The following is a 115,343-nucleotide window of genomic DNA, read 5'->3' on the forward strand; positions in this document are numbered from 1 at the left end:
AAAAGATGTATTAAACAGATACGCAACTTATTAAATATAACAAAATTATTTCAACAACATTCTTTTAGACTACAGCCAATGTTTTTTGATAATAAAGCGAATAAATCAATTCTACTATTTCAATTTTGGTACCCGTCCAAGTGAGTTTTGATGTTTTGGAGGGATGCGTAGTACTACAAATGTTATTGATTTGATCAATTTTTTCTTCCAGGTAAATTTCTAAAATATCATTTGCGATGATACTGGCCACTTTCAAATCATGGGAAGTACAGAGTCTTTTGTCACAATTAATCAAAACTATATCGGAGTTGATTATCTGTTTATCTGAGTTTCGTACAAAATACAAATGATCATTGTAACTGCTGCCAGAACGGAAGTATTTGTAAAACTCCTTGTCTTTTTTTGAAAATTGAAAACAAATATTAAGTTCTTTTTCGTAATGCCTTATTTTAAGTTTCTTGCTGTTGGAAGGCGAATTTGATTCGATATCCAAGATCTTTTTATAGAAAATATACTTTGATGTAATCTTAAATTTTAATTCCTTAAAAAAGTGAATTTCCTCTTCAATCGAATTGAAGATATACTTTTTCAACCATTTGAAAAGCTCTTTAAGTTTTACTTGGATATACTGAAGCACTTGTTTCGCCTGACTGATAGGATCGATAGTTGTATTTTTAATTTTTTCAATTTCCGATTCAAATTCACAAAAGAATGCATCGCAATATATCTGCATATATGAGTTTTAGTTTACAAAATATCAAACTAAAGTATAACATTCTTTTAGCGTTAAATCTTACATAGTAGTTAAATTTTTCAAAATAGCATCCTAAATATTTCCTAATTCCTTGATTTAATTGGTCTTGTCAAGCTTCATTTGATTTGTGTTTTTGAATTTATCTTTAAGAATCATCATGTCATTGCTTATTTTTTTGTCTAAAATCTTAGCATAATGTTGGGTGGTTTTTAAATTGGTATGTCCCAGCATTTTGCTTACCGTTTCAATTGGAACGCCATTGGAAAGTGTTACAGTCGTAGCAAAAGTATGTCGGGCGATGTGAAATGTTAGTTCTTTATTGATGTCACATACATCGGCAATTTCTTTTAGGTAAGCGTTCATTTTTTGATTACTCAGAATAGGTAAGAGGCGGTTTTCATTTACACAGGTTGGATGATTTTTGTATTTATCGACGATTTCCATTGCCATTGGCAATAATGGGATTTTGGAAGGGGTATCCGTTTTTTGTCGGTTCTTAAAAATCCATTTATCTCCATCTATACCTAGGCTTACATGGTTTCTGGTTAGTTGCTGTACATCAACATAAGCCAATCCGGTAAAGCAGCTGAAAATAAATATATCGCGGACCAATTCCAATCGTTCTGAAACAAATTCTTTGTTAATCATACTTTCTATTTCGTCTTCGTTTAAGAACTCACGGATTACTTCTTTGACTTTGGCTTTGTAGTTTGCAAATGGGTCTTTGGCTAGCCAGCCATTGGCGAGGCATTGATTTATTATTTTGTGGAAGTTTTTGACGTATTTGACCGCCGTATTATTGTTGCACTTGCGAACACTACGCAAATAGAATTCATACTCCATGATAAAAGCATGGTCAATCTTCTCGATATTTATATCTGATAGGCTGTATTTCCAGTGTAGAAAGTCTTTGGTGTGCTTCAGTGAGGTTTTGTATCGTTCCAATGTACCAGGTGCGTATTCGAGACCCAAAAGCTCTTCCACTTTCCGGTTGTGCTCCTCGAAAATTGGAATTAGCATTCGTTCCCGTTCTTTAATTCCGGTTAACTCATTTTTGAAGGTTTCAAAGTTTACCGGGATATCTTTTTTGATTAAAATTTTCTCAATATTTAAAATCTTTGATTTTAAATGGTCAAGATGTCCATTTATTAAACGAGCTTCTTCCGAAGTTCCTTTCATTTTTGACATTTCAGAATGCCATTTTTCGGGATCCACAAACTTACCTGTGCTGTTGTCTAATCGTTTGCGATTGATAGTAATTCTTTGAAAAATTGGAACTAGCCCTTGGGCATTGACTTTTGCTCTTTTTAGATAAAAGAGAATTGAAATTGGTGCATCCATGATTTGGTAACCTTTAAGTTAATAGAAATTTAGAAATTCCATCAACACAAAACAAGATGTTCATATAGTGAACTTCTTATTTCATAAGGGTTTCCAAAGGTAGGGGCACATAACTTTTAAATTTTTAAAGTGCCCCGCAAAGTACCCCTTATAGTATGAGAAACCATGAATAATTTGGATAGGTCGTAAAATGAAAACCCTCTAAATCATACGATTTAAAGGGTTTTAGTTGGCTTTTTGAATTAACCAGCGGAGAAAGAGGGATTCGAACCCCCGGACCTGTTACAGTCAACAGTTTTCAAGACTGCCGCATTCGACCGCTCTGCCATTTCTCCAGTATGTCGCTTTCATTATCTGATTGCGAGTGCAAATATAAGAACCTTTTTTGGTTATGCAAATCTATTTTTATAAAAAAAGCATGTATTTTAGTGACTAATTTTTAATTGTTTCATTTTCTATACTTTATGCGAAACTTATTTTTACAAAAAATTGAAATATAGGTTTAATACTTTACGTATTCGGTTATTTCCAGTCCATATCCAATCATTCCGACACGTTTAGTTCCCTCAGTATTGGATACCAATCTAATTTTTGAGATATCTATATCATGTAATATTTGAGCGCCAATTCCAAAATCTTTACTGTCAATAACAATTTTGGGCGCTTTCATCACTCCTTCACTTTGCAATAATTTAAGTTCTGTTATACGGCTTAGTAAATTCACCGATTGCATATCCTGATTGATAAAAATAACAGCACCTTTTCCTTGCTCGTTAATTACTTTAAACATATCATCCAGTTGTTGGTCTGCATTATTAGTCAATGTGCCTAATAAATCATTATTTACCTGTGAGGAATTGATTCTTGTTAAAATGGATTCGCCCAAATTCCAAGTGCCTTTTGTTAAAGCAATATGAATTTGTTTGTTGGTTGTTTGCTGGTAAGCACGTAATCTGAAAGTACCAAAACGGGTTTCTAAATCAAAATCTTCTTTTTTAATAATCAAACTATCGTGCTGCATTCTGTAAGCAACTAAATCTTCGATAGAAACTAATTTTAAATTGAATTTTTTAGCCACTTTTACCAATTGTGGTAAGCGTGCCATCGAGCCATCTTCGTTCATGATTTCTACAATCACTCCAGCCGATTTAAAGCCTGCCAAACGTGCGAAATCAATTGCAGCTTCAGTATGTCCAGTTCTTCTTAATACACCTCCTTGTTTAGCAATAAGAGGAAATATATGTCCTGGTCGTGCTAAATCGTGTGGTTTCGTTTTGGAATCAACCAACGACAAAATAGTTTTTGCTCTATCTCCCGCTGATATCCCTGTTGTTACTCCGTTTCCTCTTAAATCTACCGAAACGGTAAAAGCAGTTTCCATAGGATCTGTATTGTTACTAACCATTACATGCAGTCCTAATTCTTTGCAACGACTTTCTGTTAATGGTGCACAAATCAATCCACGACCGTGTGTAGCCATGAAATTAATCATTTCGGGTGTTACTTTTTCGGCTGCAGCCAAGAAATCACCTTCGTTTTCTCGATCTTCATCATCAACAACAATAATAATTTTCCCTTGTCGAATGTCTTCGATCGCTTCTTCTATTGTGTTGAGGTGTATTTTACTTGTAACCATGATTGGTGTTTAATTTTGTGATGGAAATATTTTTTGGAATATTTTTTGAAATGGAGCTAAAATGACATCCATATTTATTAATCCGATATCGTTTGTGGCTCTGTATGACAAAAGAATAGCTAATGGTGATAGAATAAAGGAGGACATCCAAGCTCCTAAAAATGGAGATAAACCATCTTCCTGTGCGATTCTTTTACCGAAAGTATTTATAAAGTGAAAAGTTATGAAAATTAAAACCGCAAAAATTATAGGAAGTCCCAATCCGCCTTTTCTGATAATGGCTCCCAAAGGGGCTCCAATAAAAAACATCAAAAAGCAAGCATATGCAATTACAAATTTGTCATAAAATGCCAATAAATGATTGTTGATGTTTTTTCGTTTATTTTTAAAATCCGTATTACTGGCATCAATCGAATATTTTGTACTGGCAAGGTTACTAACGGCAAGATCTAAAATCTTTGATTTCTCCTCATTGTTATATAATGACAATATATTGTTTGGAAGGGTTTTACTTTTTTTGAGGGATTGTATTTTATTATCCTTTGGAATTAGAATTCGCTGATTCATGTTTTCCGAAAACGAAAGGATATCCGTTTTTAAATTTTTATGTAATGAATCCAACGTATAATTTAATTCATTTACGGTAAGCATCGTGTTAGTATTCGCAATCTGCTCATTATTTACATCCACTTTATTCAATTTTGATAAATCGATATTGATAATGTATTTTTTGAATGAACTTTTTGCAAATGGCATTTTGCTTCTTTCTTCATATTTTTTGGGAACGATGTCTTCATAGTAGTAACCATTATTCAATACTAATTGTAGAATACTGGATTCCTCGCTACTTATTAATTCTCCATTTTTAGCCTTGATAACCGTTTTGCTGCCGTCACCTAGATTTGATTTTTTGTGGATAGTAATACCAGTAAGGAAATTTCCGTTTTCTCCAGATTTTTTATTGACTTTAATATTATAAAAGCCAACATCGCTAAACTGACCTTCGGCAATTGCCAAAGCAGGTTTGGCTTGAGCAATATTTTTTCTGAAATTGATAAACTTATATTCTGCAAAAGGAATCACATTATTAGCAAAAAGAAAGGCGATACCTCCCAGTATAACAATGAAAATAGTTAGGCTTTTCATTGCTCTTTTTAGCGAAACCCCAGCTGATTTCATGGCAGCCAATTCATAATTTTCAGACAAATCACCAAAAGTCATTATGGAAGCCAATAGTACTGACAAAGGTAAAACCAAAGGAATAATTCGAGGCATTGAAAAGCCTAAAAATTTGATAATCATTACTAAATCCAAATCTTTACCTGCTAATTCGGATATAAATAACCAAACGGTTTGAAGTATAAAAATGAAAAAGAGTATTACAAATACAGTTGTAAATGTAGTCAGAAATGTTTTTAATAAGTATTTGTCAAGAATTTTCACCGATATAGATTAATCTAATTTGTTGATGTAGTAATTTGGATATTTACTTTCCGCAAATGTAAATTGATTTTTTGACAAAGGTTGGTTGGTTTTAAAAGAATTAACGGTTAAAGTCGTTTTTGTGCCTTTTTTACCCATTTCAATCAAATTATAGATATGTTTGGTTTGCACATCGATTCCCAATAATACCTCTTTTCTTTGATCTTTGGCATTTGTTGGAATGAGTTTAATGTACTGAATTTTTCTGCCTTTTACATCCTGCAAAATATCCATATTATATTTATAACCAGTATTAAAAAAGGTTAGCATTTTTGAAGGTGTAATGGCATTATCTTCTTTTTCATTTACTTTAGAAATAGTAATCTCTTCATCTTCTGGAACAATAGTATATGTTTTTTTTCCGTCAAAAATTTTCGTAACTCCCATGAAATTCAATACATACTGATTTCCTTTCATGGTTACATTCCCTTTACTGTCCTGATTGATATTTTCTCTGGAATTATTTAAAGAATATTTAAAATCAATTACAATATTATCATAACTTCTAACTTTTGCAGTAACCTGATCTAAAAGGTCTTTCGCTTTTTTATCTTGGGCTTGTATTGAAAAACTAAAAAGAAGTAAAAATGAGATATATATAATTTTTTTGTACATTGCTTTCTGTTGTTGTTTCATTAGATATGTTCTTTTGTTATTATTGTTGTTGTCTTGGACTGAACACTGACCACTTCTTAAGACTGTTCATTGTTGAAAAATTGATCAAGAGAACTCATGTCTAGGATGTTTACACTACGTGCTTTACTTCCTTCAAACGGACCTACAATTCCTGCGGCTTCCAATTGATCAATTAATCGACCTGCTCTGTTGTAGCCTAATTTTAGCTTTCTTTGTAACAATGAAGCGGAGCCTTGTTGTGCATTTACAATAATTTCGGCGGCTTCTCTAAACAAAGTATCTCTGTCGGAAATATCCATATCAAGATTAATGCCACTTTCCTCTCCAACAAATTCCGGAAGTAAATAAGCAGTTGCATATGCTTTTTGCGAACCAATGAATTCCGTAATTTTTTCTACTTCGGGTGTGTCTATAAAGGCACATTGTACACGAACAACATCATTTCCGTTGGTGTAAAGCATATCTCCTCGTCCTATCAATTGATCCGCACCCTGAGTATCAAGAATGGTTCGGGAATCAATTTTTGAGGTAACTCTAAAAGCAATTCTAGCTGGAAAATTGGCTTTTATTAAACCTGTAATTACATTCACCGAAGGTCTTTGGGTAGCAATAATTAAATGGATACCAATGGCCCGCGCTAATTGAGCTAAACGTGCTATAGGAACTTCGACCTCTTTTCCGGCGGTCATAATTAAATCGGCAAACTCATCAACAACGAGAACGATATAAGGTAAAAATCGGTGTCCATTTTCAGGATTCAATTTTCGAGCTTTAAATTTATCGTTGTATTCTTTGATGTTACGCACCATCGCATCTTTTAATAAAGAATAGCGGTTGTCCATTTCTACACAAAGTGAATTCAGGGTATTGACCACTTTTGCATTATCAGTAATAATAGCATCATCCATATCTGGAAGCTTCGCTAAATAATGTCTTTCAATTTTATTAAACAACGTTAGCTCTACTTTTTTAGGATCGACCAGTACAAATTTAACTTCTGCGGGATGTTTTTTGTACAAAAGTGAAGTCAGAACCGCATTCAATCCAACAGATTTTCCTTGTCCGGTAGCTCCTGCCATCAGTAAGTGAGGCATTTTGGCTAAATCAACCACAAAAGTTTCATTAGAAATAGTTTTTCCTAAGGCGATTGGCAATTCCATTTCGGCTTCCTGAAATTTGGCTGAGCCAATAACACTTTTCATGGAAACCATCGTAGGATTCTTATTGGGAACCTCGATTCCTATGGTTCCTTTTCCTGGAATAGGAGCAATGATACGAATTCCTAATGCCGAAAGTGACAACGCAATATCATCTTCTAAACTTTTAATTTTCGAGATACGAATACCCGCTTCCGGTACAATTTCATATAAAGTAACCGATGGTCCAACGGTAGCTTTTATCTGTGCAATTTCTATTTTATAATTGCGAAGCGTATCAACAATCCTGTTTTTATTTTCTTCTAATTCTTCCTGGTTGATGGTAATTCCACCAGTCGAATATTCCTTTAATAAATCTATCGTAGGAAATTTATAATTGGATAAATCCAAAGTTGGATCGAATAATCCAAAATCAGCAACAAGTCTAGAAGCTAAATTTTCTTCTATAATATCTTCTTCTGGAGCTGTTTCTATTACAAAAGTATCTGCAGGATTTGAAATAATTTCCGGAGTAGCCATTGGCGTTACTTCCATGGCAAGAGGTTTTGCTATGGGATCCAAATTAATTTCGGATGAATTATTGATAGTTGGTTTTAACGCTTCTTTATTAATTTCGAATTGATTTCCATTTATTTTCAAATGAATGTCATCAATTTCTTCTTCCGCAACAGCAAATTCCTCTAAATTATAACCGCTACTTTTTGCTCCATTTAGAGGAATAGTGGCTAAATCAGCTTTAATTTCTTTTTTGGTATTATCAAAAAAGGACTGAATATTTTCTGGCGAAATTTTGATTTTGAAAATCACATAGATGATTAATCCAAAAAGCAAGATCAATAATGTTCCTGTTTTTCCAATGTAATCTTGAGAAAATAGATTCAATTCATATCCAATTGTCCCTCCTAATTCGGGTACTGATGTGGCAAAAAAACCAAATAAAACGGATAAAACAATAATTACGAATAAATCCCAAAACCAAATATTCTTCAGCTTTTTTAAGGGAATAGAGAGAACCATGTACATTCCTGTTAGGAAAAATAAGCGCACGAATATAAATGCGGCAATCCCAAAACCTTTATAAACAATTAAGTCAGCTAAAAATGCTCCAAATTTTCCTAACCAATTGTGAACAGTTTCGGTTCTGTAAGTCAATTCTCGAACAGCACTTTGATCTTGTTGTCCGTAGATGTAAAAGGAAATAAATGCAAATAATAAAGCAATTGAAAATAACACCAAAAGAGAACCAAAAACAATTGTGTGTTGTTTGGTTATTCTCCATGGATTATTTCCCTCCGTTTTAGAATCGTTTTTTTTATCTAAAGGCGCTGTTTTTGTTGTTTTTGCCATTCTTGATTGTAATAATACCTAAAGTAATATTGGTATATATATGATTAAACCGATTGCTATTGCTGTCAAAGCAGCAAAAAAGACAGCTCCTGCAGCAATATCTTTGATGAACCCAATTCTTTCATGATAGTTAGGATGAATAAAATCGGCTACTTTTTCAACTGCTGTATTTAAACCTTCAATACTCATGACCAAACCAATGGCCAAAGTCTGAAAAAGCCATTCTGTTTTAGAAATGCCAAAATAAAACCCAGCGATGGTAATCAATATTCCAATTGAAAATTGTACCATAACGCTGTGTTCTGTTGTAATCAATTTTAGGGCACCCTTAAAAGCATAAGAGACGCTTTTTAATCTTCCGGTGAAGAAGGTATTATCTTTTTGAAATTCCATCCGGAGGTTATTAAAGTACTGCTAATGCAGCTTCGTAATTCGGCTCATCCGCAATTTCTCCAACTTGCTCCGTATGAGTAATTGTTCCATTTTCATCAACCACAATGATGGCTCTGGAATGCAATCCGGCTAAGGGGCCATTTACAATTTCTAAACCATTGGTTTTACCAAAATCTCCAGCTTGGAAATCAGATAAATTAATAACATTTTCAAGTCCTTCAGCACCACAAAAACGGTTTTGCGCGAAAGGTAAATCTCTGGAGATACATAATACATTGGTGTTTTCCAATTTACTTGCGCTTTCGTTAAATTTTCTAACCGACGTAGCACATGTTCCGGTATCGATACTTGGAAAAATATTCAAAACTAATTTTTTCCCTGCAAAGTCAGCTAATGAAGCAACAGAAAGATCGTTTTTAACTAATTTAAAATCGCTTATTTTTGAGCCTACTGTTGGTAATTCTCCTGAGGTATTTATTGGATTTCCTTTTAAAGTAATTGAAGCCATAATTTTTGTTTTTTAATGAGGTTCAAAAGTATGAAAATTATTTAAGATTTAGTGATGAAACTTTGGGATAAAGTTCAAGATTTTGGAGCATTAAGTAAACTCGTATAACCCAATGTCTTTTTTATAAAATGCATAAAAAAACGCAGTCGTTTCAGACTGCGTTTTAGAAATATTGCATTAAAAATTCTTTTTTATTTGTCGATAGAACCCAGAACACGCTTCATGAAACCGTTTAAAGCTTCTTTTTTATCAGTTCCGGTTTTTACCAGTTTGTTAACTTCTAAAGCGCCATACATATTAGAAATTAATTCACCAATTACATCTAATTCTTCATCTTTCAATGTAGTAATTTCAGTCATTGCTTCCAAAACTTCAATTGTTTCTATGATATAATCTTCATCATTTTCTTCTATAAACTGCGTTAAATGCTTAATTACCGGTAATTTCATATTTTTTTGTTTAAAGTTTAAAAAAGTTTAAGGTTTATAGGTTGCTATTGAACATTATGCTTTGAGCTTAACATTAAACTTTATAGCATTGTTGCTCAACTTTAAACTTTAAACAATTTCGTTTACTAATTCAATCAGTACTTCTTGTTTATTGGTTTGCGTTTCGTTTACTAATTTCCCATTTACAAAAGTGGCAAAAGTTGGTAAATTACTCACATTAGCTAATTTTCTTGATTCAGGAAAATTTTCAGCATCAACAAGAGCAAAAGTAATTGTTTCGTTTTCTGAAGCTAATTTTTTGAATTTTGGTTTCATAATACGACAATTTCCACACCATGAAGCCGAAAATTGAACTACAACTTTCTCGTCTTTTGCAATTAAATCCTGTAACGTATCTTCGTTTAATTCGATTAACATAATTTTAAAATTTCAAAAATCAATAGCAATATCAATAGTCAATATTTAGTATTGAAATTGATTATTGCCATTGAAATTGTTATTGAACTAGTTTAAACTCAAGTATTCTGCAGTACTTTTTCTGTCAGCGCTCATTGCTTCTTTTCCAGCTTCCCAGTTTGCAGGACAAACTTCACCTTTTTCTTGAATATGTGTGTAAGCATCAACCATACGTAAGTATTCGTTTACGTTACGACCTAATGGCATATCGTTTACACTTTCGTGGAAAATTTTTCCTTCTTCGTCAATAAGGTAAGTAGCTCTGTAAGTTACATTAGATCCTTCAATAATAATAGAATCAGTATCTTCACTGTAGCTAGTTGATTCAACATCAAGAATTCCTAAGATGTTTGATAAGTTTCTGTTAGTATCAGCAAGAATTGGGTACGTAACTCCTTCAATTCCACCATTATTTTTTGGAGTGTTTAACCAAGCAAAATGTACTTCATTTGTATCACAAGAAGCTCCTATAACAATTGTATTTCTTTTTTCGAATTCCGGTAGCGCCGCTTGAAAAGCATGTAATTCAGTTGGACATACGAATGTAAAATCTTTCGGGTACCAAAACAAAAGTACTTTTTTGTTGTTTTTTGTAGCTTCTTCGAAAATATTGATTTTTAAATTATCACCCATTTCTGAGATAGCGTCTATTGCAATGCTTGGGAATTTTTTTCCTACTAATGACATATTATTTATTTTTAGTTAATTTTTTTTGATGGTGCAAAAATAGCCTAAACAGAGGATTTGAAACAATAAGATTTGATTATAAATATTTATTTACGAATAAAAATTTCTTATAATGGATGCTTTTGAAATTAAAGAAGCTAATTAGACACCACTAACAATCACAGGAAGAGTACCTTTACAGTTGGTGTTTTCTAAAAGTTGTTCGGCTGCGGTTTCTTGAAATTCTGTAAAATCTTGATACATTTGAATGATTCCCAAAGCGTGCTTTAAATTTGGGATAACTTGAAGTGAATATGGGTTCCCAAAAACATATAAAACACATTTTTTGGTGGTAAATAAGTTACCCAAAAACTGAAGTACTGAATCCTCAATATCAAAATTATGTAAAGGTTTTGCCTTTGGAACAAACAAAGAAATGATAAGGGTATCAAAACGGGTTAATGCCTTTTCTAATTCATTTAATGTCAAATCACTTCCCGTTTCATAACAAAATTCAGCAGAAGGCAAGGCAGCTGTCAAGCTTTTAAAAAATGCATTATCAGTGTTTTTATAGAGGCTAAGTTTGGCGAGATCCTCTCTGTTTTTAGCATCAAAAACAGTGACAGTATTGTTGTTGTCTTTAATTTTTGTAATGCATTTTTGAGCAATTTTACGATTTAAAGCAGAAGTGGTTTCAAAATCAAAATCACTTTCCGAAAGGTTTGGTAAATGGAGTTTTCCGTCTACAATACCCGCTTTTTGTTTGCATTTCCACAATCTGTTAAAACTGGCTTCAATTCGCTGTGGAGTTGCATTTTTTACTATTTCCTGAATTCCTTCCGGTACATTTTCGGCAAAACACAAAACATCATTTCCGGCATTGAAAGCTTCCCATTCCAGTTGTCCTTTTTTCTCGTATAATTTGGAGACGCTGTGCATATTCAAAGCATCCGAAATTACCAAACCATCATAACCTAATTGCTTTCGCAAAAGTGTTTCAATTACCGATTTTGATAATGTAGCTGATGTATCTTTTCCGGAATTCAAAGCAGGAACAGCCAAATGACCAATCATAATCGAATCGACATTGTTTTCAATACCTTTTAGGAAAGGATATAGTTCATTGGATAATAATTCGGCTAATGTTTCTTCTAAAACGGGTAATCCTAAATGCGAATCGACATTCGTATTTCCATGTCCTGGGAAATGTTTGAGACAACCTAAAATGCCAACCTCATTCATTCCTTTCAAATATTCAAGGGCAAAATCAGCTACTTTTTCTTTATTCTCACCAAAGGAACGATAGCCAATTACCGGATTATTCGGGTTATTATTGATGTCTGCTAAGGGCGCTAAATTATAATGGATTCCAACTGATTTTAAGTCCAAACCTATTTGTTTTCCAACTTCGTAAACCAAATGTTTTTCACTTTCAGGTAAAGCGCCAAGGGTAATGGCATAAGGATATTGGGGTGTTTTTTCGACGCGCATCGCCAATCCCCATTCGGCATCAATACTCATTAATAAAGGAGTGGTGGCACAGTTTTGATAGCGAACAATGAGTGCTGCCAAACGCTGAAAACTATCATCATTTAAAACTACTTTTTTCTTGGTTTCATAATTGGTTGCGGCACTGGCTCGGCTATGAAAAAAAGTCAATCCGCCTATATTGTAATCTCTAATTAATCGTTCCGTTTCTTGAATGTTTTCTTCAGTGTCGTTTATGAAAACGGCAGGAAAGAAAAATTGCCCTATTTTTTGTTCTAATGTCATTTAACAATAGTTTTTAACCATATAAGAAATGTAAGTTCATATAAAAAAAGTAAAGATAAACTCTTCAATGAACTTATATGCCTTATGTGGTTGATGAAAATATATGTTTTTTATTCTTGCTCTGATTTTTTTCCAAAATCGGAAGGGAAAATTAAAAATCTGGAAAGTATTAATCCCGGTATTGTGGCTAAAAATACCCAAATAAAGAAATTGCCATAACCCAAATATTCCTGAATAAAACCGCTCAACATTCCCGGAAGCATCATTCCCAAAGCCATAAACCCTGTTGCAATAGAGTAGTGGGACGTTTTAGATTCACCATCAGCCACATAAATTAAATACATCATGAAAGCAGCAAAACCAAAACCATATCCAAATTGTTCCGCGATTACCGTTAGATAAATATAAAAAACGGAACCAGGATGAAAATAAGAAAGTAAAATGAATCCTATTATTGGTAAGTGCATTGCTAAAATCATGGGCAGCATCCATTTGCCTAATCCATCTTTGGAAATGACGATACCACCTAAAATTCCGCCAACAGTAAGTGATATTACACCAAAGGTTCCATAAATAACCCCAACATCCTGAGTAGTTAAACCCATTCCGCCTACAGACGTAGGGTCGATTAAAAAAGGAGTTAACATTTTTAATAATTGGGATTCACCCAACCTAAATAATAAGATAAAAGCGAGAATCAAACCAATTTGTTTCTTTTGAAAAAAAGTAGCAAAAACAATTCCGAAACTCTTATGCGGAACCGATTCAGTTTCGTTTTCTACGATTTTTGTTTCCGTTTTTGGAGTGGAAAAATAATTGTAAATCGTAATCACAGCCATAATCAATGCAACAACAACCATCGTATAGGACCATGCTTTTTGTTTATCGCCATATTCTTGTTCGAGATATCCTGCAATTACCACGATTAGTCCATTTCCGGTAAGCATTGAAAGACGATAAAATGTACTTCTGATTCCAAGGAAAAACGATTGCTGTTCCTTTTCTAAAGCCAACATATAAAATCCATCACTCGCTACATCATTCGAGGCTGATGCAAATGCGGCAACCCAAAAAACAGCTAAACTAATTATAAAAAAATTACTCAAAGGAATCGTTAATCCCACAATTAAAAAAGCAATGGAAATTAGTAATTGCATGCTTAAAAACCACTTTCTTTTAGTCGAATAAATGTCAATAAACGGGCTCCATAATGGCTTAATAACCCATGGTAAATAGAGTAAACTGGTATAAATTCCGATATCTTCATTATTGATACCAAGGTTTTTATACATTATGACTGATACCGAAATAATAATGGCGTAAGGTAAGCCGGAAGCAAAGTTTAAAAAAGGAATCCAATACCAAGGTCTATTGTCTGTTTTCATTTATAGCGGATTATATTCAATTTAAATTTTATAGTGTGAAATTTACTAAAGTCGGTTGGCTTTCATTACCATAAAAATCGATGAATGTAATGGCGCAGGTTGTATTTTTGTCTAATTTATAGGTTGGAATTACAACTTCAACAGTATCAATATTGTCTTTAAATGCTATTTTGTCAATAATTTGGCTTGGATCATTGACGTCAATTTTCGAATTGAATTTGGCTCCATAAACCATAACATAACGCACTTTACTGTATAAAGGATATTTAACATTAAAGCTTGAAGAAATAGGATTTACCAAAATACTGTTCGCTGTGGGTACGATGACCATTTTTTTGATAGAATTTGGAACCACAGTAGGAAGTGCAGGGTATTTGTATTGGTTTTCTATCAATAATTGCGCAACGTTTTGATTTCTGTTCAAAAATGATTTGGCACTAAAAAAGGCATTACCTTGAACGTTTTTGTAGGTTCTGGTAATATCTATTTGATTCGGGATTTCATTGGGATTATTCCATTTTTTATCGGAATCCGTATTGATTTTATAGGTTCCGTTTCCGATATAAACAGCCGTGTTTTTTGAGTTTTCAGACCACCAACGCAGTAGTTTTGAATAGGAAGCTTTTGGATGATCCATGCTCCAGTATAATTGTGGAACGATGTAGTCAATCCATTTATTTTCCATCCATGCTAAAGGATCTGCAAACAAATCGTCATAATTAGTCTGACCAGACTCCGTTTCAGAACCTTTTGGGTCTACTGATTTGTTTCTCCAAACCCCAAAAGGGCTGATGCCAAATTGTACCCAAGGTTTTATGTTTTTTATCGAAAGGGAAACACATTTCACGAAAGTATTCACATTGGAACGTCTCCAATCTTCTAAACTCAATCCATTTCCGTATTTTTTGAAAGAATCGGCATCATTAAATTGTTCTCCTTTTATTTTGTATGGGTAAAAATAATCATCAAAATGAATAGCATCGATGTCATATTTTTCTACAACTTCTTCAACTATGGACAATAAATGGTTTTGAACTTCTGGCAGTGCCGGATTGTAATAATATTTACCTCCGTATTTAATCATCCATTCCGGATGTTGGTAAAAATCATGTTTAGGACTTAAAATAGCCGTGTTCAAGTCCATTGTGGCGCGATACGGATTTAACCAAGCGTGAAATTCAAAACCTCTGGCGTGCGTTTCGTTTATCATCCATGCCAATGTGTCAAAATAGGGTTTCGGTGCTTGACCTTCTTTTCCGGTCAAAAAGCGAGACCATGGCGCTAATTCCGTTGGATAAAAGGCGTCACCAACACTTCGAATCTGGACAATTACGGCATTGTAATTTAATTTTTTATAAGTATCTAAAATTTCAATAAAATCGGCTTTTTGTTTTGCAGTGTTATCCGTACTGCTTTTTGGCCAGTCAATATTAACAACGGTGGCTATCCAAACGGCTCTAAATTCATTTTTAGGATTTGCAGCAAATTGTTGCGCGTTACTATTCCAAAGAGAAAGTAAAAAGAACGAAATAAGGAATATGGCGTGCTTGAAATTTTTCATTATTATTTAATTTATAAAGTATTCAAAAATAGTTTTTTTAGTGAAATTTACCAGATAAAATGGTTATAAAATTTGTCTTATTTTACTAGCGCAATTTCTTTGCCAAAATGTTTTTAAATTGAACTTTCCATCAAACAATAAAACTTTTTGAATTTTTCGTATTTGATTTTTTAATTTATAATCGGCTATATATTTATATTTGTCAAATAATGCTGCAGTATCAGTGTTTTATAAAATATAATGTATTAAGCCATGTTAACCTCACTTGAATTACAACAATTATCCCAATCATTAGAAGGAACACTTTTATATGATGAACTTCATAAAACGATTTACGCAACTGACGCTTCAGCTTATAGAATTATGCCACTTGCTGTGGCGATTCCAAAATCAGAAGAAGATATTGTCAAAATTATTCGCTTTGCAGCCAAAAATAAGATTTCAATCACGCCTAGAACTGCCGGGACTTCATTAGCAGGGCAAACGGTTGGTAACGGAATTATTGTGGATGTTTCGAAACATTTCACTAAGATTATTGCTTTTGACCCAATAAAAAAGACGGTTACGGTACAACCAGGAGTGATTCGGGATGAACTGAATTTATTCTTAAAACCTCACGGTTTGTTTTTTGGACCCAATACTTCTACGTCAAATCGATGTATGATAGGAGGAATGGTAGGGAATAATTCATCGGGGACCACATCGATACGCTATGGCGTAACCCGAGACAAAATAGTGGAATTAAAAGCGGTTTTGAGTGATGGCAGTGCAACGGTATTCAAAGATATGACTTCGGAAGAATTCATTGAAAAAACAAAAGGGAATACACTTGAGAATACCATTTATAAGACCATTTACGAGGAACTTTCGAATACAGAAAACCAAAGAGAAATTATAAAGGAGTTTCCAAAGCCTGAAATTCACAGGCGAAATACGGGTTATGCGATAGATTTATTATTGAAATCGGAACTGTTTTCAGGAACTGAAAAAACGATAAACTTAGGGAAATTACTTTGCGGAAGCGAGGGAACTTTAGCATTTACGACTGAAATTACTTTGAAAGTGGATGATTTACCGCCAACAAATAATGTCATGGTGGTAGCCCATTTTCATACCATTCAGGAAAGTTTAGAAGCCGTTGTTACTGCGATGAAACATCATCTCTATACGTGTGAATTGATGGATGACACCATTCTGAATTGTACCAAAACCAATAGAGAGCAAGCCAAAAACAGATTTTTTATACAAGGAGAACCAAAGGCAGTTATCATGCTCGAAGTGGCTTCGCATCACAGTATGGAAGATGCCGAAAGACAAGCAAATGCTTTGATAGCTGATCTTGAGCAGCATAATTTTGGGTATGCCTTACCCAAAATTTACGGATCTGATATTGATAAAATAAATGAGTTGCGAAAAGCGGGTCTCGGACTTTTAGGAAGTATTGTAGGAGATAATAAAGCGGCAGATTCTATAGAGGATACCGCTGTTGAGTTGAGTGATTTGCCCAATTATATTGCCGAGTTCTCCGCTATGATGCAGCGTCATGGTCAGAGCGCCATTTATTATGCACATGCCGGAGCTGGAGAAATTCACTTGCGACCTGTTTTAAATTTAAAAACTAAAGAAGGATTACACCAATTTAGAAACATCGCAACCGAAGTGGCTATTTTAGTAAAAAAATATAGAGGTTCATTGAGCGGGGAACATGGAGACGGAATCGTGCGTGGAGAGTTTTTGCCTTTTATGATTGGGGACAAGAATTATGAATTATTAAAACGAATAAAAAATGCCTTTGATCCGAATACAATTTTAAATGTTGGAAAAATTGTAAACGCCTTCAAAATGGACGAAAACCTTAGGGTGGAAGCGGGCAGGGTGGAACCGGATATAAAAACGATTCAGGATTTTTCGGATAGTATGGGGATTTTGCGTGCGGCTGAGAAATGCAATGGTTCCGGCGATTGCAGAAAATTACCTTCGGCAGGCGGTACTTTATGTCCAAGTTATCGCGCCACACGAAACGAAAAAGACACCACTCGTGCAAGAGCCAATGCGTTGAGAGAATATTTGACGCATTCAGAAAAAGACAATAAGTTCAATCACGAAGAATTATATAAAGTTTTCGAATTGTGTGTGAGCTGTAAAGCTTGTGCCAGTGAATGTCCCAGTAATGTAGATGTTGCGGCACTGAAATCGGAGTTTTTGTATCAATATCAAAAAGCAAAGGGATTTACGCTACGGAATAAAATATTTGCTTTCAATTCGAAAATCAATAACCTAGGAAGCATTTTTCCTTCGCTTACTAATTTCATGGTTAATTTACCTTTGGTGAAAAAGAGCATGGGAATTGCTCCAAAAAGGGAAGTTCCTTTATTGGCTCCAACTACTTTTAGAAAATGGTATGAAAAAAACAAATCAAAAGCACAAAATAATTCTTTTGCAAACGGGAAAGTATATTTATTTTGTGATGAATTTACTAATTTTTATGATGTTTCAGTTGGGGTTGATGCGTATGAATTATTGACAAGAATAGGATATGAAGTCATTGTAGTTGATCATGAGGAAAGCGGAAGAGCCTTTATTTCGAAAGGTTTTCTGGAAGAAGCAAAAGCAATAGCCAATATAAACGTAGCTGTTTTTTCAACTATTATTACTGCCGATTGTCCGTTGATAGGAATAGAGCCATCGGCGATATTGACTTTTAGAGATGAATACATCCGATTAGCAGATGATAAAGAAAATGCCGAAAAACTAGCTCAAAATGTATTTACAATTGAAGAGTTTTTCAAAAAAGAGATTGCGATTGGAAAAATTCATTCGGATCAATTTTCTGATGTTGAGAAAACAATAAAAATTCACGGACATTGTCATCAAAAGTCATTGAGCACCATTGAAGCGACTTTTGCGATGTTGAATTTGCCAAAAAATAGTTTGGTTACCATTTACAATTCGGGTTGTTGTGGTATGGCAGGTTCTTTTGGTTATGAAAAAGAACATTATGACATCAGCATGCAAATGGGTGAGGATACCTTGTTTCCAAAAATTAGAGCAACCGATGCAACAGTAGCAATTGCTGCCGCAGGGACCAGTTGCCGTCATCAGATTTTTGATGGAACAAATAGAAAAGCCCTGCATCCGGTTACTATTCTGAAGAGTTGTCTAAAATAACAATTCGATTCAGTAAAATAAAATTAAAAAGGAGTGTTTAGGAAAATACATATTTTTTATTTTAACTTATTTTAAAGTGTATTTAGCTTTTTTTGGTTGTTAAAATTTTTAATTTGACTTTTTTTTGAAAAAAAATAAAAAAAATGGCTGAAGAGATATTATTAATTCAATTTGTTTTATACTTTTGAATTTTTAAGATTACTTTAATTATTAGCAAAATAAGAGCATAAAATTTACAATATATTAATTTTTAATGATAAAATTTAGAATATGGCAATTTCAAGTTTATTTAGAAAGAAGACGGTACAAGACATTTTAAAACAAGTTGAAAAAAATAATGCAGATGGACATAATGCATTAGGTAAGCATTTAACGGCTCGTGATTTGACAGCTTTTGGTATTGCAGCGATTGTAGGAGCTGGTATTTTTAGTACCATTGGTAAAGCCAGTTTTGATGGAGGACCCGCAGTTATATTTCTTTTCCTGTTTACAGCGATAGCTTGTAGTTTTGCTGCGTTTGCTTATGCTGAATTTGCCTCGATGGTTCCTGTTTCCGGAAGTGCCTATACGTATTCCTACGTTGCATTTGGTGAAATAATAGCTTGGATTATTGGTTGGGCATTGATAATGGAGTATTCAGTAGGTAATATAACGGTCGCGATATCATGGAGTGATTATTTTACTGGTTTACTTGAAAGTGGTGGTATCCATTTACCTCAATGGGTTCAAATGGATTATTTGACGGCTTCCAATGGTTATAATGATGCTACGGCATTAATGCAAGGCGGAAAATCTTTTGATAATTTGAGTTTGGCTTTACAAGCAGCTCATAATGCATGGACTACGTCGCCTGTAATTGGTTCTTTCCATTTTGTTGCTGACCTTCCTGCATTATTGATCATTATTTTAATTACAGCATTAATTTATCGTGGGATGAAAGAATCTCGAAATGCAAGTAACATAATGGTTGTTGTGAAATTATGTATCGTTCTTTTGGTTATTGCAGTTGGTGTTTTTTATGTAGATACGGCCAATTGGGATCCTTTTGCTCCAAATGGAATTACGGGTGTTTTGAAAGGCGTTTCGGCAGTATTTTTTGCCTACATTGGTTTTGATGCGATTTCTACAACTGCTGAAGAGTGTAAAGATCCACAACGGGATTTGCCAAAAGGAATGATGTGGGCTATTATAATTTGTACCATTTTATATATTGCAATTGCATTAGTGCTTACGGGAATGGTGAGTTATAATGTATTGAATGTTGGAGATCCATTGGCTTTTGTATTTGAAAAATTAGACTTAAAATGGATGTCTGGTATAATTGCGGTAAGTGCAGTGATAGCCATGGCAAGTGTTTTATTGGTATTTCAAATGGGGCAGCCTCGTATCTGGATGAGTATGAGTCGTGATGGATTGTTACCGAAACGTTTTTCTAAAGTGCATCCAAAATACAAAACACCTTCTTACGCTACCATTGTTACTGGTTTTGTGGTAGCAATTCCTGCTTTATTTTTGAATTTGACCATGGTTACGGATTTATGTAGTATAGGAACTTTATTCGCTTTTGTCCTAGTTTGTGCTGGAGTTCTGGTATTACAAAATAAAAAAGATATTCCTCGTGGAAAATTCAAAACACCTTATGTGAATTCAAAATTTATCATGCCAGTTTTAATGATTATTGGGCTTGTATTTGCTTTTGTCTATAACAAAAAGGCAACTATGGATTTTATCACCAATGAAATTCAAATAAACAATTCAGCGGATATTATTACTTCACTGGATAAAGAAGAAACCCAAAAAGTATATGACTATTTGGTAGGTATTGACACTAAGAACAGTACGACAGAAACACCGGATTTAGAACATTTATTGAGCCAATACCAACAAGATGATGCAAAATACGCTTCAGTAATTGCTGGATTACCAATAGCAGATACTATTAAATACGAGAGTGGTTTTGATTTATTTAAACATAAAATTCCGATGTGGATTTTCCTAATTGTTTTGGTTGGATTGACGGTTTGGTCTTTCAAAGAAAATTTATCTTTAATTCCATTGTTAGGTTTAATTTGTTGTTTGTATTTGATGGCTGAATTAAGTGTTTGGAACTGGATTTACTTTGGAATTTGGCTTTTGATTGGATTGGTGATTTATTTTAGCTTTAGCAGAAATAACAGTAAGTTGAACTTTAAAGAAGTTTAATTTTTAAAAATTTATAAAGGAAAACGTCTTGTTTAATCAAGACGTTTTTTTGGTTTAAACCAAAAAATCCGTTCGAAAATGATTTTCAAACGGATTTAACAAACTACAAAACTAAAAAAAAATTATTCCATTAAAACGGATTCTGATGTTAGAACATTCAATTCTATCATACATTTTTTCATCATCTGATACGTTCTTTCAATATCATTATCTAAGCCTATAGAGAATCGGATTAAACCATCAGTCAACCCCATTTCTATCTGTTCTTCCATAGGAATTTCACTTGAAGTAGATGTTCCAGGCGCGCTAAATAAGGTTTTATAAAATCCTAAACTCACTGCTAAATATCCTAGATTTCGTGCTTGCATCAATTCCATTAATGCATTGGCTTTCGCCAAAGTTCCAACATCCAATGTCATCATTCCGCCAAAACCATATTCTGGGTTAATCATTGTAGCGTACAACTCATGACTCGGGTGGCTTTTCAAACCAGGATAAACCGTTTTCAGTCCGTCTTTTTCAAAACGTTCCGCCAGATACATCGCATTATGACTGTGTTGTTTCATTCGGATATGTAGCGTACGCAAGTTTTTCATCACACTGGCCGAACGCAAACTATCCATTGTTGGCCCAAGTAACATACTGGCGCCACTATTCACATTTTTTAAACTGTCAATAAATTCTTGCGAAGCACATGTTACACCACCCACTGTATCGCTACTTCCGTTGATGTATTTTGTCAAACTGTGAATCACAATATCAGCACCTAATTTTGCAGGAGAGACGGATAATGGAGAAAAAGTATTATCGACAACTAATTTCAAATTGTGTCTTTTTGCAATTTTTGCCAAACCAGCAATATCTGCCACTTCGAGTAAAGGATTGCTCACGGTCTCGCAGTACAAAACTTTAGTTTCGGGAGTAATTGCAGCTTCTACAACGTCTAGTTTTGTGATGTCGACAAAAGTGGTTTTGATGCCTAATCTCGGAGTGAAATTCTTTAAGAAAGCATAGGTACCACCATAAATAGTTCTGCTTGAAACAATATGATCGCCTGAACCACACAATTGTAATAGAGTAGGCGTAATTGCTCCCATTCCTGATGCTGAAACGTTTGCTGTTTCCGTTCCTTCCATCGCTGCCAATGCTTTGTCTAAATACAAATTGCTCGGAGAGGAGTGACGCGAGTACAAATAACAGCCTTCCATATTGCCTTCAAAAGTATCGAACATCGTTTTTGCCGATAAGAAAGTATAGGTTGATGAATCAGAAATGGAGGGGTTTACACCGCCAAATTCGCCAAAGTACTGTAAATCCTGAATGTTGTCTGCGGGATTGAAATTTTTCATAATTATTTTTTATTGTTATTTGAAGCTATTCCTGCTATTCGCTATATCTTTCCAGTCCTGAACTTGTTTCAGGATCCTGAAACAAGTTCAGGACTGGAAAGGATGCCGCTTCTATCAGGGCTAGGGGATTTCGTTCTGTATAAAATCTATTCAAAATAACATTGTTCTAGATTAATAATCAATCCTATTGTTTAATATTGGATTTTAAAACTATTAAAATTAAATTATATAATTTAATTTTCTAAATTAGCTTCTCAAATAAGAATTTTATAGATTATTTATCAATTCCAATTTTTCAATAAAATGACATTAGATTCAATAGATAAAAAGCTGCTTTTTTTATTACAATCCGATAGTAAAAAAACAACCAAGGAACTGTCCTTAAAACTCAATCTTTCTGTTACTGCAGTATACGAGCGTATAAAAAAACTGGAAAGAGAAGGCATAATCGATAAATACGTAGTGTTAATCAATCGTTCGAAAGTCGAGAAAGGATTTGTTGTTTTTTGTCACCTCAAATTGATACAGCACACCAAGGAGTTTATTGCTAAATTCGAAAGTGAAGTGGTAAAGCTAAAAGAAGTGATAGAATGCCATCATGTGAGCGGCGATTATGATTATATCCTGAAAATAGTGGTAAAAGATATGGAAGCGTATCGGGAATTTTTAGTTACAAAACTCACCACATTACAACATATAGGAAGTACACACAGTACCTTTATGATTAGTGAAGTGAAAAATACGACTGTTGTTGATATTTAGTAATCGTTCGTTTTATAGTCATAAAAATAATTAAATTTGGATAAATCAGTTGTCCCATGAAAACTAAAGAAATTAGACAGAAACTTATTGCAAATTTTGGAAAACTTATTCAGGACGATTCAAAATTAGCCGTTTTAGAAGGAGTATTTGACGCCATTTTAAATGATGAAAAAGCTTCTTTGGTTTCGGATATTCATTATCAAAAAGTGGAAGAAGTCAGAGCCGAATATCATTCTGGGAATAGTTTTGTGACTTCTTGGGAAGATTTGGAAAAGCAATTAAATGCTAAATATGGCTTTTAAAATTGTTATTTCAAAATTAGCAGAAATTGAAATAATCGAAGCTATTGAATTTTATGAAAACAGAAGAAGAGGATTAGGAAAACATTTTTTAATTTATCTGAAAGGATATTTAAAAATATTAAAAACAAATCCTGAATTATTTGCGCTAAAAAAAGAATCTTAATTTTAGAGAATTATCTCTTAAGAAATTTCCTTTTGTAATTATTTATGAAGTATTTAATGATGAAATTATTATTTACCCTGTTTTCCATACTTTTAGAAATCCTTCTAAAAAACCATAAATAATTTTTCTATGAAAGTTTGTTTGTGTCATTTTCATAACAAAAAACCTTATAAATTAAACTTTAAACAAAACTTAATTCCTTAATTTTGTGCGACATTTTATAAAAACACAATAAAAAAATATACTATGAGTTCATTTGACGTAGTCATTATAGGTTCTGGACCAGGCGGATATGTATCAGCAATTCGTTGTGCACAACTGGGTTTTAAAACAGCAATTATCGAAAAATATTCCACTCTTGGAGGAACTTGCCTGAATGTAGGTTGTATTCCCTCAAAAGCATTGCTGGCTTCTTCTCATCATTACAGTGAAATTGCTCATTTTGCAGATCACGGAATTGAAGTTTCCGGTGAAGTAAAAGTGAACCTTGAAAAAATGATTGCGCGCAAACAAGCGGTTGTGGATCAGACTTCGGGTGGTGTGAAATTTTTAATGGACAAAAATAAAATTACAGTTCTGGAAGGTTTAGGTTCTTTTATGGATGCAACTCACGTTGCTGTTACAAAAGCGGATGGAACTTCTGAAACTATCGAAGCTAAAAATATCATTATCGCTACAGGTTCAAAACCATCTTCTTTGCCATTTATCAAAATCGATAAAGAAAGAATCATCACTTCTACCGAAGCGTTGAAACTTAAAGAAGTTCCAAAACATTTGGTCATTATTGGTGGTGGAGTAATTGGTATTGAATTAGGTCAAGTGTATTTACGATTGGGAGCGCAAGTTTCTGTAGTGGAATTCATGGATAGAATTATTCCTGGAATGGATGCTTCATTGTCTAAAGAATTGACTAAAGTATTGAAAAAACAAGGCATGAAATTCTACGTTTCTCATAAAGTGAAATCAGTAGAAAGAAATGGAGATGCTGTTGTAGTTCAAGCTGAAAATGCAAAAGGAGAAACAATTACTCTTGAAGGAGATTATTCATTAGTTTCTGTGGGACGTCGTCCTTATACAGATGGATTGAATGCTGATAAAGCGGGTGTGAAAATTTCTGATAGAGGAATGGTTGAAGTAAACGATCATTTGCAAACTTCAGTTCCTAATATCTATGCAATTGGTGATGTTGTTCGTGGAGCAATGTTAGCACACAAAGCAGAAGAAGAAGGAGCAATGGTTGCTGAAATTTTAGCAGGTCAAAAACCACATATTGATTATAACTTAATTCCGGGTGTTGTTTACACTTGGCCAGAAGTGGCTGCTGTAGGACAAACCGAGGAGCAATTGAAAGCATCTGGTGTGGAATTCAAATCAGGAAGTTTTCCTTTCAAAGCTTTAGGTCGTGCTCGTGCAGGTGGAGATTTAGACGGATTTGTAAAAATTCTTGCTGACGCAAAAACGGATGAAGTTCTTGGAGTTCATATGATTGGAGCACGTTGTGCGGATTTAATTGCTGAAGCCGTTACCGCAATGGAATTCAAAGCATCTGCCGAAGATATTTCCAGAATGAGCCATGCGCATCCAACATTTGCAGAAGCAATAAAAGAAGCTGCATTAGCCGCTACTGACAATAGAGCTTTGCATGTTTAATTAGAAAATTTGAAAATGAGATAATTAAATCTCGTTTAAAAATAAAGAAACCCGTTCAATTGAGCGGGTTTCTTTATTTCAAAGAGGTAAGTTTATTTAGCCTTTAGCCACAAATAAACCTTTATAGTTTTCCCAATGACTGTAAATTAAAAATATGTTTCCTAAAAATACGAACAAAGCAATTGGCATGTTTTGGGGTGTCAAGAAAAAATTGATCAACAATATATTTATTGTAACAGGAAGAATAGCAATATTGGCTAAGGTTACAAAGCGCCCGGAAACAAATGATAATCCGCAAAGTAATTCAATAGTTTTTGCTAAAGGCATTAAATAAGTTGAGGCAACCAAACCAACCTGAAAAGCCTTAAAATTTCCGGTGGAGACAGGTTCTGGCGTTAGGTTTAAAAAGAAACTAATAGAGGTAAAAAGAAACAAAAGGCCTATTAGAGTTCGGATAATAATAATTGCAATTTTCATAATATATGGTTTTAATTGGTTAAAAATTGAGGGTTATCGCTTTGGAATAGCACTTTCATCCATATATAGGATTTCCCATTGATGCCCATCTAAGTCGGCAAAACTATGGACATACATCCATCCATGATCCTGTTGGTTCATGTAAATTGAACCACCTGCATCAACTGCATTCTTTACTAATTCATCTACTTTTTCTCGGCTTTCAACAGCTATGGCAATCAATACTTCGGTGTTTTTATGGGCATTGCAGATTTCTTTTTTTGTAAAGTCTTTAAAACGTTCTTCAGTAAGTAACATTGCAAAAATATTTTCGGCTATAATCATGCAAGTAGCAGACTCATCAGTAAATTTTGGATTGAAAGAAAATCCTAATTTTGTAAAAAAAGCTATTGATTTTTTCAGGTCTTTAACAGCTAAATTGATGAAAATTTTTGAAACCATGACGGGAACGATTTAAATGACCAAAAAGTTATTACTACTTGTAAAGTTACAATAAAAATAGTTAATTTTTCTTATGTTTTGTTGTTAATTTAAAGAATATTAGCACAATAGTAGCAAAATTTAAGCACAAGAACCTATTGAAAACGGGATTCAATCCTAGCAAAAGAGTTTACAGTATGATTAAAAAATTCTTTCAAAACCTGAAAATGATGAAATATCGACTCAATCGGAAGCTGAAACATTAGCTGTAGCAATTTCTAGGAAAGCATCAAATTACATAATGAAATTGACTTTCGGGCACTTTTATTTTATCCTTGATGTTGTGATTTTTGTATCTGCGTTGCCCCAACTTTTTTCAATAAGTCTTGTAATCTCTTTGGCTTTCGTTTTATTGTTCATCTTTTCATAGGCAAGTCGGAGTCCGTGATGCGCCCATCCATTTTTAGGCAATCGTTTTAAATCGTCTTCATACGTTTTTACGGCATCCTGATATTTTTCGGCTTCAATTTGTACTGCTCCGAGATGGTGTCTCACGGAAAAGAACCAATCTGGTGGTTCATTGTAATTTAAGGAATCTTCAATAGCAACCGCTTCTTTCAGCAGTGCAATGCTCTGAACGTAATTTTTTTCACTTGCGGCTATTTCCGCTTTCAAAACCCGTTTGGCAATTTGTGTCAAAGTGGAAACAGAATTTAATTCCCAAATTGTTATCTGTTCCAATTTTTTATCTTTTGCTATTTCTTCAAGTTGAAGCAATTCTTGTTTAGCCTTTTTTAAATCATTTTTTCCTAAATAAGCCATGCCTTTTGCATAATGTGTAACAGCAACGGGGTATTTTAAGGTGTCCGTGACTAATTTCATTTTAAGTATGTCATCCCATTTCCCAAACTTAACCGCTACATAATAGGGAATCACATAGTAATGCTGTAGTGTTCCCCAGCCGGGTTCTGTCATGGTCTTCGGATGGACATGTTTTGATACTTTATTGGCACCTATCATTGCCCATTTGCTATTGCCTTCCAAAGTTGCTGTTCCAGCCATAAAGTGATAATTATGCGGATAATATCCTAAAGGATAAGCACCTTGGGCATGACACATGGCAACATAGTTGCTGTCCACTTTTACGGCATTAATATTGGCTAGGGTACCTTTATGATACTCGCCTGTTCTGATGTAAATATGGGATGACATGTGGACCAAATGTCCGGATCCCGGAACCAATCCGTCATCAAAAGCTTTGGCCGCATTGTTGCCACGTTCGGGAGTATTTGATGCTTCTACGACATGGATATAAAAATGGTTTGCACCGATATTTTTGGGGTCTTTTTTTAGTGTTTTCTCTAATAAAGAAACAATTTCTGGTGTCCATTTCTTTGGTGTCCCGTCTTTTTCATATAAATCCCAAGGATGTAAATCCATGATGGATTCGGCATATAGTGTGTTGATATTGACATCATCCGGGAATTTTTTACTCACTTTTTTCATCTCGGCAGAGTAAGCAATATCCAGGTTGCTCCTGTCTTCAACGTGTTTCTTGGTATATCTTTTTGCTAATGCGTTTATCAATGCTTTCTCTTTTTTCGAAGCTTTGTCTGAAAGTTGTATTGCTTTTTGAATAGCCTTATAGGCTCTTTCGTAATTATCCGGTTCCATACCGGCATTATAATTCGGGCCAAGTACGTAAGCAAATCCCCAATAACACATGGCACATTCGGGATCCAGTTTTGTGGCATAATAGAATGAACGAGCCGCTTCTGCATGGTTGAAACCATAGGAAAGGGCCATTCCTTGATTGAAATACTTTTGAGCTTCGGTACTTTTAGTAGTTATCGGGTAATCAATAACATTGAGTCCTTTAAAAATAGGGGCTTTATTATTTGTTAAATACCAACTTGCGTCTGTAGTTTGTGGTGCACATCCGTAAGAGGTTTTTTTAGTTTTTCCGATTACCGCATCCTCATTTTTTTGAGGTTCTTTTTTGCAAGAAAAAATAAAAGTAATCACGATTAAGATTAAAATTTTTTTCATGTTCCTTTGGTTTGATTTGCAGATGTTTATTGGTAAAATTACAAAATTTAAAGAAATCAATTATGGTTTCTGTAAGCTTAATTATTCGGAAAGGATCATGATTTTCTGGGTTAATAACGCCACTAATACCATTCAATTAAAGTTTAATGATAGATTTGTCGTATTTTTGATTTTCTAATTATATTCTGCTTGAGAACATCTATTATACAAACCATTCAAAATCCAAAACTGTTCAAACAGCAACTTTTACTTTGGTCGCAACAATTTCGTGAAGTCATTTTTATGGATAGTAATGACTATCCGCAGGGATATTCCAGTTATGATTGTCTGCTTGCAGTAGATGCTTTTACTTCCATAAAAACGGACTATCATAATGCTTTCGAGGATTTAAAGCAATATCAGCAAATTACCAAAGACTGGCTTTTTGGTTATTTATCATATGATTTAAAAAATGATATAGAGGATTTACAATCGAATAATTTTGATGGACTGAATTTTCCGGATTTGTTTTTCTTCCAACCTAAAAAACTATTTCTATTGAAGGGGAATGAGCTCGAAATTCAGTATCTCAATATGTGTGATGACGAAGTTGAGGAAGATTTTGAGGAGATAAGCGTCCAGTATTCCGTATTTAGTATTCAGAACTCACAAATAACAATTCAGCAGCGAATTTCAAGAGAAAACTATCTTGAGAAAGTAACAAAAATATTAGAACACATTCATCACGGTGATATTTACGAAGCTAATTTTTGCATGGAGTTTTTTGCTGAAAATGCAACTATAGATCCGATTGAAAAGTTTGTAAAGCTGAACGAAATTTCTCTGCCTCCATTTGCCGTTTTTTTCAAGAATAATAAGCATTTTTTACTTTCAGCTTCTCCGGAACGCTATTTGAAAAAGAAGGGAGAATTAATTATTTCGCAGCCAATTAAAGGAACTGCAAAACGATTTTCGGATCTTATAGAAGATGAAAAATCAAGAACGCAATTGGCTTTAGACCCGAAAGAGCGTTCGGAAAATATTATGATTACGGATTTAGTTCGCAATGATTTGTCGCATACAGCACAAAAAGGATCTGTAGCAGTAACAGAATTATGTGCCATTTATTCTTTTTTGCAAGTGCACCAAATGATTTCTACGGTTACTTCAAAATTAGATCATCAATATACTGCGGTTGATGCAATAAAAACCACTTTCCCGATGGGAAGTATGACTGGAGCGCCAAAAATTTCGGTAATGAAAATCATCGAAAATCTGGAAGAAACAAAGCGAGGTTTGTACAGTGGGGCAGTAGGTTATTTTACACCAAGTGGTGATTTCGATTTCAATGTGGTAATACGAAGCATCTTGTACAATCAGGAAAAAAAATACGTTTCTTTTTCAGTGGGAAGTGCCATAACATCACAGTCAATTCCTGAAAAGGAGTATGAGGAATGTTTGCTCAAGGCAAAAGCCATGCGGGAAGTATTACAATAAATAATATGACTGTCCGCTTAGCGGACTATAATATCATTTTACTTTTGATTTTACTGGAATAAAAAACACCACGTCTCTTCGAGGCTTAATTTTTTTACAAAAAAAGCAATATAAAATGACGTATTATTCTTGCATGTTAATTTTGTTAAATTATTGATTTTCAATACATTAAATAAAAACGTCAATGGTAGTGATTTTGAATAGTAATGCGACAGCTTTACTATTCAAAATTGTATCGAGAAGCTTACAATGTTAGGGTTCTCGATACATTTTATTAAAAAAAGCTATCGCATTTTTTAATAAAATACTCGAACTGACGCGCACAGTTAAATTGATTTATCACAGTAAATTTAAAGTCTAAATGGTATAATTATTTTTTTAGCCACGAATTTCCACAAATTTCACGAATTAGTGTTCTTTTTTCTTTTAAGGATAAAAATTCGTGAAATTTGTGGAAATTTGTGGCTAAATTTTTCTTTAGTATTATTTACGGATAGTCATAAATAAAGCATGTAATTTTAAAATAGAAGCCATGTAATTTCAAAATTTAAGTTATGTAATTTCAAAATTAAATAGTTGTATTTTTAAAATTTAATTCGTGTATTTTCAAAATTATAAGTATATTTGTTCTTGATAAACAGATTGTTATGGTAGTAAAAAGAGAAATAGTTAATGCGATACGTTTTTATAGAACTAAATACCCAGTTATTGCATTAACCGGACCAAGACAATCTGGAAAAACTACATTATTGAGAGAGCTTTTTCCAGAGTATCAATACATCAGTTTGGAAAGTCCTGATTTGAGAGCCTTTTTAGAAGATGACCCTAAAGGTTTTTTTGAAAAATATTCCCAGTATTGTATTTTTGACGAAGCACAACGCGCACCGCAACTATTTTCCTATCTTCAGACGATTGTTGATGATAGTAAAATAATGGGACAATTTATACTTTCGGGTTCGCAGAATTTTCATTTAATGAAAAATATCACACAGAGTTTAGCGGGTCGAGTAGCGATTTTTAAATTATTGCCTTTTGATTTTACAGAATTAAAATCGGAGAATTTATTATCTCAAGATTATGTAGCAGCAATGCTGAAAGGGTTTTATCCCGCAATTTTTGACAGAAATATTCCAAGCAAAAATTTTTATGGCAATTACATTCAAACGTATGTGGAACGCGATATTACGGAACTTGTAAATATTCGGGAAATGCGAACGTTTAGGATTTTTTTGAGTTTGTGTGCGTCACGAGCAGGACAATTGCTGAACTTGAATTCGTTAGCAAAAGAGTGTGGAATTACACAACCAACTGCCAAATCGTGGTTGTCGGCTTTAGAGAATAGTTATATTTTGTTTTTGCTGCAACCCCTTCATGATAATTTTGATAAACGGGTTATAAAAAGCCCAAAGTTGTATTTTTATGATACAGGATTGCTTTGTCATTTGTTAAAAATAAAAGATGCAAATCAAATAATTGGTAAATCGTACAAAGGAAATTTATTCGAAAACATGATTGTTGCCGAATATGTAAAACAAAATTACCATCAGAATTTGATGGATGAATTTTGGTTTTGGCGCGATTCCGCAGGTCACGAAGTAGATTTAATTCGGCAGGATGATGAACTGCTGAATGTAATAGAAATTAAATCGACAACCACTATTTCTCAAGATTTATTCAAAGGAATGATTTATTTTTCGGCTTTGGCCAAAGAGAATGTCAAAAGTAAAACTTTGGTTTATGCTGGTTTAGACAATCAAAAGCGAACCATTGCCAATGTGGTTTCTTGGTATGATTTAAAATAACTAAATTTGAAAAATGATTGAAAAATTAAAAAATCATATTGCCCTGAATTTTCCATTATTGGAAACCAAAAAACTCCTTTTGGCTGCCAGTGGAGGATTGGATAGCATGGTAATGGCACATTTGTTTCATAAATTGAATTATGAAATTGCTCTTGCACATTGCAATTTTCAACTTCGCGGAATGGAAAGTTTTGGAGATCAAAACTTTGTTCAGGAGTATGCTGCTACCAATAGTATTCCGCTTTTTGTAACCCAATTTGACACCAAAGCATTTGCGGAAGATTATAAGCTTTCCACTCAAGTAGCCGCTCGCAAGTTACGGTACAATTGGTTTTATGAATTATTGGAAACCGAAAAATTCGACTATATTCTCACCGCCCATCATGCCGATGACAATTTGGAAACCTTTATCATCAATCTCACACGAGTAACCGGATTAGAAGGTTTAACAGGCATTCCGGAACAAAATGAAAAAGTAATTCGGCCACTTTTACTATTTTCCCGACAAGAAATTGAAAATTATGCCAAAGAAAATACGATTCAGTGGCGTGAAGACAGCAGTAATACATCGGATAAATACCTTCGAAATAAAATTCGCCATCATGTAGTTCCGATGTTAAAGGAATTAAATCCAAATTTCCTTTCTTCTTTTCATAAAACGCAAACCTATTTGCAAGAAGCGCAAGCTATGGTTGAAGATGCGTCGATTATCGTCTATCAGCAAGTGGCAAAGCGAGATGAGGACAATATTTACTTTGATTTGAATCAATTGAAGAAATTACCCAACTATAAATCGTATTTGTACCAATGGTTGAAAGAATTTGGATTTTCGGCATGGGATGATATTTATGATTTGGTTGAAAGTCAATCGGGCAAACAGGTTTTTTCTCCCGAGTTTAGGTTGTTGAAAGACAGGGATTCCTTAATCGTAAGTCCCATGAATTTCGTAAATGAAAAGGAGGAATATTTAATTGATGAAAATCAGAAAGAAGTTAAGATTCCCTTAAATCTTTCGTTTTGTAAAGTAGCCGACATTAGTATCGTTTCAAATAAAACTATCTTTGTTGACGCCAATAAATTACAATTTCCTTTGGTTTTAAGGCATTGGAATGATGGGGATGTTTTTCAGCCTTTTGGGATGGAAGGTAAATCTAAGAAAGTAAGCAAACTATTTAAGGATGAAAAATTATCATTGATCGATAAAGAAAATACTTGGCTTTTATGTTCCAATAATGAAATTGTCTGGATTGTTGGGATTCGTCAGGATAATCGTTTTAGAATAGAAAACGAAACACAAAATATACTTAAAATACAATTAGAATGATGAGAAAATTACTATTTATACTTTTTGCTTTTTTGGCTTTCGCCAAAGTAAATGCCCAAATTCTTGATCCTGCAAAGTGGACAACCAAAATTGAAAAAAAATCTGAGAATAATTATATACTTACTTTCAATGCTGTCATAGAAAATGATTGGCATTTGTATTCTCAATTTACACCTGATGGCGGACCGCTGCCTTTGGAAATTATTTTTAAAAATCAAAAAGGAAATTTTACCTTAGTTGGCAAAGCCAAAGAAAGTAAAACCAGAACTGCTTTCAACGATGTTTTTGAGGTTAATGAAACGTTTTTTGAGAAAAAAGCACAAATTCAACAAGAAATTACGGTAACAAACCCGAAGATTACTAAAATTGAAGCCGAATTGAATTACCAGGTTTGCAAAGAAGTTTGCATCAACCAGGAGAAAAAATTCACTTTTGTTATTCCATTAAATTCAAAAACGACGATTGCAGTTACAGCAACAGATACTACAAAAACGGACACAATAGTATCAACAAAGGACGTAAAAGAAGCTGTTATTCCTGTAAAATCAGAAGTTACAGTAACAAAACCAGCTTCTCAAAGAGGATTATGGTCCATTTTCTTTATTGCTTTTTTATCAGGATTTGCCGCTTTGCTTACGCCTTGTGTTTTCCCAATGATTCCTATGACGGTAAGTTTCTTTACCAAACAAAGTAAATCAAAAGCTAAAGGCATTAGAAACGCTATCATTTATGGAATTTCCATCATATTTATTTATGTGGTATTGGGATTTTTAGTGACATGGATTTTTGGTGCCGATGCTCTGAATGCTTTGTCTACCAATGTCTGGTTTAATATTATATTTTTTATTTTGTTGATTGTTTTTGCTGCTTCATTTCTTGGAGCATTCGAGATTATGCTGCCTAATTCTTGGGCAAATAAAGTAGACAGCCAAGCGGATAAAGGAGGAATAATAGGAATATTATTTATGGCATTGGCGCTGGCCATTGTTTCGTTTTCCTGTACCGGTCCAATTGTAGGGACACTTCTGGTTGAGGCGGCTTCTAAAGGTGGAATCGCTCCAATAATTGGAATGCTGGGATTTTCATTGGCTTTGGCCTTACCATTTATGTTGTTTGCGATGTTTCCGGGTTGGTTGCATTCGTTGCCAAGATCTGGGGGATGGCTTAATACCGTAAAAGTAGTTTTGGGTTTTCTGGAATTGGCCTTGGCTTTCAAGTTTTTATCGAATGCTGATTTGGTTTTGCAATTGCATTTATTGGAAAGAGAAGTGTTTTTGGCGATTTGGATTGCTATTTTTGGTGCATTGGCTTTATATCTTTTTGGGAAAATAACGATGCCACATGATAGTCCTATAACACATATTTCAGTAGGAAGGTTGTTGATGGGGTTACTGGTTTTGACGTTTACCGTTTATTTAATTCCGGGACTTTGGGGAGCACCATTAAAATTGATTAATGCTTTCCCGCCTCCAATGGAATACAGTGAAAGTCCTTTTGGCGTTGGAGGTTCAGGACTTAAAACTTCGGCTGCCATTTTACCGGATGGTGCCAAAAGCGGACCGCACGGATTAGTGGTTTTCGATGATTATGAAAAAGGTCTGGGGTATGCCAAAACGGTACATAAACCCATTATGCTGGATTTCACCGGCTATGCTTGTGTGAATTGCAGAAAGATGGAAAATAATGTTTGGTCTGATGAGCGTGTTTTTTCCATTTTGAATAATGAGGTTGTTCTGATTTCATTGTACGTGGATGATAAGCGTGAATTGCCTAAAAACGAACACTATATTTCTAAAACTACCGGAGCCGAAATCGAAACTACTGGTGATAAATGGACTGATTTTATGATTTCGAAATACAAAACCAATACACAGCCGTTGTATGTTTTAACAAATTTGGAAGGGGAAAGTTTAAATGTTGACAAACCAACCATAAGTTATGTTGGAGTGGAAGAATATGAAAGTTGGTTAAAAACCGGAATCTCCAAATTCAAAAAATAATTACCCTTTTTGTTTCACAAATAGTTGACCTGTCCATTTAAATTGGGCAGGTTTTTTTTAGTCCTGTCATAGCCTAAAAGAGGTAGAGAGAAGTAGTCAACTCTTTAAAAATGACCTGTAAAGGCAGTGTTTACTTGGGTTTTCTGTACTTCAATAAAATATAAGCCGCTTTGGAATTCTTTTATACAGCTGGATCTCCTCTAAAGATTTTTAAAACAAATCACCCTTCTTCCGATATTTACTGACAATTTATTTGTTGACAGCCTTCTTCTTTCTAAAGAAAAAAAATGAGTCTGTTTTTTTATTTATTAAATCAAATTTTCATCAATTCAAATTGGAAATGGTATTCAAAAGCCAATATATTTTCTAATTATATTTTTTTATTTCCTCTGAAAATTACAAAATATGTAGTTCACAGTTTTTTTTATTCCTTTAATCGGAAATGTATTAAAAATTGGATTAATGTATTCTTAATTACATAATTTAGTATTTAAGTTTATGAATTTTAGGAGATTATGCAGTAATTTTTTGTTAAAAAAAAGCATTTTTCTAAAGAGTTCAATTGAAATAAATCAAAAAATAGAAACCTCATTCTATTGATTTTACATTTTTATAGTTAGGCATATAGTATTCGTTATTTTATTATTTTAATTCAATAAATATGAAAACATTTCTACGTACCCCCAGATTTTTAACTATTGTTTTTTTAATTGCCAATTTGTTTTTTGTGAGTGCTGCGTTTGGGCAGGCAAGTGTAACAAGTGATAAGCCAGATTATCCGCCGTTATCAAATGCAGTTTTTACCGGTGTTGGTTTTTCACCGAATGAAAATGTTTTATTGAAAGTAGAAAATCTTACAAAACCAATTAATACAACAAGTGGTGATTCTTCCTATAGTCCATGGACAGTTACTGCCGATGCCGATGGTACATTTATAACCAATTGGACTGTTTGTAATTGTAGTGGTGATTTATTAAGAGTATCTGCTTATGGACAATCCTCTGGTGAAAATGTTTGGCATGAATTTACAGATACATCTATTACTTCAACTGCAACTGGTGGTAATTGGAATCTTACAACCACTTGGGTTGGTGGAGTAGTTCCGGGTGCAGGGGATATTGTTACAATTGCTGTAGATGCAACTGTTACAGTTATAGATAACAGATCGGCTACATCAATTACAATTGCTGGTGGATCTAAGAATACTAAACTCCAGATCAATCCCGGAATTATTTTATCTGTTTCTGGGGATGTAACTATTAATAGCCCCGGTTCCAATTCAAGAACAAATGAAATTATAGTTGGATCAGGAATACTGAATATAGGTGGGAATCTAACTGTTAATGGAGCTGCTGAAGGATCATCAATTAATAACAGACAAGGTCAATTAACAGTAAGTACTGGAACCGTTGATGTGAATGGTAATATTACAACGAATGCTGCAGGCGCAAATTCTTTAATTAGTTTTTCAGGAGCTGGTACATTAAAAATTTCCGGAAATTGGGTACATGGTGGGTCATTTACAAAGTCTACAAGTACTGTTATATTTGATGGTCTGACTCAGTCGATTAGTGGTGGAGCTGTAATTGATTTTAATAATCTGACTATTACAGCTGGTGCAACAGTAACTGGTAATTCAATCTTTGCTACAACAGCGACAGGAACTTTTACAATTCAAAATGGAGGTAAGTTTATTCAAACCGCAGGAACTGCAATTCTTGGTGGTACACGAAGTTTTGGCGCAACAAGTACATATGAAACTCAAACATCTCTATCTTCTCCATGGCCAAATATTTCATATGGCAATGTAATTATTAATACTAGTGCAGGTAATATGAGTGCCGGTGGAAATCTTCAAACTGTACTTGGGAGCTTAACTATTCAAAACACAACCGGTGGTTCTTTTGGACTTTCTACAACAAGTAATACTACAACTACTATTTCCGGTAATCTTATAATCAATAACGGGTTATTTAATTTTTCTACTAATACTGGAACGCCAACAGTAAATGTAAGTGGGAATGTTCTGATTAATGGTGGAACTCTTCAACCAATGACAAGCACGGGTATTCCAATTTTTAATCTTACTGGAAACTGGACAAATAATGGAGGAATATTTACAGCCGGAACAGGAACAGTTACTTTCAATGGTGGCAGTCAGACTATTGGCGGTAGCAGCCCAACTACGTTTGGGGCATTAACAATTGCTGGTAGTGCAGATAAAACATTGGGTAATGATATTACAATCAATGGCGCACTTGTATTTAGTGCAAATAAAATCAATACTGGCGCCAACACACTTATACTAGGCAATTCTGCAACAGTCAGTGGGGCTGGTACGGGGAAATATGTAAATGGTAATTTAAGAAAAGGAATTGCCGCTTCCACCTCAAGTAAAAATTTTGAAATTGGTGATGCATCAAATTACACGCCTGTTAATATAGGTTTTTCGGGCACAGGCACAAATGGTACCGGAAATATTACTGCCTTTACACAAGCTGCAGATGACCCCAATATTGCTACTTCAGCGATTGATGATACAAAAAATGTAAACCGCTATTGGAGTCTTGTTAATAGTGGAGTTACTTTCGGGACCTATAATGCTACTTTCAATTTTGTTGCAGGAGATATGGATGGACTTGCAGCTTTTTCAAACTTCATTGTTGGCAAATACAGCAGCGGCTGGACTTATCCAATAGTGGGTACAAAAACTGCTGCCAGTACACAAGCTATAGGTCTTTCAGCCTTTAGTACATTTGTTGTTGGTGAAGGTGGTGCCGGTGCCCCAACCTTACATACAAATCCAATTAGTCAAACAATTTGTGCTGGCAGTTCTGTTAATTTTATTGCTAAAGTAAACAGTATTCCACCTACTCCGGGTTCAGGTGTGGAATGGCAAGTTGATAACGGTAGTGGATTTGTAGCTCTTACAATTGCCAGTCCTTATAGTGTAGTAACCTCTTCTTCTGCTGGTGTTACCACTTCAACGCTTTCAATCAGCCCTGCAGCTGCAGGCTTAAATACTTATAAATACAGGGCAAAATTCACCAATACTAAAGGTAGTTTTACTACTGGTTTTGCAACACTCACCATTGATCTTATTGCGCCAACTTGGACAACAGGGACCACTGCACTGAATGTAACCAAACAATGTAGTGATGCAGCAGGGATAACAGCTGCTCAGGCGTTGTTCCCGGTTGCATCCGACAACTTTGATACTGATGTAACGAATATTGTAAAAACATCAGGATCTTTTGTAGCGGGTACTTTGTGTCCTCAGGCCGGGACTTATACCAATATCTGGACTGTAACAGATGATTGTGGCAACGCATCATTGGTGTTTACCCAGACGATCACTGTAAAAGACAATACCGCACCGGTTGTTACAACGGCAACGAATTCTTTGGATGCACTTACACTGGAATGCAGCGACACAGCAGGCATAGCAGCGGCATTGGCATTGGCTCCGGCGGCAACCGATAATTGCACAGCAGTTCCAACAATAAACTTGGTAAGCGATGATACAACAGCAGGTTCATGTGCGAACAACTACACACGAGTGCGTGTATGGAACTTCACAGACGGTTGCGGCAATACCAGCGCAAACTTCACCCAGACGATCACTGTAAAAGACAATACCGCACCGGTTATTTCCACTTGTGCTCCTGCGGTTACGGTTAGTCCTAACAATGCAGGATGTTCATATAAACAAACGGGTACAGGATGGGATGTAACAGCAACCGATAATTGCGGCAGTACAACCATTAAATACACACTGAGTGGTGCGACCATTTCAGCAGTGAATGCTTATGCCACTCTTAATAATGTGGTGTTCAATCTGGGTGTAACCACTGTAACAGCTATTGCATATGATGCATGTAACAATGCATCTGCACCATGTAGTTTCACGGTAACAGTAACAACAAGTATATTGTCTGCAACTATCGCCACCAATAATACAATCATATACTTTGGCTATTCAGGCGATCAGACTGCAACGATTACCGCTTACCCAAGTGGAGGGACTGCTCCTTACAAAGTTTCCATTACTATGGTAAATCCACAGACTGTAGTGCCAGCTCGTATTAAAGAACGAGTAGATGGTAAGCTCATATGTGATTATATCAATACTGCGGGAGATGAAGTTTGGGTTCCTGGAACTAATACGTATGGTACAACAGGCAACAGTGGTAATAACCAGCCAACTTCTACTTCAAATGCGAATATACCGACGGGTGGTAGCTATTCAGTAAATGTAACATTACTTACAGATGCCAGGTTTGTTGCTACGGTAACAGATAAATATGGATGCTCTTATACGATACCATATGATCAGGCAGCCAGAGTTGATGCCGAAGATGCCCGTTGCTTTGCTGCTGGAAATAGTGGTAACGCCAAAGTTACGATCTGTCACAGAACGGGTAGCACTAAGAACCCATGTGTAGCTATTTGTGTAGATGAGTCTGCAGTGCAGGAACACCTTAATCATGGGGACTTCTTGGGCAAATGTACACCAGATTTTATAGCACCAAAATCTAATGCAAAATTGTTGCAACTTGATAAAATAATTATTGAACCTGCTTCCTTCGACGTAAAAGCCTACCCTAATCCAACCCAACATCAGTTTACTTTAGTTGTGGAAGGGGGCAGCAATGAAAAAGTAGAAGTAATAGTATATGACATGCTTGCCAGAATGGTAAAACGTTTTGAAAAAAGTGATGGACAACCGATTATGTTCGGTGAAGAATTACCAACAGGTGAATATCTTACAGTAATCAAACAGGGTGTTAATATAAAAACGGTCAATTTGATCAAACAGTAAAGTTATTTCATAAGCAGAGTTTAAATCAACTCCATTTCGATGTTAATTGAAATGGAGTTTTTTTATGCAGCAGTTAGAATGTTTTGAGAACTCAGTTTTCAAGAAAAATAATACCAATTATACCGTTTAATCTTTGAAAAACTGTTATCCTTTTTCACAAAGGGTATTGACAAAGAAATCTCGCAAAGTAGCAAAGACAATCTATAATTGCGTCTTGGCGACTTTGCGAGAATAATTATAATTTTTGAAATCCTTTTACAGTAAATTCAAAACACAAACGGTATAATAAATAACCTAGAGGGAGACTTGATAAAATCGATTACAGGGTATGATTTTTATACAAGAGCCTTTTCCAATGTTTTTAAAGTTTAAATGGTATAAGTCAAGGATTCGTCAGTTCGTCCCGACGCTTCGGGAGAGTAATAATTTGCGATAGAAAATTTTTACGAAGTATCGAGAACCCTTACGTTTTGAAGGCTTCTCGATACAATTTTAAACATTAAAGCTATCGCATTAATGTTCAAAATTACTATCATTGACTTTTTTATTTAATGTATTGAAAATCAATAATTTAACAAAATTAACATGCAAGAATAATACGTCATTTTATATTGCTTTTTTTGTAAAAAAATTAAGCCTCGAAGTGACGGTTGAAACAGCTTAACTTAATGACATTGCACGAGCTATAGCGAACTGTTATACCATTTACGTTTAGAATTTACTGGAGTATGTTTCTAAAAATTTGTCATTGCTTCGTCGGACACGAGCGATCAATGTCATTAAGTTAAGGATTCGTCAGTTCGTCCCGACGCTTCGGGAGAGTAATAATTTGCGATAGAAAATTTTTACGAAGTATCGAGAACCCTTACGTTTTGAAGGCTTTTCGATACAATTTTAAACATTAAAGCTATCGCATTAATGTTCAAAATTACTACCATTGACGTTTTTGTTTAATGTATTGAAAATCAATAATTTAACAAAATTAACATGCAAGAATAATACGTCATTTTATATTGCTTTTTTTGTAAAAAAATTAAGCCTCGAAGTGACGGTTGAAACAGCTTAACTTAATGACATTGCACGAGCGATAGCGAACTGGCGAAGCAATGGCAAACAGACGGCTTATTTATTCCAGTAAAAACAAACTTAAAATGGTATTAATCAGTTGTACAAAGGAAAATTTAAAAACAAAAATAAGTTGTCTGAAAAGGTGTTTTTTGAGTAATAAAAAAACCACTCTGAAAACGAATTTCCAGAGTGGTTTAATTTAAAATTACTTATAAAAAAATGATTTACAGATATTCTCCGTGTTGAGAAATATCTAAACCTAATTCTTCTTTATCTTCACTTACTCTTAGTGGGGTAATTTTACTTACAACAAAGAAAAGGAAATACGATACCGAGAATGCAAATATCGAAACAAGAACTAATGCTTTTAATTGAATTAAAAACAAAGTAGCATCACCGAAAATTAAACCTTGGTTATCACCAACAATAGCATTTACAGATTTTGAAGCAAATACACCTGTTAAAAGCATACCTACCATACCACCAACACCGTGACAAGCAAATACATCTAATGCATCATCAATTTTACCTTTAGGGAATTTACTCACCACAAGATTACTTACAATACTGGCAATAAGACCAATTGCCATTGCATGAGGGATACTTACGAATCCTGCAGCAGGTGTAACAGCTACCAAACCTACAACGGCACCGATACAAGCTCCCATTGCGGAAAGTTTGTGTCCAAGGATTTTATCAAGAAATACCCAACCCATTGCAGCAGCACCGGCAGCAACTGTTGTAGTTCCTAAAGCTTGTGCAGCCAAACTACCAGCTCCTACAGCAGATCCTGCATTGAAACCGAACCAACCGAACCATAATAAACCAGTTCCTAATAAAACATAAGTAATACGGGCAGGATTCACTTTTTGAACTTTTCTTTTTCCTAAGAACATCGCTCCGGCAAGAGCAGCCCATCCTGCACTCATGTGGACTACTGTTCCACCGGCAAAATCCAATACTCCCCATCCAAATAATAATCCATCAGGATGCCATGTCATGTGGCACAAAGGAGCGTAAACGAATAATATGAATAAAACCATAAATAACAAGTAAGCCCAGAAACGAACACGTTCTGCAAAAGCTCCTGTTATTAAGGCTGGTGTAATAATTGCAAATTTAGCTTGAAATAAAGCAAACAAGATAAATGGAATAGTTGGGGCTAATTCCCAAGCAGTGTTAGCACTTACCCCTTGAAAAAATAAGTTTGACGTAGGATTTCCTATAAATCCACCGATTGATGGTCCAAAACATAATCCAAATCCAACAACAACCCATAAAACAGTTACTATAACCATAGCCATAAAGCTTTGTAATACGGTACTAATAACATTCTTTTTGCCTACCATTCCACCATAAAAGAATCCAAGTCCCGGAGTCATTAATAATACAAGAGCTGTGGCAACTATCATCCAAGCCGTATCTCCGGTATCTAATTTTAATTCAACAACGTGTGCACCTAGTGTTGTAGATTCAGCAAAAAGATGAATTGAAAAAATGGATAATACTAGAATTGTGATCAATATCACACTTAAAATAATCTTTCGCATAGTTTTTAGTTTTAAATTTCGATAAAAATATAAAATGATTTTAAACCCCCTATTAAAAAAGAGTATAATATTTTATTTTTATTGATTTTTCAATTTAGCCCCCTATATTTTGTGGGTATGTGATAATTCAACATTAAATTTAATGATTTATTAATGTTGTTTTTCTAAAAAACGACAGTTTCTATAAACTATTAAATTTATCATAATATATTAGCAGTCTTTTAATATTATATGGATTATTCGATAATTACACACAATAATAAACAATTTTATCGAGAATTTGTCAAAATTACAAACAAAAAAAACACCTCATACTTTTATTGTATCAGGTGTCTCTTTTAATTTTAAAAAATTATTATTTTAATATGACCGTCCGCTTAGCGGACTATAATTATTTTTTTAGCCACGAATTTCCACAAATTTCACGAATTAGTGTTTAATTTTTCTTTTAAGGATAAAAATTCGTGACAAATTCGTGAAATTTGTGGCTAAATTTCTCTTTAGTATTATTTACGGATAGTCATATTATTTTAAAATGTGTTGACTTAAAATTTTGTAAACTTCATTGATATTGTTTCCTCCTTTCCCAAATTGTTTTGAGATGGGTTTATCCTCACTGTTTAACCAAATTTTTAATTCGGCATCCATATCCAGTATTCCCGCACTTTCTTTGGAGAATTTTTTGATGCTGGAATAAGGGATTGACATGTAATCTACTTTGGTTCCAACTAATTGTTTTTCGACCAAAATCAACCTTTTATTGGTAAAAATAAACAGGTCTTTAATTACTTTATATGCTTTCTCGATTATTTCACCATCAATTAAAATAGGGTCGAATTCTTTTGAAACATTTTCAATTGTTACTTCTGATGCGTTGCCTAAAATGGCATTAAATAGTCCCATAATTTTTTTCTAGTTTATAAATTTCAAAAATAAATTAATTTCCGTGTTATTAATGCCAATATTTTACTAATTTACGTACAAAATTAACATACATGCTAGTTAAAGTTTTTGGAAGTGCCGTTTTTGGAGTTGAAGCCACAACGATTACCGTTGAAGTAAATATTGATAAAGGAATTGGATATCACTTAGTAGGATTACCAGATAATGCCATTAAAGAGAGTAGTTATAGAATTGCCGCTGCGCTCAAAAATAATGGGTACGCTATGCCAGGTAAAAAAATAACGATTAATATGGCTCCGGCTGATTTGCGTAAAGAAGGTTCAGCTTATGATTTGACTTTAACGATAGGGATTCTCGTTGCTTCAGGACAAATTAAAGCAGATGACATTGACAAATACATTATCATGGGTGAACTTTCTCTTGATGGAGGTTTGCAACCCATTCGTGGGGCTTTACCAATAGCAATAAAAGCCAAGGAAGAAGGCTTTAAAGGTTTTTTTCTTCCAAAACAAAATGTAAAAGAAGCCGCAATTGTAGCAGGTTTAGATGTTTATGGAGTAGAAAATCTACAAGAAGTCATTGATTTTTTGGAAGGAAAAGGAACATTAGAACCTACAACAATAGACACCAGAGCCGAATTTTATAAAACACTGGATTTTCCAGAGTTTGATTTCTCGGATGTGAAGGGACAAGAAAGTATCAAGCGTTGTATGGAAATTGCCGCTGCCGGAGGACATAATATTATTTTGATTGGTCCGCCAGGTGCAGGAAAAACAATGTTAGCGAAACGGTTACCCAGTATTTTACCACCCATGACTCTGCGCGAAGCATTAGAAACGACCAAAATTCATAGTGTTGCAGGGAAATTGAAAGAAGTGGGATTGATGAATCAAAGACCGTTCCGCAGCCCACATCATACTATTTCGAACGTGGCATTGGTTGGAGGAGGAAGTTATCCGCAACCAGGCGAAATTTCCATGGCACATAATGGGGTTTTGTTTCTGGATGAACTGCCTGAATTCAAGCGAGATGTTCTGGAAGTAATGCGTCAGCCGTTAGAAGACAGGGAAGTAACTATCTCAAGAGCTAAGTTTACGGTTACTTATCCGTCGTCGTTTATGCTTGTGGCGAGTATGAATCCGAGTCCAAGTGGTTTTTTTAACGATCCTGATTCGCCTCAAACTTCTTCACCACACGAAATGCAGCGTTATTTGAGTAAAATATCAGGTCCTTTATTAGACCGAATTGACATTCATATAGAAGTGACTCCTGTTCCTTTCGAAAAATTATCCGATGACAGGAAAGCTGAAAGCAGTGTTGATATTCGAAAAAGAGTGACTGCGGCGCGAGAAATTCAAACGGAACGTTTTGAGCAAATGGAAAATATACATTACAATGCACAAATGAATACCAAACACATTAGAGAACATTGTGCGTTGGATGATGTTTCAAAACAATTATTAAAAACTGCAATGGAACGGTTGAATCTATCAGCACGGGCTTATGATAGAATTTTGAAAGTAGCCAGAACAATAGCTGATCTGGATGCAGCTCCAATCGTTGTTTCCAGCCACATTGCCGAAGCGATTCAGTACAGAAGTTTGGATCGAGATGGCTGGTTGGGGTGATTCGGATTTCAAAAAAAAACACAACTAAAAATATTTTAATTGTGTTTTATAAAAAAGTATATTCCAGATTTAGAGCGATTTATTCAAACTCATTTTCAGAATCGATTCCAATAATTGCAACATAAATGGCATAATACATGGAATACATAAACGGAATTGTAAAAAATATTCCGATGCAACATCCTATGAATCCTACCATTGACGCTATTATGGATACAATAACTAGTCCTAAAAGGACTAAGGGTTGTTTTGATACGATTATCATACTAGATTTTATGGCATCAAAAGCTTTTAAATCACCAAAAATAATAAGAGGAATTGTTAGGAAAGTAAAAAAAGAAACTGTCATGCTAATCAATGATCCAACTATTTTAATTCCGGTATAATCGACCAATGCTGATAAACCGGTACTAAATAATGAAATTAGTAGTGTAGCGATAACCAGTTCCTTAAAATAAGGGGCTTTGTAATATTCTAAAATAGTTGAAACATGAAATTCCTCATCTTTTTCACCACAATGTGCCATTTTAATTAATCCGGCAGGGAAAGGACTTAAAAGACAAGATAGCACTATCGCACCTATTATGTAGACTAACATAAATGTGCTTGAAAAATTTTCGTTTTTTAAATTTTCTAATGATTTTTCGTTTAATACGGAAACTCCAAAAGTAAAAATTACTATTCCAGCTATTAGAATGCCTATTAGTATTGAGAAAACAAAAATCATTAAACCTGCATATAAGGCAATTTTTTTATAGTTTTCAAAGGCATGATTAAACACATTTCCAAAATCTAATTGATATCCATTATTCTTTATTTCTTCTATCTTTTCTTTAGTAGTTTTAATCATTTAGTTTCTTTGTTTTATTGGGTGAATTGAATGTATTTATATTTTAAAATAGACATCTTCAAAAGGAATTCTAAAACGTTCTCCATAAACGCCTTGTTCCTCCCGAAGACCGCATCCTATAATCATATTTATTTCGGATGAAGCAGGTAAATGTAATATTTTTTTTATTCTTAACGAATCAAAACCTTCCATAGGACAAGTGTCATAGTTTATTGCAGCCATGCTAATCATAAAATTTTGAGCTGCAAGTCCGGCACTTTTATGGGCAACAATGCGCATATCACTTTGTCTGGCTTCTCTGTAAATGGGTTTGAATAATCCTATAATTTGAAAAGCAATAAATTTGATCATTCCAAAGATTCCCAGGAAATCAAAGTAAAGCGTAGGAATGATTTTTTGATAATAATTTAAAGCAAATTTTTCTCTTTTTGAGTATGAAGATTCAGGTTTGTCTCCATAGAGTGATTTTAAGTAGTCAATATTTGATTGCACTCTTTTTCTCCATAAATCTTTTCTGGCCACAACAATAACCATTTGTTGTGCTGTTTTTGCTGCATTTTGATCAAAACTTGCCGCAGTTAATTTTTGTATAGTTTCAGGAGATACAATATGATAAAATTCCCAAAGCTGCATATTACTGCTTGTAGCAGCAAGTGTTGCTAATTCAATACATTCTGTTACTTTTTGCGCATCAATGGGTTCGTTTTTAAAAACCCGAACGGACCGTCGGTATTTAATGGCCTCACTTACCGATTTTTCATTGGTTACAACCATTTTAATAATTTTTTAATTGTTTTTAATTTATCATTGTAAGGGGCATAACGCATAGGTAAATCCAACCAATTTGCTTTTTTTACGATTCCTTTTTTATGCGAAAAAGTATCAAAACTCAAACTACCATGATACGCGCCTATGCCACTATGGCCAACACCTCCAAATGGAAGCCTTTTGTTAGCAAAATGGACTACGGTATCATTGATACAGCCCCCTCCAAAAGAATATTTGTATATGATTTTTTGTGCAAAGGAATGATTTTCAGTAAAAACATATAAAGCTAGAGGTTTCTCGTATTTAGAGATGATACCATTTATTTCGGCCTCATTTTCATAGGAAAGAATAGGGAGTAAAGGGCCGAAAATCTCTTCTTTCATAATCAGACTATCAGTACCGGATTCATCGATAAGCGTAGGAGCGATGTAGCAATTTTCAATTTCAGTTTGACCCCCAAAAGCCACTTTGTCTTCCTCAATCATATTGACCAATCGAAGCCAATTCTTTTGATTTATAATTCGGGCATAATCGGGTGATAGTTTAGGATTTTCACCGTATGCTTTGGTGATTTCTTCTTTCATGAATTCCATGAAATGGCTTTTCATGTTTTTTTGAATCAAAATATAATCCGGTGCAATGCAAGTTTGACCAGCGTTTATAAATTTTCCCCAAACGATTCTTTTGGCTGCTAGTTTTAAATTGGCAGTTTCATCAATAATACAAGGGTTTTTTCCTCCAAGTTCCAATGTTACGGGCGTTAAGTTTTCGGCAGCCGCTTTTGCAACAATTTTGCCTACCGGAACACTTCCCGTAAAAAAGATATAATCCCAACGTTGTGAAAGCAGGTTCTGGGTGATTTCAACTCCGCCTTCTATAACTTCAACATGATTGTTGTGAAATGTTCGTTCAATAATTTTTGTAATTATTTCGGATGTTTTTGGGGTGAGTTCAGAAGGTTTTAGGACCACTTGATTCCCGGCAGCAACTGCTGAAATTAAAGGACAAAGAGCCAGTTGAAACGGATAGTTCCAAGGTGCTATAATTAATACTTTGCCGTAAGGTTCTTTGTAAATATAATCGGTGGAAGGGAAATTGAGAATGGAAGGAAATACCTTTTTTGGTTTAGCCCATTTATGTAAATTCTTTATAGTGTCTTTTAATTCAGAAATAACATAATAGGTTTCTGTGAGTACCGCTTCAAAAGCCGGTTTCCTGAAATCATCGTATAAAGCCTGAATAATTTCATTTTCATGAGTAATAATTACATTCAGTAACTTTATTAAAGTTTCTTTTCTAAATCCTATAGTAGTTTTGTAATTCATTAGGCAGGCACAATTTATTTAGTGCTATGCAAGTTAATTTTTATAATTTACATAATGAATTATTCTTTAAAAAAATTATAGTGCGTCCCAGATGGAATCAGATGGGGTAGGAGCAGTTATGGTTAAGGCTTCTTTTGTAACAGGATGGATGAATGTTAATTTCCTGGCGTGTAAATGAATGCCGCCATCAGGATTACTGCGGTCAAAACCGTATTTTAAATCCCCTTTTATAGGCGAACCTATGGCAGAAAGTTGTGCTCTTATTTGATGATGCCTTCCAGTATGAAGATTGATTTCTAATGCAAAATAGTTATTGAGTTCCTTGAATATTTTATAATCTAAACTGGCTAATTTACTTTCTGGAACTTCTTTAATATGTGCTTTTGAAGTGTTGTTTTTTTCGTTTCTTTTTATATAATGAACGAGCTTATCTTCCTCTTTTGAAGGTTTGTTTTTGACTATTGCCCAATATGTTTTTTGAGTTTCACGATTGCTGAACAATTCATTCATTCTGGTCAAAGCCTTGCTTGTTCTGGCAAAAACGACAATGCCTGTTGTAGGTCGGTCTAAACGATGTACCACTCCAAGGAATACTTCACCGGGTTTATTGTATTTATCTTTGATGTATTCTTTTACAACTTCCGATAAAGGTTTATCGCCGGTTTTATCACCTTGCACGATATCGCCTACACGTTTATTGACCACAATAAGGTGGTTGTCTTCGTGTAGAATTTGGAGGTTGTTTTTATTCGAAATTATTTTGTTAGACACTTTTTAGGCTTTTTTTATAAACTGAATACTGCTACTGAATACTAAAAACTAATATTGCTCATTAGCATTAGGAAAATCACTTGATTTCACATCAGCAACATATTGACTGATTGCAGTTGTCATTCCTTCATATAAATTCATGTATCTTCTCAAGAAACGCGGACTGAATTCATTGTTCATTCCAAGCATATCGTGAATAACCAAAACTTGTCCGTCAACGCCGCCACCAGCACCAATACCAATAACTGGAATCGAAATACTTTGCGCCACTTTCTCGGCTAAATGTGCCGGAATTTTTTCAACAACCAAGGCAAAACAACCTAGTTTTTCAAGCAATTTGGCATCTTCCATTAATTTATGCGCTTCTTCCTCTTCTTTGGCACGAACCGTATAGGTTCCAAATTTATAGATAGATTGCGGGGTTAAACCCAAATGTCCCATAACCGGAATTCCTGCGTTTAATATTTTCTTGATAGAATCTTTGATTTCTTTTCCGCCTTCCAGTTTTACGGCATGTCCACCGCTTTCCTTCATAATTCTGATGGCAGAACGCAACGCTTCTTTTGGGTCTGATTGGTAACTTCCAAAAGGTAAATCAACCACAACCAAAGCTCTTTCTATCGCTCTAACTACAGAAGAAGCGTGGTATATCATTTGGTCCAAAGTAATGGGTAAAGTCGTTTCGTGTCCAGCCATTACATTCGAAGCCGAATCACCAACAAGGATTACATCGATTCCAGCAGTATCAACAATTTTAGCCATCGTATAATCATAAGCGGTCAGCATGGAAATTTTCTCTCCATTGGCTTTCATTTCAATTAATGACTTTGTTGTAATTCTTTTGTAATCTTTTTTTGCTACAGACATGGATTGTTACTTTTTGCCACAATTTTAGGTGACAGGTTATAAAATGTAAAAGTAGTAAAACAAATTCTTTAGAAACAAAAAAATGGGTCCGAAAAATCGAACCCATTTTTGAGTAATTCTTATAAATAGTATACTAATGTTTCAAATCAGTGAATTCTGAGTCGGCCGCAAACGCTGAATTTGTTTTTTCAACAATTTTCTCTTTTGCTAAAGTAAAATTTGCTGTTTGCTTAATATTTAATGATGACGTTCCAATTGCTACTTTATAAGAACCTGCTTCGGCAATCCAAGCTTTTTTGTTTGGAATAAATGAAGCTAAATCTTTTGGATTTAGTGTCAATACAATCGTTTGACTTTCTCCAGGTTGTAATAAATTAGTTTTACCAAAAGCTTTTAGTTCTTCTGTTGGTTTATCAATTGTTTTTGCAGGAGCAGAAAGATATAGTTCTACTACTTCTTTACCTGCTATTTTACCGGTATTTTTTACGGTTACGGTAACATTCATTTTGTCTGCAAATGCGCTTGAACTCAATTTTAAATTAGATACATCAAATGTAGTATAAGATAATCCGTAACCAAATTCGTAAGATGGTTTTACATGGAATGTATTGAAGTAACGGTATCCTACATAAATTCCTTCTTCGTAAGTTACACTTGTAGGATTTTCAGCAGGTGTTCCAATCCAGTTTTTAGCTGATGGTGTATCTTCATATTTTACTGGGAAAGTCATTGTTAATTTTCCAGAAGGAGTTACTTTTCCAGAGAAAACATCTGCAACAGAATTTCCACCTTCTTGACCCGGTTGCCAAGGTAAAAGGATAGCATCTACTTTATCTTTCCAGCTTGCCGTTTCGATTACACCACCAATATTTAAAACTACAACCACTTTTTTGCCTTGAGCATGAAAAGCTGCTGAAACAACATTGATTAAGTTGATTTCATCTTGAGCCAAATTAAAATCTTCATCTACTTTACGGTCATCACCTTCACCAGCATTTCTGCCAATTGTGATTAATGCCAATTCAGAAGTATTTGCTTTATTTTTAATAACTTCTTGGTTTAATGCTAATTCAGGAAGCCTTTTTGGAGTTGCCAATAAACCTTCTTTTTCACGTCTTTTTGTTTCAATCTCTTTTTGAGCAGCCATAAAAGGCTTGTATAATCCTTCTAATTCGGTATCAATAGAAAATCCGGAGTTGGTTAATCCTTCAATTAATGAAACAGAATAGGCTTCGTTAACATCACCACTACCAGTTCCGCCAGAGATAAAATCATAAGAGGTTACACCAAAAACGGCTAACGGAGCTGATTTTGAAGTAAAAGGCAATACATTGTTATTGTTTTTTAATAAAACAACCCCTTCTGCAGCAGCTTGTCTTGTAACTTCTGCATTTTCTTTTAAGTTTGGTTTGTTAGAATATTTGTAATTACTCATTGCCGGAGATCTCATTACTAATTCAAGGACTCTTCTTAAATTGATATTGATTTCTTCTTTAGATAATTTTCCGCTTTTTATATCTTCAACAATTGCATTTTGTTGTGCAGGTAAGCCTGGCATCAATAAATCATTTCCTGCTGTAAGTTGTTTGGCAACATCACTAACAACGTCTTTAGCCATAATGGCTCCAAATCCATTATAACCTCCAAACCAGTCTGTCATCACTAATCCTTTAAAACCCCATTCATCACGAAGTACAGTAGTTAATAGATCTTTACGTGCTGATGTGTAAGTACCATTTAATAAATTGTAAGATGACATTACTGTCCATGGCTGTGACTCTTTAACTGTAATTTCAAATCCTCTTAGGTATATTTCACGTAATGCTCTTTCGCTAACATGTGCATTAACACCCATTCTGTTTCTTTCCTGATTATTGGCGGCAAAGTGTTTTATTGAAGTTCCTACACCATTAGATTGTACACCATTTACCATTGCAGCTGCAATTTTTCCTGCTATTAATGGATCTTCAGAATAGTATTCAAAATTTCTTCCACATAATGGGTTTCTGTGAATATTCATTCCCGGGCCTAATAAAACATCTACTCCATATTCTTTTACCTCATTACCCATTGCTTTACCAACAGTATTGATAAGTGCTACATTCCAAGTAGAAGCTAATGCTGTTCCCACAGGGAATGCGGTAGCATAATACGTATTCGAATCCTCTTCTCTAATGGATTTAATACGCAAACCAGCAGGACCATCAGATACAATTACGGAAGGAATTCCTAAACGGGAAATGGCTGTTGTTCCTCCTGCAGAACCAGGAACTTTTGCGGTATCTTTTCCAGCAGTAAACTGCATTTTAGCCCAGTCAAAACCAGGCATTCCAATTCCAATAAGCATACTCGCTTTTTCGTCATCAGTCATCTGATTGATTAAATCTTGGATTCTGTCTTGAATAGAAAGACGGTAATCTTCGTATCGGTCTAACTTTCCATTTTTATTTAAATCAGAAAAGGTAAAACCATTAAGGGTAATTATTGGATTAATTTTAGTCTCTTTTATTTCTGGTTTTTTTGCCCAAGAAATTCCAGAAATGAGTAGCGCTGAAAGAAGCGAAGTCTTTGCGATTTTTGAAATTGAATTGTTTTTCATTTGGTTTATTTAGTAAATAGTTTTTTATTGCTTCATTATGAAGCAATATTAATTATTTTTTTTAATATTTGCAAAAAAAGCAGTTTATATTTTGATTATCAGTTTTTAAAGTAAAAATTATAATCTATTTCATATTTTTGCAATCAATTTATAACAATGGGATTTAATAAAATAATAGAGGGGAAATCAGCTGAAGCTTGGGACATATACATCCCAAATTTATCCGTGGATTGTGTCGTTTTTGGATTTCACGACACCACCTTAAAAGTATTGGTTACAAGACTAAAAGAGATAGATCTTTGGGCTCTTCCTGGAGGTTATGTTTTAAAAACAGAAAATCTTAAAGAGGCGGCCAATAGAATTTTATTTAGTAGAACAGGTGCAGAAAATATTTATTTGCAAGAATTTAAAGTTTTTAGTGATTTGAATCGAACGGATGGAATTTTTGATAATTTTCCGGACACACTATGGAACAAACAGCGATTTCTATCCGTTGGATTTTATGCCTTAGTCGATTTTCATCATGTAAATTTAGTTATGGATGATTTTTCTGATGCGTGCGAATGGAAATCAATTGATGAATTGCCAGATTTTATGATGGATCACAGAAGTATTTTTGATAAAGCATTAGAAACGCTGCGCAGACAATTAAATCATAAACCGATTGGCTACAGTTTATTGCCTGAAAAATTTACTATGCCCGAACTTCAAAAATTGTATGAAATTATTTTAGCAAAGAAACTAAATCGCGGCAATTTTTACAGAAAAATGTTGCGTTATGATATACTTCAAAAACTGGATGAAAGCAGAAAAGGCGGTGCACACAAAGCTCCAGATTTGTATAAATTTGATATAGAAAAATACCAATTAGCGCTCAAAAATGGATTGAATGAAGGTTGGTAATAGTTTTTAAATTGCTAAATGAGTGAATTTATATTTTCATTATTGACGATGAAGAAAAATTACGCTTTCTTCTTTACTGGAGTGATTGAAAAGGTAGCAGTATATCAACCTATTCTAAAATTGGAATTGAAAAGGAAGTAAATTCCAGTATTCAGTCGCAGTTTGCAGTATCCAGATTATTAAATATCTGAATCGCAAACTGCGACTGATCAATTTTTTTGCAGTCTGAAATATTCACGGCAATCACTAATCCATGAATACAATTTAATAGTCATCATTATCCAAGTCAGACTTCTCTTCATTTGCTTTTTTATAATCATTATTTAAAAAATTGGTATACTCTTTTTTATCCTTCTGATTTTTTTTAATAAGAAATACGATCAAAATAACTACACAAACGGCTACAATACCCACTATTATCCAATTGATTTCCATTGCTTTTATTTTAAATTAACGATACTATTTTTAAGTTTTGGATAAAAATGAACCGCTTAACAATCCGCCATATTCACTGCAATGGCTAAACCACCTTCGGAAGTTTCTTTGTATTTATTGTTCATGTCTTTGGCGGTTTGCCACATGGTATCCACCACTTTGTCTAAAGGTACTTTTGCGTTTTTCGGGTCAGTTTCTAAGGCTAGTTCAGCCGCATTAATGGCTTTTATGGCACCCATCGTATTTCTTTCGATACACGGAATCTGGACTAATCCTCCAATTGGGTCACAAGTCATTCCCAAATGATGTTCCATGGCAATTTCGGCAGCCATTAAAACCTGCTCCGGAGTTCCACCCATTAATTCACACAAAGCAGCAGCAGCCATTGATGACGAAACGCCAATTTCTGCCTGACAACCGCCCATTGCAGCAGAAATAGTAGACCCTTTTTTGAAAATACTTCCTATTTCGCTGGCTACCATCAGGAATTGTTTGATTTCTTTTTCTCCCGCATCATGGTTTTCGATAACTAAATAATACATTAATACAGATGGAATTACGCCCGCACTTCCGTTTGTTGGAGCAGTAACCACACGCCCTAAAGCGGCATTAACTTCATTTACGGCCAAGGCAAAACAGCTTACCCATTTTAATATTTGACGGAATTTCACTTCGGTCATTCTGATTTGTTCTAACCAAGTTTGTGGCGAATTATAGTTTGCTAAGCCAATGAGGTTTTGGTGCATATCAAACGCACGACGGCGGACATGTAATCCTCCGGGTAAAATTCCTTCGGAATGGCAACCGATATACATTGACTCCAACATGGTATTCCAAATGCGCATTAATTCATGATGAATCATTTCTTCGGAACGCATTGATTTTTCATTTTCATAGACAATTTCCGAAATCTTTTTATGCTCGTTAGTGCAATAATTCAAGAGTTCAGCTGCCTTGTCGATTGGAAATGGGAAAGCACATTTTATGGCAATTTTTTTCTTGGCATTGATGCGTTCTTCTTTCACAACAAAACCTCCACCAATCGAGTAGAAGGTGGAAATGTATTCTTTACCATCCGTTATGTAGGCCGTAAAAGTCAAACCATTAGCATGAAAAGGAAGGAAGTTTTTATTAAAAACAATATCTTCTGAAAAATGGAAAGGAATCTGGTTTTCATTGCCAAGATTGATTTCATTTTTATCCTTGATTGATTTTATAATTTTATCGATATTTGAAATAGGAATATATTCAGGATCTTGTCCGCTCAAGCCCAACATAATTGCCAAATCAGTAGCGTGACCTTTTCCCGTAAGCGAAAGAGAACCGTATAAATCTACTTTTACCCTGCTTACAGTATGGATTAAGTTTTCGTTTCGCAATTCTCCAAGAAAACGTTCCGCTGCACGCCAAGGCCCAAGTGTATGCGAACTCGAAGGTCCTATACCAATTTTAAGCATATCAAAAACAGAGATACATTCTTCCATATTTATAGTAGGTTTTATTTAATGCAAATATAATCGAATGTAATAACGATTACGACCTAAAGAGGATAAATGATGGATATTTAATAAAATTTCTATTGGATTTTAATTATTCTTTAACAGATTATGATTTTTTTCATTTCTATGGCCAGTTCATTAAAATAGCAAATCATAACAAATTGTATTGGCTACTTTTATATTTAATAGAAGAAATAAATTATTATGAACAATATTTTATCTGAATATAGGGAAATTGTGAATGGTTGTAAATTACACCTCAAAAATAATGTATAACTTTGATAAACAGACTACTTAAGGTAAAGTGGAAACAAGTCATTTATAAGCTATATTTTTATTTTTAACAGAGAGTTGTAAATTTAATTTCAAATTTTTTTATTGTTCAGGTTGAATTAAAGTTAAAACAGAATACAAAAGATATTTAAATAATTTAAAGCTCAAATAAAATGAAAAATTTATTTATAATACTAATGTCTGTTGCATTTACAACTATTGTATCTGCTCAAGACAATATAAGTAAAAAAGGGAATATGCATGATATGATAAATGATAAAATGGATAAAAAAATATATTATACCTGTCCGATGCATCCCAATGTTATGGAAGATCATCCCGAAAAATGTACTAAATGTGGAATGGATTTAGTTAAAGCTGAAAATGTTACTAAAACCGATTGCCCAATGTGCAAAGAAAAAACTACAATGAAAGATGGTAAATGCATTAAATGTGGTAAGCAAATTACAGAATACGAAGAGAATGGACTTTCTAAAAAAGAATATGTTTGTATGTGTTGGCAAGATGAAAGTAAAACAACGGGGAAATGCTCAAAATGTGGCGCTAAAATGGAAGAGATGAAATAAATTGATCTTAATTTATTAAATTATATTTCTGTGTTTGCAAGTTCTTTGTCATCATAATACTTCACATTGTATTTCCCACCTACGACAAGTGCTCCGGCTATAAGAACTAGATTTTTAATAATGTATTGCCCCGCCATTGTAGGACAATAGGGAAAAGCATCAAAACAAATTCTAGGTAAGATGAATAGAGGGAAAAAAGTAACTGCCATATGTAGCAACAGTAAAATAATTGTAAAAGGAATAAAACGTTTTATAAGTAATCCTAGTCCTATAATTACTTCAGCTAAACCAAGAATAGGGATGAATATTTCAGGGCGGAACCAATAAACCGTCTTTTCAACGAGTTCTTCTGCAGGACTCATTCCTATAACTTTTAAAGTTCCAAACCAAATAAAAACAATGGCAATAGCGATTCGCATAATGTCTATGCTATGCTTTTCCATTTGTTTACTAAAATGAAAATAAAAAGAATGGAAAACTTGGTTCATGCGAAAGGTTTATTATAATTATCTAATTCAATCAGTTTTCAGAAAGCAAATTTATCAATTTAAACGGATATCGAATTTGCAATTTATGTTCGTAAAGAAAGGAAAAAAAAACAGAACAGAAATTGTAATTTTCTTATTTGTTGTGATTTTTTTGGAGTAATGCAATGAAGAATTGAAAAGCATAAATTTATTTCTAATTATCAGTTACTTGCAGGTAAATTAAAGTGAGAGCTGCAGTTGTCATAATAAGAAATGCCGTAATCCCAAGAATATTTGCGGTTCTCCCGTTTGTATATTCTCCCATCACATTTTTGTTGTTTGAAATATGAAGAATAATAGCAATTAATACAGGTGCGGTCAAGCCATAAAGAATTGCAGTATATAGCAGTGCTTTTATTGGTGAAATACCAATATAATTTAAGGATAAACCTAATATCAGTGAAATCGCAATAACAATATAAAATGCTTTTGCTTCATGAAATTTTTTGTCTAGCCCCTGTTCCCAACCAAAAGTTTCGGTGATAATATAAGAAAGGGAGCCGCTTAAAACGGGAATAGCCAAAAGGCCTGTACCAATAACCCCAATTGCAAAAAGAAGGTATGCGGAATTACCTGCTAATGGTTTTAATGCCATTGCTGCTTGCTCCACAGTTTCAATTTGATGAATTCCACTTTTAAATAAAACGGTTCCGGTGGTAAGAATAATAAAAAACATGACCAAACCAGAAAAGGACATCCCAAAATCGACATCTTCTTTCATCTCATTAATTATTTTTTTATTTACCATTAAATGCTTTTTCTTGTGTTTCATTTCTTCCACTTCCATAGATGCTTGCCAAAAGAACAAATAAGGTGAAATGGTCGTCCCAAGGATACCAACAAGAATGCCGATGTACTCTTTATTGAATTGTATGGTAGGAATAAATGTTGCCTTGAGTATTTCAGTTAAATCCTGTTCATATAAGAAGGGAACTATTAGATACACCAAAAGAACTACGCAGAGGTATTTAAGAGTTGAAGCAATTTTTTGATAAGGTAAATACACAATTAATACGAGCAGAATTATTGTGAAAACAACACTGAAAAAAGTGGCTTCGATAGCTGGGAATAATAGATTGCCTACTGCACCCATTCCTGCAATATCAGCACCAATGTTCATTATGATAGCGGGGAAACTAAAGAGTAACATTAGATACAAAACAGGTCTTGGATAATTTTTTTTAAGTGTTCCTGTTAAACCTTGCGAAGTGACCAAACCAATTCTGGCACACATTTGTTGAATCGAAGCCATTAAAGGAAAAGCAATAAGTGCGGTCCATAATGTTGAAAGTCCAAATGCAGCACCTGCCTGAGAATAAGTAGCAATTCCGGAAGGATCGTCGTCACTGGCGCCAGTTATTAAACCGGGTCCTAGGAGTTTCCAAAAACGCATAAACTTGGTTAATATTCTTTTCTTGGCAACCATTTTTTAACTGCTTTTGAGTTAGTAACTGATAACACAATTGTGATTCGTAAAAGTACAACTATACCATTTATTTTCAATGAATTTTCATCCAATATTCATTTAATCAGTAGTTTAAATTAGTTTTTATTCGTAACTCTATTTATGTTGTTTTACGTTCTATCTTATTTTTGGTTAGGTATAAAATTTACGAAAAGCATTAAAATTCGGATTATCAACAGATTACCAATATTTTGAATAAGAGTTGATTTGCTAAATTCTGGATTAAAACGGATATCCAATAGCCAAATTAAAAACTAAATTTTCTTTTCTCCATGAGCCATTTCCAAAACTTATTTTATCTATAACCCAACGTTCGCCATCTGGCAAATACGGTTTCCGAATAGGGAAGGCGAAGTCCGTTCTAAGAATAAGAAAAGAGAAATCAAAACGGAGTCCGGCTCCCGTTCCAACAGCTATTTCATTCAGAAATTTTTTAGAAAATTGAGCTCCCGGTTTTTCGGGATTATCTTTCAATAGCCATATATTTCCTGCATCTACAAATAACGCACCTTTTACAAAGTCGTAAATTTTGGCTCGGTATTCCGTGTTAAATTCCAGTTTTAAATCGCCTGATTGATCTGCCAAAAAAGAACTGGTAGTAGCAGAACCATCAAAACTTCCAGGACCTATGGAACGTGCACGGAACGCTCTTAAACTATTGGTTCCACCAATGAAGAACTGTTTTATAAATGGCATTTCACGCGAATTTCCGTAAGCAAATCCGGCTCCAACAATAATTCTACTGGCCAGTTGTGAGTCCGGTCCTAATTTTAAATAATGTCTAAAATCGTTTTCTATTTTAACAAATTGGCTAAACGGAACATCAAATAGTTTAATAGTATCGCCTTTTTGAATATTCGCTCCTGTAACTAATCCGGCAATGTTTCCTGCCAGATCTATAGTACCTTTGTAGTAAAATGTATTTTTCTTTCTTCTTTGTAATGTATTGGTGTAGGTATAGGAATACGATGGTCCAAAGATTAATTGTTTTTCGATTACTTTCCCCAAAGAAGCATTAGCTAAAATTTGTTCTTGGTATAAAGGAGTTACATTTTGCGGACTGGCATACGTAATCTCTGTAACATTCAATACGTGTTCTTTTCGCTCATTTTCTTTCCATAAATAACCAAAGGAGCCTTTGAATGTTTGTAACGAATATAATTTGGTTCTGTTTTGGAATTCATATCCTAATGTAGCTTTTGTTTTTGGCACAAAACCACTTGAAGGGTTTAGTTTAAAAGGAGATACAAATCTTGGCCAGACTAAATTAGCTTCAGTACCAACGCGATACACATTAAAGCCATTATTTTGTCCGGAAACCTGTACTTCAACGCCGCCAAATGCAGAAATGGTAAGTAATTCCGCACCTCTAAAAGTATTGCGATTACTCCAGTTTAAATTCAGTTCAGTTCCGGTATAATTAGCAGAATTGGTTTTCGCCAGCACTTCCATCCGAATTGATTTTTTGGGTAATGGAGTGAGATAATAATAGGCATCCAGATAATTTCCGATCGTATCAGAAACTCTGAACTGATTTTTCACGAATTTGAAAGTACCCAAATTGACTAATCGGTTCAAAGATAAATTATGATTGGTACGATTGTATAAATCTTCTTTTTTGAAATACAGCACCCGATCAAAAATTCGTGGTTTGAATAAATTTTCAGGATCTATAATGGTAAAATCATTGTATTTTTTAATCGAATTAAAATCGGTTTTTAAACTATCAGAACCAATGGAGTAGTTGGGATAAACAATTATTTTATTGATTTTGAATGGTGTTTCGGCTAGTTTAGGAGTTTCTTCTTTTACTTTTACGATGAGATCCACCTGATGATCCGCAACGGTACTATCCACTTGTACTTTGAGATAATCGGGATTAAAGTAAAAAAAACCTTTTTCTTTTAGTCTGGCGTCAATTCGAATTCTTTCCAATTTTATGGCATCAAGGCTGTATCCCTGATCTTTTTTTAATAGACTTCTGCGTCTGGTATTGCGAACAGCACTTGAAATTAAAGAGGAATCTGTTGGGAATTTTACTTCTCTAATTTTATATTGTTTATCTGGTTTTACACTATATTCCGCGGTTGCTTTTTTACCTTTTCTGGTTGAATCTGCAGTAGTTTCCGCGTTGAAATAACCACTGTTTTCAGAAAAATTCTGTACAACACTTTTACTGTATTCTAAATCGACCTGACTGTATAAAACGGGTGGTTCTCCCACTTTGGTTTTCAGCCAATGGCGCCATCCTTTTTCTTTTTTGGGTGTTCCCGCTAAATTGTAGATGTATAATTTTGGTCGTAATCCTAAAAATGAGGAGTTGGGTTTTGGTCTAAGAATATCTTTTAATGCCGTTTTTAATGCTTTTTCCTCTTTCTTCGAAGTTTCATTTCCTTCCACTTTTACTTTTGCACCAATATAAAGAAGATCTCCTTCGGGTAAATATTTTGTATTGCTGCACGATGTGGCAAACAATGTTAAAAAAAGAAAATATAGTAAATGGGTCTTATTCATCAGATTTCTTTTTTGATTTCTTTTTTAATTTTTTAGCTGCTTTTTGCGCTTCACTTTTACGGAATAATTCCATGAATTTATTGTAATCCAAAGTGATTATGAAAGCAATTCCGGTCTCCACAACTTCACCTTGAAGTGCCACTTGATATTTGTTAAGTCGATACGCTCGCATTTTATACCTTCCGTCTTTTGAAAGCTGGTAATCAATAGAAACATCACCGGCAATATTGTTTGCATTTTGATTGACTTGTTGCGGTCCTTCAATCCCAAAACTACTTCCAACAGTAACTTTCAATCGGTCGTTCAGCAATTTTTTGGAAATACCTACATTCAAATCGGTTCTGTTTTCTCGCTGCCCAGTTGTATAATCGTCAGAAGTATTTAAATCAAAATTAAGTTCTACACCGCTGATTAAATCTCCTGCCAGATTATTAAGTTGTTGGGATAGAATTTTACTGGCACTTTCCCTGGCTATTGATGAAACGTTTGTTCCACCGGTTTCGCTGGCAAACGGATTCTCTCCAATAAAACGATTCAGCAGGAGTAAGGCAAAAACTTGTTTGTTTAATTCATCCGGTTGCTGACGCAATTGGGTCAATTTAGCTTGCGTAGTAGTAATGATTTCAGCCGAAACGCTATTGTTCCCTTCCGGTAAAATGATATCAAAAGAAATGGTAGGTTTCATTAATTCACCAATCATTTTTAATTCGGTTTCAAAAGGAAGTTTTTGTTTGTAGGTATTTCTCACTTCGGCAGTAACATCTCCTAATTGGTCGTTCACTAAATCAATTGGTGCGGCTTCCGTTTTATAGATTGCTGTAATATTAATATCGGCCGTTGTGGGTTCTCCGGCCCATAGAATATAACTTCCTTTTTTGATGTCGAATTTTCTTTTAATAGCATTAAAATTCATTTCATAACTTCCTTCGGATAACTCATATCTACCGGTCAGCGTAGTTTTTCCGGACGGATCAATTCCACCGTTCAATTGTGCTTCTCCTTTTAATTTTAGGAAATCTCCGTTGGCTTTGTCAATGACCAAGGATAATTCAGCCTCTTTATCTATTTCAATATTTACTGAGGCATTGATTCCTTTTATATCCATTTCACTGTTCAATTCATCAAGAACCATGGTCTCCTCTACTTGCGGATGGTCTTGGTCAATGAATTCTACAATTCCTTCTCTATCGGCAATTGACGGATCCGATTGTGGTAAAACAATAGTGAATTTAGTGTCTTTATTGATTTTGATATTTCCTTCTACAACGGGATTGTCAAAATTGCCTGTTATTTTTAAATGATTGTCTAAGTATAATTCACCATAATACAAATCATTGTCTTTGGCTTTAGAATTAATAGCTTTAAAATTATCAGCATCTAAGGCTAAATCAAAACCAAAATTCCTGAAGTTCTCACTATTAATTTTTCCATTGATGGCTAAATCATTGTCTTTCTCATCTTTGATAATAAAATTATCGAAAATTATAGCATCGCTGGTAAATACGATTTTATCATTGATAGATTTGAATTTCGAATTGAGTTGAGTAGCTTTGAAACCAATTTCATTGAATTGCAATTCCCCAATCACTTTAGGTTGTTTTGTATTTCCTGTTATTTTGAAATTTCCAGTCAAAAAGCCTGTACTTTCTTTTATATTATCCAATGTAAAACCCTGAATACTTTTCAAATTCAGTTTTTCAATAGCCAGATTCATATCAAAACTGCTGTCAGTTGTTTTATAATTTCCGTCTAAATTAACTTGATTTCCCTGACCTGTAATTGCAATTACAGCATCATATCTATTTGCAATTGCATTATTTACTTTTATACTAATAGTACCGACAGTATCTTTTTTGAAAGTAAAATTTTCAATATTCAAATCCGAAGTGAAAAGTGGCTTTGTATTTATATTTTTCACCAATGCGTTTCCATTGATTTTACCACTCATCTGTAAATCCTTTTTTTCAACCATGCTAGTGATGGTTTTGATGTCAAAATCCTTGAAATCAATTGCGATAGGTGCATTCGTATTATTAGATTGGGATTGGATTCGGATGTTACTTCCGTCTTTACTTAATTCGAAATTATCAGCGTAAATTCCTTTTTTGCCAAAACGAATTAAATTGTCTTGGGATATTTTCCAAGATTCATAGTTGAGTAACAGATTGTCCGGACTAAGGTTTATTTCGTTGTATCCGTTATTCGCTTGTAGTGTACCGGTAATCAAGTACCTTTCTACGTCTTTTACATCTTTTAATTGCAATGTATAATCCAGAATATTTTTTTCGCCTTTCCCGGAAATATTGGTGTAAGGCAACTGAATTTGTTTGTTTTGGATATCATCTATAATTAAAGTGTAAACAAGTGCTTTATCTTGAGTATCCACTTTTAGAGTCGCATTTGTAATGGTATTTTCTCCATAAATTAATTTTGGAATGGTACCGTTCAGAACAATAGAGTCGTTTACGGAATTGTATCTTCCATCTATAGTAATAGGTTCAAGACTTTTCAATTCAGGAATAAGTTTTAATAGAATTGGACTGTCTTTTACACTAATTTTAAATGCAAATTGTTGTTTTTCAACAGCTATTTTTCTTGAATTCGGGTTGCTGTCATAATATTGAGCAATAGAATTTTTTAAAGCAGTCGCTATTTTTGACAACTTGTATTTTCCATTTACTTCCCCATCTAAAAATGGGGATTTCAATAGTAATGTATTCTTTTCAGAAGTGGATGTTGCGACTACGGTAATAGAATCAATTACAAATTGTTCATTCGCATTGGCTATCGTTATGCTGTGCGCATTCACTGTTCCGTTGAGGTAATCTAAATTAGCCGATTGAATGTCAGCATCTACAACACCTCTTATTTTCATTGGGCCTGCATGGAGATTCAGTTTTTCCAAATCGGCGATGTCAACATTCAGTTTTAATTTCCCTGTAGGATATTTGTCTCTGAAACTACCGCTGCTGACTAAATCAAAAGTCAGATTAGGATCTTTTGCGAAAGCAGTTGCATTGAAATTTCCGCTGTGAATATTCCCTTTTACGCTCAGATTTTGATACGTATATTTATTGTAATACGCTTTTAGAATAGTTCCGTTGAAAGAAGTCGTAGCAGTTTTTAGATTGGAACCACTTCCTTTTATGTTGGCTTTTAAAGTGACTTTTCCAATAGAATCGTTTTTGATAAATTTCCCTAATTCAAAATTAGTCAGCTCCATTTGGGCGTCATATTTATCCTGATTTTTTATGCTGCGGTCGTATGTGCCTTTGATTTTTGCATTTCCAAAACTACTTACCAAATTCATATTGGTATTAAAATTAGCAATAGTCCCTTTGAAAGTCCCTTTGGCACTGAACTTGGAAGGCAACTGAATCGAATTTGGAATCGTTCCTGGAGGTAAAAATCCATTAAAATCTTTTGAACCGGATTGTAAGTCTTCAATATTCAAATCAAAATACGCTTTGTTCACATCAGGTAAACCGATAATTCTTCCGCTGGCAGCCACTTTTGTAGCTCCAATACCGCTAATTTCTATATCTGGGAATTCAAAATTCTTTAATTTTCCTCTAATGTCTCCATTCACAAGCAGTATCGCATTGGGATGGCTCATAAAAGGATTCGTGTTTATCAAAGTAGGAGCAAAAAGCAAAATATCCTTAATACCCAATTTACTTTTCTTCAAATAAGCAGTAAGCCCTAATTCTCCTGGATTTTTAGCCAGTGATTGAATGGATGGATATCCAATTCTGATTTCATCTCTCAACTCCGTTTGAGGGGTTTTTAAATATAATTTTTTAAGAAACGCATTTTTTTTACCGTAGAAAAATTCAGCGTTAAACGATTGAATGTTTAAGCCGCTTTTGTCTTTAAGTGTTAACGAATTTGCTTCTCCGGAAATATTTTCGGGATTGTAATTTAGGAAATCCACTTGTAGGTTTAAATTGGTAATACTCAAATGGTTGTAATCGATACCTTTTTGAATTGCAACAGCATTATTATTGTCATAACGGAAGGTTACACGTTTAAACTCCGTTTTATTTACTTTGACTTCCCAGTTGTTGGGTTCACCGTTAGCAGATTCTTTTTTTGCATTTGTTTTGTTTTGTTTGCCAAAAGCCAATTCGCCTTCCGCACCAACTAAGTCAATACTTTCGACTAATAGCAATTGATTGTAAAGATCAATTTTGTCGATTTTAGCTAATAGTTTTTTAAAGTAGAATTTAGTGGATAACTTAGTTTCCTCACTCTGATAATCGAAATCAATTTTTGCGAAATCAATTTCTCCCAATTTTAGTTTTAGGATGGATTCCGGAGTGTTTTTGGCGGCGGCCACTTTGGTTGCATTGGAGATTTGAACCAAACCTTGTCTTAATTTAAACTTTAGTCCATTAATTTTAGCTTTTGGAATTTCAAAGTTCATTTTGTCTAAATCGAACGTTCTAATTCTCGTTTCAAAGTGATTTAGATTGGCAATTATATTATTTTTTGTAACGGCATCGGTATAATTAAACTTTATTCGGTCCAGCTTAATTTCTTCCACGGAAAATTGCATCGGTGGTGTATCGCTCTTCTGTTTCTCTGGCGAAGCAAAAGCCTTAACAATGTATTCAAAATTAAAAACGGCTTTCGAATCTCTATTTAAATTAGCTAAAATACCTTCCATTTCCACGGAATTAATTTCGACTTTGTTGTTCATTAATTGCAATAGGCTAATATCTACAGCTAATTTTTCTCCAGCAAAAAGAGTGTCTTTTTTTTGATCTTCAAAATAAACGCCTTCGAGAATTACTTTTTTTGGAAGTCCAATTTCTATTCGGTCAATAGAGACTTTGGTTTTGATTTTTCCTTCCAGATAAGTTATCGCTTTTTCTTTGGCATAATTTTGAACTGAGGGAATTTGAATAGCCACAACTAATATTAAGAACAAAAGGATTACTGATCCTATTATCCAAAGGAAAATCTTTAAACTTTTCTTTAAGTATTTTTTCAAATGGTCTTGTTTTTAGGTCTAAAATTAACCAATTTAATCCAGAATAGCAATTTCAATCACAAACAGAATTATCCACAAAGGTGAAAAATAGAAAAAGAAATTTATTACAAAATTTAAAAATAGTATTGTAAAATTTTTGGATGGTAATAAAAATCTACAACTTCAGTTTATGTTTTATATATTGGAATTTCATTAAAATTTTCTGCCTGTTTTTCATCTAATAAAATGTCTTTTATAGCCATTAGCATCGCTTTATTTGAAGTAAAAAGTTCCCGATTAAAATTGATAACTGTAGTAATGTCTATATTTTCAATAGGGGCGAGTTGTGCTTCAGTGTAAAAGGTGTTGAGTGCTGTAGTATAGTTTTTTTGAATCGTATCAAATAAAGATTCCAGTTCTTCAAAACTTGCCTGTTTTTCTTTATTGAGTAACGCATTTAATTTCAGGTAGAGATTTTCAGTTTCATTTTTGTGATGTAGGAAAAATTGATATTTGATATCTTTAGACGAACGACTGAGATTCGCAATATTACTTCCAATATCTTTCACACTTTTCACGGCGTGCATGGAACTTCTTCCGGCAGAAATTAATTGGTTGAGTTCAGAATTTTGTTCGCTATTTAATTTTGCTCTTAATTTCAAATAAAAAGCCTGTAATTCGCCTTGCAACTGTTTTAGGAATTCGTATTTTTCTTCAATAGTTTTTGAATTAAAATTCCTTTCCTTATTGATTTCCTTGAAATCAATTTGTTCCTCAAGTGCAAGAATATGTATCTTGAATAGCTCAAGATTGAAAATCATCGAATTATGGATAAAATATTTCGTTTCCATTCGGAATAAATCCAAAGCAGTTTCGTGTTCATTAATTGTGGCATGTCCTATAAAAGCAGCGGTAGAACCATCAGTATCTTTGAAAAAACGTTCTAAAAATTTTGCAAACAAATCGAGTAGGGGAAGAAAAATAACAATAGAGAGCAGATTGATCAGGCTTGAAAAAGTTACTAAGCCAATGAGCGGATCCTTGATATTGAAAATGTCAGTTATCAGCGACAGAATTGGTTTTAGCAATAGAAAAGCAAATACCGTGAGGAAGACATTGAAAAGTAAATTACCGAGTACCACCCGCTTTTTTGACGCATTACCTCCTATAGCGCCCAATAGTATTTTGATCACTGTGCCTGTTTCCGATCCCAAAACAATGGCAGCTGCTGAGGGAAATTCGATAGCTCCCACATGAAGTGCACTAAGCGTAAGTGCCATAGTTACGGAACTGGATTGAACAAGCAAGGTGATGATAAACCCAATGAGTAGAAAAACAGCCAGCGACATTTCGGCATATTTCGAAAAATCAAAGTCCTTCACCTGCGCTTCCATAGCCGTTTTCATAAAGGAAAGCCCAATGAATAATAAGCCAAACCCGAGAAGAAAATAAGAGACATATTTCATTGTCTTGCGGTTCCTGAATAGGATAAGAAAAAAGCCCCCTAAGCAAACCGCCGGATAGGCAACCACTTCTATATTCGTTTTAAAACCAAGCGTGGCGACCAACCAGCTATCGAGTGTGGTGCCCAGATTTGCACCAAGAATAACAGCCATGGCATTTTTCATGGTAAATACGCCAGCTCCCACAAATGCCAGCACCATCAGCGAAACCATTGAACTGCTCTGAAGAACACCAGTTACTATAGCTCCGCCTGCTACAGCTCCTATCTTGTTTTTGGTAATGTGCTGTAGAAAGAGTTTGAAATTTCTCCCAGAAAGATTCTTTAATGATTCCTCCAGTAAATACATAGCAAAAAGAAACAAGCCAATTCCGGCAGCAAGTTTAAAAATATGATTGAGGATTTCCATAGCTATAAATAACATTAAAGATACTTAAATTTATTAGTAAATTATTGGTAAAAAAATCAACTTCCCCTATTTTAAAATTACAAAGTATTTTCTAATCTTAAATAAAAAAACCACAACTTTTTTAGAGTTGTAGTTCTGTTTTACGGAATGTTGAGTTGTAAAAACTAATAATCGGAATAGTCCGTTGGATACATAAAAGTAATATCAATATGAGATACATTATTTTTATATTTTTCCATTCCTGACATTTCTTTCCATTCTGGTGCTTCACCAAAGGATTTCCAATGTGCGTCTCGACTGGCTTGATCAGCGAAAGTGGTCATGTACATTAAGTTTGGCATCTTGGCTCCCGAAATCACTTCGCTATAAAATACCGCATTAAATCCCAATTTATCAAAGAGTTTAATTTCTCCGCCGCCATTAAACATATCTACTTTGTTTTTGTAAATAGCTTCTGTTGCTGATTCGTAACTTCTTAATTCATATACGCGATTTGCTCTCGCGCTATTCAAAGCTGGCTTTGTCAAAATAGGATGATCTGAAAAAGCTTTCAATAAAACAGATTCTATACGCATATAAGGCGGTTGTTTGTAAGTAGCATCCAAATACTCCGCTCCGGTAGCTAAATAAGTTTTGTCCTTGGCTAGTTTTTCGTCAAGTCCAAGAAATTGTTCCATAGACAAAAATGGAATTAACACCATAATTTTTTTTAGGGTGTCAGTGGCGTTGGGTTTTGGTTTGAACACGCCAATATTTTTAATTCCTAATTTTTTCAATCCTGGCAAATACGCTTCTTTCAGATATTTATCAGTGATTTGTTCTTGCTGTTTCGTTTTTAAAATATAGGTTTTGAGTTGGTAGAATTCCCTTGATTTTGTGACAGGTTTTGTCTCCATTGCATTAGCGGGAGTTGTTTTGAAACTGGTAATTGTAAAGATGATTAGTATTAAAAAAAGTAATTTTTTTAATTTCATTTTTTAATTTTTTATGGTTAGAAGTTAAATTTCAATAGATTATAAAAGTATAACAAAAAACTGCAACTTTTTATAGTTTATGAATGAATTCTTTCCTTTTTTTGGGCCAATTTATATATCTTAAAGTCTATTTGGAGTCTTATTTGAGAATCTGATAAAAAGAGAAAGTGAATGGCAATAAATTAAATATTGATAATTAGTAGCAATTGCAAATAGGTATATTTACAGGATGAAGTTTACAGTATACAGTGAGTTATCATACGAAGTCATTTCTCCAACTACCTTTATTTTTAATATACAGGCAGCAAAATCGGCGAGTCAAATAGTTGTTTCAGAATCTATTATCGTTACTCCCGCCATAAAATTTGAGGAATTTACATTGAAAAATTCGGGTACACGGTTTGTAAAAATGCAAGTAAACCAAGGATTGTTTTTTACAATAATTTACCAAGCAGAAATTGATGTTCACTATACGATTTATGATGAAAAAGTACTTTTGAAATCTATACCAATTATAAACCTGGATAACGAAGTATTACCCTTTATTTCTCCAAGCAGGCATTGCGAGTCGGATAAATTATCAGAATTTGCCATGAATGAATTTGGATTTTTGCCCAATGAATATGCTAAGGCTAAGGCCATAAATGAATGGATTTTCAATACTGTCGAATATAAAACAGGCGTTACCAATTCCAGTACTTCAGCATGCGATACGTTACTGTACAAAGTGGGTGTTTGTAAAGACTTTGCACATTTAGGGATTGCGCTGTGTAGAGCGTTAGATATACCGGCACGCTATTTTACCGGATATGCGTATAATCTTAATCCACCAGATTTTCATGCTTGTTTTGAAGCGTATATTGGCGGACAATGGCTGTTTTTTGATCCCACTAAATTAGCTGTTTCTAATGGATTAGTAAAAATAGCGAATGGGAAAGATGCTTCAGAAGTAGCGGTTGCCAGTTACTTTGGAGATGTTAATTGTACATTCATGAAAATTGAATGCACCCCCTGTTAAATCTGACTTTAAGTCTTTTAATTCTGAATTTGATGAAATTGAAGCGATTTCTTATGAATGAAATTCTATTGCTTAAATGTTTATTTAAGAAGTTTTTTAATCTAAAATTTTTCTAATGGTGATTCGGTTGTCGTCTCTCATTTTCCAGATTTCTCCAAACAAAGTAATGTTTTCTCCCATTTTAAATTCATGGTATTTGTCTGCACTTCCAAGGTTAGGAATACTAATTACAGCAAAATAAATTGTCCCATCGGTAGTTTTTATCTTGGCAGTGTCTCGTCCTGAAAAAAGTGTAAACTTTTTTCAGGACGAGACAAACAGTTTGATTCACCGAGTAAAAAAATCCGTGTAAATCGGTATAATCTGTACAATCTGTGGGCTAATATTTATGCTTTATAAATGTAGAAACGACGAAAATTGTATTCGAAATGATTTTAGTCCGCATTACGGATAGTCATATTATTTAAAATATAATTTGTCTAATAGTATTGATTGATTTGGTTCATCTAAAAAATTATAAAAAATGTAACTAATTGAATTTTAAGCAAATGCATTCTATTTAATTGACATGAAAAGCACTTTTAAGAAAAATACTCAGTCAGTTTGAGCATCTCGTTTGGACCAACAATCTCAAATCATTTTATTCAAGAAATTGAAAATGAACTAGCAGTTTTGATCATATAGCGATTAGTTATTTAATTTCTTTTTAAAGACCTACAAAATCTTCACTTTTAGGGAAAATACTCAAGGCTTGAACTGCAATTTCAGGAGTAGGAGATGCTAATTTGCGAAGTTTGGTATCCATCCAAGCGCCATCAACAGTTATGGTTGCACAAAGTTTGTTGTCTTCATTCAAAAACTCATGAACAATAGACCAGCGCGAAGCATCGGCTTTCATTTTGGAGGTTTTGGTATGCATAAAAATTTTGTCCGAAATCTTTATTTCTTTTCTAAAAACACATTCTTCCCTAAAAAGAATAGGGCCAAAATTTTGTGCTTGCATCACCTTCATTGTTAATCCAAGACTTTCTAGAATTTCGATACGATGTTGGGCTCCAAAATCATAGTATGCACTATGTCGTACATGAAAATTAGGATCAAGATCAGACCAACGGAAAGATAATTCTTTTATAAATGAAGTCATTTTATGTTGTTTTAGGATACTTTCTGGATTAAATTTTAGTGAAAGTATATAGATTTAGAAAATCGAAAATACTAATAAAAAAGGAATGTAATGACGGTAGATCTTGTTTTTTAAGGCTTTTTTATGATAATCAAACAAAAGTAATTTGTTAATTTATTGCTTGTTATAACGAAAAAATTAATGTGGCCTATCTTTGTATTATAAAAAATGATTATTCAATTCTGGATAATAAAATAAAACCTAAGAAGGATGAAAAAAATAATTGTACTGTTGTTGCTAACGGGCGGTATGTATGCTCAAGAACAAGTGTTTAATGTGCAGCGGTATTGCATAGATGAGAACCTTTTAAACAAGGCGAATGTAATATAGCAGGAAATGAATACTCTTTTGTGTTCTTAGACACTAAAAAGAGCAATGTGGTATTCTTTCTTACTGAAATGAGATTGAAATATAAAATTGTTAAGTCAAGTATTTTTTCTTTCGATCCTAATTATACCGTCTATACTTTAGAAAATGAAAAGGAACAAATAGAAATGAGAATAAATAAGCAGAACACTAAGATCGAATTCCTGTATCCTAATAATCACATTTATTTAACGGTAGGGAAGTCTACTAAGGCAGTAAATTAATTGATTGTCAGAAAATTTAACTTACAGCAAACTTTTGTTTGCTGCTTTTTTAACTGGATTGAAATTCGTGCAATTCTTTGACAAATTGTTTTCGTTGGTACCAATCATTATAAACCAAATGATATTTTTCAACTTTGAATTTTGCGAAATCAAAATTCCGATACTTTTCTAAAGTTTCAATCCACTTTTCTTTATGGCTGATTTCTTTTCGAAATCGAGCGACAGTTGCGTGAGCTGTATTAATGAAATAGCGTTTGTCAATACTTTCCTCTAATCCTGAATTCGTGAAATTTGTTCTTAAGTTGTTTCTCTTTTAAATCCATTTGTTTGCTTGTCTTTATGTTATCATATCCCAAAGCAGGTCAAAAGTGTCATTAATAACGGTATCTTGTTTGGGTTTTGAAAATTCCTTCGCAACTAAATATTGATTGATGCTGAAAGTGTGTCCACAAATTAGTGTAAAAATGAGGTCAACATCCATCGGCTTTATGATTTTGTCTTTTACTCCTTTTTCTAAAAGAGCCATAATTGGTTTAATATATTTCTGAATTTCTTCTTCTGCTATTTGTTTTAAGTAAGGCGAAGAGTTGAATTGTTCAATGAAACGGAACTCTGTCTTATGCTTTAATGCCCAATGAAGTGTAGTGGAATAATACCCTTTCAAGATTCCCTGCAACGATTTTTCGTCTTTAATTGTTTCTGAAATGTGTTCATTCAGACGGCTTTTAATGTCAATATATAAGGCCTTGACTAATTCGTCTTTTGTTGGAAAAAAGTAAAATAAGGTGCCGCTGGCAATGCCTGCTTCCTTTGCAATTTTACTTGTTGGTGTATCGTGAAAGCCAAACTCAACAAATAGTTTGAGTGCCGCCGCTACTAATTTTTCTCTCTTGTCCATTATTCAGATTTTATTTTTCTCCAAGGGTAAACCGCTACGGATTGCTTTATTCACAAGTAATTTATGGGGTTATTTTACCCCTTTCCACCATTGGGAAAATTGTTGTGTTGTATCTTTTAAATTTACCTGTTCACCAATCATCGGTGTGATGAGGTTTAGGTTTTCTTGTTTGTTGTTTTCTGTTATCAATTCCAGAGGTTCGTACCAAGGATGATTCCCGAGCGCAAATTTTGAAGAATGGACCGGAAAAATTCGTTTGGCGTTTAAGTCTTTTGCTGCTTGCAAAATTTCATTTGGCATCAGGTGAATGTATTTCCAACTCTTGTCATACTGACCATTTTCTAAAATGGCTAAATCAAAAGTGCCAAACGTTTTCCCGATCTCGGCAAAGTGTTTGTCGTAACCACTGTCACCACCAAGAAAAATTTGCATTGTTGGCGTTTGTAAAACATACGATGTCCAAAGTGCCTTATTTCTAGTTAGTCCACGACCTGAAAAATGTCTTGAAGGAACCGTATGTGCCGTAAAACCTTCGTCCAAAACTATTTTATCGTTCCAGTCTTTTTCAATGATTTTATTGGTGTCAAAACCCCAATATTCAAAGTGTTCGCCGGTGCCAAGTCCGCAGATTATTTTTTTGATTTTAGGTTTTAGTTTTAAAATGGTTTTGTAATCCAAATGATCCCAATGGTCGTGCGAAATAAAAAGATAATCAATTTCAGGAATGTCATCCGTTGTGTAACGATCGGTTCCCTTGAATGCTTTTGTTGAAAACGAAAACGGTGAAGCAACGCCACTTAAAACGGGGTCAACTAAAATTCGTTTTCCTTCAATTTGAATGTAGTAGGAGGAATGCCCGAACCAAACCAAAATATTTTCGTTTAGGTCTACATTCAAAAGGTCTGTCTTTGTAGATGGAATTTTGTCAACTGGTGTAACATTCTTATGCTGCCCGAAAAAGAACTCCTTAACAACGGTATAATAGGTCGCTCCTTCCGTCAGGTCAGGAGTGGTGCTTTGGTTTTGAAAAGAACCGTTTTTATAATTCGGAGATTGTTTAATTCTCTCCAACCGTTCGCCTGTGGGCAGTTTACCAAATTTGGCATGTTTTAAATATGAAAATATACTCATTATGAATAAGAGAATTAAAGAAATTGAAATAAAGACATGTTGTATTACTGACTAATCAGTCAGTAAATGTAAATCTATTTTTTCAACTGGCAATAGTTTTTCTAAAAGTAATTTTTTTTGTAAAAAGTAGCGGGTTCTATGCAATCTTGTTGTTGACCTATTTTTTAGTCCTCTGATAGCGAAAGCAAAGGACTTTACAATGTTCAATGATTTAGGATTTTGAAATTTCTTCCAATACTTTTTTTCCGTTTTCATTATTTGGATCAAGTTCCACCGATTTTTTATAATTTATAATGGCAAGCTTTTTATCTCCATTTTTCAAATAGGCTTCTCCCAAACTATCATAGGTATTCCCTGATTTTGGAAACGCTTCTACATTTAGTTTGAAAACTTCTATAGCTTCTTTTACTTTTCCGGTTTGTAATAATTGGTATCCTGCGCTGTTCATCTCATTTTCGTTGATAGCGTAGGTACTTGAGTTTTTATTTTCTTTAAAATAAGTTAGTCCAGAGACCATTCCCTTTTCAAGAATAACTTCTACTAAAGCATTTGCCAATGATTTTTTAGGCAAACTGTATGGTTTATTGTATAGGATATTTCTAATTGCTTTATTCATCTCGTTTAAGTTCGCACCCCCCGTATTGTTTAATAATACAACCAGATTTTTGTCAGACGGAATGCGGGAAACCAAAGTGTTAAATCCATTTATTCCACCGCCATGCTCAATAACCGTTATGCTATCATTTTTTTCTCCATTGAAAGCCTTATTAATAAACCATCCGTAACCATAATGTCCCGGTCCTGCAGGGATATAGGAATTAAATAATAGATCTCGATATTTTTTCGAAAGTAACTTTTCCGTGTAAAGCGCTTGATCCCATAAATACAAATCATCTACGGTAGAATACAAAGAACCGGCAGCATAGGGGATAGACAAATCAAGATAATTGGCATTATTATAGTTTTTAATATTTTTCCTTTTTCCGCCAACTCTTTCCACTCACTTTCTGTCAACTCAATAAACTTTGAATTCCAAGGCTCATTAAAATCAATCTTTCCCTGCTCTAAAGAATTTAAATCAGATATTTTATCTTCTAAGTGGTCTTTAGATTTTGTATGTTTGCTTATAACTTTATATTTATACACTATGCTTGATTTTAATTATTATGTTGTTACTTCTTTAGTTAACGACTTTCCATATTTTACCACTTGTGCTTCTATTGACAACGTATTTTATAGGATTTCTAATTTAGAGTTGTTTTTATCTGATGGTAAAAGTGGAATTTCTGATGAAAAAGTAGAGTCTTTAAATTTTAAACTTATCACAAGTAAGCATTTTACAATATAATCTATTAATTATTTTTCTTACTTTTGGTTTTCATTTAAAAACTTTCTAATTATGGGACATCAAGAAGCAATGCTTTATTTAAAAAATAATCTTGAAAAATTTCAAGAACTTAATCCAACTTCTATTTTTATTGTTTCTCCTTTTTTACATAAAGATTTAGTCCAATTTATGAAAGATATAAATGAAAAAGGTATAAACAATATAAACGTACAAGACTACTCTACTGATGGTCAATTTGGTGTTTACACATTTGATTATAGAGCGTTAAAGGGTTAATTGAATACCTATTAATATTTAACGATACCAATATTTCATCACTATTTTCAATTTTAAATGTTGGGAGTACTAAATATTTATTTTTAAATTCTAATATAACTTCTTCTAGCTTTACTTTTAATTTTTTTTCTAAACTGTCATACTCTTCACTTGTATATGTTTTAGAGTCAGAGGCTAGATAATTAATTTCTCCGTCTGCTTTTTCAAAGTTTTCGGCTAAATTTTGTAGAGTTTTAAAATCCTTTTCAGTCATTTTAAGTTTAGTTTTTAAACCTTGATATTGGTCAGAGTCCTTTCGGATGTAAACTGACGCACAACTTGTATATACTCGCTACAAACTAGCGTATATGCACCCAAAATCGGGATGCTTTACGCCATAAATAGCTTTTCTATCGTTTTGCTAATGTAATTAATTTATTACGAATTATTGGTATTAAAATTTTTGAAGTAATGGGATAGAAATCAATACAATTTAGGAATCAGATTCCCTAGCCACGATAGCAATGGAAATCATTTTCTTTCAAATTTAAAATTCAAAAAATATAAACAATTTTGTTTACATTTGTGCTATGAAAACGATTGACATCATAAAAGGAATTCATCCCGGTAAAATTGTGGAGCGGGAATTGAAGAAAAGGAACATCAACCAAAGACAATTTGCGCTTTCTCTTGGTGCCCATCCTCAAACTTTGGGTGCCATAATAAAGGGAAATAGGAGGATGAATGTTGATTTATCTCTTAAAATGGAGGAGAAACTGGAATTAGAAGAAGGTTTCCTGATGACGCTTCAAGTTTTTTATGACATAAAGGAAGCAAAGAAAGATAGTAATTATAAACCAGATCTTTCAAAATTGAGAAAAGGTACTTTTTGGGATACTACTTTTGATAAGATTGACTGGAAACAAAATAAGGTGGCTGTTGTTAAACGTGTTTTTTCTAGAGGAACTGAAATAGAACAGGAGGAAATTACTCGTTTTTATGGAAAAGAAGTGGTTGATAGTATTAAATTATTAAAACACCAATTGTAATATAAATTGAAAAATCTTCACTGGCATACCGTTTCGACTCAAAGAGATTCTTACCGATTTTATGTATGAGACTTCGCAGCAACCTCACGTTTTCTAAGAATATTTCGGGTGATGGAATCACATAAAAGCCAAATCTCATCAAACAACACTTGTGCAAGGTTATTTTTACGCTTTTTCTCGTGGTAGAAAAAAGCCTTTGATGCAATTTGGATTTAGTATTGCTATTTGGATATGATTTTTGTCTCTAAATCCTGCTGTTGGATATAATTCGTTGCCTTCGACAAAAACTCCTCTAACGGAGTCAAACGGTTCTAATCCGTTGTCAATTCTGATCTGATGTAGTAAGTTAATCACTGCACAATCCAATTGTCTCCAAAGATTATCGGGGTTATTAATTTCAGACTTTGGATTTGTGTTTTTTAAAATCTCCCAACCTGATGACTCTTGAAGTTCTATATAGTAGTCATAAGCATCTTTTAAAAGCTGAAGGCTATAAAAGTCTGTTAAATCTAAACAATATCCTAAATCTATAACTGCGCCTAGAACAGTTGGTTCAAGTATTTTAGGTTTATTTTTTTGAGGATTTTGGTGTAAATTTTCTATAAATTGTTTTGCTCTTGATGGACTATGTTCCCAAAAATACATTCCTTTTCCAAGCCAATCGTATTTGTTTTCGCTTGGTTTAAACTTTATTTTTTGAAGTAAAATATCGTGAGCAATTTCTTCATCACAGCCGTGAAAACCAAGTATTAAACCAGACTTTGTTGAGTACATATATCTTTATATACTTTTTTCAAAGTCCCTTTTTCAGTAAATATACCAGCTCTAACCAATACAGAGCGAGCTTCTGCTTGATTGTTTTTTATTTGTTTTCTCTTTTCTTCTATGAGTTTTTTGAAAACTTCATATTCTGTTTTACTCATAATTACTATTATTTAGAGTGTTTTACAAATGTACAATAAATTTTATTTCAAATTGGATTTCATTAATTTTTTCTGCTCTTGGTTGTGGTAATGGGTACGAAGTCGGGAGACTTCGTATAGCAACCTACATTTTAAAAGAACACTTCGGCTAGCGGGTTTAATTATTTGTATCTTTATGTTTATCTAAACTTGCTTCTGCATAACTATCAAATGTATAAATTTGTCTGTCAGTAATTTTAGAATAATTTTCTTTTAATGAATTTCGTTTGTCTTCATCTTTACATTTTGTAAATAAATCCATTTGATAAGTTGAGCCTCTATCAATCCTTTGTTTAACATCATATTCAGCCTTATCTAAAAGTTTATATTTAGTATCTTCATTGTAATCCGTGATTTCTTCAATTTCAGTTGAGTATGCGCTTTTATCAAAAACCACAAAATCTGTATCTTCTGTAAATGTACCTGGAATAAGTGGATTTGCTGAAGCCATATACATCCCTGAATGGTGTACTAATCTAGGTTCTTCTATTGTTATAATTATATAGACATATTTTTTTAAATAATTTATTACTGGTTCATTATTTGTATTATTGTAATTGTTTAAGGAAACAGCTGTCGTATCGATTGCTGGCTCAATAAAAACTTCTTCATTATTTCTTTCTTGAAACGATTGAATTGAACCAATTACTTCATTCCAATTAATTTGACTCGCTATAACCATTAAAATTACTGCACCAATAAAATAGGGGAAAAAATTATCTTTTTTTTCAATTACTTTCGGAATATTTTTTTCTTCATCTAAATCAGGATTTAATATAAATTCAGAATCCAAAGAATCGTTTCTTTCAATATTTGTTAGCGAATTTTTTTTAATTAGAGTTTTAAATTTGTTATCAAATTCTTCTTTTGTTAAAATATTACTATCAAATAAACTTTTCAGTTGTTTATATTCTGTTGAGTTTTTTAATTCTTGCTCAGCTTTTTCAGTTTCTATTTTTTCAACTTTTGAGTCGTATTCTTCTTGAGTTAGTATTCCTTTTTCTTTTAAATCTTTTAGATTATCAATAGAAGAGTTAAGTTTAGTTTTAGTTTCATCTAGTTTTTTGACACTTATTTTTTCAGGCGAATTTTCTGATTTATACTTATTATAATAAATTACAATAAGTATCATAACCCATTGTAATGGTGGAAATATAAAACATAAGAGTAATAAAGTTTTTTGAGCTTTATTAAATTTGTTAGATTGCCAAATATAAATGCTTGACGCTGTTACTAATCCTACTATTCCAGCAACTAATGGATTACTTTCCATATTTTAATATATTTATGGTTATAAAATTTATATGTTATATGTACCAAAAAAAGGTGGTTTTATCTCGCTAGCTTTTTAAGAACACTTCGGGTAGCTAGTGTTTCTTTGTTCGTTCTGCTTACGTAACGAAACCCTTGCTGTTAGCAGATGGTTTTATCCAACTATAAATTTGTATCCACACATAAAACAAATCGGTCCAAAACTTTCAAAATCTACACCGTCACTCATTTCACATTTTGGACACATAATACTTCTTAATTCGCCATCTCGATTGCTAAAAATTTCAGATGCTAAATTCCATAATTTTCCGAATTCTTGATGGAATTTATTTATTACTGATTTATTATCTATTTCAATAATTGATTCGAAATTTCTATTCAAAGCAGCATCAGTTAAATTTAACGAACCGATAAATAATTTATACTTATTGAAAATGAATTTATGATGCATATTTTGATAATTCCCATTTATTCTGACACCTAAAGATTTGCAATTTATATAGGCATTGTTGTATTCGTTCTTTAAAATATTTACTAAAGCTTTACTTATTACAACTTGAGATTGACTCACTTCTTTTGGTCTTACAATATCAGATGTGTTTAATATTAAAAAAGTCTTTAGTTTAAGTTCAGCTCTTTCAATTATTAAGTTTGAAAAATATTCATTATTAAAGTAAGCTACTGCTATATGTAAATCTTCATTACTTTTGAACAATTTTGTCAAGTTGTCTTTCAGCATATCGTCGAAGCTAGGCATTAAAAAATATGTTTTCATTAACTTATGTTTATTATGAATTTAATTGTTTTGTCTTTTTTTTAAAACTATCGGATAACTAGTTTATAAGCCTAAAGATGACCGAAATATGTACACAATAATAGATAGATTTAATAAAGATTAGTGTTTATTTATTTTCAAATATATACTATTTATCTCATAAATTATAAAAAATAATTTTTGATTTACTGAATGTTATTGAAACCTCAAATCCCCTAGCCCAGATGGAAACGGCATCCTCTTGTGGCGGGGTTCGCCACAAGAGATATAGTGTACAGCTGGATTGGCTCCTAATCAAAACTATAGAATATGACAGCGTAATTGTGGTTCTCTTCACAATGACAAACCCTCTGAAATGTCATCTTGTCAGATTTTTTTACGCCAATTTTAACATAAACTGACAATTTAAGGACGTGTATTGCATTGGCACAAAGATTGACTTATCGACTTCGAGCTATTAAAATGAGTATATAATAAAACTAAATATATTAAAAATGGGTAAAATAATCGGAATTGATTTAGGTACAACAAACTCTTGTGTTTCTGTAATGGAAGGTAATGAAGCAGTAGTTATCCCTAATGCTGAAGGAAAAAGAACAACGCCATCTATCATTGCATTTGTAGAAGGTGGAGAAATTAAAGTAGGAGATCCTGCTAAGAGACAAGCGGTAACTAATCCAACTAAGACTATTGCTTCTATCAAACGTTTTATGGGTCATTCTTTTGCTGAAATCACTGGTGAAGCAAAAAGAGTTTCTTACAAAGTAGTAAAAGGGGACAACAATACACCACGTGTTGATATTGATGGCCGTTTATACTCTGCACAAGAATTGTCAGCTATGACGCTTCAAAAAATGAAAAAAACAGCTGAAGACTATTTAGGTCAGACTGTTACTGAAGCGGTTATTACTGTTCCTGCTTACTTTAATGATGCACAACGTCAAGCTACGAAAGAAGCTGGTGAAATTGCAGGTCTTAAAGTAATGCGTATTATCAACGAACCTACTGCTGCAGCTTTGGCATACGGTCTTGATAAAAAAGGTAAAGATCAAAAAATTGCAGTTTACGATTTAGGTGGAGGTACTTTTGATATCTCTGTTCTTGAATTAGGAGACGGAGTTTTTGAAGTATTGTCTACTAATGGTGATACTCACTTAGGTGGGGATGATTTTGACCACGAAATTATTGACTGGTTAGCTGCTGAATTTTTAACTGAAGAAGGTATTGATTTACGTTTAGATCCAATGTCTTTGCAACGTTTGAAAGAAGCTGCTGAGAAAGCAAAAATTGAATTGTCTTCTTCTACTGAAACTGAAATCAACTTACCTTACGTAACTGCTACAGCTTCAGGACCAAAACATTTAGTTAAAAAATTAACTAGAGCTCAATTTGAAAAATTAACTGACGCTTTAGTAAAACGTTCTATGGCACCAGTTGCTAAAGCGTTGAAAGATGCAGGTTTATCTGTTTCTGATATTGACGAAGTTATTCTTGTAGGAGGTTCTACTCGTATGCCAAGAATTGCTGACGAAGTGGAGAAATTCTTTGGTAAAAAAGCGTCTAAAGGAGTTAACCCTGATGAGGTTGTTGCAATTGGAGCAGCTATTCAAGGTGGAGTTCTTTCTGGAGATGTAAAAGATGTATTGTTGCTTGACGTTACTCCTTTATCTTTAGGTATCGAAACTATGGGTGGTGTTATGACAACTCTTATTGAGTCTAATACAACTATTCCAACTAAAAAATCTCAAGTTTTCTCTACTGCTGCAGATTCTCAACCAACAGTTGAAATCCACGTTTTACAAGGAGCTAGAGCAATGGCTGCTGATAACAAAACTATCGGTCGTTTCCATTTAGATGGTATTCCACCAGCACCAAGAGGTGTTCCACAAATTGAAGTAACTTTTGATATTGATGCTAATGGTATCATCAAAGTTTCGGCAACTGATAAAGGAACTGGTAAATCTCATGATATTCGTATCGAAGCTTCTTCTGGTTTAACTGCTGAAGAAATCGAAAGAATGAAAAAAGATGCAGAAGCTAATGCTGATGCGGATAAAATTGCAAGAGAAAGAGCTGAAAAATTGAACGAAGCGGACGGAATGATCTTCCAAACTGAAACTCAATTGAAAGAATTAGGTTCTAAATTATCTGATGAAAACAAAGTTGCTGTAGAATATGCATTAACTGAATTGAGAATGGCACACCAATCTCAAGACATTCCTGCAATTCAAACTGCTCTTGACAACATCAACGCTGCTTGGAAAAAAGCAACTGAAGCGATGTATGCTCAAGGTGAACAAGGTCAAGGTGAAGCACAACCACAAGGTGGCGAAGCTCAAGGAGACAATGTTGAAGACGTTGAATTCGAAGAAGTAAAATAATGATTTCCTGTAGAGACGCGATTTATCGCGTCTTTGCATTATATAAAGAAAACCGTTCGCTTTTGGTGAACGATTTTTTTATGAAATAAAGACGCACTGCAGTGCGTCTCTACGGTGCGTCTCTACAAACAACATAAAATAAAAACCCTGCAACATTACGTTGCAGGGTTTCTTGGTAAAACTCTGATATATCAGAATTAATTATTTCAAGCTTCCAACCATATCTTCCGGTTTAACCCAAGCATCAAAATCTTCTGAAGTTACATAATCCAAACGAACCGCTTCTTCTTTCAGAGTTGTCCCGTTTTTGTGTGCAGTTTGAGCAATTTCGGCTGATTTGTAGTATCCGATTTTAGTATTCAAAGCCGTAACCAACATCAAAGAATTGTCAACCAATTCTTTGATTCTTTTATAGTTTGGTTCAATACCTTGTGCGCAATGTTCGTCAAAAGACATACAAGCATCACCAAGTAATCTTGCTGATTGCAAGAAGTTTGCAGCCATCAATGGTTTGAAAACGTTCAATTCATAATGACCTTGCATTCCACCAACAGAAATAGCGACATCGTTCCCCATAACTTGTGCACAAACCATAGTTAATGCTTCACATTGTGTTGGATTTACTTTTCCTGGCATGATAGAAGAACCTGGTTCGTTTTCCGGAATAAGGATTTCTCCAATTCCTGAACGTGGTCCAGAGGCCAACATACGTACATCATTGGCGATTTTATTCAATGAAACGGCTAGCTGCTTTAATGCACCATGCGATTCTACGATAGCATCATGTGCTGCTAAAGCTTCAAATTTGTTTTCGGCAGTTACGAATGGATGTCCTGTAAATTCAGCGATATATTCAGCTACTTTTACGTCATATCCTTCTGGAGTGTTTAATCCGGTTCCAACCGCTGTTCCACCCAAAGCCACTTCTGATAAGTGAGCCAAAGTATTTTTAACCGCTTTTAAACCGTAGTTCAATTGCGCTACATAACCTGAAATTTCTTGTCCTAATGTAAGTGGCGTAGCATCCATTAAATGCGTACGACCTATTTTAACCACATTATTGAATTCAACCGCTTTGGCATGAAGTGTATCTCTTAGTTTTTCAACTCCTGGGATAGTAACTTCAACAACTGCTTTGTAAGCTGCAATATGCATTCCTGTTGGGAACGTATCGTTAGAAGATTGTGATTTATTCACATCATCATTAGCTTTGATGAATTGCTCGCCTTCGCCAATATTAAATCCTTTTAGAACTTGCGCACGATTTGCAACCACTTCGTTTACGTTCATGTTACTTTGCGTACCTGAACCGGTTTGCCAAATTACCAATGGAAATTCATCGTCTAGTTTTCCGGCTAGGATTTCATCACAAACGGCAGCAATGGCATCCCGTTTTTCGACTGGTAAAACGCCTAAATCGCAATTAGCGTAAGCAGCTGCTTTTTTTAAGAAAGCAAACCCTTCAATAATTTCTTTTGGCATGGAAGCCGATGGACCTATTTTGAAGTTGTTTCGGGAACGTTCTGTTTGTGCGCCCCAATATTTGTCTGCAGGAACCTGCACTTCACCCATCGTGTCTTTTTCTATTCTAAATTTCATTGTGTTGTTATTTATAAGTATTAAGTAGTTTAATAGATTTTTAGCCCCGATAGCAGTGAAAATCCTTTTATGCCGGTGTTCGGCATAAAAGATTGTAACGGATAGCGGGATCAGCTCCAAATTCTGAGCCCAAAAATACGGATAATTCCCTTTTTATAAAAATTGATAGGTAGTTTTTGTTAATTTTTATTGGTAAGAAAAGGAATTAAACTTACATTTGTGGCTACATTCAAAAATTCCGGAAAACATGTTTGAATTTTCACAGTACTTAGGCTTTTTACTTTTCTTAACCGTTCTTACAATAGGATTTTGGTTAATGTTTTTTCTTGTTGGTTTCGTATCCTATTGGGTAGGAGGAGCGACTTGGGAAGCATATAAAGAGAAAAGAGCAAAAAAGAAGCAAGAACAATCAGTTTAATCTAATTGTTTCATAAAATAAGGACCCGTGAAAACGAGTCCTTATTTTTTTATCCTTGAAATTCGCCTCCATCGCCATTTTCATTTTGATTTCGCTTAGGCTGTTTCTCTCTTTCGTTTTTCTGTTTATTGAAACGATACGTAAAGGATAAGTTAAACTGTCTTTCTCTCCATTGCATTTCAGAGTAAGAATTTAGTATCCCAGGAAGATTCGTTTCCATAATTCTTTTTCTGGAATTGAATACATCACTGATGTTGAAAGAAAGGGTTCCTTTGTCTTTCATTACATCTTTACTGAACGCTAAGTTGGCAGCAAAATTACCTAAACTTCTACCTTGTGCGTTGTTTTGTGGACCATTATAAGTTGCGTTGGTTTGCCAATCGATTTTGTATGGTAAAGTAACTTTTGATGTTATACGGGTAAACCATGAAGTTGTTGTATTATCAAAATTCTGAACAACTTCATTATCATTAAAATCAACATAAGTAAAATCACCTTGTGTTTCGTTTCTAAAGAAATTGAAGTTCCCATTTAATTTCCACCATTTATAAGGTGAATAATTCAAGGTAAACTCAAATCCAGTTCTGTATTCTGTAGCCAAGTTTATTGGTGAAGCAATGATAATTGGTGTTCCATTTACAAAATCGCCAGACTCTCTTCTTGCAAATTGGAATGCACCGTTAGTTTTGTTCACGTATAATGAAGTGTTGAATGTTAATTTATCCCAACGTTTGATATATCCTAAATCAATAGCATCAGTGAATGCCGGATCTAAATCAGGATTTCCCATAAAAATATTGATGTTACTGGATAAATTGCTGAATGGATTGATCATTCTCCCTCTAGGTCTTTGAATTCTTCGGCTGTAGCTTATGGAAGCACTGCTTTTATCTGAAATTTCATAAGTAAAAAAGGCACTTGGGAAAAAGTTGTTGTATTTTTTAGTATTAAAATCGTTAGTTGCTAATTGGTTGATTTCTATATTCGAATCTTCAAAACGCAATCCAAAAAGGGCTGAGAATTTATTTACTTTCACACCATATTGAGTGTAAATGGCATTCACTTTTTCTTTGTATTCTAATGTATTGGTGAAGTTGGGATTAATCACTCCATCATTTTCTACTTGGTAATCGGTAACTAATTTAGAGAAATCACCACGATAACCCGCCTCAAATTGGCTACCTTTTCCTAATGGTAAAACATAATCTGCTTGAAGTAAATTTCTATTTTGAGTTTGATTGTTTATCGTTTTATCAAATAAAACTGCGCTTGTATTTGTTGCAGTATCAGTAACTAAAGCGCTGTTTTTATCGTCGTTGGCAGAAAACGAACCGTCAATAGTTAATTTGTGACCGTCTTTTTTGAAGTTTTTGGTGAAATTTGTTGCAAACTCGACGTTTTCACTTTTACTGTCTTCTTCGTTAATACGGGTTCGAGTATAGTCGTAAACATAGTCAGCGTTATAATATTTTTGGAAAACATTATCCGTGTTATCGCCATTATTTTTTCTGTAATTAAACGTGTTAGTCCAAGAAGTAGATTTATCTAAATACAATTCTATACCAAAATTCCCATTATATCCTTTGCTGTATCTGTCGTTTTCTCTATTTTCATTTACATAATTTCGAATCGAATTATCTGAATTTAAATATTCAGTATTTGTCATCATATTTCCAGGGTTACTTCTGTAATTGTAACCTTGGTTGGTAAAAAGATTAAAATTCTTTGATTTATAATTTAAAGTACCGCTCATTCCATAATTTTCTGGATAACCCGTAGAAGCAATGAAAGTTCCATTTAAACCAAGATTCTTTCCTTTTTTCAAAATGATATTCAATAAACCACCACCGCCTTCAGCATCATATCTAGCCGAAGGATTGGTTATAACTTCTACTTTTTCGATTGCATCAGCAGGAATTAAGCGTAATGCTTCGGCTATATTTATGGCATTTGATGGTTTTCCGTCGATAAGCACTTTTACATTTTCGTTGCCACGAAGACTCACATTTCCTTCTACATCTACTGAAACGGAAGGGATATTATCAAGAACATCACTTACAGTTCCTCCTTTCACCATTAAATCACTGCCAACATTGTATATTTTTTTATCTAATTTTATTTCGACAGTAGTTTTCTCAGAGCGAATAACAACCTCATTCAATTGAGCCGCATCTTCATCTAAAGCAGTTGTACCTAAATTAATATTTCCCTGAATGCTTTTTTGCTTGATTTCAGATAATTTGAAAGAGATGAACTCTATTTTTATGTCATATACACCAGGAACCACATCGATATCGTATTCTCCTTTTGCATTTGTAATTCCTCCGGCAAGTGCTTTTGGATTTTTAGTATTTATGAAAGTTATCGTAGCGTATTCTAATGGTTGCTTGCTAATTTTTTCAATTACTTTTCCGCTTACTTTTACTTTTTGTACAGGGCTGGATTGCTGTGCAAAATTTATTAGGCTTGTAAAAAGGAATGCAAGCACTAAGAGGGTTTTTAATTTTTTGGGCATTTTTGTAGTTTTAGTTATGCTTTTTAGATTATAAAAATTAAGTTTGGTTTAATGAGGGAATCATAAAAAACTGTTAATTTAATTTTTATAATTTAATTAGATAAAATCTTTCACATGATCTAATTCTCTTCCTATTATTGCTTTGTTTCCTTTGATAACAATAGGTCTTTCAATTAGAATGGGATAAGTAACCATGGCTTGAATAATTTCGTCATTGGTCATTGGTTTATTTTTGAAATTTTCTATCCAAATTTTCTCTTTTTGACGCACTAATGCAAGAGGTTCAAAATTTAGTTTTTGAATAAGAGTTTTCAATTCATCAAATGTGGGAACGTTGTCAAGATAATTAATGACTTCAACCTCTTTTTCTGATTCTTTTATAAAAGCCAGGCAGTTTCTTGATTTTCCGCAACGCGGATTGTGGTATATTTGTATCATCTATAATTTTTTTGCGAAGTAAAGTAATTTGAAATAAAAATCTTATTTTGGTGTAATAAAAATAAGATTCGTTAAACTTATTTAAATCATAATTAAACAAAAAGTATATGTTCATAGAACAAGGGATAAAGTCTGAGAATAAGTTTTGGAAGTACATTGTAGGCTCAGTAATAATTATTTTTGCTTCTCTTTTAGGTCAGGTACCTTTACTAATAGCTTTGTTTTATGAAATATTTGTAAATGGAAAAAAATATCCCTCTTCTAATGAAGATGTTATGACATTTTTTGAGCCTAACATGACATTGTTTTTGATATTGATTTCATTCGTTTTTGCGATGCTAGGAATTTTCTTTGTTATCAAATATTTGCATAATCAAACGATGCTTTCGATAACGACATCCAGATTGAAAATGGATTGGAGCAGAGTATTTTTTTCGTTTTCTGTTTGGTCAATTTTTACAATTGTTTCAACAGTATTGTTTTATTTTTCAAATCCAGATGATTTTATAATCAATTTTAAACCCATTCCATTTGCAATTTTAGCTTTAATAGGAACATTATTAATACCCATTCAAACCAGTACTGAAGAATATATTTTTCGAGGTTATTTGATGCAGGGTTTTGCTAATCTCGCTAAGAATAAATGGTTTCCTTTAATTATGACTTCTATTATTTTTGGCGCTATGCACATTTCAAATCCAGAAGTTTCTAAAATTGGGAATGTTATTTTTGTGTACTACATAGGAACTGGATTATTATTAGGAATAATTACTTTGATGGATGAAGGAATGGAATTAGCGTTGGGCTTTCATGCTGCAAATAATTTAGTTAGTGCTTTATTAATTACTTCTGATTGGTCAGCGTTTCAGACACATTCTATTTTTAAAGATGTTTCTGAGCCATCAGCAGGTTTAGATGTTATATTGCCCGTTATTATTATTTACCCAATACTTTTATTTATCTTTAGTAAAAAATACAAATGGACAAACTGGAAAGAAAAATTAACAGGGAAAATTGAAGAACCAACGCCTTATAATCATTTAAAATCAATATAATCACCATGGATAAAATCACTTACAAAAACGTGAATAATCATTTTAAGCTAAATGGATTTCATCTGAATCGAAAAGATTTATGTAGAGTAGCTTACAGTTTTATAAAAGAAGGTGAGGAGCACGAAAAATCTGTTGGGGATTTTATACTCGATTGGTTTGATAAAAAAAGCTATATCGAATTAAACACATCAGGAACTACAGGCAGTCCGAAAATTATTCAAATGGATAAACAAGCCATGATAAATTCGGCTTTAGCTACAGGCGATTTTTTTGATTTACGTCCTGGAGATAAAGCATTACATTGTTTGCCAACTAAATATATTGCTGGAAAAATGATGTTTGTCAGAGGCTTTATTTTGGGTCTTGATATGGATTTTGTAGCACCAAGTTCGCATCCCATGTTGCATAATGATACTAAATATGATTTTGTTGCGATGGTACCTTTGCAAGCACAGAATTCGTTGAAGGAATTAAAAAACGTAAAAAAAATGATTGTTGGTGGTGCTAAAATGAGCAAATCACTTGAAAACAGTCTTTCTAAATTGAGTACTAAAGGATATGAAACGTATGGTATGACAGAAACCATCACCCATATTGCTGCCAAGAAAATAGGAGGAAAGGCATTCTCTGTTTTGCCTAACATAAAAATTTCGCATGACGATAGAAATTGCCTGGTGATTGATGCACCAAAAATTTCTGAAGAAAAAATAGTAACCAATGATTTGGTTGACTTGATAAATGAAAATGAATTTATTTTTTTAGGTCGTATTGATAATGTGATAAATAGCGGAGGAATTAAACTGATTCCAGAACAAATTGAAGAAAAACTATCAAATAAAATTCATTCAAGATTTTTTGTGACTGGAATTCAGGATGCTACTTTAGGCGAAAAATTAGCTTTAATTATCGAAGGTGAAAAACAACTTTTGGACGAAACTATTTTTGATGGTTTAGACAAATATGAAAAACCTAAAGAAGTATTTTATGTTTCAAAATTTATTGAAACACAAAATGGGAAAATAAAAAGAAAAGAAATTCTGGAGCGTATTTAGAATATTCTATTTATTTGGATACAAAAAAGCATCCCGTTTTCAAAAACAGGATGCTTTTTTAATTTTTATTATTGTTGCATTTTAAAATAGTAATCTGCCGAATGTTTCCCACTTCCATAAAATAAGAAAAAGACGCAGATTCCAAGTATAAGTATTGCTAACAATAAGTTTTGGGAATGCATTTCTCCCATAAAATTCACAATAATTGCTCCTATCAATATAGGTAATTGCGCTATTATTGCCCATCTGGTAAGTAAACCAAACGCAATCATTATTCCGCCAACCATATGTGCCGGTGCGATGTAATGTATCAGAAACATTCCGCCACCAATTTTGTCAATTGGAGATATTAAATCTTGTAAATATTGGATGTTTGTTATAAAAGAAATTCCTTTCATAAACAAAAAGACACCAAGTGCTATTCGTACCAAATCCAGTGATAAATAAGTATGTGCATTCGCCCACTTATTTAAATTTTTTACGTTGTTCATAATACTAAAGGTTTAAAAATTATACACTAAGATACTAATTTTTAGTGATATATAAAGTATTCTGTAAAAAAACAAAATATAGGGTTTTTTGCTTTTAAATAACCTTTAAAATGAGATATCAGGATAACTTTATTTATAAAAATAATAATTAAACTTCAGTCCAAGCGTATTTTCAGCATGGCCATGTGCTACGAAATTTGTTAAATTCAAAGATATATTCAGTTTGTATTTAGGAAAATATTTTCCTAAATATATTCCGGAACAAGAACCAAAACGTGTAGGACCATTGAATTCTGAGACAAAACCTAATCCAATTTTTGGGTCTTCGTCAGAAATTGCATAACCCACTCCGCTTTCAGCCCCTAAACACCAATTTGAATTTAAGTTAAATTGTATATTAGGTTTAATGCAAAATAGACTGAAATTTTTATATAAAGCTCTTTCTTTTACGGTACTTTCAGGAGGTACATCCGGATGATTTTTTTTGGTAAACCGATAATCATATTCAGCTCTAACTCCAAACTCTGTTGTCGATGTAATCTTCTCTGCAGCTCTTAGATTGACACCAATTCCAAGTCTATGTGACCGATACATCTGTATATGAACGGGTAATGACAGATTAATTCCCGATTCTAATACAAATGAATTGTCTTGTTCTTTTTGTGCAAATGCAAACTGAACAATCATAAGCAACATTATACTTATTATAGGATCTAAAATCTTTTTCATTTTTTCTTGGAATTAAAATTTAACTTTTAGTAAAAAATTTTATTTTAAAAAAAAAATGATGATAAATGATAAGTTGCAATTTGGGGTATTACATTTACCAAATAATAATCAAAGATACAAAGAACAATTTTTGAGAGTGCTATTAATCAGCTTTTTATGAAATGTTTAGTTGTTGTTGTTGATTAAATTAATTTTCTTTTCAATACACAAGAAGTTAGCCACTTCAATTCTTCTTTTTAAGTGAGGAATGTTTATTGCTTAAAGCGTTTTTCTAACAGCATAATAAATAAAATAATAGCTGTTAAATTTTTTATTAAGTTATTTTGTTTTAGAAATTTCTGAAATATTTGATTTTACATCATTAAGAATCCAATTCATTTCAGGATCATTTTCTTTTATTCGGTCTTCAAGTGTAGGAATTATTTCGATGTCAGGAAATATGCCACGACCTTCTGGTGCTGTTTTGAAGTGAGGAGCAATAAACATTAATCCAATGCGAATTTTTATATCAGTATTTGGCAATTTTACACGAGGCATAAATCCGGCAATAGTCCCATTATAGGCTCCGCCAGTTTCTTCACCCACAAAAAATGCTCTTTTTGAACCTTTTAAATTGGAAGAAATAATACTTGAAGCCGAAAAACTACCACCATTGATAAGAACATAAACTTTTCCTTTGAAAACATTTTTACTCACTTTGTGAGGTTTTGTTTGTGTTGCATAATAATTTTTCCCGTTTTTGTTTTTATGAACAGTCAATAATAAATAGCTATACATTAGCGGAGAAAAAATCGTTTTTAATGCTTTAACACCAAAAGAACCACCATGAAAATAGGCTCCTTTAAATAAGCTGGATTTTGAAACTACTTCAGATTTGTCCAAAAATACAAAAGTGGAGTCTGCTAAATAAGAGTACAAATCGGCAATTTCATTTAATCTTCCTCCTCCATTATTTCTCAAATCGAGAACAAGTGTTTTCGACTGATACGTTGCAATTTTACTAAAGCTTTCTTTGTAAAAAGTTTTAGAATCTCCAATTTTGAAACTTCTAATTTTCATTAGGGCAACACTACTGTCTTTTTCTAAAAAGTGAAGGTTTCGATTATAATTTTTTTCAACGGAATAATAGCCATGAACTCTTTTCTTTTTTCTATTTGCTTTCGATTTTGTGTTATCAATAACAGCTAGTTTTTTTCGATTTTTTTTGAGATGTTTCCCAATAGTATCTTCTGCTTTTCTTCTGATTGTAATCGTTTTTATACTATCATTAAATTTGAAATTAAATTTTATACTATCCTTAATTCCATTTTCATTAGTGAAAAATGTAGAAAAACGTTTGCCTGAAAAATGGGTTTTGAAAGTAGTATTATAACCGTCAGAGCTATAAAATTTGTTGTACTGCTTAATTAAATTGATTGGTTTTGTTCCATTTACAGCAACAACTTCGGTTCCTGTTTTGATGGTTTTGTCATAAGACTTGTTTTTTACGACATACAATTTTCCATCGAAAAGTTCAAAATCAAATTGTGAAAAAGGGCCTGTTCCTCTTTTAAGAAGTGCTTTGGTTTCCTTTTTTGTCATTAATTTGGTAGGAGGATAAACGGTTATATGCCCTTGACGAACAGCAGCAACCGCAGGACTTATTTTTTTATAAAACTCAAAACGAGTCATTGGTTTTGTAATAGTCGATTTTAGACTATCGAATTTGTAATCTAAATCTTTCTTATTGATGTACCAATATAAATTAGGATGTAAATCACGCAATTTTCTATAGGTAAAATCAACATCCGATTTTAATTTCTCTTCAGCCATCAAATCATTCAAATGCTTGTTGTGTCTTTTTATGGAAGTACATTGAACAAAGAACAATAATGTAAAGCCGAATAGAACTATTTTTCTCATATTTTAACTACGTAAGTTTTTCATGAACACTAATGACTGTGATCTAAATTTAGAAATTTGCTGTCTGGAATCTAGACCTGAATAACACCTAAATTAAATTTCTTTTCAATAGGGGAATGGTTTGCCGCTTCAATACCCATGGAAATCCAAGTTCTGGTTTCTAAAGGATCAATTATGGCATCAGTCCATAATCTGGAGGCCGCATAATAGGGTGAAACTTGTTCGTCATATCGAGCTTTTATTTTGTCAAAAAGCTCCTTTTCTTTAGTTTCATCTACCACTTCTCCTTTTGCTTTAAGCGAAGAAGCTTCAATTTGTGCCAATACTTTAGCTGCTTGCGTTCCGCCCATCACGGCTAATTCTGCACTCGGCCAGGCAAAAATTAACCTTGGGTCATACGCTTTGCCACACATGGCATAATTTCCGGCACCATACGAATTCCCTACAATTACCGTGAATTTTGGAACAACTGAATTACTGACTGCGTTCACCATTTTGGCGCCATCTTTTATAATTCCGCCATGTTCTGATTTAGATCCGACCATAAAACCGGTAACATCTTGAACGAATACCAAAGGAATTTTTTTCTGGTTACAATTAGCGATAAAACGGGTGGCTTTATCCGCACTATCCGAATAAATTACGCCACCAAACTGCATTTCGCCGTTCTTTGTTTTTACCACTTTTCGTTGGTTGGCAACAATTCCCACAGCCCAACCGTCAATTCTGGCATAACCAGTGATAATGGTTTGGCCGTATCCTTCTTTATACGCTTCAAACTCGGAGTTATCAACTAAGCGATTGATGATTTCCATCATGTCATATTGTTCATTACGAGCTTTTGGCAAAATGCCATAGATTTCATTTTCGTCTAAAGCTGGTTTTTCGGCTTTAATTCGACTGTAACCCGCTTTATCAAAATCACCTATTTTGTCCACTATGTTTTTTATTTTGTCTAATGCGTCTTTGTCGTCTTTGGCTTTGTAATCCGTCACACCCGAAATTTCACAATGTGTTGTTGCTCCGCCCAATGTTTCGTTATCGATGCTTTCGCCAATGGCAGCTTTGACTAAATAACTTCCCGCGAGGAAAATACTTCCCGTTTTTTCGACAATTAAAGCTTCATCGCTCATAATTGGCAAATAGGCACCGCCAGCAACACAACTTCCCATAACGGCAGCGATTTGGGTAATTCCCATGCTGCTCATTTGAGCATTATTTCTAAAAATCCGACCAAAATGTTCTTTGTCCGGGAAAATTTCATCTTGCAAAGGCAAATAAACGCCTGCACTATCTACTAAATAAATGATTGGCAACCGATTTTCCATCGCAATTTCCTGTGCGCGTAAATTTTTCTTAGCAGTAATAGGAAACCAGGCGCCTGCTTTCACGGTAGCATCATTGGCGACAATAATACATTGCTTTCCCTGGATATAACCTATTTTAACCACAACGCCACCCGAAGGGCAACCGCCGTGTTCCGCATACATTCCTTCACCAACAAAGGCTCCAATTTCTATGCTTTTAGCTTTGGCGTCAAGCAAATAATCGATACGCTCTCTAGCGGTCATTTTGCCTTCACCATGTAATTTTTGGATGCGTTTTTCACCGCCACCCAATTTAACCAAGCTTAATTTTTGTCGCAATGCCGAAAGTAAAAGTTTATTGTGGTCTTCGTTTTTGTTGAAGTTCAAATCCATGATGAAAGAATATTAAAAAATAGTTTGCGCTAAAATACAAAATCCAACGAAATAAAATTTTATTATTTTAATTGGTTTAGAAAGAAAATCGGACCTATGTTTGGTATTAAAACAAAAAAACAGAAGCTAACTCCTGTTTTTTTATGAATTTAATAAAAAAAGTAATTATTTGTTTTTGGATTCATTTACGAGTCTTTTCAAAATGGCCCATTGTTTTAATGCATCACGAGCTTCAACAGCCGGATAGCCCAACATGGTTTTTCCTGCAGGAATATCTCCCGTAACACCAGAGCCAGCACCTACAATAGCACCATCGCCAATAGTTGTGTGGTCTTTTATAGAAGCACTTCCACCAATAATGACACCATTTCCTAAAGTTACTGAACCAGCCAGTCCGCTATTTCCAGCCATGATACAAAAACGGCCTAATTTACTGTTATGCCCAATTTGGACTAAATTATCAATTTTGCAACCGTCACCTAAAACAGTAGAACTGAATTTTCCTCGGTCAATGCAGGTATTGGCACCAATTTCAACATTATTACCTATAATTACATTTCCAATTTGTGGGATTTTCACCAAACCTCTTTCGGGATCAGGGCGAAAACCAAAACCATCTGCTCCAATTGTAGCATTGGGATGTATAATGCAATCATTGCCTATGTGACAACGCTCTCTGATTACTGTTCCAGACCAAATCACGGTATTTTTTCCTATCGTACATTCATCCAGAATAGTAACATTTGGATATATTGTTGTATTATCTCCAAGCACAACTTTAGGTCCTATATAACAGCCTGCACCAATTCTAACACCATTACAAATAATTACGGTTGGATCTATAACTGCAGTTGGATGAATATCAATATTAAATATTGGGGTTGGAGGTGCAAAAAGAGCTAATACTTGTGACATGGCTAAATCAGCATTTTTTACTTTAATGAAAGCTCTGTTTTCTCCCGGTTCTATTGAAATATCTTCATTTACAACCGCTACACAGGCTTTGGAAGTTGCCCATAATTTTTCGTATTTTTTGTTTCCAATAAACGAAATTTCAGAATCATTGGCTACTTCCAGTTGTTCAGGAGCAGTAATATTTTGGGTAGTACTCCCGACAATAACTCCTTTTAAAATTACATTTATTTCTTGGATTGAATAGGATTTCATTAAGCGTAGATTGGATTTGGTTTTGTTATAGTTGTCAAATAAAACAAATTGGGGTTATAATTCCTAATATTTTAGGATGAAGGAATAAAAAGATTAACAAAAAAAGAATTTAGAATGAGTTTGGTTCTTTCAAATCAATTAATTTTTGGATAGATTTCCAATTTCAGCTTGTTGTTTTTATGTTTGTATTGATTTAGAATTTAAAAAGCCCCTCAAGCATTTCGATAAACGAATGTAAAGGGGCTATTTATTATTTGGGCTTAAGTGCTCACTGATTACTGAACACTGCAAACTATTCCTCTTCCTTCTGTCCCATCATCATTAAGTATGCTTTCAAGAATTCATCAATCTCACCATTCATAACACCATCTACATTACTCGTTTCATAACCGGTGCGAACATCTTTGACTAATTTATAAGGCTGCATCACATAATTCCTGATTTGTGAACCCCATTCTATTTTCATTTTCCCAGCTTCGATATCAGCGCGCTGTGCCTGTTTCTTTTTTAACTCAATTTCATATAATTGAGATCGTAACATTTGCATAGCACGTTGTCTGTTATCTTGTTGCGACCTCGTTTCTGAACATTGTATTTGAATTCCGGTTGGTTTGTGAAACAATTGTACTTTAGTTTCTACTTTATTTACATTTTGTCCTCCCGCACCGCTGGATCGCGAAGTTGTAATTTCAATATCAGCAGGATTAATATCAATTTCGATACTATCATCTACAAGCGGATAAACATAAACGGAAGCAAACGAAGTGTGACGCTTGGCATTACTGTCAAAAGGGGATATCCGAACCAATCTGTGTACGCCGTTTTCTCCTTTTAAATAGCCAAAAGAATAATCGCCTTCAAATTCGAGTGTTACGGTTTTAATACCCGCTGATTCTCCTTTTTGGAAATTCAGTTCTTTTATTTTATAACCGTATTTTTCACCCCACATCATGTACATACGCATCAGCATTTCGGCCCAATCGCAACTTTCAGTTCCACCGGCACCAGCGGTTATTTGTACGACAGCACTCAAAGTATCGCCTTCATCCGAAAGCATATTTTTGAATTCGATAGCTTCAATATGATTTACTGTAGTCGAATATTGCTCGTCTAATTCTTCAGCTGTAAGTTCTCCTTCTTTATAAAAATCATAGGCCAGTTGCAACTCGTCAGTCATTTCGACTGCTTTGTTATAATCTTCAATCCACTTTTTTTTATTTCTAAGATTTTTTACAATGACTTCAGCTTCTTTTGCATTGTTCCAAAAGTCGGGTGCAAAAGTTTTCTCTTCTTCGTTTGAAATTTCAATTAGTTTGGCATCAACGTCAAAGATACCTCCTCAACGCACCAAGGCGCTCTACAATACCCTTTATTTGTTCGGTAGTTGTCATAAATTATATTAATTTAAATAGGTCTGTTTTCAAATATTTATAAAAAATGCCGTTATATCATTCATTTAGTTTAGTTTTAACTGAACTAGTTTGAATTAACAAACGGTATTATGTAATTTTGTGGCACAAAAATAGAAAAATTTTACGAAGGGACAATTCGCGAATTGTCCGTACTGAAAATAAAAATATATATGGAAATAAATTTAGTTAGCGATACGATAACCAAACCTTCTCGCGAAATGTTAGTGCATATGTTGAATGCCAAAGTAGGAGATGACGTATACAAACAAGACCCAACTGTTATTGAACTTGAAGCTAAAGTTGCCGAAATGTTCGGGATGGAAGCAGGGCTTTTTTTTCCATCAGGAACTATGGCAAACCAAACGGCGATAAAATTACATACACAACCAGGCGAACAATTAATTGCCGATAAATATGCGCATGTGTATCATTATGAAGGCGGAGGCGTTTCTTTTAACAGCGGCGTTTCTTGTTGCTTATTAAATGGAAATCGCGGAATGATAACTGCTGAACAAGTGGCTGGAGCAATTAATGATCCTGAGTTTTATCACAGTCCTTTAACGAGTTTGGTTTGTGTAGAAAATACTACTAACAAAGGTGGTGGAGCTTGTTATGAATTGGAAGATTTACAAAAAATAAAACAGGTTTGCGATGCCAATAATTTGAAATTTCACTTGGACGGAGCCCGAATCTGGAATGCATTGGTAGCCAAAAAGCAAGATCCAAAAGCGTTTGGGAAACTATTCGATACTATTTCTGTTTGTTTGTCTAAAGGATTGGGAGCGCCAATTGGTTCGGTTTTATTAGCTGATAAAGCTACTATTCACAGAGCGTTGCGAATCCGAAAAATATTAGGTGGCGGAATGCGTCAGGTAGGATATTTGGCGGCAGCCGGAATTTACGCTTTAGATAATAATATGGAACGTCTTGCTGAAGACCATCGAAGAGCTAAAGAAATTGGCGAAGTATTAAAAAAGGCAAGTTGGGTCGCTTCGGTAGAACCGGTCGAGACTAATATTTTGATTTTTTCATTAGTTCCAAATTGTATTGAAAAGAATTTAATTGAACTATTAAAACAAAAAAATATTTCAATCAGTTCTATTGGACATGGAAAATTGAGGATAGTAACGCACCTTGATTATAGAGAAGTGATGCATACTTATGTTCTAGAAACACTACAAAAATTAGTGTAACACTGTTTGGAAAATTTGTTTAAAGTTTAAGGTTTAACGTTTTTAGCGCGATCAAAAAACGTTAAACCTTAAACTTTAAACTTTTTTATTTAAAAAGATTGTCCATTCCTGGAATCATTGGCATATCCATTTTTGCAACAGCAATGTTATTAAATATGATTTTATTATTAATTTAATTAGATATTTTCTCTATAATAACCATATTAGAATCTTCATTTATATCTACAAATTCTGTTGAATTTGATGAAATATTGTATTTCAAAATACCAGATTTATTATTCAGATTAGAGATGATAACGTATTGATTTTTAGAGTTGTCGATAAATCCTTTGCCGAAAACGCTATTTAATCCATACACTTCGTTAGGTAAAATGTCGGTGTAAGTGTTATTTAACAGGTCGAATTTGAAAAGACTAACTCCATTTATATTTCCTACCAAACCTTTCATGCCATACAAAATGTTGTTTGTAGATATTGCAGATCTTGTAAAAGAAATAGGGGTGTTAGAGCTATTAAAAAACAGCGGTTTAGACGTATTATTTTCTAAATTTATTTCAATTGTATTGTCATTATAACAAGAGCTGTAAAATTTGTTTCCATTTATAAAAGTCGAAAATGAACTTTTTTGGTTAAAAGAAATTCCCGTATAAATGACTTCAAAGGTAGTTGGATTAATTGTTACAAAATAACATATTGATTTTGAATCATCTTTATTCGATTTTAATATTCCAAATAATAAGTTATTCGAATCATTCCATTGTAACGATATTAATGCAGGGTCTAAACCCGTTAGAGCACTTGGATAAACTAAATTGTTTGAAGTAGTTAAATTGGTGTTTTTGTCGAAAACAAACAATTTGTCAGTTGATAAATATTCAATCAAAAATATTTTATTTGAATTTGAAGTAACAGTATTCAAATCTAAAAATGCAGATGTATTAAAACCATTAAATGCTGAATAAGTAGAAATTGCACCAGTTTTGTTTCCGATTTTATTGATTTTCCCAGTTGAGTTTACAACTAAGTAACTAAAGTCATCTTTAACTTGTTTAACTTCACTTTCGGATGATGATTCTCCACTACAAGAAATGAAAAATATGGCGCAATTAAGCGCTAATAATTTGAATAATAATTTCATATATTTAGTTGCGAGAATTTTTATTTAAAAAGATTGTCCATTCCTGGAATCATTGGCATATCCATTTTTGCAACAGCATCAAGTTCAGCTTCATTTGTTTTAGTCGCTTTTTCAATAGCTTTATTTAGGACTAAAATCATATAATCTTCTAATTGTTCTTTGTCTTCCAATAAAGAATCGTCAATTGTGATTGATTTTATTTTTCTATTGGCAGTCAAAGTAACTTTCAATAAACCATCAGTGCTTTGCTCATCAATAAGAACAGTGTCTAAACGTTTTTTAGTGTCTTCTATTTTTTGTTGGGTTTCTTTTAGTTTTCCCATCATTCCCATTAAATCCATTTTGATAAATTTTAATTATTGAATTACGAAATTACTACATTCGGTGTAATAAGCATGTTAAATTAGATAGAAAATTGAATCGTTTTAAAATGTCTTTGTGTTATTTTTGTAGCTTCACTTAAATATAAAGAGCAAACGATGCCAGAAAATATACAACCACCAGTTGTCAAAATAATTCCTGAAAAATTAGAAAAATTTGGTAATGAAAGAATCGATAATTACTTCTGGTTGAATGACAGAGAAAACCCGGAAGTTATTGATTACCTGAATAAAGAGAATGAGTATTATCATAAAATGACTGCTCATACCAAAGATTTCCAAAAAGAATTATTTGAAGAAATGAAAGGCAGAATCAAGGAAGATGATGAATCGGTTCCTTATTTATACAACGGATATTACTACATCACCCGTTTTGAAACTGGAAAGGATTATCCTATTTATTCCCGAAAAAAGGAAAGCCTTTCGGCAAAAGAAGAAATCATGTTCGATTGTAATGAATTGGCCAAAGGACAATCTTATTTTCAATTAGGTGGTTTGAGTATTAGTCCGGATAATAAATTAGCTGTTTATAGTACGGATACTATTGGAAGAAGAATTTATACTGTTCAGGTTAAAAGCTTAGAGACTAATGAAATTCTGGAAGATAAAATAGAAAAGGTTACGGGAACTGCTGTTTGGGCAAATGATAATCATACCATTTTTTATTCTTCGCAGGACGAAGTTACCTTGCGATCCGATAAAATTTTCAAACATAAATTAGGTTCAAAACAAGCGGATGATGTTTTAGTTTATTTTGAAAAAGATGATACTTATAATGTCGAAATTGCAAAATCTAAATCCAGAAAATATCTTGCAATTGAGTCTGGAAGTACACTGACAACAGAATATAGAATTCTAAATGCCGACACTCCAGATGGGAAATTTGAAATTTTTCAAAAAAGAATCAGAGGAGTAGAATATAGTATCAATCACTACAAGGATAGCTTTTATATTTTAACCAATAAGGATAAAGCCGAAAATTTCAAATTGATGAAAACGCTCGAAACCGCAACATCAAAAGAAAATTGGACAGAAGTTATACCGCATAGAGAAGATGTTTTGTTAGAAGACATCGAAATTTTTGCTAATTATTTAGTGGTCGAAGAACGTTCGAATGGTTTGAATAAAATCCGAATCATGCCTTGGAGTGGGGAAGGGGAATACTATTTGCCTTTTGAAAGCGAAACCTATACCGCTTATACCACGACCAATGTAGATTTTGAAACAGAAATTTTGCGTTACGGCTACCAATCCATGACAACTCCCTCTTCGGTTATTGATTTCAATATGACAACCAAAGCAAAGGAAATCAAAAAGGAGCAACAGGTTCTTGGTGGCAAATTTGATAAAAATAATTATAAAGAAGAACGCGTTTGGGCAACTGCCAAAGATGGAGCCAAAATTCCTATTTCTATGGTGTATAGAAAAGAGTTGAAAAAAGACGGGAATAATCCATTGTTGCAATATGCTTATGGTTCTTATGGACATTCTATGGATGTTACTTTTTCATCGACCCGATTAACATTATTAGATAGAGGATTTATATTTGCGATAGCGCATATTCGTGGTGGCGAGGATTTAGGAAGACAATGGTATGAAGACGGAAAATTATTAAAAAAGAAAAATACGTTCACTGATTTTATCGATTGTTCTAAATTTCTGATTGATCAAAAATACACATCACCAAAACATTTATATGCAGAAGGGGGCTCTGCCGGAGGTTTATTAATGGGAGTTGTGGTGAATTTAGCACCTGAATTGTATCATGGAATAATAGCACAAGTTCCTTTTGTGGATGTAATTACTACGATGCTTGATGATAGTATACCTCTTACAACTGGAGAATATGATGAATGGGGGAATCCAAATAAAAAGAAATATTACCAATACATGTTGTCGTATTCTCCTTACGACAATGTAAAAAAACAAAATTATCCCAATATGTATGTGTCTACGGGTCTTCATGATTCACAGGTACAATATTGGGAACCAGCGAAGTGGGTCGCAAAATTGCGAACAATGAAAATGGATGCGAATGTCTTATATCTTGATACTAACATGGATGCAGGTCACGGAGGAGCATCTGGGAGGTTTGAAGCTATAAAGGAATTAGCAAAAGAATTTAGTTTTTTATTAGATTTAGAGAAAATTAAAAAGTAATTAGATTTTTTTTGTTAAATTTGCAACGTTCGTGGTTAAATTAAAAATTGCCTGCGACTAACTATTTTTTTATGAAAGAAGAAATAAACGCTTATAATAATGTTTTAGAATTAATAGGTAACACCCCACTTATTAAGCTAAATAAAGTCACCGAAGAGTTAGAAGGTAATTTCTACGCAAAGGTAGAAGCTTTTAATCCAGGACATTCTTCTAAAGATAGAATAGCATTATACATAATCGAAGAAGCTGAAAAAAAAGGATTTTTATCTCCTGGTGATACCATTATTGAAACTACATCCGGGAATACCGGTTTTAGTTTGGCGATGGTAAGTATCATAAAAGGCTATAATTGTATCCTTGCTGTTAGTTCTAAGTCATCCAAAGATAAAATAGATATGTTACGTAGTTTGGGAGCAAAAGTTTATGTTTGTCCCGCACATGTCTCCGCTGATGATGAGCGTTCGTATTATAATGTAGCCAAACGTTTGCACGAAGAAACGAAAGGTTCTGTTTATATCAATCAATATTTCAATCAATTGAATATTGATGCACATTATAAATCTACAGGGCCAGAAATTTGGAAACAAACAAATGGTAAAATCACACACCTTATCGCTTGTAGCGGTACAGGAGGAACTATTTCAGGAACTGCAAAATACTTGAAAGAACAAAATCCTAATATTAGGATTCTCGGAGTAGATGCTTTTGGTTCCGTATTAAAAAAATACCATGAGACCAGGGAATTCGATAACGATGAAATTTATCCTTACAGAATTGAAGGTTTAGGTAAAAACTTAATCCCGTCTGCAACTGATTTTGATCTTATCGATAAGTTCATGAAAGTTACTGATGAAGAAAGTGCGCATTCTGCCAGAGAAATTGTAAAAAAAGAAGGCTTATTTGTTGGTTATACTTCCGGGGCTGTAATGCAAGCGATTAAACAATATGCTGAAGAAGGTGAATTTGATAAAAACAGTAATGTAATTGCCATTTTTCCGGATCACGGCTCAAGATATATGAGTAAGGTATTTAGTGATGACTGGATGAATGAGCAAGGTTTCTTTGACAGCATCAACGAAGAAGAAGCTCAGAAAATAGAATTTATAAAATAAGAAGTATTAATTAGTATAAAGTATTAAGATAAAAAACTCCGTCAGTCTAAAAGTTGATGGAGTTTTTCTTTTTAACAGAGTCATTCTGTTTTTTTTTGTCATTCCGACGAAGGAGGAATCTCATCAGGATAGTTCGCTTTGTGTGAGATTCCTCCTTCGTCGGAATGACAAAATACGGGACAAACTCAAAAAAAACTCCAGATTTATCCGGAGTTTTTCTAGTGTTTTTCTGAATACTATTCACTGAATACTGTAAACTATTCCTCCATTGTATGATAAACGTTCATTACGTCATCATCTTCTTCAATTTTTTCGATTAGTTTCTCAACATCAGCAGCTTGTGCTTCAGTCAGTTTTTTAGTTATTTGAGGAATTCTTTCAAATCCGGAAGAAAGGATTTCCAATCCTCTATTTTCTAATTCTTTTTGAATCGTTCCAAAACTTCCAAAAGGCGCATAAATTAAAATACCGTCTTCGTCTTCAAAAACTTCTTCTGCGCCGAAATCGATTAATTCTAATTCTAATTCTTCAGGATCAATTCCGTTTGCCGGAATTCTAAAGTTGCACGTATGGTCAAACATAAATTCAACTGAACCTTGCGTTCCCATTGTACCGTTACATTTGTTAAAATAACTTCTGACATTAGCAACAGTTCTGTTATTATTATCAGTTGCTGTTTCAACTAGAATTGCAATTCCATGGGGTGCATATCCTTCAAATAAAACCTCTTTATAGTTAGCTGTATCTTTATCCGTTGCTTTTTTGATAGCACGTTCTACATTTTCTTTCGGCATATTGACTGCCTTGGAATTCTGAATAACGGCTCTTAATCTGGAGTTGGCATCAGGATTTGGTCCGCCTTCCTTTACAGCCATTACAATATCTTTACCAATTCTGGTAAATGCTTTGGCCATTGCCGACCAACGTTTCATTTTTCTACCTTTTCTGAACTCAAACGCTCTTCCCATTTCTATTTATTGTTTTGAACTGCAAAAATACAGTTATTCCTTATTTTACCAAAATCAAATTAAATTCTTTTATCGAATTAAAAATAAATTGATACTGTTATTTTATTTTAAAGCATTAAAATCTTCAATTATTGTAATGGCCTCATTCAAATAATGATTCGTTTTTAAAGCATCCAATTGGAATTGATTGTTAACTTTTTCTGAGGGATGAATAGCGAGAAGGAATCGATTTAAATCAGAATTGTAAACATTCAAATCAATACTTCCGGAATCAAAAGAATTAATCTCTTCCCATAAATCACTGACTTTATTTTGTTCCTCAAAAACTGTATCAATTGTCAATGGTATTGCTTTCTTTGGTTGGTTTACCAAATCGTCGATTCTTTTATTAATTGTTTTAATATCATTAAAATAGTCGTCGTTAACAATTCGTAGCCTGCTATTTTCTAATACTTTTTGAATCAAATTATTTTTTGCATAAGGCCTAAATCTAATGAAAGTATTGATGCTGTCATTTTTGAAAGCCGTAGGGAAGTTATTCTCTTTTGGAAATATTGTCTCGTAGATTTCCGGCAGAACTACATTTGGAAAAACGCCCAAACTTTGATGACTTTTTCCAGTTATTCTGTAAAATTTATTGACAGTTACTTTTACAAAATTCTTATTATCATTTTCTTCTAATGGAACTATGGTTTGCATAGTTGCCTTACCTAAAGTGATGCTGCCAATTAATAACGCCCGATGGTAATCTTGAAGAACCGATGCGAAAAACTCACTCGCTGATGCCGAATTACCATTTATTAGAAGTACAATTGGATCTTTGTAAAGCATTCCTTTATACGGATCATCAATTGTAGTTTGTACTTTTTTATTATCAATTACTACGGATATTGGACCGTCGTCAATAAACATTCCGGCTAATTTTATCGCTTCTTCCATGGAACCGCCACCATTATCAACTAAATCAATAACTAATCCTTTGATATTATCTTTTTGTAATTTGATTATTTCTTTGGCAACATCCTGAGCACAGCCTTTACCATTATTACCTTCAAAATCGGCATAAAAACTAGGGATTTTTATATATCCTATTTTGATGTCTTTCTCTACAATAAAACTGTAAACGGTATTTTCTTCGTCTTTTATGACTTGCTTTTCTACAAGTACTTCAAAGTTTTTTCCGGAATTGCGTTTCAGCGTTAGTACAATGTTTTTATTAGCTTCCGAGAGAATCATATTCGAAATTGCCTCCAGTGAAGCACATGAAACCAGTAAAGTTTCTTTTAGGTTTGAAATCGAAATAATTTGATCTCCTTTTTTTATTTTTCCAGTAAGAAATGCGGGTCCATTAGGGTCTAATTCATCTACAATAATTTCGCTTTTTTTATTTAAACTTACATTTAGGCCTAATGATAAATGTTCTTTGGATAATGAGGCTACAAAACTTAACTTGGAATCATCGCTAAAATAAGAAGTGTGTGGGTCAAAGTAACTACAAAAATGATTGTAAAGACTTTCTTGTAAGCCAGATTCATTTTGCAAAATGCTATTTATTCTGCAAAGTTCATTTTGAATAATTGTATTTTTAGAATGCATTGCCAATGCATTAAAATTGGCTTTAATAGAATCCAGATTTTTGCTTGTTTGGGCTATATCATCCAGAATTTCATATTTAATTTTTTTTCTCCAAACTTTCTCAACTTGGTTGTCTAATAAATAGATTGGGAATGCTTTTTTATAAAACCGAATCGTGTCTTTCAATTCATAGTCAACAGTTCCTTTATCAATCTTTTCCAAAAGGTCCATATTTCTTAAAAGATCTTTTTTGTACACTGAAGCAATATCGGTTAGAAAAGCACAATCTTTATCTTTAATCAGGTTGTCAATATTCAGGCGGTATTTTTGAGATAAAATATCGAATTCTGATTTTAGAAAAATATTTCTCAAAGGATCGAGTTCATCGATGAAGCTGTCAAAAACAAAAACCGATAAACTGTCGTCTACCGGTTTTGGATTAATATGTTCGCGCTGAATTAACGCATTTATTTTAGAAAGTATTTCACAAGTTTTGATATCATTTTGACCAAATAGTGAAAATGTAGTCAAGAATAATGCGAGTGAAATTGTTTTCATTTATTTTTATTTCTTGTAAAAAGGTAATTTTACCACTTTGGCGGGAACGTTATTTTTACGGATTCTAATAAATATGTCATTGCCTAAAGCGCTGTTTTCGGTTGTAACATAACCTAAACCGATTCCTTTATTCATTGATGGCGACATAGTTCCCGAAGTTACGATTCCTATTGGATTTCCTGAAGCATCAACGATTTCATAATCATGTCTTGGTACCGCACGTTCTTGCATTTCAAAAGCCACTAATTTTTTAGAAACTCCAGCTTCTTTTTGTTTTTTCAGATTTTCTGAATTAGTAAAGTCTTTTGTGAATTTAGTAATCCAACCCAAACCAGCTTCAAGTGGAGAAGTGGTATCGTTGATGTCATTTCCGTATAAACAAAAACCCATTTCCAATCGTAAAGTATCGCGAGCAGCAAGACCAATTGGTTTAATTCCAAAAGGAGCACCAGCTTCAAAAACTTTATTCCAAATTTGTTCTACTTCTGAATTTTTACAATAAATTTCAAATCCTCCAGAACCAGTGTAACCTGTTGCCGAAATAATTACGTTGTCAATTCCTGCAAAATCACCAACTTCAAAATGGTAGTAAGGAATTGCCGATAAATCTATTGAAGACAATGATTGCATGGCTTCAACAGCTTTTGGGCCTTGAATTGCCAATAACGAATAATCATCAGATAAATTTCTCATTTCTACACCCAAATCGTTATGTGCAGCAATCCAATCCCAATCTTTATCAATATTCGAAGCATTTACGACTAATAAATACTGCTCCTCTTTCATTTTGTAAACGATCAAATCATCTACAATTCCGCCGTCATTGTTAGGCAAACAAGAATATTGTGCTCTTCCAATAGTCAAAGTAGACGCATCATTAGAAGTTACTTTTTGTATTAAAGCCAACACATTTGGTCCGGTAAGCAAGAATTCACCCATATGAGAAACATCAAAAACACCTACGGCATTTCGAACCGTTTCATGTTCAGCATTCACACCTTCATATAAAATAGGCATATTGTATCCGGCAAACGGAAGCATTTTTGCTCCCAAACTCTCGTGTATGTGCGTAAGCGCAGTATTTTTCATTGTTATTTTGTATAGAATTTCAAGTGGCTAATTTATTGATTTTATTTCGGGTGACAAAGACGTAAAGAAGCAAAGTTTAAAGTTTCAAACGTTTTCGAAATAACAGGCTGAACAATTTCAAAAAAATAATTTTCAGTATTTAATCCAATGAAGTTATGAAGCTATTTCCTGCTATTCATTACAATCTTTTCCTTTTTAATGTTTAATTTTACAATCAATTTATTTGAAGTCTCTAACTTGCGAGAGCAAAAAAACAAGTATCATGAAAAAAAGTAGATTAGTTATTATAGCACTGTTTTTTGTTGCCATTTTCTATGGTCAAAATCAAACTGTTATTGACAAATGGAAAACCATCGATGATGAAACTGGAAAAGCCAAATCAATAGTGGAAATCTATGAGGAATCTGGGAAAATTTATGGTAAAGTAATTGAGATTCTGGAAGAAGAACATAAAAAAAAAGTTTGTAGCAATTGTTCAGGTGAGGATAGAAACAAACCTATTCTTGGAATGATAGTCATAAAAGGATTAACAAAAGATGGGAACGTATATACTAAAGGCAAAATTTTAGATCCTAAAAACGGGAAACTTTATAAATGTTATATTACATTAGAATCAAAAGACAAACTTAAAGTTCGTGGTTTTATTGGAATTTCATTGTTTGGGCGAACACAATATTGGTACAGAGTAAAAAGTTGATTTTAAATGGAATGAATCTAATGCCTGTCCAATAATAACAAATAGCTAAAAATCTAAAAATGCATTTCGTCGAAGTAATTTTACCTCTTTCTCTTGCCAAAACCTTTACCTATAGCGTTTCTGAAGCCGAATTTCATTATATCAAGAAAGGAATGCGTGTGGCGGTACCTTTTGGTAAAAGTAAAATTTACACGGCGCTAGTTATTGAAATTCATCAAAATAAACCCAGCTTATACGAAGCTAAAGAAATTCATCAAATTCTGGATGAAAAACCCATTGTTACTGAAATCCAAATTACACATTGGCAATGGATTGCTTCTTATTATATGTGTGCTATTGGTGATGTATATCGTGGCGCTATGCCAAGCGCACTTTTGCTGGAAAGCGAAACCGTAATTTCTCAAAAACAAGATTTGTTTGTGGATCAAAGTCTCCTTTCGGATGATGAATTTTTGGTTTACGAAGCTTTACAGCAGCAAAGTTCCTTGAAAGTGCAGGATATTATATCAATTTTAAACAAAAAAAATATTTTTCCTGTAATTCAAAAGTTGATTGATAAAAATATAGTAGTGCTTCAGGAAGAAATTTCAGAAAGTTATAAGCCTAAGCTGGTTCGCTACGTGCGTTTGCATTCTAAATATGATTCGAATGCAGGTTTGGGTGAATTATTAGAAACTTTGAAAAATGCCAACAAACAAAAGGAAATTGTACTGAGTTATTTTCAATTGAGCGCTACCGAAAAGACCCGAGGCGAAGCCGAACGGAGCGGAGCTAAACCCATAACGGTTAAAAAACTTGTCGAGGCGGCTCATTCATCTTCGGCAATTATAAAGGCATTAATCGAAAAAGAAATATTTGAGGATTATTTTCTTCAGGAAGACAGAGTAAATTTCAATGGAAAAATAAGGGAAGAAGAACTTCAATTAAGTCAGGCACAGCAAACTGCTTTTGAAGAAATCAAAAATAGTTTTACTCAAAAAGAAGTCTGTTTGTTGCATGGAGTAACTTCCAGTGGAAAAACGGAGATTTATATTAAGCTCATCGAAGAATATATTGATTCTGGAAAACAAGTATTGTATTTATTGCCCGAAATTGCTTTGACAACGCAATTAGTAGGAAGATTGAGAACTTATTTTGGAAATAAAGTAGCTGTTTTTCATTCGAAATATAATAATAATGAACGTATCGAGGTTTGGAATCAAGTTTTGGTAAATTCGGAGAAAGCACAAGTAGTACTAGGAGCGAGGTCAGCTTTGTTTTTACCTTTTCATAATCTGGGATTTGTAATTGTAGATGAGGAACACGAACAAACTTTCAAACAAGTAGATCCTGCACCACGTTATCATGCGCGTGATGCTGCGGTAGTTTTGGCTAATTCGCATAAAGCAAAAGTTTTATTAGGTTCGGCAACACCAAGTATAGAAACCTATTTTAATGCAAAATCAGAAAAATATGGTTTAGTAGAAATTTCGAAACGATTTGGAAACGTAATGATGCCAAATATTGAATTGGTGGATTTGAAAGATAAATACTTTCGGAAAAGAATGACGGGACATTTCAGTGATGTTTTAATTGAAGAAATCAATACCGCATTATCATTAGGTGAGCAAGTGATTTTGTTTCAAAACAGAAGAGGTTATTCTCCAATAATAGAATGTATTACTTGTGGTCATGTGCCACAATGCCAACAATGCGATGTGAGTTTGACGTATCACAAGCATAAAAACCAGTTGCGTTGTCATTATTGCGGGTATACAATGGCAAAACCTACCCATTGTCATTCGTGTTCTAGTGTTGATTTGACTACAAAAGGCTTTGGAACCGAACAAATAGAACAAGAATTGATTTCTATTTTTCCAAATTCAAAAACAGGAAGAATGGATCAGGATACCACGCGTGGTAAATTTGGTTTTGAGAAAATTATCGATAGTTTTAAGAATAGAGAAATTGATATTTTAGTTGGAACGCAAATGCTAGCTAAAGGATTGGATTTTGATAATGTGACTTTGGTAGGAATCATGAATGCGGATAACATGTTGTATCATCCTGATTTTAGAGCATTCGAGAGAAGTTTTCAAATGATGACTCAAGTAGCAGGTCGAGCAGGACGTTCGGAGAAACAAGGAAAAGTTATTATTCAAACGTATAATCCTAATCATAATACGATACAGCAGGTAACAAATAATGATTATCTGGGAATGTATAAGGAGCAATTGTATGACAGGCAAATTTATAAATATCCGCCTTATTTCAGAATCATAAAACTGACATTAAAACAGCGTGATTTCGATAAACTAAAAGAAGGCACCATGTGGCTGTATCAAGTAATGAGTCAAAATCTTAATATGCCGGTATTAGGTCCTGAGGAACCAGCTATAAATAGAATTAGGAATGAATACATACGAACGATTATAATTAAAATTCCACAAAACACGTCTATAGTAAACACAAAAAAAACTATCCAAAAGATATTGAATAGTTTTGAGGCTGTTGCTCAATACAGAGCTATAAAAGTTACGCTAAACGTCGATTTTTATTAAAAGTAATTTTATGCAAATGATAGGGCTTTAACTAAATCTTCTTTTTTGTTTCTACTCAAAGGTATTTTTGTAATTCCAATTTCGGCAAACTTACTGTTGAAACGTTCTACTTTGTCGATATTTATGATGTAGGACTTATGAACTCTGATGAATTTTTCTTTAGACAAATCATTTTCAAAAGATTTCATCGTAGAAAGCACTAAGTTACTATCTTCTTCGGTAACAACTCTAACGTAGTCACCAAAAGCTTCAATCCATTTAATTTTAGAAGTGAAAATTTTTAATTTTTTCAGATTACTCTTAATGAAAATATGTTCACCTTCTTCTTCTTTATTTTCTTTTTTAAGAGAATATAAATCGATTGCTCTTCTTACCGATGCATTGAAACGATCTATAGCAATAGGTTTTTGCAGATAGTCGGTAGCATCATAATCAAATGCTTTCATGGCATATTCGGCTTTAGAGGTAATGAAAATAATTTGTGGTTTTATTTTTAAACCATCTAAAAAGTCAAAACCGCTAATTACGGGCATTTCAATATCTAGAAATATTAAATCTACATTATGTACAGACATGCAACTCCTCGCTTCGATTGCATTAGAAAAATCTCCAATTAAATGTAGATTTGGATGATTATTCACTAACTTTGCGATGATTATCCTTTGAATGGAACTATCATCAACTACTACACAATTAAGTTTCATAATTTTCGTATTTTAAGATTTGGAGTAGTAAATTTAATAATCATTTATTGAAAAAACTAATCTTTATCGGTTTTTTTTACCATACAACGAATAAAGTAAAATCATCATTGTTTATTTAAAATAATTGATTACTTTTGCACCCAAATTAACAAATAAATAAAATATTTATGAATCATTATGAAACTGTTTTCATTTTAAATCCCGTTTTATCTGAAGTTCAGGTAAAGGAAACAGTAAGCAAATTTGAAGATTTTCTTACTAGTAGAGGAGCAGAGATGGTATCGAAAGAAGACTGGGGCCTTAAAAAAATGGCTTACGAAATTCAAAACAAAAAAAGTGGTTTTTACCATTTGTTCGAATTCAAAGTAGCAGGAGAAGTTCTAATTGCTTTTGAAACCGAATTTAGACGTGACGAAAGAGTAATGCGTTTCTTAACTGTAAGTTTAGACAAACACGCTATTTCTTGGGCTGAAAGAAGAAGAACTAAATTAAAATCTACAAAAGCTTAATTATCATGGCAACATTACAACAATCGGCTTCAGGAAAAAAAGACGGAGATATCAGATATCTTACGCCTTTGAACATAGAAACAAACAAAACTAAAAAGTACTGTCGTTTCAAAAAATCAGGTATCAAATATATTGATTATAAAGATGCTGATTTCTTATTGAAATTTGTAAACGAACAAGGGAAAATTCTTCCTCGTCGTTTAACAGGAACTTCATTGAAATACCAAAGAAAAGTGTCTGTTGCTGTAAAAAGAGCACGTCACTTAGCATTAATGCCATATGTGGCTGATTTACTAAAATAATAAAGAAGCGAAATTATGGAACTTATACTTAAAAAAGACGTACAAAATTTAGGCTTTAAAGATGATGTTGTATCTGTGAAAAATGGTTACGGTCGTAACTTTTTAATCCCACAAGGACACGCACATTTGGCAACTTCTTCTGCAAAGAAAGTGTTAGCTGAAAACCTAAAACAAAGAGCTCATAAAGAAGAAAAAGTAGTAAACGATGCTAAAGCATTGGCTGAAACTTTAAAAGCTATCGAAATTAAAATTTTCGCAAAAGCAGGTGGTGAAAAATTATTCGGTTCAATCACGAATATTGATATCGCTGAAGCATTAGCAAAAGGCGGTCAAGTAATTGACAGAAAATTTATTACTAGTGGAATCGTTAAACGTACAGGAAAATATGCTGCTAGCGTTAGATTACACAGAGATGTAGTTATTGAATTACCTTATGAAATTGTTGCTGAAAAATAACATTTAGCTAATATTTTGTTAATAAAATAAAAAAATCACTCTTAGGAGTGATTTTTTTTTGGCTAATTTTGCCCAAAATAACTAACATTCAAATAAATGAAAAAAATTATTATTTTATTGTTTTTTGTATTTGCTCTTCACTCGATGATAGGTCAAACTACAACATCTAGTATTAAGGGAATAGTGAAAAGTTCTAGTAATGAGTTGCTTCCAGGAACAACGATACTTGCTATTCATACTCCTTCAGGAACTAAGTATTCTGCAGTATCGAATGCTGATGGAAGATTCAATATGTTGAATATGAGAATTGGAGGGCCATATAAAATTGTGGTAACTTTTATTGGATTTCAAACTGAAGAATTTAACGATGTTTACCTTGATTTAGGTAAAGTCTTTAGTTTAGATGTTGTTTTGAAAGATGAAAGTCAAAAGCTAGAAGAAGTAAAAGTTGTTGGGGCTAAAAATAAAGTTTTTCAAAGTGGAAGAACTGGCGCTGAGACTACTATAGGTAGAAGAGAATTGGCAGTATTGCCATCAATCTCAAGATCAGCTGAAGATTTTACGCGTTTAGAGCCTTCAGCAAGTGGCGGTTCTTTTGGCGGTAGAAATGACCAGTATAACAGTTATTCCTTGAATGGAGCTGTTTTCAATAATCCTTTCGGATTAGATGCGGCAACTCCTGGTGGGCAAACAGGTTCTCAGCCAATATCACTAGATGCCATCGATCAAATTCAGGTAGCCACGGCTCCTTATGATGTGACTTTGTCTGGTTTTACAGGTGCTTCTGTAAATGCAGTTACAAAATCAGGTACAAATGAATTTCATGGTACTGCTTATGCTTTTTACAGAAACCAAGATTTAACGGGTAGTAAAGTGCATGGAGAGAAGATATTTGTACCTTCTTTAGAACAAACTCAAGCGGGTTTGAGTATTGGAGGTCCAATTATTAAAAACAAATTATTTTTCTTTGCTAATTATGAAATTGATAAAAGAAGCGATTTAGGTTCAAATGTTGTTGCTAATGATGGAAATGCTACAACTGGCGTAAATGAATCCAGAGTTTTAGCCACTGATTTGATGCATGTGTCTACTGAATTAGGAAAGTTAGGTTACGATACAGGAGCTTACCAAGGATTTACTCATAATTCAGATTCAAATAAAGGAATTATAAAATTTGACTGGAACATTAATGATAATCATAAATTGGCTTTTATTTATAATTTCTTGGATGCATCCAAAGATAAACCTGCACATCCTACAGCAATTCTTCGTAGAGGACCTGATGTGAATACAATGCAATTTGAAAAGTCAGGTTATCAGATCAATAATCAAATTAACTCTTTCTTAGTGGAGTTGAACTCTAAATTTAGCGAGGTAGTTACTAATAAATTGCAAGCAGGTTATACGCATTTTAATGATTTTAGAAAACCTTTTTCTGCACCGGCACCGGTTATTAGTATAACTAAAGACGGTTCTCCTTATATAATTGCAGGGCATGAGCCATTTTCAATCAATAATAAATTAGACCAAAAAGTAATTCAAGTTACAGATAATTTAAATATTGTAAGAGGAAATCATACTTATACAGCAGGTTTCTCATTCGAAAAATTCATTTTCAAAAACTCATTCAATCTTAAGGGATATGGTTTTGATGTTTTTGGAAGTACAGATATGGCTGGTTTTGATGCTAATATTGCAAATGGATATTATGCTTCTGCGATTGCAGCTGCTCAAACAACATTTGATACAAAAAATGCACTTCAGGATGGAACAAATGGAGGTTGGAATTTAGCTGAAACTACTGTAGGTCAATTAGCATTTTATGTTCAGGATGAATGGAATATCAATGATAATTTCAAATTAATATATGGATTAAGAGCTGATAAGCCATTGTATTTTAATACCTCAGATTTAATACAGAAATTTATTGATACTGATAATTCAGAAGGATATGTTCCAACTATCAATTATTATAATCCAAAAGACGGAAGCACAGTAAATTTTGATTCTACAAAACTACCTGGAAATGCATTGTTATGGTCTCCTAGAGTAGGTTTCAATTGGGATGTAAATGGAAATAAAGTAACACAATTGCGTGGTGGAACTGGTATTTTTACTGGAAAACTACCATTTGTATGGATTGGTAACCAAGTAGGTGGTACGGATCCATTTTTCTATGAAGTTGTTAATAATGATTTTAAATTTCCTCAAGTTTGGAGAACTAGTTTAGGTATCGACCATAAATTTGAAAACAATTATATTCTTACAGTTGATATGTCTTATAATAAAGATATAAATGCTGTCCATGTTCAGGATTGGGGATTAAAAACACCTACAAGTCAATTAAATAGTGTAGATAACAGACCAATTTATGGATCTAACGATTATGGTACTTGGAATGAATATGGTTTTCCTGCAAGAGCTCATGCTTATGTATTGACTAATTCAAAAAAAGGAAGTGCATTTAACACTTCTGTTAAAGTGCAAAAAACATTTGACAATGGATTGTTTGCTAGTTTAGCCTATAACTATTTGAAATCTAAAGATGTGAATTCTATAGAAGCTGAAATTACTGGTGATGCCTTTAATTTTAACCCAGCTTTAGGGAATGTAAATAATGACTTGCTTTCTAATTCTAAATATGGAGATACACACCGTTTTATTGGTGTGGGTTCTAAAAAATGGAAATATGGTAATGACAAATGGGCAACCACTATTTCTACATTCTTTGAATACGCTCAAGGAGGTCGTTTCAATTATACTTACGGAGGTGATATTAATAATGATGGTGCGTCTGGGAATGATTTAATTTACATCCCAACTACAGCAGAAATTAGCACTATGATTTTTTCTGGCGTAGGACAAGGCGCGGCATTTGATAATTACATCAAACAAGATGATTATTTGAATGAAAGAAGAGGTCAGCATGCAGAACGTTATGGTGCTTTATCTCCTTGGAGAGGTAAGTGGGATCTTAAATTAATCCAAGATTACAATTTTAAAATTTCTTCAGCTTCAGAAAAGAAAAATACAATTCAATTCAGTGTTGATGTTTTGAATATAGGAAATTTATTGAACTCAGATTGGGGATTAATCCAACAACCAATCAGTGTACAACCAATAGGTGTTAGCGTTAATACTGCAAATATTCCTACTTATACGTTTAATGGAACGCAAACTAAAACCTTCAGTTATGATGCTAGTTTAGCTTCAAGATGGCAAGCGCAATTTGGGATTAGATATATTTTCTAAAAAGATAAAAAATATATTAAATTTGCCCTCTCGTTTGAGAGGGCTTTTTTTGCTTTAAAACGTCAAAGGGCAGTTGAAAAACAAAAGTTAAATACTAAAATACAATAATGAAATATTCAAGATTAACAAAAGAACAATTTGAAGAATTGAATCAGGAATTCAGTACATTTTTAGCTACACAAGCAATTGATAAAGCGGAGTGGGATAAAATAAAAGCGGAAAAACCTGAAGTAGCAGAACAAGAACTAGATGTTTTTTCTGATTTGATTTGGGAAGGGGTTCTTTCAAAAGCAACTTATTTAGAGCATTTTTCCAAAAATCATATTTTCCTTTTTCATTGTTTTGATACCCATGTTCAATCAATTGTTTTGAAATCATTAGTTCCTGAAACTGATTTCCTGACCAAAGAAGGATTGCAATGGCTTAGTGATAACATGTTTACCGATACAATTGAAATGAAAGTAGGGAAAAAAGAGTTTACCGAAGAGCGTAACACCTCAATTTTCGCATTAGTACAACAAGGTTCTTTTTTAAGTGATGGCCTTTTATACCAACAAATAAATACAATTATAGAGTCATAATTGTATTGCAGTTTCTTTTAATTTGGTTATTTTAGTACACTTTTTCAAAAACTAAAATAGCCAATTTTTATTTTCTATGGACATTCAAAATACGATTCAAACTTTAAGAGAGGAATTAAATCAACACAATTACAATTATTATGTGTTGGATAAACCAATAATTTCTGATTATGAATTTGATTTGAAATTAAAACAACTTCAAGACTTAGAAAATAAATTTCCAGAATACTTTGATGAAAATTCACCTACGCAACGAGTAGGAGGTACGATTACAAAAAACTTCCAAACTGTTCCTCACGTACATCGAATGTATTCTCTTGATAATTCCTATTCCAAAGAAGAATTAATAGATTGGGAAAAGCGTCTTCAAAAAGTTTTAGGAAATGTTCCATTAGAATATACTTGTGAGTTAAAATATGATGGTGCATCAATCAGTATTACCTACGAAAACGGAAAATTAAAACGAGCGATAACTCGTGGCGATGGTTTTCAAGGAGATGATGTGACTAATAATATCAAAACTATAAAATCAATTCCGTTAAAGTTAAAAGGAAATTTCCCCGATAAATTTGATGTGCGTGGTGAAATTATTTTACCTTTTGCCGGTTTCGAAAAAATGAATCAGGATTTAATCGAAATTGGTGAATTACCATATTCAAATCCTAGAAATACAGCTTCTGGAAGTTTGAAATTGCAAGACAGTGCCGAAGTTGCAAAAAGGCCACTAGATTGTTTGTTGTATTTTTTAATTGGAAATAATCTGCCTTTCAAATCTCAATTTGAAGGATTAGAAACGGCTAGACAATGGGGATTTAAAGCGCCTAAAGAAGCAAAACTAGCTCATAATTTGGAAGAAGTTTTTCAATACATCGATTATTGGGACACTCATAGACATAATCTTCCTTATGAAACGGATGGCGTAGTGGT

At 33.6% G+C, this 115,343-nt stretch carries 91 protein-coding genes and 1 tRNA gene (1 of these 92 running past the window's edge); 33 read left to right on the forward strand and 59 right to left on the reverse strand.

Going from position 1 to position 115,343, the window contains the following annotated elements; genetic code table 11:
* Positions 1-64: 64 nt before the first annotated feature.
* From FNW38_RS05565 to FNW38_RS05635, 15 genes are all read right to left on the reverse strand, one after another.
* Positions 65-733 carry an RteC domain-containing protein gene (locus FNW38_RS05565; RefSeq protein ID WP_143386618.1) on the reverse strand — a complete coding sequence of 223 codons (669 nt, stop codon included), beginning with the start codon at positions 731-733 and terminating at the stop codon, positions 65-67.
* A 117-nt stretch (positions 734-850) separates the two neighbouring features.
* A complete protein-coding gene (locus FNW38_RS05570) occupies positions 851-2,095 on the reverse strand; it encodes a site-specific integrase (RefSeq protein WP_143386617.1) in 1,245 nt (414 codons plus the stop codon).
* Between the two features lie 250 nt (positions 2,096-2,345).
* Positions 2,346-2,430 (reverse strand) — tRNA-Ser (locus FNW38_RS05575).
* Between the two features lie 167 nt (positions 2,431-2,597).
* Entirely contained in the window at positions 2,598-3,731 is a 1,134-nt protein-coding gene (ribB, locus tag FNW38_RS05580) for a 3,4-dihydroxy-2-butanone-4-phosphate synthase (protein WP_185963091.1), read from the reverse strand.
* 9 nt (positions 3,732-3,740) lie between these two features.
* Complete coding sequence (locus tag FNW38_RS05585) at positions 3,741-5,174, reverse strand: LptF/LptG family permease (RefSeq protein ID WP_143386615.1); 1,434 nt, start codon at positions 5,172-5,174, stop codon at positions 3,741-3,743.
* Between the two features lie 9 nt (positions 5,175-5,183).
* A complete protein-coding gene (locus FNW38_RS05590; RefSeq protein ID WP_143386614.1) occupies positions 5,184-5,849 on the reverse strand; it encodes a LolA family protein in 666 nt (221 codons plus the stop codon).
* Between the two features lie 56 nt (positions 5,850-5,905).
* Positions 5,906-8,353 carry a DNA translocase FtsK gene (locus FNW38_RS05595; RefSeq protein WP_143386613.1) on the reverse strand — a complete coding sequence of 816 codons (2,448 nt, stop codon included), beginning with the start codon at positions 8,351-8,353 and terminating at the stop codon, positions 5,906-5,908.
* 18 nt (positions 8,354-8,371) lie between these two features.
* On the reverse strand, positions 8,372-8,746 hold the full coding sequence (locus tag FNW38_RS05600; RefSeq protein WP_143386612.1) for a diacylglycerol kinase family protein: 375 nt from the start codon (positions 8,744-8,746) through the stop codon (positions 8,372-8,374).
* Positions 8,747-8,756: 10 nt separating this feature from the next.
* Positions 8,757-9,254, reverse strand: coding sequence for a thiol peroxidase (tpx, locus tag FNW38_RS05605; RefSeq protein ID WP_143386611.1), 498 nt, complete (start codon positions 9,252-9,254; stop codon positions 8,757-8,759).
* Between the two features lie 191 nt (positions 9,255-9,445).
* Entirely contained in the window at positions 9,446-9,703 is a 258-nt protein-coding gene (locus tag FNW38_RS05610; protein ID WP_143386610.1) for a DUF6952 family protein, read from the reverse strand.
* A 108-nt stretch (positions 9,704-9,811) separates the two neighbouring features.
* Positions 9,812-10,120, reverse strand: coding sequence for a thioredoxin family protein (locus FNW38_RS05615; RefSeq protein WP_143386609.1), 309 nt, complete (start codon positions 10,118-10,120; stop codon positions 9,812-9,814).
* Positions 10,121-10,207: 87 nt separating this feature from the next.
* The gene (locus FNW38_RS05620) at positions 10,208-10,846 is read right to left on the reverse strand and encodes a peroxiredoxin (protein WP_143386608.1); all 639 of its coding nucleotides are present in this window, start codon (positions 10,844-10,846) and stop codon (positions 10,208-10,210) included.
* 141 nt (positions 10,847-10,987) lie between these two features.
* Positions 10,988-12,598, reverse strand: a complete 1,611-nt coding sequence (locus FNW38_RS05625; protein WP_143386607.1) for a glycoside hydrolase family 3 protein — start codon at positions 12,596-12,598, stop codon at positions 10,988-10,990.
* A gap of 110 nt (positions 12,599-12,708) precedes the next feature.
* Positions 12,709-13,983, reverse strand: coding sequence for an AmpG family muropeptide MFS transporter (locus FNW38_RS05630; RefSeq protein ID WP_143386606.1), 1,275 nt, complete (start codon positions 13,981-13,983; stop codon positions 12,709-12,711).
* A gap of 28 nt (positions 13,984-14,011) precedes the next feature.
* Positions 14,012-15,544, reverse strand: coding sequence for a glycoside hydrolase family 10 protein (locus FNW38_RS05635; protein WP_143386605.1), 1,533 nt, complete (start codon positions 15,542-15,544; stop codon positions 14,012-14,014).
* Between the two features lie 252 nt (positions 15,545-15,796).
* On the opposite strand from FNW38_RS05635, the gene FNW38_RS05640 reads away from it, so the two are divergent.
* A complete protein-coding gene (locus FNW38_RS05640) occupies positions 15,797-18,712 on the forward strand; it encodes an FAD-binding and (Fe-S)-binding domain-containing protein (protein ID WP_144064703.1) in 2,916 nt (971 codons plus the stop codon).
* A gap of 270 nt (positions 18,713-18,982) precedes the next feature.
* The gene (locus FNW38_RS05645; protein WP_144064702.1) at positions 18,983-20,914 is read left to right on the forward strand and encodes an amino acid permease; all 1,932 of its coding nucleotides are present in this window, start codon (positions 18,983-18,985) and stop codon (positions 20,912-20,914) included.
* Between the two features lie 122 nt (positions 20,915-21,036).
* On the opposite strand, the gene FNW38_RS05650 is transcribed toward FNW38_RS05645, so the two are convergent.
* Complete coding sequence (locus tag FNW38_RS05650; RefSeq protein WP_143386602.1) at positions 21,037-22,263, reverse strand: aminotransferase class I/II-fold pyridoxal phosphate-dependent enzyme; 1,227 nt, start codon at positions 22,261-22,263, stop codon at positions 21,037-21,039.
* A gap of 303 nt (positions 22,264-22,566) precedes the next feature.
* Here FNW38_RS05650 and FNW38_RS05655 point away from each other — a divergent pair, with 303 nt between their 5' ends.
* From FNW38_RS05655 to lpdA, 4 genes are all read left to right on the forward strand, one after another.
* The gene (locus FNW38_RS05655) at positions 22,567-23,025 is read left to right on the forward strand and encodes an Lrp/AsnC family transcriptional regulator (protein WP_143386601.1); all 459 of its coding nucleotides are present in this window, start codon (positions 22,567-22,569) and stop codon (positions 23,023-23,025) included.
* Positions 23,026-23,081: 56 nt separating this feature from the next.
* Positions 23,082-23,327 carry a hypothetical protein gene (locus tag FNW38_RS05660; protein WP_144064701.1) on the forward strand — a complete coding sequence of 82 codons (246 nt, stop codon included), beginning with the start codon at positions 23,082-23,084 and terminating at the stop codon, positions 23,325-23,327.
* Positions 23,317-23,490 (forward strand): hypothetical protein, encoded by a 174-nt coding sequence (locus FNW38_RS17435; RefSeq protein WP_185963092.1) that lies wholly within the window; start codon positions 23,317-23,319, stop codon positions 23,488-23,490. The genes FNW38_RS05660 and FNW38_RS17435 overlap by 11 nt, the downstream gene beginning before the upstream one ends.
* Before the next feature lie 246 nt (positions 23,491-23,736).
* Entirely contained in the window at positions 23,737-25,140 is a 1,404-nt protein-coding gene (gene lpdA / locus FNW38_RS05665) for a dihydrolipoyl dehydrogenase (RefSeq protein ID WP_144064700.1), read from the forward strand.
* A gap of 96 nt (positions 25,141-25,236) precedes the next feature.
* Here the strand turns inward: lpdA and FNW38_RS05670 are convergent, their stop codons facing one another.
* From FNW38_RS05670 to FNW38_RS05680, 3 genes are all read right to left on the reverse strand, one after another.
* Positions 25,237-25,617: a DoxX family membrane protein gene (locus FNW38_RS05670; RefSeq protein WP_144064699.1), complete on the reverse strand. Its 381-nt coding sequence runs from the start codon at positions 25,615-25,617 to the stop codon at positions 25,237-25,239.
* Positions 25,618-25,650: 33 nt separating this feature from the next.
* Positions 25,651-26,058, reverse strand: coding sequence for a VOC family protein (locus FNW38_RS05675; RefSeq protein WP_143386597.1), 408 nt, complete (start codon positions 26,056-26,058; stop codon positions 25,651-25,653).
* Between the two features lie 303 nt (positions 26,059-26,361).
* Positions 26,362-28,086, reverse strand: a complete 1,725-nt coding sequence (locus FNW38_RS05680; protein ID WP_144064698.1) for a tetratricopeptide repeat protein — start codon at positions 28,084-28,086, stop codon at positions 26,362-26,364.
* Positions 28,087-28,275: 189 nt separating this feature from the next.
* Between FNW38_RS05680 and FNW38_RS05685 the strand changes: the two genes are divergently transcribed.
* From FNW38_RS05685 to FNW38_RS05705, 5 genes are all read left to right on the forward strand, one after another.
* Positions 28,276-29,562 (forward strand): anthranilate synthase component I family protein, encoded by a 1,287-nt coding sequence (locus tag FNW38_RS05685; RefSeq protein ID WP_144064697.1) that lies wholly within the window; start codon positions 28,276-28,278, stop codon positions 29,560-29,562.
* Between the two features lie 647 nt (positions 29,563-30,209).
* Positions 30,210-31,364, forward strand: a complete 1,155-nt coding sequence (locus FNW38_RS05690; protein WP_144064696.1) for an ATP-binding protein — start codon at positions 30,210-30,212, stop codon at positions 31,362-31,364.
* A gap of 13 nt (positions 31,365-31,377) precedes the next feature.
* Positions 31,378-32,688, forward strand: a complete 1,311-nt coding sequence (tilS, locus tag FNW38_RS05695; RefSeq protein ID WP_144064695.1) for a tRNA lysidine(34) synthetase TilS — start codon at positions 31,378-31,380, stop codon at positions 32,686-32,688.
* The gene (locus FNW38_RS05700) at positions 32,688-34,688 is read left to right on the forward strand and encodes a protein-disulfide reductase DsbD family protein (RefSeq protein ID WP_143386652.1); all 2,001 of its coding nucleotides are present in this window, start codon (positions 32,688-32,690) and stop codon (positions 34,686-34,688) included. Before tilS ends, FNW38_RS05700 begins: the two co-directional genes overlap by 1 nt.
* Positions 34,689-35,349: 661 nt before the next feature.
* Positions 35,350-39,510 (forward strand): HYR-like domain-containing protein, encoded by a 4,161-nt coding sequence (locus FNW38_RS05705; protein ID WP_144265598.1) that lies wholly within the window; start codon positions 35,350-35,352, stop codon positions 39,508-39,510.
* Positions 39,511-40,802: 1,292 nt separating this feature from the next.
* Here the strand turns inward: FNW38_RS05705 and FNW38_RS05710 are convergent.
* Positions 40,803-42,128 carry an ammonium transporter gene (locus tag FNW38_RS05710; RefSeq protein WP_143386591.1) on the reverse strand — a complete coding sequence of 442 codons (1,326 nt, stop codon included), beginning with the start codon at positions 42,126-42,128 and terminating at the stop codon, positions 40,803-40,805.
* A 525-nt stretch (positions 42,129-42,653) separates the two neighbouring features.
* Positions 42,654-43,031 carry a PH domain-containing protein gene (locus tag FNW38_RS05715; RefSeq protein WP_143386590.1) on the reverse strand — a complete coding sequence of 126 codons (378 nt, stop codon included), beginning with the start codon at positions 43,029-43,031 and terminating at the stop codon, positions 42,654-42,656.
* Positions 43,032-43,123: 92 nt separating this feature from the next.
* Here FNW38_RS05715 and FNW38_RS05720 point away from each other — a divergent pair, with 92 nt between their 5' ends.
* Positions 43,124-44,659, forward strand: coding sequence for a YifB family Mg chelatase-like AAA ATPase (locus FNW38_RS05720; protein WP_143386589.1), 1,536 nt, complete (start codon positions 43,124-43,126; stop codon positions 44,657-44,659).
* Between the two features lie 79 nt (positions 44,660-44,738).
* Here the strand turns inward: FNW38_RS05720 and FNW38_RS05725 are convergent, their stop codons facing one another.
* The 6 genes from FNW38_RS05725 to FNW38_RS05750 form a co-directional block, all read right to left on the reverse strand.
* On the reverse strand, positions 44,739-45,509 hold the full coding sequence (locus FNW38_RS05725; RefSeq protein ID WP_235890157.1) for a DUF2189 domain-containing protein: 771 nt from the start codon (positions 45,507-45,509) through the stop codon (positions 44,739-44,741).
* Between the two features lie 36 nt (positions 45,510-45,545).
* On the reverse strand, positions 45,546-46,283 hold the full coding sequence (locus tag FNW38_RS05730; protein WP_143386588.1) for a nitroreductase family protein: 738 nt from the start codon (positions 46,281-46,283) through the stop codon (positions 45,546-45,548).
* On the reverse strand, positions 46,274-47,602 hold the full coding sequence (locus FNW38_RS05735) for an aldehyde dehydrogenase (RefSeq protein WP_143386587.1): 1,329 nt from the start codon (positions 47,600-47,602) through the stop codon (positions 46,274-46,276). The genes FNW38_RS05730 and FNW38_RS05735 overlap by 10 nt, the downstream gene beginning before the upstream one ends.
* A 75-nt stretch (positions 47,603-47,677) precedes the next feature.
* Entirely contained in the window at positions 47,678-48,373 is a 696-nt protein-coding gene (locus tag FNW38_RS05740; protein ID WP_143386586.1) for an RluA family pseudouridine synthase, read from the reverse strand.
* Between the two features lie 48 nt (positions 48,374-48,421).
* Positions 48,422-49,240, reverse strand: a complete 819-nt coding sequence (panB, locus tag FNW38_RS05745; RefSeq protein WP_143386585.1) for a 3-methyl-2-oxobutanoate hydroxymethyltransferase — start codon at positions 49,238-49,240, stop codon at positions 48,422-48,424.
* 133 nt (positions 49,241-49,373) lie between these two features.
* Positions 49,374-51,839, reverse strand: a complete 2,466-nt coding sequence (locus FNW38_RS05750) for a glycoside hydrolase family 3 N-terminal domain-containing protein (RefSeq protein ID WP_144064693.1) — start codon at positions 51,837-51,839, stop codon at positions 49,374-49,376.
* 156 nt (positions 51,840-51,995) lie between these two features.
* Here FNW38_RS05750 and FNW38_RS05755 point away from each other — a divergent pair, with 156 nt between their 5' ends.
* Together FNW38_RS05755 and FNW38_RS17890 are read left to right on the forward strand one after the other, a co-directional pair.
* Positions 51,996-52,742 carry an NUDIX hydrolase gene (locus tag FNW38_RS05755; RefSeq protein ID WP_144064692.1) on the forward strand — a complete coding sequence of 249 codons (747 nt, stop codon included), beginning with the start codon at positions 51,996-51,998 and terminating at the stop codon, positions 52,740-52,742.
* Positions 52,743-52,760: 18 nt separating this feature from the next.
* Complete coding sequence (locus FNW38_RS17890) at positions 52,761-52,883, forward strand: hypothetical protein (RefSeq protein WP_262710872.1); 123 nt, start codon at positions 52,761-52,763, stop codon at positions 52,881-52,883.
* Between the two features lie 123 nt (positions 52,884-53,006).
* Here FNW38_RS17890 and FNW38_RS17440 read toward each other — a convergent pair whose 3' ends face one another.
* The gene (locus FNW38_RS17440) at positions 53,007-53,177 is read right to left on the reverse strand and encodes a hypothetical protein (protein ID WP_185963093.1); all 171 of its coding nucleotides are present in this window, start codon (positions 53,175-53,177) and stop codon (positions 53,007-53,009) included.
* Between the two features lie 56 nt (positions 53,178-53,233).
* Complete coding sequence (locus FNW38_RS05760) at positions 53,234-54,661, reverse strand: L-serine ammonia-lyase (RefSeq protein WP_144064691.1); 1,428 nt, start codon at positions 54,659-54,661, stop codon at positions 53,234-53,236.
* A 461-nt stretch (positions 54,662-55,122) separates the two neighbouring features.
* Between FNW38_RS05760 and FNW38_RS05765 the strand changes: the two genes are divergently transcribed.
* On the forward strand, positions 55,123-55,536 hold the full coding sequence (locus tag FNW38_RS05765; protein WP_144064690.1) for a heavy metal-binding domain-containing protein: 414 nt from the start codon (positions 55,123-55,125) through the stop codon (positions 55,534-55,536).
* 20 nt (positions 55,537-55,556) lie between these two features.
* On the opposite strand, the gene FNW38_RS05770 is transcribed toward FNW38_RS05765, so the two are convergent.
* From FNW38_RS05770 to FNW38_RS05795, 6 genes are all read right to left on the reverse strand, one after another.
* Entirely contained in the window at positions 55,557-55,979 is a 423-nt protein-coding gene (locus FNW38_RS05770) for a DoxX family membrane protein (protein WP_235890158.1), read from the reverse strand.
* A 238-nt stretch (positions 55,980-56,217) separates the two neighbouring features.
* Positions 56,218-57,489: an NRAMP family divalent metal transporter gene (locus FNW38_RS05775; protein WP_143386578.1), complete on the reverse strand. Its 1,272-nt coding sequence runs from the start codon at positions 57,487-57,489 to the stop codon at positions 56,218-56,220.
* Between the two features lie 261 nt (positions 57,490-57,750).
* Positions 57,751-60,042: a translocation and assembly module lipoprotein TamL gene (tamL, locus tag FNW38_RS05780; RefSeq protein WP_144064689.1), complete on the reverse strand. Its 2,292-nt coding sequence runs from the start codon at positions 60,040-60,042 to the stop codon at positions 57,751-57,753.
* Positions 60,035-65,038, reverse strand: a complete 5,004-nt coding sequence (locus FNW38_RS05785; RefSeq protein WP_144064688.1) for a translocation/assembly module TamB domain-containing protein — start codon at positions 65,036-65,038, stop codon at positions 60,035-60,037. The genes tamL and FNW38_RS05785 overlap by 8 nt, the downstream gene beginning before the upstream one ends.
* A 167-nt stretch (positions 65,039-65,205) precedes the next feature.
* Complete coding sequence (locus tag FNW38_RS05790; RefSeq protein WP_143386575.1) at positions 65,206-66,903, reverse strand: Na/Pi cotransporter family protein; 1,698 nt, start codon at positions 66,901-66,903, stop codon at positions 65,206-65,208.
* A 149-nt stretch (positions 66,904-67,052) separates the two neighbouring features.
* Positions 67,053-67,862: an NIPSNAP family protein gene (locus FNW38_RS05795; protein WP_143386574.1), complete on the reverse strand. Its 810-nt coding sequence runs from the start codon at positions 67,860-67,862 to the stop codon at positions 67,053-67,055.
* Between the two features lie 229 nt (positions 67,863-68,091).
* On the opposite strand from FNW38_RS05795, the gene FNW38_RS05800 reads away from it, so the two are divergent.
* Positions 68,092-68,880, forward strand: coding sequence for a transglutaminase-like domain-containing protein (locus FNW38_RS05800; RefSeq protein WP_218043701.1), 789 nt, complete (start codon positions 68,092-68,094; stop codon positions 68,878-68,880).
* Positions 68,881-69,586: 706 nt separating this feature from the next.
* Here FNW38_RS05800 and FNW38_RS05805 read toward each other — a convergent pair.
* From FNW38_RS05805 to FNW38_RS05820, 4 genes are all read right to left on the reverse strand, one after another.
* On the reverse strand, positions 69,587-70,024 hold the full coding sequence (locus FNW38_RS05805; RefSeq protein WP_143386573.1) for an acyl-CoA thioesterase: 438 nt from the start codon (positions 70,022-70,024) through the stop codon (positions 69,587-69,589).
* A 966-nt stretch (positions 70,025-70,990) separates the two neighbouring features.
* Positions 70,991-71,551: a TetR/AcrR family transcriptional regulator gene (locus tag FNW38_RS05810; RefSeq protein WP_144064687.1), complete on the reverse strand. Its 561-nt coding sequence runs from the start codon at positions 71,549-71,551 to the stop codon at positions 70,991-70,993.
* A gap of 69 nt (positions 71,552-71,620) precedes the next feature.
* Positions 71,621-72,682 carry an MBL fold metallo-hydrolase gene (locus tag FNW38_RS05815; RefSeq protein ID WP_144064686.1) on the reverse strand — a complete coding sequence of 354 codons (1,062 nt, stop codon included), beginning with the start codon at positions 72,680-72,682 and terminating at the stop codon, positions 71,621-71,623.
* Positions 72,683-72,893: 211 nt separating this feature from the next.
* Positions 72,894-73,682 (reverse strand): tetratricopeptide repeat protein, encoded by a 789-nt coding sequence (locus FNW38_RS05820; RefSeq protein WP_144064685.1) that lies wholly within the window; start codon positions 73,680-73,682, stop codon positions 72,894-72,896.
* A gap of 399 nt (positions 73,683-74,081) precedes the next feature.
* On the opposite strand from FNW38_RS05820, the gene FNW38_RS05825 reads away from it, so the two are divergent.
* Positions 74,082-74,306, forward strand: coding sequence for a hypothetical protein (locus FNW38_RS05825; RefSeq protein WP_144064684.1), 225 nt, complete (start codon positions 74,082-74,084; stop codon positions 74,304-74,306).
* Here the strand turns inward: FNW38_RS05825 and FNW38_RS05830 are convergent.
* Positions 74,251-74,559: a hypothetical protein gene (locus tag FNW38_RS05830; RefSeq protein ID WP_144064683.1), complete on the reverse strand. Its 309-nt coding sequence runs from the start codon at positions 74,557-74,559 to the stop codon at positions 74,251-74,253. The genes FNW38_RS05825 and FNW38_RS05830 overlap by 56 nt on opposite strands.
* 316 nt (positions 74,560-74,875) lie before the next feature.
* Between FNW38_RS05830 and FNW38_RS05835 the strand changes: the two genes are divergently transcribed.
* Positions 74,876-75,334, forward strand: a complete 459-nt coding sequence (locus tag FNW38_RS05835; RefSeq protein WP_144064682.1) for a HigA family addiction module antitoxin — start codon at positions 74,876-74,878, stop codon at positions 75,332-75,334.
* A gap of 165 nt (positions 75,335-75,499) precedes the next feature.
* Here the strand turns inward: FNW38_RS05835 and FNW38_RS05840 are convergent, their stop codons facing one another.
* The 4 genes from FNW38_RS05840 to FNW38_RS05850 form a co-directional block, all read right to left on the reverse strand.
* Positions 75,500-76,108, reverse strand: a complete 609-nt coding sequence (locus FNW38_RS05840) for a hypothetical protein (RefSeq protein ID WP_144064681.1) — start codon at positions 76,106-76,108, stop codon at positions 75,500-75,502.
* Positions 76,084-76,257 carry a hypothetical protein gene (locus tag FNW38_RS17445; RefSeq protein WP_185963094.1) on the reverse strand — a complete coding sequence of 58 codons (174 nt, stop codon included), beginning with the start codon at positions 76,255-76,257 and terminating at the stop codon, positions 76,084-76,086. Before FNW38_RS17445 ends, FNW38_RS05840 begins: the two co-directional genes overlap by 25 nt.
* Before the next feature lie 157 nt (positions 76,258-76,414).
* On the reverse strand, positions 76,415-77,569 hold the full coding sequence (locus FNW38_RS05845) for an SHOCT domain-containing protein (RefSeq protein WP_144064680.1): 1,155 nt from the start codon (positions 77,567-77,569) through the stop codon (positions 76,415-76,417).
* A 153-nt stretch (positions 77,570-77,722) separates the two neighbouring features.
* A complete protein-coding gene (locus tag FNW38_RS05850; protein ID WP_144064679.1) occupies positions 77,723-78,343 on the reverse strand; it encodes a phospholipase D-like domain-containing protein in 621 nt (206 codons plus the stop codon).
* 494 nt (positions 78,344-78,837) lie between these two features.
* Here FNW38_RS05850 and dnaK point away from each other — a divergent pair, with 494 nt between their 5' ends.
* The gene (gene dnaK, locus FNW38_RS05855) at positions 78,838-80,724 is read left to right on the forward strand and encodes a molecular chaperone DnaK (RefSeq protein WP_143386566.1); all 1,887 of its coding nucleotides are present in this window, start codon (positions 78,838-78,840) and stop codon (positions 80,722-80,724) included.
* A 201-nt stretch (positions 80,725-80,925) separates the two neighbouring features.
* On the opposite strand, the gene fumC is transcribed toward dnaK, so the two are convergent.
* Entirely contained in the window at positions 80,926-82,323 is a 1,398-nt protein-coding gene (fumC, locus tag FNW38_RS05860; protein ID WP_144064678.1) for a class II fumarate hydratase, read from the reverse strand.
* A gap of 247 nt (positions 82,324-82,570) precedes the next feature.
* On the opposite strand from fumC, the gene FNW38_RS05865 reads away from it, so the two are divergent.
* Positions 82,571-82,741: a hypothetical protein gene (locus tag FNW38_RS05865; RefSeq protein ID WP_143386564.1), complete on the forward strand. Its 171-nt coding sequence runs from the start codon at positions 82,571-82,573 to the stop codon at positions 82,739-82,741.
* A gap of 49 nt (positions 82,742-82,790) precedes the next feature.
* Here FNW38_RS05865 and FNW38_RS05870 read toward each other — a convergent pair whose 3' ends face one another.
* Positions 82,791-85,256: an outer membrane beta-barrel family protein gene (locus FNW38_RS05870; protein WP_144064677.1), complete on the reverse strand. Its 2,466-nt coding sequence runs from the start codon at positions 85,254-85,256 to the stop codon at positions 82,791-82,793.
* Between the two features lie 96 nt (positions 85,257-85,352).
* Positions 85,353-85,694: an arsenate reductase (glutaredoxin) gene (gene arsC, locus FNW38_RS05875; protein ID WP_143386562.1), complete on the reverse strand. Its 342-nt coding sequence runs from the start codon at positions 85,692-85,694 to the stop codon at positions 85,353-85,355.
* A 107-nt stretch (positions 85,695-85,801) separates the two neighbouring features.
* On the opposite strand from arsC, the gene FNW38_RS05880 reads away from it, so the two are divergent.
* Together FNW38_RS05880 and FNW38_RS05885 are read left to right on the forward strand one after the other, a co-directional pair.
* Positions 85,802-86,749: a CPBP family intramembrane glutamic endopeptidase gene (locus tag FNW38_RS05880; protein WP_143386561.1), complete on the forward strand. Its 948-nt coding sequence runs from the start codon at positions 85,802-85,804 to the stop codon at positions 86,747-86,749.
* Positions 86,750-86,754: 5 nt separating this feature from the next.
* The gene (locus tag FNW38_RS05885; RefSeq protein WP_143386560.1) at positions 86,755-87,801 is read left to right on the forward strand and encodes an AMP-binding protein; all 1,047 of its coding nucleotides are present in this window, start codon (positions 86,755-86,757) and stop codon (positions 87,799-87,801) included.
* 68 nt (positions 87,802-87,869) lie between these two features.
* Here FNW38_RS05885 and FNW38_RS05890 read toward each other — a convergent pair whose 3' ends face one another.
* The 6 genes from FNW38_RS05890 to prfB all read right to left on the reverse strand — a co-directional run bounded on the left by FNW38_RS05890 (position 87,870) and on the right by prfB (position 95,181).
* Positions 87,870-88,292 carry a DoxX family protein gene (locus tag FNW38_RS05890; RefSeq protein WP_143386559.1) on the reverse strand — a complete coding sequence of 141 codons (423 nt, stop codon included), beginning with the start codon at positions 88,290-88,292 and terminating at the stop codon, positions 87,870-87,872.
* A gap of 129 nt (positions 88,293-88,421) precedes the next feature.
* A complete protein-coding gene (locus FNW38_RS05895; RefSeq protein ID WP_143386558.1) occupies positions 88,422-89,021 on the reverse strand; it encodes a hypothetical protein in 600 nt (199 codons plus the stop codon).
* A 318-nt stretch (positions 89,022-89,339) separates the two neighbouring features.
* Positions 89,340-90,923 carry a S41 family peptidase gene (locus FNW38_RS05900; RefSeq protein ID WP_144064676.1) on the reverse strand — a complete coding sequence of 528 codons (1,584 nt, stop codon included), beginning with the start codon at positions 90,921-90,923 and terminating at the stop codon, positions 89,340-89,342.
* A 71-nt stretch (positions 90,924-90,994) separates the two neighbouring features.
* Positions 90,995-92,623, reverse strand: a complete 1,629-nt coding sequence (locus tag FNW38_RS05905) for an acyl-CoA carboxylase subunit beta (RefSeq protein WP_143386556.1) — start codon at positions 92,621-92,623, stop codon at positions 90,995-90,997.
* Positions 92,624-92,788: 165 nt separating this feature from the next.
* The gene (gene lpxD, locus FNW38_RS05910) at positions 92,789-93,790 is read right to left on the reverse strand and encodes a UDP-3-O-(3-hydroxymyristoyl)glucosamine N-acyltransferase (RefSeq protein WP_143386555.1); all 1,002 of its coding nucleotides are present in this window, start codon (positions 93,788-93,790) and stop codon (positions 92,789-92,791) included.
* A gap of 292 nt (positions 93,791-94,082) precedes the next feature.
* Positions 94,083-95,181 (reverse strand): peptide chain release factor 2 gene (gene prfB, locus FNW38_RS05915; RefSeq protein WP_143386554.1). Its coding sequence is split into 2 segments (ribosomal slippage): positions 94,083-95,117 and positions 95,119-95,181, totalling 1,098 coding nucleotides; the frame shifts between segments, so codons are not numbered across the junction.
* 191 nt (positions 95,182-95,372) lie between these two features.
* Here prfB and FNW38_RS05920 point away from each other — a divergent pair.
* On the forward strand, positions 95,373-96,395 hold the full coding sequence (locus tag FNW38_RS05920; protein WP_143386553.1) for a threonine aldolase family protein: 1,023 nt from the start codon (positions 95,373-95,375) through the stop codon (positions 96,393-96,395).
* Between the two features lie 172 nt (positions 96,396-96,567).
* Here FNW38_RS05920 and FNW38_RS05925 read toward each other — a convergent pair whose 3' ends face one another.
* Positions 96,568-97,533, reverse strand: coding sequence for a hypothetical protein (locus tag FNW38_RS05925; RefSeq protein ID WP_143386552.1), 966 nt, complete (start codon positions 97,531-97,533; stop codon positions 96,568-96,570).
* Between the two features lie 20 nt (positions 97,534-97,553).
* On the reverse strand, positions 97,554-97,874 hold the full coding sequence (locus FNW38_RS05930; protein ID WP_035671607.1) for a YbaB/EbfC family nucleoid-associated protein: 321 nt from the start codon (positions 97,872-97,874) through the stop codon (positions 97,554-97,556).
* A gap of 138 nt (positions 97,875-98,012) precedes the next feature.
* On the opposite strand from FNW38_RS05930, the gene FNW38_RS05935 reads away from it, so the two are divergent.
* Complete coding sequence (locus FNW38_RS05935; RefSeq protein ID WP_143386551.1) at positions 98,013-100,073, forward strand: S9 family peptidase; 2,061 nt, start codon at positions 98,013-98,015, stop codon at positions 100,071-100,073.
* Between the two features lie 71 nt (positions 100,074-100,144).
* Positions 100,145-101,185, forward strand: a complete 1,041-nt coding sequence (locus FNW38_RS05940) for a PLP-dependent cysteine synthase family protein (RefSeq protein ID WP_143386550.1) — start codon at positions 100,145-100,147, stop codon at positions 101,183-101,185.
* 257 nt (positions 101,186-101,442) lie between these two features.
* Here the strand turns inward: FNW38_RS05940 and FNW38_RS05945 are convergent, their stop codons facing one another.
* From FNW38_RS05945 to gcvT, 3 genes are all read right to left on the reverse strand, one after another.
* Positions 101,443-102,153 carry a YebC/PmpR family DNA-binding transcriptional regulator gene (locus tag FNW38_RS05945; RefSeq protein ID WP_143386549.1) on the reverse strand — a complete coding sequence of 237 codons (711 nt, stop codon included), beginning with the start codon at positions 102,151-102,153 and terminating at the stop codon, positions 101,443-101,445.
* A gap of 102 nt (positions 102,154-102,255) precedes the next feature.
* Complete coding sequence (locus FNW38_RS05950) at positions 102,256-104,286, reverse strand: S41 family peptidase (protein ID WP_143386548.1); 2,031 nt, start codon at positions 104,284-104,286, stop codon at positions 102,256-102,258.
* A 6-nt stretch (positions 104,287-104,292) separates the two neighbouring features.
* Positions 104,293-105,375, reverse strand: a complete 1,083-nt coding sequence (gcvT, locus tag FNW38_RS05955) for a glycine cleavage system aminomethyltransferase GcvT (protein ID WP_143386547.1) — start codon at positions 105,373-105,375, stop codon at positions 104,293-104,295.
* 262 nt (positions 105,376-105,637) lie between these two features.
* On the opposite strand from gcvT, the gene FNW38_RS05960 reads away from it, so the two are divergent.
* The gene (locus FNW38_RS05960) at positions 105,638-106,072 is read left to right on the forward strand and encodes a DUF2147 domain-containing protein (protein ID WP_143386546.1); all 435 of its coding nucleotides are present in this window, start codon (positions 105,638-105,640) and stop codon (positions 106,070-106,072) included.
* A gap of 59 nt (positions 106,073-106,131) precedes the next feature.
* A complete protein-coding gene (gene priA / locus FNW38_RS05965; RefSeq protein ID WP_143386545.1) occupies positions 106,132-108,612 on the forward strand; it encodes a replication restart helicase PriA in 2,481 nt (826 codons plus the stop codon).
* Between the two features lie 8 nt (positions 108,613-108,620).
* On the opposite strand, the gene FNW38_RS05970 is transcribed toward priA, so the two are convergent.
* On the reverse strand, positions 108,621-109,316 hold the full coding sequence (locus FNW38_RS05970) for a LytR/AlgR family response regulator transcription factor (RefSeq protein ID WP_143386544.1): 696 nt from the start codon (positions 109,314-109,316) through the stop codon (positions 108,621-108,623).
* A gap of 167 nt (positions 109,317-109,483) precedes the next feature.
* Here FNW38_RS05970 and rpsF point away from each other — a divergent pair, with 167 nt between their 5' ends.
* The 6 genes from rpsF to ligA form a co-directional block, all read left to right on the forward strand.
* A complete protein-coding gene (gene rpsF / locus FNW38_RS05975) occupies positions 109,484-109,825 on the forward strand; it encodes a 30S ribosomal protein S6 (RefSeq protein ID WP_035671622.1) in 342 nt (113 codons plus the stop codon).
* A 5-nt stretch (positions 109,826-109,830) separates the two neighbouring features.
* A complete protein-coding gene (rpsR, locus tag FNW38_RS05980) occupies positions 109,831-110,127 on the forward strand; it encodes a 30S ribosomal protein S18 (protein ID WP_007138295.1) in 297 nt (98 codons plus the stop codon).
* Between the two features lie 15 nt (positions 110,128-110,142).
* On the forward strand, positions 110,143-110,583 hold the full coding sequence (gene rplI / locus FNW38_RS05985; protein WP_143386543.1) for a 50S ribosomal protein L9: 441 nt from the start codon (positions 110,143-110,145) through the stop codon (positions 110,581-110,583).
* Between the two features lie 96 nt (positions 110,584-110,679).
* Positions 110,680-113,835 carry a TonB-dependent receptor gene (locus FNW38_RS05990; protein WP_143386542.1) on the forward strand — a complete coding sequence of 1,052 codons (3,156 nt, stop codon included), beginning with the start codon at positions 110,680-110,682 and terminating at the stop codon, positions 113,833-113,835.
* A 107-nt stretch (positions 113,836-113,942) separates the two neighbouring features.
* Complete coding sequence (locus FNW38_RS05995) at positions 113,943-114,416, forward strand: DUF6495 family protein (protein ID WP_143386541.1); 474 nt, start codon at positions 113,943-113,945, stop codon at positions 114,414-114,416.
* A gap of 76 nt (positions 114,417-114,492) precedes the next feature.
* On the forward strand, positions 114,493-115,343 hold the start of the coding sequence (gene ligA, locus FNW38_RS06000; protein ID WP_143386540.1) for an NAD-dependent DNA ligase LigA. It continues 1,153 nt past the right edge of the window; only the first 851 of its 2,004 coding nucleotides appear in the window; it begins with the start codon at positions 114,493-114,495; its stop codon lies beyond the right edge, outside the window.

The organism is Flavobacterium gawalongense (genome assembly GCF_007097265.1).
Classification (GTDB): Bacteria; Bacteroidota; Bacteroidia; order Flavobacteriales; family Flavobacteriaceae; genus Flavobacterium; species Flavobacterium gawalongense.

Bases quoted from the DNA above. Each gene is read 5' to 3' on its own strand.
- fumC (WP_144064678.1), bottom strand. From the start codon at position 82,323: ATGAAATTTAGAATAGAAAAAGACACGATGGGTGAAGTGCAGGTTCCT.
- gcvT (WP_143386547.1), bottom strand. From the start codon at position 105,375: ATGAAAAATACTGCGCTTACGCACATACACGAGAGTTTGGGAGCAAAA.
- FNW38_RS05925 (WP_143386552.1), bottom strand. From the start codon at position 97,533: ATGAAATTATTATTCAAATTATTAGCGCTTAATTGCGCCATATTTTTC.
- FNW38_RS05775 (WP_143386578.1), bottom strand. From the start codon at position 57,489: ATGGTTGCCAAGAAAAGAATATTAACCAAGTTTATGCGTTTTTGGAAA.
- FNW38_RS05905 (WP_143386556.1), bottom strand. From the start codon at position 92,623: ATGGATTTGAACTTCAACAAAAACGAAGACCACAATAAACTTTTACTT.
- FNW38_RS05625 (WP_143386607.1), bottom strand. From the start codon at position 12,598: ATGACATTAGAACAAAAAATAGGGCAATTTTTCTTTCCTGCCGTTTTC.
- FNW38_RS05840 (WP_144064681.1), bottom strand. From the start codon at position 76,108: ATGTACTCAACAAAGTCTGGTTTAATACTTGGTTTTCACGGCTGTGAT.
- FNW38_RS05700 (WP_143386652.1), top strand. From the start codon at position 32,688: ATGAGAAAATTACTATTTATACTTTTTGCTTTTTTGGCTTTCGCCAAA.
- FNW38_RS05830 (WP_144064683.1), bottom strand. From the start codon at position 74,559: ATGACTGAAAAGGATTTTAAAACTCTACAAAATTTAGCCGAAAACTTT.
- FNW38_RS05655 (WP_143386601.1), top strand. From the start codon at position 22,567: ATGACATTAGATTCAATAGATAAAAAGCTGCTTTTTTTATTACAATCC.
- FNW38_RS05670 (WP_144064699.1), bottom strand. From the start codon at position 25,617: ATGAAAATTGCAATTATTATTATCCGAACTCTAATAGGCCTTTTGTTT.
- FNW38_RS05760 (WP_144064691.1), bottom strand. From the start codon at position 54,661: ATGGAAGAATGTATCTCTGTTTTTGATATGCTTAAAATTGGTATAGGA.
- FNW38_RS05835 (WP_144064682.1), top strand. From the start codon at position 74,876: ATGAAAACGATTGACATCATAAAAGGAATTCATCCCGGTAAAATTGTG.
- FNW38_RS05770 (WP_235890158.1), bottom strand. From the start codon at position 55,979: ATGGAAAAGCATAGCATAGACATTATGCGAATCGCTATTGCCATTGTT.
- FNW38_RS17445 (WP_185963094.1), bottom strand. From the start codon at position 76,257: ATGAGTAAAACAGAATATGAAGTTTTCAAAAAACTCATAGAAGAAAAG.
- FNW38_RS05725 (WP_235890157.1), bottom strand. From the start codon at position 45,509: ATGATTAAAACTACTAAAGAAAAGATAGAAGAAATAAAGAATAATGGA.
- FNW38_RS05850 (WP_144064679.1), bottom strand. From the start codon at position 78,343: ATGAAAACATATTTTTTAATGCCTAGCTTCGACGATATGCTGAAAGAC.
- FNW38_RS05640 (WP_144064703.1), top strand. From the start codon at position 15,797: ATGTTAACCTCACTTGAATTACAACAATTATCCCAATCATTAGAAGGA.
- FNW38_RS05755 (WP_144064692.1), top strand. From the start codon at position 51,996: ATGGGATTTAATAAAATAATAGAGGGGAAATCAGCTGAAGCTTGGGAC.
- tilS (WP_144064695.1), top strand. From the start codon at position 31,378: ATGATTGAAAAATTAAAAAATCATATTGCCCTGAATTTTCCATTATTG.
- FNW38_RS05995 (WP_143386541.1), top strand. From the start codon at position 113,943: ATGAAATATTCAAGATTAACAAAAGAACAATTTGAAGAATTGAATCAG.
- FNW38_RS05590 (WP_143386614.1), bottom strand. From the start codon at position 5,849: ATGAAACAACAACAGAAAGCAATGTACAAAAAAATTATATATATCTCA.
- ribB (WP_185963091.1), bottom strand. From the start codon at position 3,731: ATGGTTACAAGTAAAATACACCTCAACACAATAGAAGAAGCGATCGAA.
- FNW38_RS05880 (WP_143386561.1), top strand. From the start codon at position 85,802: ATGTTCATAGAACAAGGGATAAAGTCTGAGAATAAGTTTTGGAAGTAC.
- tamL (WP_144064689.1), bottom strand. From the start codon at position 60,042: ATGAATAAGACCCATTTACTATATTTTCTTTTTTTAACATTGTTTGCC.
- FNW38_RS05810 (WP_144064687.1), bottom strand. From the start codon at position 71,551: ATGGACAAGAGAGAAAAATTAGTAGCGGCGGCACTCAAACTATTTGTT.
- FNW38_RS17435 (WP_185963092.1), top strand. From the start codon at position 23,317: ATGGCTTTTAAAATTGTTATTTCAAAATTAGCAGAAATTGAAATAATC.
- lpxD (WP_143386555.1), bottom strand. From the start codon at position 93,790: ATGAAATCCTATTCAATCCAAGAAATAAATGTAATTTTAAAAGGAGTT.
- FNW38_RS05885 (WP_143386560.1), top strand. From the start codon at position 86,755: ATGGATAAAATCACTTACAAAAACGTGAATAATCATTTTAAGCTAAAT.
- FNW38_RS05920 (WP_143386553.1), top strand. From the start codon at position 95,373: ATGGAAATAAATTTAGTTAGCGATACGATAACCAAACCTTCTCGCGAA.
- FNW38_RS05620 (WP_143386608.1), bottom strand. From the start codon at position 10,846: ATGTCATTAGTAGGAAAAAAATTCCCAAGCATTGCAATAGACGCTATC.
- FNW38_RS05825 (WP_144064684.1), top strand. From the start codon at position 74,082: ATGGGACATCAAGAAGCAATGCTTTATTTAAAAAATAATCTTGAAAAA.
- FNW38_RS05595 (WP_143386613.1), bottom strand. From the start codon at position 8,353: ATGGCAAAAACAACAAAAACAGCGCCTTTAGATAAAAAAAACGATTCT.
- FNW38_RS05945 (WP_143386549.1), bottom strand. From the start codon at position 102,153: ATGGGAAGAGCGTTTGAGTTCAGAAAAGGTAGAAAAATGAAACGTTGG.
- FNW38_RS05715 (WP_143386590.1), bottom strand. From the start codon at position 43,031: ATGGGACTATTTAATGCCATTTTAGGCAACGCATCAGAAGTAACAATT.
- rpsR (WP_007138295.1), top strand. From the start codon at position 109,831: ATGGCAACATTACAACAATCGGCTTCAGGAAAAAAAGACGGAGATATC.
- dnaK (WP_143386566.1), top strand. From the start codon at position 78,838: ATGGGTAAAATAATCGGAATTGATTTAGGTACAACAAACTCTTGTGTT.
- panB (WP_143386585.1), bottom strand. From the start codon at position 49,240: ATGTCTGTAGCAAAAAAAGATTACAAAAGAATTACAACAAAGTCATTA.
- FNW38_RS05635 (WP_143386605.1), bottom strand. From the start codon at position 15,544: ATGAAAAATTTCAAGCACGCCATATTCCTTATTTCGTTCTTTTTACTT.
- FNW38_RS17890 (WP_262710872.1), top strand. From the start codon at position 52,761: ATGAGTGAATTTATATTTTCATTATTGACGATGAAGAAAAATTACGCT.
- FNW38_RS05730 (WP_143386588.1), bottom strand. From the start codon at position 46,283: ATGGTTGTAACCAATGAAAAATCGGTAAGTGAGGCCATTAAATACCGA.
- FNW38_RS05800 (WP_218043701.1), top strand. From the start codon at position 68,092: ATGAAGTTTACAGTATACAGTGAGTTATCATACGAAGTCATTTCTCCA.
- FNW38_RS05990 (WP_143386542.1), top strand. From the start codon at position 110,680: ATGAAAAAAATTATTATTTTATTGTTTTTTGTATTTGCTCTTCACTCG.
- FNW38_RS05790 (WP_143386575.1), bottom strand. From the start codon at position 66,903: ATGTTATTTATAGCTATGGAAATCCTCAATCATATTTTTAAACTTGCT.
- FNW38_RS05805 (WP_143386573.1), bottom strand. From the start codon at position 70,024: ATGACTTCATTTATAAAAGAATTATCTTTCCGTTGGTCTGATCTTGAT.
- FNW38_RS05650 (WP_143386602.1), bottom strand. From the start codon at position 22,263: ATGAAAAATTTCAATCCCGCAGACAACATTCAGGATTTACAGTACTTT.
- FNW38_RS05675 (WP_143386597.1), bottom strand. From the start codon at position 26,058: ATGGTTTCAAAAATTTTCATCAATTTAGCTGTTAAAGACCTGAAAAAA.
- FNW38_RS05610 (WP_143386610.1), bottom strand. From the start codon at position 9,703: ATGAAATTACCGGTAATTAAGCATTTAACGCAGTTTATAGAAGAAAAT.
- FNW38_RS05940 (WP_143386550.1), top strand. From the start codon at position 100,145: ATGAAAGAAGAAATAAACGCTTATAATAATGTTTTAGAATTAATAGGT.
- FNW38_RS05765 (WP_144064690.1), top strand. From the start codon at position 55,123: ATGAAAAATTTATTTATAATACTAATGTCTGTTGCATTTACAACTATT.
- lpdA (WP_144064700.1), top strand. From the start codon at position 23,737: ATGAGTTCATTTGACGTAGTCATTATAGGTTCTGGACCAGGCGGATAT.
- FNW38_RS05710 (WP_143386591.1), bottom strand. From the start codon at position 42,128: ATGCGAAAGATTATTTTAAGTGTGATATTGATCACAATTCTAGTATTA.
- FNW38_RS05890 (WP_143386559.1), bottom strand. From the start codon at position 88,292: ATGAACAACGTAAAAAATTTAAATAAGTGGGCGAATGCACATACTTAT.
- FNW38_RS05935 (WP_143386551.1), top strand. From the start codon at position 98,013: ATGCCAGAAAATATACAACCACCAGTTGTCAAAATAATTCCTGAAAAA.
- FNW38_RS05900 (WP_144064676.1), bottom strand. From the start codon at position 90,923: ATGAGAAAAATAGTTCTATTCGGCTTTACATTATTGTTCTTTGTTCAA.
- FNW38_RS05565 (WP_143386618.1), bottom strand. From the start codon at position 733: ATGCAGATATATTGCGATGCATTCTTTTGTGAATTTGAATCGGAAATT.
- FNW38_RS05970 (WP_143386544.1), bottom strand. From the start codon at position 109,316: ATGAAACTTAATTGTGTAGTAGTTGATGATAGTTCCATTCAAAGGATA.
- FNW38_RS05660 (WP_144064701.1), top strand. From the start codon at position 23,082: ATGAAAACTAAAGAAATTAGACAGAAACTTATTGCAAATTTTGGAAAA.
- FNW38_RS05750 (WP_144064693.1), bottom strand. From the start codon at position 51,839: ATGAAAAACAATTCAATTTCAAAAATCGCAAAGACTTCGCTTCTTTCA.
- FNW38_RS05735 (WP_143386587.1), bottom strand. From the start codon at position 47,602: ATGAATTACAAAACTACTATAGGATTTAGAAAAGAAACTTTAATAAAG.
- FNW38_RS05600 (WP_143386612.1), bottom strand. From the start codon at position 8,746: ATGGAATTTCAAAAAGATAATACCTTCTTCACCGGAAGATTAAAAAGC.
- FNW38_RS05865 (WP_143386564.1), top strand. From the start codon at position 82,571: ATGTTTGAATTTTCACAGTACTTAGGCTTTTTACTTTTCTTAACCGTT.
- FNW38_RS05960 (WP_143386546.1), top strand. From the start codon at position 105,638: ATGAAAAAAAGTAGATTAGTTATTATAGCACTGTTTTTTGTTGCCATT.
- FNW38_RS05815 (WP_144064686.1), bottom strand. From the start codon at position 72,682: ATGAGTATATTTTCATATTTAAAACATGCCAAATTTGGTAAACTGCCC.
- FNW38_RS05950 (WP_143386548.1), bottom strand. From the start codon at position 104,286: ATGAAAACAATTTCACTCGCATTATTCTTGACTACATTTTCACTATTT.
- FNW38_RS05690 (WP_144064696.1), top strand. From the start codon at position 30,210: ATGGTAGTAAAAAGAGAAATAGTTAATGCGATACGTTTTTATAGAACT.
- FNW38_RS17440 (WP_185963093.1), bottom strand. From the start codon at position 53,177: ATGGAAATCAATTGGATAATAGTGGGTATTGTAGCCGTTTGTGTAGTT.
- FNW38_RS05895 (WP_143386558.1), bottom strand. From the start codon at position 89,021: ATGAAAAAGATTTTAGATCCTATAATAAGTATAATGTTGCTTATGATT.
- FNW38_RS05570 (WP_143386617.1), bottom strand. From the start codon at position 2,095: ATGGATGCACCAATTTCAATTCTCTTTTATCTAAAAAGAGCAAAAGTC.
- FNW38_RS05680 (WP_144064698.1), bottom strand. From the start codon at position 28,086: ATGAAAAAAATTTTAATCTTAATCGTGATTACTTTTATTTTTTCTTGC.
- FNW38_RS05720 (WP_143386589.1), top strand. From the start codon at position 43,124: ATGCTAGTTAAAGTTTTTGGAAGTGCCGTTTTTGGAGTTGAAGCCACA.
- rplI (WP_143386543.1), top strand. From the start codon at position 110,143: ATGGAACTTATACTTAAAAAAGACGTACAAAATTTAGGCTTTAAAGAT.
- rpsF (WP_035671622.1), top strand. From the start codon at position 109,484: ATGAATCATTATGAAACTGTTTTCATTTTAAATCCCGTTTTATCTGAA.
- FNW38_RS05930 (WP_035671607.1), bottom strand. From the start codon at position 97,874: ATGGATTTAATGGGAATGATGGGAAAACTAAAAGAAACCCAACAAAAA.
- priA (WP_143386545.1), top strand. From the start codon at position 106,132: ATGCATTTCGTCGAAGTAATTTTACCTCTTTCTCTTGCCAAAACCTTT.
- FNW38_RS05615 (WP_143386609.1), bottom strand. From the start codon at position 10,120: ATGTTAATCGAATTAAACGAAGATACGTTACAGGATTTAATTGCAAAA.
- FNW38_RS05845 (WP_144064680.1), bottom strand. From the start codon at position 77,569: ATGGAAAGTAATCCATTAGTTGCTGGAATAGTAGGATTAGTAACAGCG.
- tpx (WP_143386611.1), bottom strand. From the start codon at position 9,254: ATGGCTTCAATTACTTTAAAAGGAAATCCAATAAATACCTCAGGAGAA.
- FNW38_RS05645 (WP_144064702.1), top strand. From the start codon at position 18,983: ATGGCAATTTCAAGTTTATTTAGAAAGAAGACGGTACAAGACATTTTA.
- FNW38_RS05870 (WP_144064677.1), bottom strand. From the start codon at position 85,256: ATGCCCAAAAAATTAAAAACCCTCTTAGTGCTTGCATTCCTTTTTACA.
- FNW38_RS05705 (WP_144265598.1), top strand. From the start codon at position 35,350: ATGAAAACATTTCTACGTACCCCCAGATTTTTAACTATTGTTTTTTTA.
- arsC (WP_143386562.1), bottom strand. From the start codon at position 85,694: ATGATACAAATATACCACAATCCGCGTTGCGGAAAATCAAGAAACTGC.
- FNW38_RS05795 (WP_143386574.1), bottom strand. From the start codon at position 67,862: ATGAAATTAAAAAAATTACTTTTTTTAATACTAATCATCTTTACAATT.
- FNW38_RS05630 (WP_143386606.1), bottom strand. From the start codon at position 13,983: ATGAAAACAGACAATAGACCTTGGTATTGGATTCCTTTTTTAAACTTT.